The organism is Streptomyces sp. Root1310 (assembly GCF_001426425.1).
Taxonomy (GTDB): domain Bacteria; phylum Actinomycetota; class Actinomycetes; order Streptomycetales; family Streptomycetaceae; genus Streptomyces.
This window is the reverse complement of sequence record NZ_LMEQ01000001.1, coordinates 1321619-1435592: the sequence shown is the minus strand read 5'-3', so window position 1 is coordinate 1435592 and position 113974 is coordinate 1321619. Positions and strand designations below refer to the sequence as shown.

95 protein-coding genes, 4 tRNA genes and 1 pseudogene (2 of these 100 cut by a window edge) are annotated in these 113974 nt (G+C 71.2%); 40 read left to right on the top strand and 60 right to left on the bottom strand.

The window, feature by feature from the left end; all coding sequences use genetic code 11:
* The 3 genes in view from ASD48_RS06255 to ASD48_RS06245 are tightly spaced (each overlapping or abutting the next) and all read right to left on the bottom strand, a layout consistent with a single transcriptional unit that may run on beyond the window.
* Nucleotides 1-2261, bottom strand: the 5' portion of a protein-coding gene (locus ASD48_RS06255; RefSeq protein ID WP_057600369.1) for a helicase-related protein. Its footprint begins 988 nt before the window's first position; the window shows 2261 of its 3249 coding nt (coding positions 1-2261); it begins with the start codon at nucleotides 2259-2261; its stop codon lies beyond the left edge, outside the window.
* Nucleotides 2258-4159: a UvrD-helicase domain-containing protein gene (locus ASD48_RS06250; RefSeq protein WP_199875653.1), complete on the bottom strand. Its 1902-nt coding sequence runs from the start codon at nucleotides 4157-4159 to the stop codon at nucleotides 2258-2260. The genes ASD48_RS06255 and ASD48_RS06250 overlap by 4 nt, the downstream gene beginning before the upstream one ends.
* Nucleotides 4156-8922 carry a DEAD/DEAH box helicase gene (locus tag ASD48_RS06245; RefSeq protein ID WP_057600367.1) on the bottom strand — a complete coding sequence of 1589 codons (4767 nt, stop codon included), beginning with the start codon at nucleotides 8920-8922 and terminating at the stop codon, nucleotides 4156-4158. The genes ASD48_RS06250 and ASD48_RS06245 overlap by 4 nt, the downstream gene beginning before the upstream one ends.
* Nucleotides 8923-9865: 943 nt before the next feature.
* On the opposite strand from ASD48_RS06245, the gene ASD48_RS06240 reads away from it, so the two are divergent.
* The 3 genes from ASD48_RS06240 to ASD48_RS06230 are packed head-to-tail and all read left to right on the top strand — an operon-like array spanning nucleotide 9866 to nucleotide 13893.
* The gene (locus tag ASD48_RS06240) at nucleotides 9866-12019 is read left to right on the top strand and encodes a helix-turn-helix transcriptional regulator (RefSeq protein ID WP_057600366.1); all 2154 of its coding nucleotides are present in this window, start codon (nucleotides 9866-9868) and stop codon (nucleotides 12017-12019) included.
* A 3-nt stretch (nucleotides 12020-12022) separates the two neighbouring features.
* The gene (locus tag ASD48_RS06235) at nucleotides 12023-13018 is read left to right on the top strand and encodes a hypothetical protein (RefSeq protein ID WP_057600365.1); all 996 of its coding nucleotides are present in this window, start codon (nucleotides 12023-12025) and stop codon (nucleotides 13016-13018) included.
* Nucleotides 13015-13893: a DUF6339 family protein gene (locus ASD48_RS06230; RefSeq protein WP_057600364.1), complete on the top strand. Its 879-nt coding sequence runs from the start codon at nucleotides 13015-13017 to the stop codon at nucleotides 13891-13893. The genes ASD48_RS06235 and ASD48_RS06230 overlap by 4 nt, the downstream gene beginning before the upstream one ends.
* Nucleotides 13894-13914: 21 nt before the next feature.
* Here the strand turns inward: ASD48_RS06230 and ASD48_RS06225 are convergent, their stop codons facing one another.
* From ASD48_RS06225 to ASD48_RS06205, 6 genes are all read right to left on the bottom strand, one after another.
* Complete coding sequence (locus tag ASD48_RS06225) at nucleotides 13915-15291, bottom strand: DNA cytosine methyltransferase (RefSeq protein ID WP_057600363.1); 1377 nt, start codon at nucleotides 15289-15291, stop codon at nucleotides 13915-13917.
* An 11-nt stretch (nucleotides 15292-15302) separates the two neighbouring features.
* Nucleotides 15303-16298: a DNA cytosine methyltransferase gene (locus tag ASD48_RS06220; RefSeq protein ID WP_057600362.1), complete on the bottom strand. Its 996-nt coding sequence runs from the start codon at nucleotides 16296-16298 to the stop codon at nucleotides 15303-15305.
* Nucleotides 16295-16696 carry a very short patch repair endonuclease gene (locus ASD48_RS06215; protein ID WP_057601037.1) on the bottom strand — a complete coding sequence of 134 codons (402 nt, stop codon included), beginning with the start codon at nucleotides 16694-16696 and terminating at the stop codon, nucleotides 16295-16297. The genes ASD48_RS06220 and ASD48_RS06215 overlap by 4 nt, the downstream gene beginning before the upstream one ends.
* A gap of 38 nt (nucleotides 16697-16734) precedes the next feature.
* Complete coding sequence (locus ASD48_RS41565; RefSeq protein WP_079073623.1) at nucleotides 16735-16974, bottom strand: hypothetical protein; 240 nt, start codon at nucleotides 16972-16974, stop codon at nucleotides 16735-16737.
* A gap of 273 nt (nucleotides 16975-17247) precedes the next feature.
* Nucleotides 17248-18276 (bottom strand): hypothetical protein, encoded by a 1029-nt coding sequence (locus ASD48_RS06210; RefSeq protein ID WP_057600361.1) that lies wholly within the window; start codon nucleotides 18274-18276, stop codon nucleotides 17248-17250.
* 76 nt (nucleotides 18277-18352) lie between these two features.
* Nucleotides 18353-19828 (bottom strand): beta-1,6-galactanase, encoded by a 1476-nt coding sequence (locus ASD48_RS06205; RefSeq protein WP_057600360.1) that lies wholly within the window; start codon nucleotides 19826-19828, stop codon nucleotides 18353-18355.
* Between the two features lie 277 nt (nucleotides 19829-20105).
* Between ASD48_RS06205 and ASD48_RS06200 the strand changes: the two genes are divergently transcribed.
* On the top strand, nucleotides 20106-20948 hold the full coding sequence (locus tag ASD48_RS06200; RefSeq protein ID WP_242432513.1) for a class E sortase: 843 nt from the start codon (nucleotides 20106-20108) through the stop codon (nucleotides 20946-20948).
* 34 nt (nucleotides 20949-20982) lie between these two features.
* On the opposite strand, the gene ASD48_RS06195 is transcribed toward ASD48_RS06200, so the two are convergent.
* From ASD48_RS06195 to ASD48_RS06180, 4 genes are all read right to left on the bottom strand, one after another.
* On the bottom strand, nucleotides 20983-21852 hold the full coding sequence (locus ASD48_RS06195) for a DUF817 domain-containing protein (protein WP_242432512.1): 870 nt from the start codon (nucleotides 21850-21852) through the stop codon (nucleotides 20983-20985).
* Between the two features lie 85 nt (nucleotides 21853-21937).
* Nucleotides 21938-22321, bottom strand: coding sequence for a GntR family transcriptional regulator (locus ASD48_RS06190; RefSeq protein ID WP_020132258.1), 384 nt, complete (start codon nucleotides 22319-22321; stop codon nucleotides 21938-21940).
* Nucleotides 22314-23069 carry a hypothetical protein gene (locus ASD48_RS06185; protein ID WP_057600358.1) on the bottom strand — a complete coding sequence of 252 codons (756 nt, stop codon included), beginning with the start codon at nucleotides 23067-23069 and terminating at the stop codon, nucleotides 22314-22316. The genes ASD48_RS06190 and ASD48_RS06185 overlap by 8 nt, the downstream gene beginning before the upstream one ends.
* 154 nt (nucleotides 23070-23223) lie before the next feature.
* Complete coding sequence (locus tag ASD48_RS06180) at nucleotides 23224-24741, bottom strand: MFS transporter (protein WP_242432511.1); 1518 nt, start codon at nucleotides 24739-24741, stop codon at nucleotides 23224-23226.
* Between the two features lie 69 nt (nucleotides 24742-24810).
* Between ASD48_RS06180 and ASD48_RS06175 the strand changes: the two genes are divergently transcribed.
* The 4 genes from ASD48_RS06175 to ASD48_RS06160 all read left to right on the top strand — a co-directional run bounded on the left by ASD48_RS06175 (nucleotide 24811) and on the right by ASD48_RS06160 (nucleotide 27580).
* Nucleotides 24811-25338: a helix-turn-helix domain-containing protein gene (locus ASD48_RS06175; protein ID WP_057600357.1), complete on the top strand. Its 528-nt coding sequence runs from the start codon at nucleotides 24811-24813 to the stop codon at nucleotides 25336-25338.
* A gap of 108 nt (nucleotides 25339-25446) precedes the next feature.
* Nucleotides 25447-25758 carry a DUF6412 domain-containing protein gene (locus ASD48_RS06170; protein ID WP_020132262.1) on the top strand — a complete coding sequence of 104 codons (312 nt, stop codon included), beginning with the start codon at nucleotides 25447-25449 and terminating at the stop codon, nucleotides 25756-25758.
* Between the two features lie 95 nt (nucleotides 25759-25853).
* A complete protein-coding gene (gene yidC / locus ASD48_RS06165) occupies nucleotides 25854-26555 on the top strand; it encodes a membrane protein insertase YidC (RefSeq protein WP_057600356.1) in 702 nt (233 codons plus the stop codon).
* 167 nt (nucleotides 26556-26722) lie between these two features.
* Nucleotides 26723-27580 (top strand): fumarylacetoacetate hydrolase family protein, encoded by an 858-nt coding sequence (locus ASD48_RS06160; RefSeq protein WP_057600355.1) that lies wholly within the window; start codon nucleotides 26723-26725, stop codon nucleotides 27578-27580.
* A 151-nt stretch (nucleotides 27581-27731) separates the two neighbouring features.
* On the opposite strand, the gene ASD48_RS06155 is transcribed toward ASD48_RS06160, so the two are convergent.
* The gene (locus ASD48_RS06155; RefSeq protein WP_057600354.1) at nucleotides 27732-28241 is read right to left on the bottom strand and encodes a heme-degrading domain-containing protein; all 510 of its coding nucleotides are present in this window, start codon (nucleotides 28239-28241) and stop codon (nucleotides 27732-27734) included.
* Complete coding sequence (locus tag ASD48_RS06150; RefSeq protein ID WP_242432510.1) at nucleotides 28241-29389, bottom strand: Gfo/Idh/MocA family oxidoreductase; 1149 nt, start codon at nucleotides 29387-29389, stop codon at nucleotides 28241-28243. Before ASD48_RS06150 ends, ASD48_RS06155 begins: the two co-directional genes overlap by 1 nt.
* A 284-nt stretch (nucleotides 29390-29673) precedes the next feature.
* Between ASD48_RS06150 and ASD48_RS06145 the strand changes: the two genes are divergently transcribed.
* From ASD48_RS06145 to ASD48_RS06125, 5 genes are all read left to right on the top strand, one after another.
* Nucleotides 29674-30780, top strand: a complete 1107-nt coding sequence (locus ASD48_RS06145) for an ROK family transcriptional regulator (RefSeq protein WP_057601033.1) — start codon at nucleotides 29674-29676, stop codon at nucleotides 30778-30780.
* Between the two features lie 101 nt (nucleotides 30781-30881).
* The gene (locus ASD48_RS06140) at nucleotides 30882-31817 is read left to right on the top strand and encodes a hypothetical protein (protein WP_057601032.1); all 936 of its coding nucleotides are present in this window, start codon (nucleotides 30882-30884) and stop codon (nucleotides 31815-31817) included.
* A gap of 166 nt (nucleotides 31818-31983) precedes the next feature.
* Nucleotides 31984-32763: an HAD-IIA family hydrolase gene (locus ASD48_RS06135; protein WP_057600353.1), complete on the top strand. Its 780-nt coding sequence runs from the start codon at nucleotides 31984-31986 to the stop codon at nucleotides 32761-32763.
* 118 nt (nucleotides 32764-32881) lie between these two features.
* Nucleotides 32882-33511 carry a hypothetical protein gene (locus ASD48_RS06130; RefSeq protein WP_057600352.1) on the top strand — a complete coding sequence of 210 codons (630 nt, stop codon included), beginning with the start codon at nucleotides 32882-32884 and terminating at the stop codon, nucleotides 33509-33511.
* Between the two features lie 2 nt (nucleotides 33512-33513).
* Nucleotides 33514-34173 (top strand): class F sortase, encoded by a 660-nt coding sequence (locus tag ASD48_RS06125; RefSeq protein WP_057600351.1) that lies wholly within the window; start codon nucleotides 33514-33516, stop codon nucleotides 34171-34173.
* A gap of 623 nt (nucleotides 34174-34796) precedes the next feature.
* Here the strand turns inward: ASD48_RS06125 and ASD48_RS06120 are convergent.
* A tRNA-Lys gene (locus tag ASD48_RS06120) sits at nucleotides 34797-34870 on the bottom strand.
* Nucleotides 34871-35064: 194 nt separating this feature from the next.
* On the opposite strand from ASD48_RS06120, the gene ASD48_RS06115 reads away from it, so the two are divergent.
* The 5 genes and pseudogenes from ASD48_RS06115 to ASD48_RS06095 all read left to right on the top strand — a co-directional run bounded on the left by ASD48_RS06115 (nucleotide 35065) and on the right by ASD48_RS06095 (nucleotide 40921).
* Nucleotides 35065-36483: a peptidoglycan-binding protein gene (locus tag ASD48_RS06115; RefSeq protein WP_057600350.1), complete on the top strand. Its 1419-nt coding sequence runs from the start codon at nucleotides 35065-35067 to the stop codon at nucleotides 36481-36483.
* Between the two features lie 234 nt (nucleotides 36484-36717).
* The gene (locus tag ASD48_RS06110; RefSeq protein ID WP_057600349.1) at nucleotides 36718-37827 is read left to right on the top strand and encodes an SPFH domain-containing protein; all 1110 of its coding nucleotides are present in this window, start codon (nucleotides 36718-36720) and stop codon (nucleotides 37825-37827) included.
* A gap of 179 nt (nucleotides 37828-38006) precedes the next feature.
* Nucleotides 38007-38612 carry a lytic polysaccharide monooxygenase gene (locus ASD48_RS06105; protein WP_057600348.1) on the top strand — a complete coding sequence of 202 codons (606 nt, stop codon included), beginning with the start codon at nucleotides 38007-38009 and terminating at the stop codon, nucleotides 38610-38612.
* An 89-nt stretch (nucleotides 38613-38701) separates the two neighbouring features.
* Complete coding sequence (locus tag ASD48_RS06100) at nucleotides 38702-39163, top strand: DUF3592 domain-containing protein (protein ID WP_057600347.1); 462 nt, start codon at nucleotides 38702-38704, stop codon at nucleotides 39161-39163.
* Between the two features lie 40 nt (nucleotides 39164-39203).
* A pseudogene (locus ASD48_RS06095) lies at nucleotides 39204-40921 on the top strand (AMP-binding protein).
* Here the strand turns inward: ASD48_RS06095 and ASD48_RS06090 are convergent.
* The 6 genes from ASD48_RS06090 to ehuB all read right to left on the bottom strand — a co-directional run bounded on the left by ASD48_RS06090 (nucleotide 40887) and on the right by ehuB (nucleotide 45329).
* Nucleotides 40887-40960 (bottom strand) — tRNA-Lys (locus ASD48_RS06090). The pseudogene ASD48_RS06095 and the gene ASD48_RS06090 sit on opposite strands and share 35 nt — an antisense overlap.
* Before the next feature lie 149 nt (nucleotides 40961-41109).
* The gene (locus ASD48_RS06085) at nucleotides 41110-41868 is read right to left on the bottom strand and encodes an IclR family transcriptional regulator C-terminal domain-containing protein (protein ID WP_057600346.1); all 759 of its coding nucleotides are present in this window, start codon (nucleotides 41866-41868) and stop codon (nucleotides 41110-41112) included.
* 339 nt (nucleotides 41869-42207) lie between these two features.
* A complete protein-coding gene (gene ehuA / locus ASD48_RS06080; RefSeq protein ID WP_079073621.1) occupies nucleotides 42208-43032 on the bottom strand; it encodes an ectoine/hydroxyectoine ABC transporter ATP-binding protein EhuA in 825 nt (274 codons plus the stop codon).
* Nucleotides 43022-43669: an ectoine/hydroxyectoine ABC transporter permease subunit EhuD gene (gene ehuD, locus ASD48_RS06075; RefSeq protein WP_057600345.1), complete on the bottom strand. Its 648-nt coding sequence runs from the start codon at nucleotides 43667-43669 to the stop codon at nucleotides 43022-43024. Before ehuD ends, ehuA begins: the two co-directional genes overlap by 11 nt.
* Nucleotides 43666-44406, bottom strand: a complete 741-nt coding sequence (gene ehuC / locus ASD48_RS06070) for an ectoine/hydroxyectoine ABC transporter permease subunit EhuC (RefSeq protein WP_057601030.1) — start codon at nucleotides 44404-44406, stop codon at nucleotides 43666-43668. Before ehuC ends, ehuD begins: the two co-directional genes overlap by 4 nt.
* Complete coding sequence (gene ehuB / locus ASD48_RS06065; protein ID WP_057600344.1) at nucleotides 44406-45329, bottom strand: ectoine/hydroxyectoine ABC transporter substrate-binding protein EhuB; 924 nt, start codon at nucleotides 45327-45329, stop codon at nucleotides 44406-44408. The genes ehuC and ehuB overlap by 1 nt, the downstream gene beginning before the upstream one ends.
* Before the next feature lie 97 nt (nucleotides 45330-45426).
* Between ehuB and ASD48_RS06060 the strand changes: the two genes are divergently transcribed.
* Nucleotides 45427-45948 (top strand): DUF3830 family protein, encoded by a 522-nt coding sequence (locus ASD48_RS06060; RefSeq protein WP_057600343.1) that lies wholly within the window; start codon nucleotides 45427-45429, stop codon nucleotides 45946-45948.
* Between the two features lie 58 nt (nucleotides 45949-46006).
* On the opposite strand, the gene ASD48_RS06055 is transcribed toward ASD48_RS06060, so the two are convergent.
* Together ASD48_RS06055 and ASD48_RS06050 are read right to left on the bottom strand one after the other, a co-directional pair.
* The gene (locus ASD48_RS06055) at nucleotides 46007-47380 is read right to left on the bottom strand and encodes an amidase (RefSeq protein WP_057600342.1); all 1374 of its coding nucleotides are present in this window, start codon (nucleotides 47378-47380) and stop codon (nucleotides 46007-46009) included.
* A gap of 23 nt (nucleotides 47381-47403) precedes the next feature.
* Nucleotides 47404-48366: a D-2-hydroxyacid dehydrogenase gene (locus ASD48_RS06050; protein WP_057600341.1), complete on the bottom strand. Its 963-nt coding sequence runs from the start codon at nucleotides 48364-48366 to the stop codon at nucleotides 47404-47406.
* Nucleotides 48367-48503: 137 nt separating this feature from the next.
* Between ASD48_RS06050 and ASD48_RS06045 the strand changes: the two genes are divergently transcribed.
* The 3 genes from ASD48_RS06045 (at nucleotide 48504) to ASD48_RS06035 (ending at nucleotide 51319) form a co-directional block, all read left to right on the top strand.
* Nucleotides 48504-49352, top strand: coding sequence for an aspartate/glutamate racemase family protein (locus ASD48_RS06045; RefSeq protein ID WP_057600340.1), 849 nt, complete (start codon nucleotides 48504-48506; stop codon nucleotides 49350-49352).
* Nucleotides 49349-50080, top strand: coding sequence for a decarboxylase (locus tag ASD48_RS06040; protein WP_057600339.1), 732 nt, complete (start codon nucleotides 49349-49351; stop codon nucleotides 50078-50080). The genes ASD48_RS06045 and ASD48_RS06040 overlap by 4 nt, the downstream gene beginning before the upstream one ends.
* A 120-nt stretch (nucleotides 50081-50200) precedes the next feature.
* Nucleotides 50201-51319 (top strand): LLM class flavin-dependent oxidoreductase, encoded by a 1119-nt coding sequence (locus ASD48_RS06035; protein WP_057600338.1) that lies wholly within the window; start codon nucleotides 50201-50203, stop codon nucleotides 51317-51319.
* Here the strand turns inward: ASD48_RS06035 and ASD48_RS06030 are convergent.
* Nucleotides 51298-53133, bottom strand: a complete 1836-nt coding sequence (locus tag ASD48_RS06030) for an EAL domain-containing protein (protein ID WP_057600337.1) — start codon at nucleotides 53131-53133, stop codon at nucleotides 51298-51300. The genes ASD48_RS06035 and ASD48_RS06030 overlap by 22 nt on opposite strands.
* A 337-nt stretch (nucleotides 53134-53470) precedes the next feature.
* Between ASD48_RS06030 and ASD48_RS06025 the strand changes: the two genes are divergently transcribed.
* Entirely contained in the window at nucleotides 53471-54739 is a 1269-nt protein-coding gene (locus tag ASD48_RS06025; protein ID WP_057600336.1) for a M6 family metalloprotease domain-containing protein, read from the top strand.
* Between the two features lie 80 nt (nucleotides 54740-54819).
* Here the strand turns inward: ASD48_RS06025 and ASD48_RS06020 are convergent.
* The 7 genes from ASD48_RS06020 to ASD48_RS05995 all read right to left on the bottom strand — a co-directional run bounded on the left by ASD48_RS06020 (nucleotide 54820) and on the right by ASD48_RS05995 (nucleotide 61208).
* Nucleotides 54820-54893: transfer RNA gene (locus ASD48_RS06020), tRNA-Lys, on the bottom strand.
* Entirely contained in the window at nucleotides 54884-55471 is a 588-nt protein-coding gene (locus tag ASD48_RS41275; protein WP_063887403.1) for a bifunctional DNA primase/polymerase, read from the bottom strand. Before ASD48_RS41275 ends, ASD48_RS06020 begins: the two co-directional genes overlap by 10 nt.
* 215 nt (nucleotides 55472-55686) lie before the next feature.
* A complete protein-coding gene (locus tag ASD48_RS06015; protein ID WP_020132289.1) occupies nucleotides 55687-56055 on the bottom strand; it encodes a hypothetical protein in 369 nt (122 codons plus the stop codon).
* 201 nt (nucleotides 56056-56256) lie between these two features.
* On the bottom strand, nucleotides 56257-57597 hold the full coding sequence (locus ASD48_RS06010; protein WP_057600335.1) for an AAA family ATPase: 1341 nt from the start codon (nucleotides 57595-57597) through the stop codon (nucleotides 56257-56259).
* Nucleotides 57594-59192 carry a hypothetical protein gene (locus ASD48_RS06005; RefSeq protein WP_057600334.1) on the bottom strand — a complete coding sequence of 533 codons (1599 nt, stop codon included), beginning with the start codon at nucleotides 59190-59192 and terminating at the stop codon, nucleotides 57594-57596. Before ASD48_RS06005 ends, ASD48_RS06010 begins: the two co-directional genes overlap by 4 nt.
* A complete protein-coding gene (locus ASD48_RS06000; RefSeq protein WP_057600333.1) occupies nucleotides 59183-60304 on the bottom strand; it encodes a hypothetical protein in 1122 nt (373 codons plus the stop codon). The genes ASD48_RS06005 and ASD48_RS06000 overlap by 10 nt, the downstream gene beginning before the upstream one ends.
* On the bottom strand, nucleotides 60255-61208 hold the full coding sequence (locus tag ASD48_RS05995; protein ID WP_057600332.1) for a phosphatase PAP2 family protein: 954 nt from the start codon (nucleotides 61206-61208) through the stop codon (nucleotides 60255-60257). Before ASD48_RS05995 ends, ASD48_RS06000 begins: the two co-directional genes overlap by 50 nt.
* Before the next feature lie 223 nt (nucleotides 61209-61431).
* Here ASD48_RS05995 and ASD48_RS05990 point away from each other — a divergent pair, with 223 nt between their 5' ends.
* Nucleotides 61432-62025, top strand: coding sequence for a histidine phosphatase family protein (locus ASD48_RS05990; RefSeq protein ID WP_057600331.1), 594 nt, complete (start codon nucleotides 61432-61434; stop codon nucleotides 62023-62025).
* A gap of 128 nt (nucleotides 62026-62153) precedes the next feature.
* Here the strand turns inward: ASD48_RS05990 and ASD48_RS05985 are convergent, their stop codons facing one another.
* The gene (locus ASD48_RS05985; RefSeq protein WP_057600330.1) at nucleotides 62154-63614 is read right to left on the bottom strand and encodes a hypothetical protein; all 1461 of its coding nucleotides are present in this window, start codon (nucleotides 63612-63614) and stop codon (nucleotides 62154-62156) included.
* A 256-nt stretch (nucleotides 63615-63870) separates the two neighbouring features.
* Between ASD48_RS05985 and ASD48_RS05980 the strand changes: the two genes are divergently transcribed.
* Both ASD48_RS05980 and ASD48_RS05975 read left to right on the top strand, forming a co-directional pair.
* Nucleotides 63871-64260 (top strand): hypothetical protein, encoded by a 390-nt coding sequence (locus ASD48_RS05980; protein WP_057600329.1) that lies wholly within the window; start codon nucleotides 63871-63873, stop codon nucleotides 64258-64260.
* A gap of 357 nt (nucleotides 64261-64617) precedes the next feature.
* Nucleotides 64618-65484, top strand: a complete 867-nt coding sequence (locus ASD48_RS05975) for a fused MFS/spermidine synthase (RefSeq protein WP_057600328.1) — start codon at nucleotides 64618-64620, stop codon at nucleotides 65482-65484.
* A gap of 39 nt (nucleotides 65485-65523) precedes the next feature.
* Here ASD48_RS05975 and ASD48_RS05970 read toward each other — a convergent pair whose 3' ends face one another.
* Nucleotides 65524-66057 (bottom strand): hypothetical protein, encoded by a 534-nt coding sequence (locus tag ASD48_RS05970; RefSeq protein WP_057600327.1) that lies wholly within the window; start codon nucleotides 66055-66057, stop codon nucleotides 65524-65526.
* A gap of 153 nt (nucleotides 66058-66210) precedes the next feature.
* Between ASD48_RS05970 and ASD48_RS05965 the strand changes: the two genes are divergently transcribed.
* The 7 genes from ASD48_RS05965 (at nucleotide 66211) to ASD48_RS05935 (ending at nucleotide 74769) form a co-directional block, all read left to right on the top strand.
* Entirely contained in the window at nucleotides 66211-66930 is a 720-nt protein-coding gene (locus tag ASD48_RS05965; protein ID WP_057600326.1) for a response regulator transcription factor, read from the top strand.
* Entirely contained in the window at nucleotides 66927-68303 is a 1377-nt protein-coding gene (locus ASD48_RS05960) for a HAMP domain-containing sensor histidine kinase (RefSeq protein WP_107104223.1), read from the top strand. Before ASD48_RS05965 ends, ASD48_RS05960 begins: the two co-directional genes overlap by 4 nt.
* A 163-nt stretch (nucleotides 68304-68466) precedes the next feature.
* Entirely contained in the window at nucleotides 68467-69933 is a 1467-nt protein-coding gene (locus ASD48_RS05955) for a cellulose binding domain-containing protein (protein ID WP_057600325.1), read from the top strand.
* 232 nt (nucleotides 69934-70165) lie between these two features.
* A complete protein-coding gene (locus tag ASD48_RS05950; protein WP_057600324.1) occupies nucleotides 70166-71482 on the top strand; it encodes an ABC transporter substrate-binding protein in 1317 nt (438 codons plus the stop codon).
* A 33-nt stretch (nucleotides 71483-71515) separates the two neighbouring features.
* Entirely contained in the window at nucleotides 71516-72496 is a 981-nt protein-coding gene (locus ASD48_RS05945) for a sugar ABC transporter permease (protein ID WP_057600323.1), read from the top strand.
* The gene (locus ASD48_RS05940) at nucleotides 72493-73377 is read left to right on the top strand and encodes a carbohydrate ABC transporter permease (protein ID WP_057600322.1); all 885 of its coding nucleotides are present in this window, start codon (nucleotides 72493-72495) and stop codon (nucleotides 73375-73377) included. Before ASD48_RS05945 ends, ASD48_RS05940 begins: the two co-directional genes overlap by 4 nt.
* Nucleotides 73378-73452: 75 nt before the next feature.
* A complete protein-coding gene (locus ASD48_RS05935) occupies nucleotides 73453-74769 on the top strand; it encodes a glycoside hydrolase family 36 protein (protein ID WP_057600321.1) in 1317 nt (438 codons plus the stop codon).
* 70 nt (nucleotides 74770-74839) lie between these two features.
* On the opposite strand, the gene ASD48_RS05930 is transcribed toward ASD48_RS05935, so the two are convergent.
* The 6 genes from ASD48_RS05930 to ASD48_RS05905 all read right to left on the bottom strand — a co-directional run bounded on the left by ASD48_RS05930 (nucleotide 74840) and on the right by ASD48_RS05905 (nucleotide 83984).
* Nucleotides 74840-75199: a CU044_2847 family protein gene (locus ASD48_RS05930; protein WP_063887402.1), complete on the bottom strand. Its 360-nt coding sequence runs from the start codon at nucleotides 75197-75199 to the stop codon at nucleotides 74840-74842.
* 32 nt (nucleotides 75200-75231) lie between these two features.
* Nucleotides 75232-78948 (bottom strand): trypsin-like peptidase domain-containing protein, encoded by a 3717-nt coding sequence (locus ASD48_RS05925; protein ID WP_057600320.1) that lies wholly within the window; start codon nucleotides 78946-78948, stop codon nucleotides 75232-75234.
* A 177-nt stretch (nucleotides 78949-79125) separates the two neighbouring features.
* Nucleotides 79126-80556: a GH1 family beta-glucosidase gene (locus ASD48_RS05920; RefSeq protein WP_057600319.1), complete on the bottom strand. Its 1431-nt coding sequence runs from the start codon at nucleotides 80554-80556 to the stop codon at nucleotides 79126-79128.
* A gap of 154 nt (nucleotides 80557-80710) precedes the next feature.
* On the bottom strand, nucleotides 80711-81598 hold the full coding sequence (locus ASD48_RS05915) for a carbohydrate ABC transporter permease (protein ID WP_107104270.1): 888 nt from the start codon (nucleotides 81596-81598) through the stop codon (nucleotides 80711-80713).
* Between the two features lie 41 nt (nucleotides 81599-81639).
* A complete protein-coding gene (locus ASD48_RS05910; protein WP_057600317.1) occupies nucleotides 81640-82650 on the bottom strand; it encodes a sugar ABC transporter permease in 1011 nt (336 codons plus the stop codon).
* Nucleotides 82651-82655: 5 nt separating this feature from the next.
* The gene (locus tag ASD48_RS05905) at nucleotides 82656-83984 is read right to left on the bottom strand and encodes an ABC transporter substrate-binding protein (protein ID WP_057600316.1); all 1329 of its coding nucleotides are present in this window, start codon (nucleotides 83982-83984) and stop codon (nucleotides 82656-82658) included.
* Between the two features lie 450 nt (nucleotides 83985-84434).
* Here ASD48_RS05905 and ASD48_RS05900 point away from each other — a divergent pair, with 450 nt between their 5' ends.
* Nucleotides 84435-85490 carry a LacI family DNA-binding transcriptional regulator gene (locus ASD48_RS05900; protein ID WP_057600315.1) on the top strand — a complete coding sequence of 352 codons (1056 nt, stop codon included), beginning with the start codon at nucleotides 84435-84437 and terminating at the stop codon, nucleotides 85488-85490.
* A 13-nt stretch (nucleotides 85491-85503) separates the two neighbouring features.
* Here ASD48_RS05900 and ASD48_RS05895 read toward each other — a convergent pair whose 3' ends face one another.
* The 5 genes from ASD48_RS05895 to ASD48_RS05875 all read right to left on the bottom strand — a co-directional run bounded on the left by ASD48_RS05895 (nucleotide 85504) and on the right by ASD48_RS05875 (nucleotide 88951).
* Nucleotides 85504-86016, bottom strand: coding sequence for a GNAT family N-acetyltransferase (locus tag ASD48_RS05895; RefSeq protein WP_057600314.1), 513 nt, complete (start codon nucleotides 86014-86016; stop codon nucleotides 85504-85506).
* 108 nt (nucleotides 86017-86124) lie between these two features.
* Nucleotides 86125-86197: transfer RNA gene (locus ASD48_RS05890), tRNA-His, on the bottom strand.
* Between the two features lie 95 nt (nucleotides 86198-86292).
* Entirely contained in the window at nucleotides 86293-86895 is a 603-nt protein-coding gene (orn, locus tag ASD48_RS05885; protein WP_057600313.1) for an oligoribonuclease, read from the bottom strand.
* Between the two features lie 116 nt (nucleotides 86896-87011).
* Entirely contained in the window at nucleotides 87012-88244 is a 1233-nt protein-coding gene (locus ASD48_RS05880; RefSeq protein ID WP_057600312.1) for a helix-turn-helix domain-containing protein, read from the bottom strand.
* Nucleotides 88245-88621: 377 nt separating this feature from the next.
* Nucleotides 88622-88951 carry a hypothetical protein gene (locus ASD48_RS05875; RefSeq protein WP_057600311.1) on the bottom strand — a complete coding sequence of 110 codons (330 nt, stop codon included), beginning with the start codon at nucleotides 88949-88951 and terminating at the stop codon, nucleotides 88622-88624.
* Between the two features lie 424 nt (nucleotides 88952-89375).
* Here ASD48_RS05875 and ASD48_RS05870 point away from each other — a divergent pair, with 424 nt between their 5' ends.
* Both ASD48_RS05870 and ASD48_RS05865 read left to right on the top strand, forming a co-directional pair.
* Entirely contained in the window at nucleotides 89376-89903 is a 528-nt protein-coding gene (locus ASD48_RS05870; RefSeq protein ID WP_057600310.1) for a universal stress protein, read from the top strand.
* A gap of 148 nt (nucleotides 89904-90051) precedes the next feature.
* Nucleotides 90052-90618, top strand: coding sequence for a GPR1/FUN34/YaaH family transporter (locus tag ASD48_RS05865; RefSeq protein ID WP_057600309.1), 567 nt, complete (start codon nucleotides 90052-90054; stop codon nucleotides 90616-90618).
* Nucleotides 90619-90718: 100 nt separating this feature from the next.
* On the opposite strand, the gene glmS is transcribed toward ASD48_RS05865, so the two are convergent.
* Entirely contained in the window at nucleotides 90719-92536 is a 1818-nt protein-coding gene (gene glmS, locus ASD48_RS05860) for a glutamine--fructose-6-phosphate transaminase (isomerizing) (RefSeq protein ID WP_057600308.1), read from the bottom strand.
* A 24-nt stretch (nucleotides 92537-92560) separates the two neighbouring features.
* Nucleotides 92561-92818: a hypothetical protein gene (locus ASD48_RS05855; RefSeq protein WP_020131788.1), complete on the bottom strand. Its 258-nt coding sequence runs from the start codon at nucleotides 92816-92818 to the stop codon at nucleotides 92561-92563.
* Between the two features lie 186 nt (nucleotides 92819-93004).
* Between ASD48_RS05855 and ASD48_RS05850 the strand changes: the two genes are divergently transcribed.
* Nucleotides 93005-94576 (top strand): metallophosphoesterase family protein, encoded by a 1572-nt coding sequence (locus ASD48_RS05850; RefSeq protein WP_057600307.1) that lies wholly within the window; start codon nucleotides 93005-93007, stop codon nucleotides 94574-94576.
* Nucleotides 94577-94602: 26 nt separating this feature from the next.
* Here ASD48_RS05850 and ASD48_RS05845 read toward each other — a convergent pair whose 3' ends face one another.
* The 11 genes from ASD48_RS05845 to ASD48_RS05795 all read right to left on the bottom strand — a co-directional run bounded on the left by ASD48_RS05845 (nucleotide 94603) and on the right by ASD48_RS05795 (nucleotide 108957).
* Nucleotides 94603-95472 carry a DUF4429 domain-containing protein gene (locus ASD48_RS05845; RefSeq protein ID WP_057600306.1) on the bottom strand — a complete coding sequence of 290 codons (870 nt, stop codon included), beginning with the start codon at nucleotides 95470-95472 and terminating at the stop codon, nucleotides 94603-94605.
* A 70-nt stretch (nucleotides 95473-95542) separates the two neighbouring features.
* Nucleotides 95543-97312 carry an IucA/IucC family siderophore biosynthesis protein gene (locus ASD48_RS05840; RefSeq protein ID WP_057600305.1) on the bottom strand — a complete coding sequence of 590 codons (1770 nt, stop codon included), beginning with the start codon at nucleotides 97310-97312 and terminating at the stop codon, nucleotides 95543-95545.
* Nucleotides 97309-97863 carry a GNAT family N-acetyltransferase gene (locus tag ASD48_RS05835; protein ID WP_057600304.1) on the bottom strand — a complete coding sequence of 185 codons (555 nt, stop codon included), beginning with the start codon at nucleotides 97861-97863 and terminating at the stop codon, nucleotides 97309-97311. Before ASD48_RS05835 ends, ASD48_RS05840 begins: the two co-directional genes overlap by 4 nt.
* Nucleotides 97860-99134, bottom strand: coding sequence for a SidA/IucD/PvdA family monooxygenase (locus ASD48_RS05830; RefSeq protein ID WP_057600303.1), 1275 nt, complete (start codon nucleotides 99132-99134; stop codon nucleotides 97860-97862). The genes ASD48_RS05835 and ASD48_RS05830 overlap by 4 nt, the downstream gene beginning before the upstream one ends.
* Entirely contained in the window at nucleotides 99118-100560 is a 1443-nt protein-coding gene (gene desA, locus ASD48_RS05825) for a lysine decarboxylase DesA (protein ID WP_057600302.1), read from the bottom strand. The genes ASD48_RS05830 and desA overlap by 17 nt, the downstream gene beginning before the upstream one ends.
* A 177-nt stretch (nucleotides 100561-100737) precedes the next feature.
* Nucleotides 100738-101559: a siderophore-interacting protein gene (locus tag ASD48_RS05820; RefSeq protein WP_057600301.1), complete on the bottom strand. Its 822-nt coding sequence runs from the start codon at nucleotides 101557-101559 to the stop codon at nucleotides 100738-100740.
* 156 nt (nucleotides 101560-101715) lie between these two features.
* Nucleotides 101716-102765: an ABC transporter substrate-binding protein gene (locus ASD48_RS05815; RefSeq protein ID WP_057600300.1), complete on the bottom strand. Its 1050-nt coding sequence runs from the start codon at nucleotides 102763-102765 to the stop codon at nucleotides 101716-101718.
* A 425-nt stretch (nucleotides 102766-103190) separates the two neighbouring features.
* A complete protein-coding gene (locus ASD48_RS05810) occupies nucleotides 103191-104351 on the bottom strand; it encodes an acyl-CoA dehydrogenase family protein (RefSeq protein WP_057600299.1) in 1161 nt (386 codons plus the stop codon).
* A gap of 6 nt (nucleotides 104352-104357) precedes the next feature.
* Nucleotides 104358-105296, bottom strand: a complete 939-nt coding sequence (locus ASD48_RS05805; RefSeq protein WP_057600298.1) for a hydroxymethylglutaryl-CoA lyase — start codon at nucleotides 105294-105296, stop codon at nucleotides 104358-104360.
* Nucleotides 105297-105304: 8 nt separating this feature from the next.
* A complete protein-coding gene (locus ASD48_RS05800) occupies nucleotides 105305-107326 on the bottom strand; it encodes an acetyl-CoA carboxylase biotin carboxylase subunit (RefSeq protein ID WP_057601028.1) in 2022 nt (673 codons plus the stop codon).
* Between the two features lie 14 nt (nucleotides 107327-107340).
* The gene (locus tag ASD48_RS05795; protein ID WP_057600297.1) at nucleotides 107341-108957 is read right to left on the bottom strand and encodes a carboxyl transferase domain-containing protein; all 1617 of its coding nucleotides are present in this window, start codon (nucleotides 108955-108957) and stop codon (nucleotides 107341-107343) included.
* Between the two features lie 96 nt (nucleotides 108958-109053).
* On the opposite strand from ASD48_RS05795, the gene ASD48_RS05790 reads away from it, so the two are divergent.
* From ASD48_RS05790 to ASD48_RS05780, 3 genes are all read left to right on the top strand, one after another.
* Nucleotides 109054-109647: a TetR/AcrR family transcriptional regulator gene (locus tag ASD48_RS05790; RefSeq protein ID WP_057600296.1), complete on the top strand. Its 594-nt coding sequence runs from the start codon at nucleotides 109054-109056 to the stop codon at nucleotides 109645-109647.
* Nucleotides 109648-109817: 170 nt separating this feature from the next.
* Nucleotides 109818-110975, top strand: a complete 1158-nt coding sequence (locus tag ASD48_RS05785) for an acyl-CoA dehydrogenase family protein (protein WP_057601027.1) — start codon at nucleotides 109818-109820, stop codon at nucleotides 110973-110975.
* A gap of 36 nt (nucleotides 110976-111011) precedes the next feature.
* Nucleotides 111012-111884 carry an acyl-CoA thioesterase II gene (locus tag ASD48_RS05780; protein WP_057600295.1) on the top strand — a complete coding sequence of 291 codons (873 nt, stop codon included), beginning with the start codon at nucleotides 111012-111014 and terminating at the stop codon, nucleotides 111882-111884.
* A gap of 511 nt (nucleotides 111885-112395) precedes the next feature.
* Here the strand turns inward: ASD48_RS05780 and ASD48_RS05775 are convergent.
* Together ASD48_RS05775 and ASD48_RS05770 are read right to left on the bottom strand one after the other, a co-directional pair.
* Complete coding sequence (locus tag ASD48_RS05775) at nucleotides 112396-113187, bottom strand: phosphatase (protein WP_057600294.1); 792 nt, start codon at nucleotides 113185-113187, stop codon at nucleotides 112396-112398.
* A gap of 66 nt (nucleotides 113188-113253) precedes the next feature.
* On the bottom strand, nucleotides 113254-113974 hold the 3' portion of the coding sequence (locus ASD48_RS05770; protein ID WP_199875649.1) for a PucR family transcriptional regulator. It continues 752 nt past the right edge of the window; the window shows 721 of its 1473 coding nt (coding positions 753-1473); the start codon falls outside the window, past its right edge; its stop codon occupies nucleotides 113254-113256.

Here is a 113974-nt window from a genome sequence, read left to right as displayed (position 1 = left end):
TAGCGCCGGCTCGCCTTCTCCTCGCGCGGGGTCTCCACGGCGAACCACGAGTCGCGGGAGTCCAGACCTGCTGGCGGGAACTGGCGAACACCGCGAGCGAAGAGGTGGCGGCCCTGGTCGGCGGCGCGACGGATGGTCGCTGTGGAGGCGATCACCTTGGGCCGGCCCGCGAGTGCGTCCACAGCGGTCTCGTACAGGCCGGTCAGTGTCCCCAACGGGCCGGAGATCAAGTGGAGTTCGTCCTGAACGATCAGCTCCGGGGGAGGAGTGCCGGCGTCCAGGTCGTCGAGGTTGAAGAGCGCCGAGGTCGCCGGACGCCACGGCATCGACGCGAACTTGTCGACCGTGGCGATCACCAGTGTGGGACGAGCGCTGTACACCGCCTCGTCGATCAGGTGGACGGGCAGACCGTCGGTGAACTCGCAGTCCGTGCCGGGACAGCGAACGCGCATCCGCTTGGCGTGCTCGTCGACCTCGTAGTTCCGGGCGTCGAGGTGGGTGCCGCACCAGGGACAGGCATGCAGCTGAACGGGGTTCTCGGTGGCGAGCCGCTTGTCGAGGCTCCTGCGCAGCTCGTCCAGCTTCTGGCCGGCCACGGTCAGTGTGTTGGGGGTGGCAGAGCGCCCCACCCACATGCCGATGGAGAACTCCTCACGTCCCAACTCGGGTGTGCGGCGTCGCATGTGCTCCATGGCGCAGAGCAGGATCGCCGCGCGCTCGAACTGCTGGAGGGTGAGCAGCCGCAACGTGTAGCGCATGAGGACGGTGACACCACCGCCGTCCGCACCCTTGCGGATGCGACGCAGGAAGGACGTAAGGGCGATGAGCCCGAGGTAGGCCTCCGTCTTGCCACCACCCGTGGGGAACCACAGCAGATCGGAGACGTCCCGGTCGCGGTGGCCGGGGTCGTCGATGCCGGCCAGGCAGAGCAGCACGAACGCGATCTGGAAGGGGCGCCAGCGACCGGCGGCCGGGTTGGGGGCGCCGACACGTCCGCTCTTCACCCAGGCGCTACGGGCACGCTGGTCCGCCATGGCACGGTTGGCGAGCCGGAACGCCCTCATCAGGTCGGGCTCGGTCCGCAGCAGCTCGATGCCCTCACGGATCCGGTCGAGCGCCTCGCGGCAGGCCTCCACCTGATGCCGTGCGGGCTCCTCGTGGGTGCTGCCCGTCAAGGCCCCCGCCTCGGCCGCCTTGCGCTCGATCCAGCGCTCGTACCCTGTGGCGAGCTTTTCCAGAGCGGCCAGGACCTCGGTGTCGGACTTCTCCGCCAGCCCCAGCATGGACAGCGCTGGGCTGTCGCTCTCCGGATTGGAGTTGGTGAGCAGTACTTCCACGCTGGGGACGAACTCGCTCCGAACCTCGGCCACAGCGGCCGTTACGGTGTCGGTCATGCCGATCGGGGGCGGGGTCCAGTCCCATTCGGCGGCGCAACCGTGGCCGACGGCGAAGGTCGGTGCGTGTCGGTGCAGCAGCCTGCTCGTAGCGACCTCCGCGTCGTGGGCGCCGGGGGCGGGACGCTCGACGAAGGCGGTGGACCCGTCAGCCGCGCGGACGGTGAGACCGCACTGGAACATGGAGAACGCGTCCTGGAGTTCGCGCTCGCCGACCTGGTGGGTGTTGACGAGTGTGACCGTGACTGTGACCGTGCCGGTGGTCGGGTGAGGGCGTCGGACGTTGACGCGCAGCAGAGCCCCCGTACCGAGGTCGAACTTCTTGTCGGGCGCGGGTGAGGTCACGTCGACCGGGGCGTCCGGAAGGACGAGTTCCTTGCGTCGCCACCGCTCCCGCTGTTCGGAGGTGGTGCGAGCCTCGGCACGGCGGGCCGGGATGGGTTTGCCCTCCGGATCGGTGGGCTCGTAGACGGCCGCGCGCGCCGAGACCACGATCGAGTCGCTTATGGCCGGGTCGACCGCGAAGGTGAGGCCCATGGACGAGGGGCGGCGGGAGCCCGCGGCACCCACCTCCTGCGCGGTACCGGACTCCTCGACGTTGTCACGCGTGCGCAGCGGGGTGACATCCAGACCTTCGTACTCGGCCTCGTCCTCACGGATCCGCTGCTCCGCGGTCGGGTCGGCCGATCGCGGGTACAGGACGCCGGTCAGGTAGCGGTCGATCGGCGCGTCCTCGGCAAGGACTTCGTCCCGGTCCTTCGGCGCGGCGCCCGGAGCGGGACCGAGAAGCTCGCGGCGGAGCCCTACCAGCAGTTCCTCGTCCCGGACCCGATAGTGCTCGGAGTGCCGGCCTGCCACCTGTGTCATGCGCTCTGCTCCTCCTCGTCGGCCCGTCGATACCTTCCGATGCCGGTGACTCGGGGGACGATCCACGCCCCACGGTCGCCGAGACCGGCGTTGGCGCCGGCGGCGGCGCTGCCTGTCACCGTCTCCAGAGTGTCGACCCGTATGCCGTGGATCTCGTCCGGCCACCAGGGGTCCCACGTCCTGTTCACCTTCTGCACCTGGAACAGCTCCTCCCGGAACCGCTCCGACGCCTCACCGATCTCCCGGCCGTCGTGCACCAGAGCGTACGGCGGGCTCTGGTACTCGCCCATCGGCAGATCGTGGCGTTTGCGCAGCACGACGTCCTGCCCGGGGCCGATCTGAGTCAGGAGGTACGCCTGGGTCGCCACTGCGTCGCTCTCGTGGCCGGGTGGGGTGTCCCGGCAGACGTCCCCCGCCTCGGCGACGACGCCGTATCTGTCGTACGACCGCCATCCGCCGACGTAGCGGCGGCCGTTCTTTCGGCCGCCCGCTCTCTTGATGATCGGCAGCTCGGGGGACCGCGCGTGGTACAGGTCCTCGCGGGCGCGAGTCATCGCCACGTACAAGGCTCGGGCCTCGGCGGGGAGGTCCAACTCGTCCTTGTACTGCTTGCGCAGTTCGGCGACGGTCGGTGGGGTCAGGACGATCACCCGGTCGAACTCGAGCCCCTTGGCCCGATGCACGGTGGAGACGACGATGCGCGCGGTCTCCGGGTCGGCTGCTTCGTCGGGGAACCTGCCGTCGGCGACCGAGCGGAGCAGCCGTTCCAGATCGAGCACTCCGCGGCCGGCGGAGCGCGTGGCCCGCCGCAGCACCGTCCACAGGACGGTCGCGTCCGGCTCGTACGGCAGAGGGATCTCCGCGAGCAGCGAGCGGAACCGTTCCTCGGTGAGGCCTGTCGCCTCGGTGCGGCGCAACAACTCGGCCACCCAGTATGGCACCGGCCGCTCTTCGAGAGGGCGCCGCAGCCGGTGCTCGACGCCGTGCTCGTGGAGCAGGCCGGAGACCACCAGTGCCTGTCGGTTGTCGCGGGTGAGGATCGCACAGGTGTCGGGGAAGGTCCGCAATCCGTCCAAGGTGAACGGATCGGTGAGGTCGCCCAGATCGTTCGCCGGATCCAGGAGGAGTTCGCGCAGTTCCTCGTAAGCGGTCGCCGCCTCGTCCGCGTCGGCGATCTGCTGGAGCCGGGGGCCGTGTGCCAACGCGATCCGGGCCTCGGGGGTGACGGCTCGGAAGTTCCGCGTGAGGCGTAGTTCCACGAGTTCGTCGGGGTACGAGCCGCGCAGCCAGTCGAAGAACCGCCCGGTCTCGTCGGCGCGTTCGGCCAGATCCTCGATCTGGAAGCCGTAGACGGACTGGGCGGCGTCGCCGACAACCGTGAAGCCGCAGCTGTCCTGGTACCGGTCGAGCAGCGTCTCCACCAGCTCGCGACGCCCGCCCACCAGATCCTGTACCTCGTCGATCACGACATGAGCGGGTGGGACGGCGTCCCCGGCCTCCAGCACCCCCTCCTCGATCGCCCGGGCCGCGGCGCCGATCCGTTCGTCGAAGCCGACCGCACCCCACTCGCCGTCCGGATGAGCCTGGAGGAGCACCCCGTACGCCCAGGCATCGAAGGTCTGGGCACGCACCCGGCGGGCCCGCTCCCCGTGCCGGGCGATGCGCTCGCGCAACTCGCGGGCGGCGGCCCGGGAGAAGGTGAGCACCAGGATCTCGGCGGCCTCCAATGCCTCGTCGGGGTCGTCGTGACCGCACAGGGCGTCGAGCCGGCGCACCAACGTGTGTGTCTTGCCCGCCCCGGCCCCCGCGGTGACCAGGACACGCGCGTCCCAGGGCTGCTCGACCACGGCCTGCTGCTCATCGGTGAGCGGTGGGCTGTCGAGGTAGGCGTCGATCACTTTCTGCTCCACAGGTGCTCGAACTGGGTGAAGGCGAGTCGGGTGTCGAAGTTCGCGATGTTGTCGCTGACGTTGAGGATCAGGCAGGTGCCCTTGCCACCGTTGAGCGGACCGCGCAGACCACGACCGATCATCTGCTGGTAGACGTTGGTGCTGTAGACCGGCCGGGCCACGACCACGGCACGGGTGGCCGGAGCGTCGAATCCCTGGGTGAGCACGCCGTAGTTGGTGAGCACCTGGATCCGTCCGTCACGGAACTTCTCGATGCGTGTACGACGGTCCTGTGGGCTGGTCGTCGCGTCCACGGCGGCGGACCGGATCCCCCGGTCGTTGAGCATGGCCGCCAGGTACTTGGCGTGGTCGACGGAGGTGGCGAAGAGCAGCGTCGGCCAATCGTCGGGCAGGTCGGCCACCGAGTCGACGATGCGCCGGCTGCGTGCGTGGTCGTCGGCGAGCCGCTGCTCGGCGGCACGGGACAGCATCGCCATCCGTTCGGCCTGAGCCTTCTCGTCACGGGTCAGTTCGATCCGACCGCCTTCCAGGGTGCGGTGCTCCACCTGCGCGAGCATTCCCCACTCCTGGAGGTCCCGGTACGGATCACCGGACGGGAAGACACCCTCGTCGAGTCGACGGTTCCCGAAGCGCCCGACCAGACGGCGGGTCTCCTCCTCGTTGGTGTTGCGGAAGGGCGTGGCCGTCAGGCCGAGGAGGTGCCGACCGGTCTCGTACTGAGTGAGCTCCAACTGCCGCAGGATCGCGGTGTATCGCGGGGAGACGGCGGTGTGGGCCTCGTCCACGATCACCAACGCGGCCTGCCGTAGCCATGTGTACGGTTCGGTGTCCAGGCAGCGATCCAGTTTGGCGTCGGTGGCGACCACCAGGTGCGGGTGGTCGAGGATGTTTCCGACCTCGTTGCCGCTCCAGAGCCGGCTGATGGTCAGCGGACGCTCCGCACCCACCTTGCTCCAGACGAACTTCCAGCTCTGCACGGCCTGTTCGCACAGTTCCTCGGTCTGCGCGATCCACAGCAGCGGTCCGTTCAGGTCGCCGACGCGCTTGACCCAGCGGATCACTGCCTCGGCGGTGACCCGGGTCTTGCCCGCCCCGGTCGGCAGCGACAGCATCCCGCGCTGGGGAGCGAGACGGTCCAGCATGGTGGTGATGTTGCGGACCAGGTCCTCCTGGTACTCGTGGAGGCTCGGGAAGTCCCGAGGGCCTTCGACGGTCTCGAACGCCGGTGGGGGTGGGGTCCGTGAGCCCGCGAAGGACACCGGAAATTTCAGGTCCGACACGAAGGCGACGGCGGACGAAGAGCCGGTGTAGGAGACGGGGGCGTCGGGGAACCGTCCCTGGATGTCGCGGGCGTGCTGATGGAGGACACCGTCGCCGTGGGCGTTGAAAGCCATCTGAGCGATCCGCCGCCCCGAAGGCTGTACGCCATCGGCCGCTTGCAGCTCCGCCTCCATCAATCCCTCGGGGAGACCGATCCGGAGCGCCTCCGCCCCGATCAGCAGCTCGATCTTGGTGACCACGTCCGCGGTGTCGCGCACGGCCTTCCGAGCCGTCTGCATCGCACTGTCCCGGGCCATGCGGTCCTGGTGTTCGAGCACGGCCCGGCAGCCGGAGGCGCCCAGGCCCAACCCGAGTTCGCGGTCGATAAGGCGGAGCATCGGTTCGGGATCCAGTGGGACACGGACCTTGACGGTGCCGTCTTGGCGGACGGCGTCCAAGGATGTGGCCTGGGCGCCATTGGGCGTGCGGGTGACCTCCTCCAGCTCGGTGCACCGCTGCACCAGGCTGTTCCTGTTGGAGCTGTTGAGGTGCCGGCGCAGGGCGGGATACAGCTCGACCAGCGGCACCGGATCGCCTTCGAGCACCTCACGGGTCTCCCGGCTGATCATGTCGCTGTAGCGGTGCATCCCCCACTTCTCGACCATCAGCTCGGCGTCCTCGACTGTCGGCACGAGCAGCGTGGGTACCTGCTCGGCGCGGAGCACCCCGTATTCGGCGGGCCCGACGGCGAGCGTGATCTCGTCGTCGGGACGGGTCCCCCAGGCGTCGCCGATCCGGCAGCGGGTGAGGGCGTCTTCGGGAAAGTCCGCGCCGAACCGGGTCAGCATCACATAGGTGGTGCCCACGAAGGAGTCGTCCTCGCTCCGGGACACCTCGTCGAGGAGTGTGGCCCAGCGATCTGCCGGAACCTCGTCGACCGTCGACGGAAGCCGCAGCTTGCGGGCCTTCTCGGCCGACAGGTCGGCGACCGGCAGCACATCGCGATAGGCGGTGAGCTGAGGACCGACGGCGTCCTTCAGCGGTTTGATCCCCTGGGAGGTGGCGACCGTGCCGTACCTTCGCAGCATCCAGCGAATCGGTGAGATCACGGCCTGCCGGGTGCCGCTCTGCGCACCGATCTGGAGTGTCCAGTTGTCTACCACGGCATCGTCGGGAAGTGCCTTCAGGAAGGCGGCACGGGACTCGTCGGAGAGCGCGCGGAACAGGTGGAGCGGGCCCCCGATGGCGGCTCCCTCGACCTTCATCCGGTTCAGGGAAGGGCGGGGCGCGCGGCTGTCCAGGCTGCGCAGATAGGCGGAGTGGACGGCCTCCCTGTACTCCTCGAACCATGCCTCGCCCTCCGTCGGCCGCACTCCCGTGTTGGGCCGGTCTCGCAGGCCGACCTGGTTGAAGAAGGCGGTGTCGTCGGAGTGGAAGGCTAGGTCGACGGCGACGCTAGGGTCACGCCGCGCGTCGACCACCTTGCCCGGAAGCATGCAGTCCTCGATCGGCCGGAACCTTCCGTCGGTGGTGCGCACGCGCAGCGTCGAGCCGGGGGCGGGGACCCGTTCCAGGACCTTGAGAGACAGCCGAGGGATCCCGGCCCGACGGAACAACTCCCAGAACCGCTGCCACTCGGCGTCCCCGTAGCCGTCGAAGCCCTGGTCGAGGACGCTGACGAAGCGCCCCTCCACATCGGCCTCGCGGATCCCGAGAAGGTCGAGCGCGTGTGCCAAAGAGTCGTCCTGGGCGAGTGAGTCGACCACGTACACCAAGGACTCGCGCAGCCCACCCTCCTCCGCACGGCGAAACACCCGACCGTGCACGGGCGGGACCAGACCGTGCTCCTTGGTGAGCACGACGTGCGCCTTGCGGGCCTCCTCCGCGTACGGCGAGCCGACCTCGATCATGTTCGCGAGGATCCGGATCGCCGCCGCCGAGGCCTCGGCGGTGCCGCTCTCGACCAAAGCCTCCAGCCATGCACGGACATCTGCTCGCTCGTGCCTGGCAGCGTCGAGGATGTGCTCGACCTTTCCGGAACGCAGGGAGTCGGTTTCGACGCTCGGGTGCAGCCAGTTCGAGGGGCGACCGGGGCACTCGTGCCAAATCCGCAGCCACCCGGCGGCCAACCTCTTCAGGTCTTTCTTGTCGAACCGGGGGTGGATACGCAGTTCGGTGGGGGTGCGCAGCACACCGTCCTGGTCGGGCAGCGATGGACGGGTCGCGGCACGGGCCCAGATCTCCCGGGTCAGGAACTCGTCGGCCCAGCTGATCGCCTCCTTGACTCGTCCGGGAAGCAGAGGGAGGTAGGCAGCAGGGTCTTCAGCGGGAGCGAGCGCGGGAAGCGAGTCGACGACCAACGCCGCCGACACCCTGATGATTTCCTGGTTGAAGGGTGAGGAGTCGAGCAGGTTCTGCCGGTCCTCGTTGGTCTTCCACGCTCCGTTGAGGATGCCGCTCAACGACATCTCGTACTTGGTCGGGAAGAAGGACCAGAACCTGCCGCGGCCACGAATCTGGTGGTTGACGTACAGCCCGGTCTCCGGATCTTTCCGTAGGGCGGGAACCCCCCAGGAGAGGTCGAGCGAGAGGCGGTCGTGGAGTTCACCGGCGTCCGCCTGGGCCGCTGGACCGGGAGTGTGGGTGGTGGTGAACACCCGCCAGCGGATGGTGTTTGCCTTCCCGGTCCTCTCCTCCGTCACGGTGTGCAGGTCGCCAGTCTGCCGCGTGGTCAGAACCCGGCGAGCCGCAGGGAGGTGCCTACGGTCCTCAAGGACGACTTTCGCAACGTGCGGTGAGAAGAGCTGGAAGCCCACAGGAAACTCGTCGCGGGGCTCGCCGTGTTCTTTGGCGCGCCCGCCGTGCATGTCCAGACCCAGCCGACGGTCCGCCTTCGGCAGCAGGGGCAGGCGTACGACGGTGGTCGCCCAGGCCAACAGCTCGTCCAGGACGGGGTCGGTGGCGCGCTCGGCCTGCGCGTCTAGAGGACGGGCCATCCGTAGCACTGGGGCATCGAATTTCGGACCGTACCGAGCGGCCACGCCGGGCACGTTCTGGATTTGCTCGTACGACCAGGCGCGGTCGAATCCGAAACTTCCGGTGCTGCTGAAGAATTCAGGTGCGTCGGTCACGACGAGGACCGATTTCACGCCCACGCCGAACCTTCCGATCTGCCCTCCGCGCTTCTTCGACATGCTCATCCGAAGAATTGTCTCTGCGCCCTCGGCGGTGACGGGACTTCCTTCGTTCGCGCAGTACAGATGGGTTTCTGTGAGAACGACGTGAACCCTGCCGCCGGGCTCGTCGGCGATTTCGTCGGCCGCGTTCTGGACGAGTTCGAAAAGCTGGCGATCGCCATATCCGCCCTGGGTTATGCGACGCTCTCCGTTGGCGTGCTCGGCTACGAGGCCGGGGTCGACGGCATATGTTTTAAGGACACGGGAAGACTGCTCGATAACGGTTTCAATTACCGGAGAGAACGAAGACGACACTGGTCCTGCACTCCTGAGGTATCAAAGATTCGGGCGAAGATGTGGGTGATGCGCCGGCCTCGACTTCGTGCAGCCGGCCCATGGGCGTTCGAGTGGTGCCAGAAGGGTGCGCAAAATCTCTGCCTTCACACGTTTGTGCTGGTGAAGGCGACAGGAGTATGCACCGAGGGGTCTCCGCCTGCACGGGGTCATGTGGAGGAGGTCAGTCCGAAGGGGGGGTGTCATCGTTGGGCGGCTCCGCACACTCCCTCAGCTCGGGAAACCGTGCCAAGAATTCATCTTCGCGCGGGTGTCCCCTCAGCAGGTCCGCTGCTTCCTTGGGCTCGATGCTTCCCATTGCGATGGCTGAGTTGAATGCACTCAGACCACGGTCAGAATCCAAGTCGTGAGTGTAGTACTCGTCCATAGCAGGTCCCCCTGTCGCATCGGTCGCACAGGGGTGCATAAAGGCACAATTGACCCCTCGTGGGAATGGGTGCAAAGAATCTCAGATAAACGTTTCGCTCTGAAAATCAGCCTAGCAGGCCGCAAGGCCGTCTGACTAGTCGTTAGGTTTGAACGAGGAGGCGCTTGTGCGAGCTTGGTCTTACCTGTGGGCTTTGCCCCTCGGAATTGATTTTGGACACAATTCTGACAGGCCGCCCGATTCCCTCGACTTGCGTTCGAGTTCGTGAGCAGGGCGAAGATTTCGCCGTCACTAATAATATCGGATGCCGATTGGGCGAGTCAAGCCAACTGCCTCTTGCTGGTGGGGAGTTGTGTGCTCCGTATGTGGGGTTCGGTCCAAGAAGTGCAAAATCGGGCAAATCTACCCATCGAGCTAAGTGATCTCGGCGCCCACGTTCAATCAACTGTTGGTTGACAGTGCTCGTCACGTCAAATTAGCCTCCTGATCAGTCGACTGCGAGCCGCAGGCGACTCCGAGGGGAAGAGCAGGTGGCATGTGGACACAGGTGAGGAGTTCGGGCCCTGGCTGGCCCGGCAGCTCAAACTCGCGGGGAAGACGCAGGCCGAACTGGCCCAGGAGCTCAACCTGACACGGGCTGCCATCTCAGCGTGGATCACCGGGAGGTCGACCCCGCGCCCGACCGTCATGGTGGACATCGCCAAGGCACTCGGCACGGACGTTGGCACGGTGCACACCCGTACCACCGACACCCAGGCAGGCCTGCCGATCACCTGGTACCACCGCCGCGGGTACCCCGACGGCGGCCGTGACCTGGGCAACGCCGCGGCCTTTGCGTTCGACGCCGACGTGCAGGTACTTGCCCGAGAGACCTGCCAGAACAGCCTCGACGAACGTCTCACCGAGAACGGCCGCCCTGTCAGGGTTCGCTACACCCTGCACGAGCTGACCGGAGAGACGCTCGACGCCTTCCGTGCGGCGATCCTCTGGAACGACCTCTTTCCTCACTACTCCGCCGTCTCGGAGGGCGCGGGAAGTCAGAAGGTCGGCCGAGTCGTGGACGCGGGAGTGCGTGACATGTACGAGAAGGGCCGCCTGGTCCTGCTGCGGGTCGACGACTACAACGCGTCAGGGCTCATCGGAGACGACTACGCGGACGGCAAGTTTGCCGCCGTGGTCAGGCGGCAACTGGAGAGTCTCAAGTCGGGGCACGGTGCGGGCGGTTCATACGGCCTGGGCAAGGCGACCCTGTGGGCCACGAGTGCCCTGGGGCTCGTACTCATCAACTCCACTCTGTCCGTGCCCCATGAGGGACGTACGGAGCGGCGCGTCATCGGACGTCTCGAACTGCCCTGGCGGGAGGTCGACGGTGAGCCGTACGCGGGCCCCGCCTGGTTCGGGCGCCCCGACCCCGATTCTCCCGGCGCGATGGTCGCCCGTTCCTTCTGGGCGGACGAGGCGACCGTCGCTCGTCTGCATCTCGCCCGGGAGGGCGACGAACCCGGCACGTCCTTCCTCATCGTCGGCGCGCACGACGTGGCCAGCCTTGAGGAGAACGGGGCCGATGTCGACGACGAGGCCATGGACGAGGAGGGCGTCGAAGACACGCGCGACATCCGTAGGATGCACCGACGTCTGGTCGAGGCGCTGGGGCGCGACTTCTGGGCCGCGATGACCGGTGGGGGCAACAGACTTCCCCTCTTGGAGGTCTCCGTTCGTGCCCTTCGCAACGGCGAAGTGGTTGTACCGGAGAAGCAGGTGGACCCGTCCGCCGAACAGCCGGCCCGGACCCGTGCCCTGCGAGCGCACTACGAGGGCACCACCGTGGACCGGCTGCTCAAGGCCGGCCAGGTGGCGGCGCGAAGTGTTCCCCTGAAACTGCCGCTGTCCGGAGGTGCCCGGGGGACCCTGGGGACACACCAAGCGGTCTTGTTGGTCACCGACCTGGCCACCGACGCCGAGAACGGGGACGGGGCGAAGAACCAGGTGCATTCGCTGCGGGGCAACCGTATGACCGTCAAGACGGCCGGAGTCCCGAACCTGCCGCTCGGCACGAACCCGTTCCAGGCCGTTCTCCTGGTGGGCGAGGCTGCCGGGGAATCGGTTCCGTTCGCGAAGGAGGCCGAGGAATTCCTGCGCGCGGCGGAACCGCCCGAGCACGACCGCTGGGGGCAGACCGAGGAGTTGACCCTGCGCTGGTCGCCTTCCGCCTACAGGCGGATCAACACACTGACCACCGAGGTCAACAGCGCGGTGAGAGAACTCGTCGCGCGGCCCAAGCGCGGCAGCCGCGAAGGCGGTGAGGCGCTGCGCAAGGCGTTGACAGTGAAGACGAGGCCCAAGGCCAAGGCGCCGTCCGGGCCGGTGGTTCCCGTCCTGGCCGGGCTCGACGCGACGGTCGGAGACGACGGTGAGTGGCGGATCACCGCGGAAGTGAGCATTCCGCGCGGTGACGAGATCGTCCCGATGGTGCCGGTCGCCCAGCTCGACGTGCGCTCAGGCGGCCGTCCGAAGCTGGACTGGTCAGAACTGGTGGCAGTCGAGGGCTGTGAGGTGGAGGACGGGATCCTGCGTTTCGCGCCAGGCACACGTCGCGCGAAGTTCCGAGGGTCGACCGATGTCACCAGCCACCCGGTCAGGACCGCTCTCACCCGTCTCGTCCTCGAACTCCGCGCCGGCAAGGGGGAGTGACGAGTGAAGATCTACCCGTACAAGCGGCTCAACCGGCCGGTCGTTCTCAGAGTGACCTCGGTGTCCCTCAGGCTCTCCGACGGCACCCGCGACCAATTGGAGACCACCGCGTACTCCACCCAGCAGCAGACGGTCGCACTCGGCATCGCGGGCCACACCGACTGGGTGAGCGCCACGATCGACCTCTCGGCGACGCTGCCGCCCGGCGCGAACGCGCCGGACGCGGCCTGGTCCGACCTGCGCGTCCTCGCCGTTCTGACGGACGGCGAGACCAATGTCCGCACCTCTGTGGACCTCACGCGTGACGCGGAGGACGGCCGTGACTGGTCGGGCCCCCTGGAGGTGCTCCGTGACGAGCACTTGGGTCGGGCCTCCCTCGCCGTCTACGCCGTCGGGACGGTGGACGGAGTACACGGACGGTCGATCGCGGAGATCGATCGGAGCTGGATCGTCGACACGGTCTCCGACGACCCGGTCCGTGGGCTCCAACTAGACGTGCAGAAAGCCTCGTTCAGGAAGAGCTCCCGGGAGTGGTTGCAGGCTTACGCGGACGCGCCCTGGCTCGTGGACACCTCGGCCAGAGTCCCCACCGTGTTCGTGAACACGGATGTCGAGGGGGTCATCGGGCTGTTGGGCAGCAGCGGCTCCGGCGTGGACAGCAAGGTGCGTGACCTCTTGGTCGCCCAGATGGCCACCGACGTCTGGACCGCGGTGTTCCACGGTGCCATCGGTGACTTGGAGGTGGAACCCGGCAGCGGCCCCGTCTTCCCGACCGACTGGCAGGGCGAGGTGCTGCGGGAAATGCTCCCGGATGTGTTTCCCGGCGTGCAGGTCGAGGAGGCCCTACGGCAGGTCCATCGCCGCCGCACCGGGGACTCGGGCTGGGTGGAACTCCAGACCCGCATCCACTACGCGGCGGTCCGCCGTGCAGATGCCACCAGGGCGCTTGCCTACGCTATCCGCAGTCTGGAACAGATGAACCGAGAGAGTGAGACGTGATCACCGCACCGAACCACGTACCCGAGCGCCTGGCGCTGCTCGCCACCTCGGCTGTCGATCCGTTCCTCACGCAGGAATTGCTCACAGGCGAACAGGTGCACGGCGGCATCGATCTCGCCAAGGTCGTCGAACCCCTCCCGGAGGACGACGCCAGGTGGTTGGTCGAGCCGGTCCGCAGCCTGGTGGAAGACGCCATGTACGAGTTCCGGGAGGACCGCACGCGGGCCGACGCATGGCTGGCCACACGTCTCCACGCCACCCTGCGTCTGACGCGGCGAGAAGCGGCAGACAAGCGTCTGTGGAACCACATCGCCCTGGCTGTGGCCCCTGACTACGTCGCCTGGCGGCACCTGTCAGAGCCGACGGCCAACAAGCCGGAAAGACGCATTGCCGCAGAGCGCTTCCGCGGCCCCGCGGACCGGCAGTGCTTCTCCCGTCTGTGGTGGGCGGCTGAGCTCTTCCGAAACGGGCGGGACTACGAGCCGGTCGAGGCGGCCTGCGGAAACCAGGACCTCATCCACACGGTTCTCCGGATGGAGCTGATCGATCATCGCCCCACCGCTCAGGCCTTGGTCCGACTCCTGAGGAGTGGACAGGTCACCACTGGGCGAGAGATCTTCGGCCTCAGTGTTGCGATCAACGCGGCCGGAGCGACTTTGGTCTACGACGTCCTCGCACCGGACGGGCCTCGGGACCCCGCTCGCTTGCGGGATTGGATCGCGGAGGCGGGATCGGCACCACCCGTCGATCGACGCCGTCTCCCAGACGGGCCTGACGAGGATCCTGTCCGGGAGGAGTCCGTGGTTGCGCTCTCCGACTACTTCGCGGAGCTGTTCGAGACTGCGCCGGTCAGGGGCAGGAAGAGCGAGGATTGACCTGGCTCCGTTGCTCGCGAGCTACTGTGCCGACACCTTCCTGTTCTTGCGCGGGCGAGCGGAAGAGCGGGGCGGCGTCTGGTCCTCGGGCACCGGGCACCGGGCGGTGCAGTCGTCAGTGGCCCCGCAGCCGTGGCTTCGCAGCTTGGCCCGCTTTTCCTCCGTGGCCGGCTGCCACGGCTCCCTCAGTACCTCCGGGGCTGGGGCGGGAAGGCCGAGCGCGGCGCTCAGCAGGTGCGCACCGAACAGGGGCGGCACGGCATTGCCCACCTGCTGGGCGCGTGCCGTACCGGACCACGGATAGTCCGGCGGGAAGCTCTGCAGCATCCCCGCCTCGTTCATGCTGAATCGCGCGCCCTCGTAGACGATGTTCTCGTCGAGGTGCTGGAAGACCACGAAGCGGGAGATGCGGCCGGTTACGGTGGCGGCGGGCTGCTGGTCGCTCCGCACCCCACGTCGCCCTGGGTTGCCTGAACTTCCGTAGTTCGAGCGGACCAGGAAGGGAGTGACACGCCCCGGATGCGTGCCCACCGGCTCGGCGAGCACTTCACCCATGGACCTCCAGTGTTGCGGGGCTTCTTCAGCCTTCCTGCCCGCGTTCCCGTCTTCTTCGATTTCCGCTGCGATGTCGTCGTCAAGGGACGGCTGAAGGACCTGCCCCGTGGCCTGGTCACTCCTTCGATTCCATTCCTTCGCCACGTAGGGAAGGTGAGTGCCCCGGGGAAGCGATGGCTCACCGAGCCCTTCCCGCCGTGCGATCAGCACGGCGCGGGACCGCGTCTGTGGTACCCCGTACGTCTCGGTGTCGAGGACATCGACGACGACCTCGTACTTGGTTCCGTCGGGCAGTCCGATCTCCTTCAGCACCTTGGCGTAGTGGTGCCAGAGCGCCTCGACGGCGGGGACTTGTTCCAAGACGATGACGTCGTAGGGGCGCCTGTCCCGGTTGGGGCTCCTCGTCGCCTGGATGGCGTACCGCAGAGGCTCGAGGACCATCGCCGTGCGCGGATCGTCGCTGAACGTCTTCAAATCCTCGTCGATCGCCTGGTCGGAGTCGCCCTTCATCAGACGCTCGATGTACTTCTTGACCTCGTCCAGTGCGTTCCGCCCGGAGCCGTGCCCTGCCACCGAGTACGTCTGACAGGGCGGGCCACCGGCGAGCACGTTGATCTCTGGTGGCAGCGACTCGAAGGCGTCCCTGCGTACCGCGCTCACATCGGCGTGGAGGGTGTCCAGCCCTGCTGCGTATCGCGTGAGACACGCGCTCCTGTCCCACTCGATGCCGAGACTCGGGATGTCGAGCACGCGGCCTGCGACATCCAGCCCGCCGGGACCTGCGAATAGATCCAGGACAAAGGGCTTGTCGAGGATGGACTGGTGAGACGCCGTGCTGGTCATGTGGCGGAAGTCTAGCCGGCAATGAAGATCGTCGGATCTGCATCCAGTGCCTCGGCGATGGCCTGGCCCAGGGCATTTCCGACGGGCGGCGGCGTCGCGTGCCCGATCTGGCGGTACCGGGCGGTCTTCAGCCCGGTGATCTCCCATGATTCAGGAAAGCCCTGCAACAGCGCCGCCTGCGCAGCCGTGATTTTCACCATGTTGTCCCTGCCGAGTTCGGGATTCCACACGAAGTCCGGACCGGGGATCTCGTCGCTCACGGTGTGACCGTTGACGCCCATGGTCGCCCATGTCCGCTTGGCTCCCGTCGGCCCCAGGTCGGCGCCGCCCCGATTCTTCGAGCCGCCGACCAGCGTAGGAGCCGGTCGATCGGCCTGCGCGGCCCAACGGGCGGCGTCCTGCCAACCGCGTGAGGCCATGGACGGCCCCAAGGCGGAACCGACCGTCGTCGGCCGCTGTACGGTTGCTGTCGGCGGCCGGAAGGGCTTGGCACGTTGCCGCTCCACGGCTACCAGAACGCCCTGCTTACGGCTCTGCGGTACGCCGAAGTCGACGGCGTTCATGACGAACCAACTGAACTCGTATCCCAGGTGGGTCAGTTCGGCCCGGGCGAAGTCACGAAACTGCTGGTACTCGTCCGCGTGAGCGAGCCCGGGAACGTTCTCGATGAGTACCGCCCGAGGTCTGATCGCATGGACGAGATAGACCGTGGCCTCCAACAGCCGCTCCTCCACACCCGAATCTGCCCGCCGGACGGTCGCACTCGACTTCACTCGTGGCAGGCCGGCCGAGAGGAGATCCACGTCGTGGCTCACACGGTGCTCGGCAGGGTCGAAGTCGAGCAGGTCGGTGTGAAGCACGTTCCACTGCGGCCGGTTGATCCGCAGGGTCCTGACGGCGGCCTCGTCGTCGTCCAGCAGCAGGCGCGGCTCGAACCCCGCCTGCTCCAGTCCGAGGGCGAGCCCACCCGCCCCGGAGCACACATCCACGAAGGTCAGCCCACTCATTCTCTTCTCCCCCTGGTCCGTTCTGTCTGACGCCGCTCCACGGCTGCCCCCACCCGCACGGCCACTTCCTCGGGAGCCTCGTGCTCCCAGAACCGCAGCACTGTCCAGCCTTCCGTGATCAGATGCTCCGTCGTCTCCCGATCGCGGGCCATGTTCCGGTCCAGCTTCTGTCGCCACCACTCCGCGTTGGCCTTCGGGTAGGTGGCGTGCTGCGGGCAGCCGTGCCAGAAGCAGCCGTCGATGAGGACCGCGATCTTGGCTCCGGTGAAAGCAATGTCGATCCGGCGGCGGGGCATGCCCGGAACGGGGTACTCCACGCGATAACGCAGCCCCGCCGCGTGCAGCAGCTGGCGCACGGCCAGCTCGGCTCCCGTGTCCTTGCTCACCTGTCTGCTCATGCGGGCTGAGACCCCGGAAGAGGAGGGCATCACGCTGTTCACGGTCGTTGGGCCTCACGAACGTCTGTCGTCACTCGAGTGCGTTGCGTGTTCGGGCGGCCGTACGAGAAGCAATCGTGCAGGAAGATCGCGATCCTGGCTGTGCTGAAGACGATGTTGTTGGTTCGACGGGGCATGCCAGGAACAGGCACGTTGACCCGGTAGCTAAGGCCGGAGCCATGTAGCAGACGTCGGACGGTGACCTCTGGGGCCGTATCGCGGGAGCCTTGGCGGCTCATGCGGGCGGAGACAGAGTGGGAGGACGGAACGGCACCGGACACGAAACCATTCTGCCGGCGCGCTTGAGGCGTTGCTCAAGTCTTACCGAGCTTCACCTCCGTAGATCGGACTTCCGGCTTGACGGGCGCGATCAACCCCTAGCTAAGTCCTACACCAGGACCTCGACGTAGATGATGGGAAACGTGGTGCTGGTGATCTTCCCTTGAGGGTCAGAAGCCGCCCAGGCCGATTTCGGGGTCACGGAACGTGTCCGCGGCCCTGCTGTCGCCTGGCTATAGGGCGGCTCCCCTGTGGCACTCCTCATAAGCAACCCCCGACCCGCACCAACACCCCGCCCCCCGCTCCGGCGGCCACCCCACCGCGCGTCCTCGGGCGGCCAGGGTCGTCGCGTACTGGGGGAGGAGGTCCGTGTCGGACGGGGACGTGCCCTCTGAGGCTGCGAAGGCCTCGTAGGACGGGACCGTGCCGGTGACGATGCCGAGGTTGGCCGTGCCCGAGGCGGCCAGTTCGGTGAGGGAGGCCTCTATGCCCGCCAGGTGCTCGCCGTGGGAGGGGTACTCCTCCGCCAGGGACGGGTAGGCGGCGATCAGTTCCGCCAGTTCGTCGGCCGGCCAGTGCAGGACGGCGACCGGGAACGGGCGGGACAGTTCCTCCCGGAAGGCGCCCAGCTCCGCGCGCAGGCGGGAGATCTCCGCTTCCAGTTCCGCCGGGTTGTCCGAGCCCAGGGACCAGACGCGCTTGGGGTCGTGGAGCTCGTCCAGGGAGACCGGCAGCGAGTGGAGGGTGTCCGCCAGCAGGTCCCACTCGTCGTGCGCCGCGCCCAGCATCCGGCGCACCCGGTGGCGGCCGAAGAGCAACGGGTGGGCGGCGTGCGGGGGCTCCGGCGCGTCCGCCAGGAGCAGGGTCGCCCCCTCCGTGAACGTCTTCTGCGCCGCCTCCAGCTCGTCGTGGGCTTCCAGCGACTCCGCGACGATCACCCAGGGGGCCGGGTCGCGGGGGGCCGCGGCCCGGATGCCGTCGATGATGGCTCGGGCCTCGGCCTCGTGGCCGTACTCCCACAGGTTGGCGGCCTTCAGGGCGCGGACCAGGTGGGGGGCGTCGAGGGTCTCCTGACCCTCCGCGGAGGACAGGAGACGGTCGTACAAGGTCGTCGCGGCGGGGCGGTCGCCGGCCAGTTCCAGGTGGGCCGCGGCCTGCAGCAGCAGGGCTTCCGCGTCCTCGGGATACAGACCGGCGGTCCGCTCCAGGCGTGCCGCTTCGGCGGTGTGGTCGACGTTCTCGGCAGGCGTGTCGGGGCGCATGCACGACACCGTACTGCCCGCCGCTGACAAAAAGGAGATAGGTGCAGGCCAGGGGCCGACCTCCGGCTCGCGCTCCCTAGATCGTCACCCCGTCCACCTGAAGCGTCTGCACCGCGCCCGCCGCGAACGGCACGCTGATCGTCTTGCCGCTCAGGTAGGTGTCCGAGCGGGCCGTGTAGAGGTCGCCCGAGCCGCTCGTCACGGTGTTCCAGCGGGGGACCAGGCCCGAGGAGCCGCCTGTCACCGTCGTGAAGCGGGCGAGGTCGAAGGTCAGGGTCTGGGCCGAGGTGGAGGTGTTCGCGGCCACGATGACCAGCCTCTTCGCCGTCTTGTCGATCGCCGCCGCCGCGTAGCTGACGCCCGTGTCGAGGATCGTCATGCCGGGGCGGATGTGCCGGCTGAACTGCGCCATCACGTAGTACTTCGTGGTGACCGCGCCCGCCGCGAGGGTGCTCGCGTCGTACGCGATCATCGCCCAGTTCGTCGACGGGTCCATGACCTGCCAGTAGACCCAGGCCGTCGGGTGCAGCCAGCGGAAGTCGTAGAGCAGGTTGCTCGCCATGGACAGGCCGGTGCCGTCGTTGTCGCCCGTTTCCGAGTTCCACAACGCCTTGCCGGCCGTCGTCACCACGTCGGTGTAGAGCAGGTCGCGGCGGCCGCCCGAGCCCTGGTAGCCGTGCACGTTGACCCGGTTCACGTACCCCTTCGTCGTCGACGAGAAGGAGTTCCACGTGGTGCGGGCGAGGTCGTAGCTCGTCTCGTCGGACGCCGAGATCTTCGTCGCGGTCAGGCCGCGCTTGTCCAACTCGCTGCGCATGTAGGGGAGTACGGCCGACTGGACGGTCGCGTCCATGTGGCAGCCCTCCTGTGTGCCGGTCGCGGTCCACCAGGAGGACGACGGCTCGTTGAAGGGGTCGACCGTCGCGAAGTTCACGCCCCAGTTCGACTTCGCGTACAGCGCGACGGCCGCCAGGTGGGAGGCGTGCTGGCGGTAGTTCCAGGTCTGGAGGTTGTTGCCGCCGCCCGAGGCGCCGGAGGGGTTGTGGTTCGAACACATCCACCACATGGGCGAGTTGGCGAAGAGCTCGGTCGTCGCGCCGCGCGACACCGCCTTCTGGAGCATCGCGCGCTGGGCCGCGTCCGCCGTCCAGTCCCAGGCCGAGGAGGTGGGGTCCTCGTTGTTCCAGTCCTGCCAGTAGCCCTCGATCTGCTTGAACGCGGGGATGTTGGCGGAGGCCACCATGCTCGCCCCGCTGACCGTGTTCCAGCTGCAGGCGCCCAGGTTGTAGCGGGCGATGTTGAGGCCGAGACCGGGGAGGGTCTTGCCGTTGTAGGACACCGACTTGGTCGTGAAGAAGATGTCGGCGAAGTCGTCCCGGGCGCCGAAGACGTTCGCCCACCAGGCGAGGGAGGTGCCCCAGCCCTCCCAGGTTCCGTACGTCGTCGACGGGTTGACGGAAATCGTCGCGTCGGCGTGGGCGGTGCCCGTCGCGAGGGCGCTTCCGAAGAGCGCGCCGCCCGTGGCCGCCAGCAGTGTCCTGCGTCGGATCATGACTTCTCCGCTTCGATCACGTGGAGCAATCGGCTCGTTCCGATCGACTCCCGGGTGTCCCTGCCGGCGGCGATCGGGTGCGTGAGCGCACTGGAGGCTCAGTGCGTCACGAAGCATCGGGTGCGGTCCGTGGTGTTGTCGAGAGTTCTGACAGCCCTTTCTCAAACCTGTGGAGAAAGGGCCGGGAACGGGTTCGAGGGGACGAACGGACGGGGTGGGAACGGGCCGTGTATGTACGGGTCTGGAGACCTTGTCCCCCTCCCCTTATGGTGCCCGCGTGCGGATTCCCCTTGTACGGCGGAGCTTCCTCGGGCAGCGGATCCCCCTTGTGCAGCACAGCACCCGGCGGCGGCGCGCCCGCTACCGGCGGGTGCTCTGGAGTGGAGCCGAAGTCCTCGTCACCGCGGGGGTGTTGGTGCTGCTCCTCGTCGCGCATCAGCTGTGGTGGACCAACCGGGAGGCCAAGGACGGCGCCGAGCGGAGGGTGGAGGCGCTGGAGCGGGAGTGGGGGGCCGTCACGGGCACCGGTGCTCCCGCCGGTACCGGCGGCGGCGAACCCGGCACCGGCCCCGCCGCCGGGGACGCGACCGGGGGCGCGGCCTCGGCGTCCGGCGGCGGTGGCACCGGGCAGGGCGGGACGAACGGGTCGTCCGTCGAGCCGCGCTCCTCCCAGGCCTACGCCGTGCTCCGCGTCCCGCGGCTCGATCTCCGCGTCCCCGTCGCCGAGGGCACCAGCAAGCAGAACGTGCTCAACAAGGGGTACGTCGGCCACTACGCCGGCACCGGACAGCCGGGCGAGGTCGGCAACTTCGCGGTCGCCGGGCACCGCAACACCCACGGCGAGCCCTTCCGGTACCTCAACCGCCTCAGGAAGGGCGACAAGGTGGAGGTGGCGACCCGGAACGCGACCTACACCTATCTCGTCGACAGGATGCTGCCGCAGACCTCACCCCGCGACTCGGGCGTCATCCGGCCCGTGCCCCGTTCCCTCACCGAGCCCGCCTACGGTTACGACGCCCCCGGCCGCTACCTCACCCTCACCACCTGCACGCCCGAGTACACCTCCCGGTACCGCCTGGTCGTCTGGGGCACGCTCGTCGCGACCCGGCCCCGGGGCTAGGGCGTGCCAGACGTCGCGCGCCCGGCGGGAATCGTCAGACGCGCCCTGGCGCGCCGTCGTGCCGCCCGGTTCCGCAGATGACGAAGGTGACGCTGATCAGCAGGGCCCAGGAGACCCACTTGGACACGGACACGGGTTCCCAGCCGTGGAGCTGGTACGGGTATCTCCAGGCACCGAGGTACGTGGCGATGTTCTCCGCCAGCCAGAGGAAGAAGCCGATCAGCGTGAAGCCCAACGCGAGGGGCATCCGGTGCCGGTGCTCGACGACCGTGTAGTGCACCCAGGTCCCCGCGGTCGCGGCCAGCAGCAGGGCGCCGAGGGGCAGACGCAGGTCCGGCAGCCAGTGATGTGTCAGGAAGTTGAGGTACAGCAGCACGGCCAGCGCGGCGGTGGCGCGGGCCCGGTAGCCGGTGACGGCGAGGTCCAGCAGTCGCCGGGCCCGGCAGACATAGCTGCCCACGGCCGCGTACATGAAGCCTCCGTACAGCGGCACCCCGGCGATCTTCGCCAGTCCCGGCTCGGGGTAACTCCACGACCCCACCCGCACCTTGACCATCTCGAAGGCGAGCCCCAGAACATGGCAGGCGGCGACGACAGCGACCTCCCGACGGGTCTCCCAGCCGAGCAGGAACCCCACGGCGGTCAGCAGCACGCCGTAGGCGAGCAGCAGGTCGTAGCGGGTCACCGGCAGGGACGGGAGCAGGGTCGAGACCGCCATGCCGCCGAGCAGCGCGACCGCGAACGCGCAGCAGCGCGCCTGGAGCCAGGCGAAGCGCACCAGCTGCCGGGCGAACGTTTCCGCACGCTGCCTGATCCCGAGCGCGGTCGCCGCGTCCGTCGTCACGTCGTGTGCGGTCGCCGCGTCCTTCGCCACTCCGTGCGTGGTCGTCTTGTGCATGGTCATGTAGAGCGCTCCGGCAGGGGCGGCGGTTGCACGGCGCGTCGCGGGTCTCCGCCCGCGGTGGCGCGGCCTCGGCCGCCGCCTCCGCCTACGACCCTTCCTCCAGAGCTTCTCGGACGGCGGTCAGGACGGCCTCGGTGTCCGCGCCGAGGGCTCGGGCGGAGGAGGTGAAGTCGCGGGCGAGAGTGGCGAGTTGGTCCGGATCGGGGCGGGCGGGTTCGGACGGGGGCGCCGCCACCCGGGTGCCCGCGCCCCGACGGGTGCGGATCAGCTCGGCGGCCTCCAGCTCGCGGTAGGCGCGGGCCACGGTGCCCGGCGCCAGACCCAGGTCGGAGGCCAGCTGGCGCACGGTCGGCAGGCGTTCGCCCTCCGTCAGCCGGCCGGTGACGATCAGGGCGGCGAGCTGGGCGCGGATCTGCTCGAACGGCGGCACCTGGCTCGTGGTGTCGACGCGGACCGCGGGTTCACTCATCGCCGACGGCCCGGGGGATCACGATGGTGAACAGGCACCAGCCCAGGCTGAACAGGCTGATCAGGCCCAGGGGGTAGATCACCAGGGCGGTGATGTTGCCCAGCATGCCGGCACAGGTGGTGCGGGACAGCACCCTGCCGATCATGCCGAGGACGAGCAGCAGCTGGCTGGAGACCAGCAGTCCCCAGGCCGCGGTGATCGCCCACGAGCGGTCGTGGCGCTGCTGGTTCTCGCCCGGGCGGTGGGCGATGCGGCGCAGGGCCCACACGCAGGCGGCGGTCCCGAGGGCGAGGGAGGCGAGGATCGGGGTGGCGTAGTGGATGCCGGGCCAGGGGCCGAGGGGTCTGGTCACGCCCCGGCACGTCACGGTGACGGCCCGGCCCGCGCGGCCCATGCTGTCGGGAGAGGCCGCGGTGGCCCCGATCGCCAGGAGGACGACGAGGCACGCCGTCTGGAAGAGCAGCAGGGGGGCCATCCGGGGCGGTACGTGGTCGCGGACCCGGCGCGGGGCGAGGCTGGCGGTGCGGACCGCTTCGAGGGGGGCGGGGGTGAGGGAGTCGCCGAGCAGCACGCCGCCGACCGCGCACAGTCCGAACGCGGTGACCGCGCTGAGGAAGGTCATGGCGCCGTCGTCGCTGTCCCGCACCGCCAGTTGCTGGGCGACGACGGCACCGAGGGTCAGCCCGGCCCAGCGGGCGCAGAGGTCGGCGCGGGCGAGCAGTCGCTCAGGTGGAACGGTGTCCAGCATGTCGGGTCCCCCGGTGAGTACTTGTATCAAGTGGTGAGTACAAGATGCCGGGAGCCGGATCTTGTGTCAATCGGTTGATACAAGCACCTGCCGGGGGTGACCGGTCCGTCGGTGGTGCGGGCCGTCTCGGGTGTGTCCCTTGCGGCGGGTTCCGTCAGTTCCGCCCCCGGGAGCCCGCGCCCGACGTGACCGAGCCCCGCGTCGCGGCCGCCGCTCGCGCCAGGCCCAGAGCGCCCAGCACGCCCACGGCCCCGAGGACCGCCAGTCCCGCCGACACCGTCATCGCCACGTCCGTCCCCCGGGCCAGGCCGCCGCCCGTTCCGGTGGCGATCGCGATCGTCAGGGCCACGCCTGCGCACGAGCCGACGTAGCGCAGGGTCTGCTGCGCGCCCGATCCCATCGCCGCGCGGGCCGCCGGTACCGACTCGACCGCCAGCAGGGGCAGCGCCGCGTTCAGGAGGCCGCTGCCGATGCCGGCGACGACGAGACCCGGCAGCAGCCGGTGCCAGGAGCCCGCGTGCACCGCGCCGAGCATGGTCAGGACGCCCGCCGCGTGCAGGGCGAAGCCGAGGGCGAGCTGGACCCGGGTCGGGACGCTGCCGGCCAGTCGGCGGGCCTGGAGGGCGACCACGAAGGACAGACCGGACCAGAGGAGGAACAGCCAGGCGGTGGCCATCGGGGACATGCCCAGCGACTTCTGGAGCACCGTCGGCAGGAAGCTGAACAGGCCGATCACCGCGAGGCCGGTCACCAGGCCGCCGGTGGAGGAGGCCAGGAACGCCGGGTTGCGGAGCAGGGAGAGGTCGATCATCGGGGTGGCCACCCTGCGCTCGACGACCACGAAGAGCCCGAGCAGGGCCACCGACGCCAGGAGCAGCAGCCCCACCGGCGCCCGCAGCCAGCCGTCCCGGCCCAGCGTCAGGGCCGCGATCAGGGCGACGGTCGCCGCGCCGAAGGCGGCCGCGCCGGGCAGGTCCGGACGGCCGCCGCGCGGTGAGCGGGACTCCGTCAGCACGCGCGGCGCGACGACGGCGACCAGCAGGGTCGCGGCGCCGAGCAGGACGTAGACCAGGCGCCAGCCGGGCAGCGCACCGCTGAGCACCGGGCTCGCGGCGATGCCCGCGCTGACGAACGCGCCCCATACCCCGGTGGCGTGCAGCCGGCCGCGCGGGGTGGGGAAGGCGTGCACCAGCAGGCCCAGGCTGCTCGCCAGCAGCGCCGCGCTGGCCGCGCCCTGCGCGACCCGGGCCAGGGTGAACTGCCAGGTCGTCGTCGCCAGCGCACCGAGCAGGGTGGTGAGGGCGAGGGCCAGGGTGCCCGACACGAAGAGCCGGCGGCGACCGTGGTCGTCGGCCAGGCTGCCGGCCACCAGCAGCACCGCGGCCAGACCGAGCGGGGTGCCGTTGAGCAGCCAGGCTTGGGCGGAGGGCGCGGTGTGCAGCGCGGCGGCGGTGTCCACGAGCGTCACCGCCGGCGCGGTGTACGTCATCAGGGCGAGGGCGGTGGCCGCGCTGGTCACGGCGAGGGTGGCCCGGGCGCGGACCGGCGCCACCGGCTCCGCGTCGACGGCCGAGGCGACGCCCGAGGCGGGGGCGGGGGCGGGGGCGGGGGCTGAGGCGGGGGTGGGGCCCGGCTCGGCACGCTCATCAGTTCGTTCAATGAACCTACTCATGCCCACGAACGCTAGCACCATCGGTTCGGTCATTGAACCAACCCGGGGTAAATGGCTACAGTGGGCGTCATGGCACTCGGCAAGGACTACGCGACACAGGAGTGCTCGATCGCTCGGGCGCTGGAGGTCGTCGGCGAGCGCTGGACGCTCCTCGTCGTCCGCGACGCCCTCTACGGCGTCCGGCGCTACAACGACTTCCTCGTCCACCTCGGCATCCCGCGCGCCGTCCTGGCCGCCCGCCTCCAGGCGCTGACCGCCGAAGGCATCCTCGAGAAGCGCCGCTACCAGGAGTCCCCGCCGCGTGACGAGTACGTCGTCACCGACCGCGCCGTCGCCCTGTGGCCGACCCTGCGCTCGCTCGGCCGCTGGGGCCGCGAGCACTTCGGCGAGGCCAAGCTGCGGATCTTCCGGCACGCGGACTGCGGCACCGAGCTCGGCCCGTACGGCGAATGTCCCGCCTGCGGAACTGTCGTACCGGTCCCGGACGTCCTCATGGTGCCGGGTCCCGGACTCGACCCCGATCCGGCGGATCCGGTCAGCCGGGCGCTACTGAAGCCGAAAAGGCTGCTGGAGCCGATCGAGCCCGGTCAGGTATAACGACAACAGACAAACAGAGACCAGGGTCTTGAGGAGTGCGGAGACCGGGGTCTTGAGCAGAACAGGGACCAAGGTCTTCGAGGTCTTCGAGAGAGAAGGGAGGAGAGCGTGATCCGTAGTCGGTTCGTCCCGCGTCCCGCCCTCGTCCTCTTCCTCCTCTTCCTCGACGTCGTGCTCCTCGACGCCGGCAGCCTTTCCGCCGCCGTCGCCCTCGCCGCGACCGCCGCGGCCGGTTCCGCCCTGGCCGTCTGCACCCTCGTCGCCGCGCGCAGCGCTCCCGCCGTCCCGCCCACCCGGGTGCGTACGGCCATCAGGGACCGGGCCCGTCGTACGGCCTTCCTGCCGCAACGCGACCCCGACGCCTCCGGCCGCCGCCGCCCCAGGGCACCCGGCCACGCCCTCCCGACGACCGTCGCGTAGGGCCGCTCTCCGCCATCACGTGGGTGACCCGCGCGGGTCGTCATGCCGCCATCCCGTATCCCGGCACGACGAGACCCCCGAAGGGCTCCCCACCCATGTCCGTTTTCGCCAGCCTGGTCGAGCGGCTCGCCGACCTGCTCGACCCGCTGTTCGGCGCCACCGCCGCGGCCGCCGCGATCGTCCTGTTCACCGCACTCGTACGACTCCTCGTGCACCCCTTGTCCCGCGCGGCGGCCCGTGGCCAGAAGGCCCGCACGGCGTTGCAGCCGAGGATCGCCGAACTGCGCAGGAAGCACGCCAAGAACCCCGAGAGGCTCCAGCGGGCGGTGCTGGACCTGCACGCCGAGGAGAAGGTGTCGCCACTGTCCGGACTGCTGCCCAGCCTCTGCCAGATACCGGCCTTCTTCCTGCTCTACCACCTCTTCTCCAGCTCCTCGATCGGCGGCGAGGACAACGGCCTGCTCGGTCATCGGCTGTTCGCCGCGCCCCTCGGCGACCGCTGGGCGGACGCGCTGGCCGGGGGCGGGGTGTTCGGCGCGGCCGGACTGGTCTACCTCGGGCTGTTCGCCGTAGTCGCGGCCGTCGCCTCCTTCAACTTCGTCCGGGCGAAGCGGGTGCCGCTGCCCCAGGTCGGCGGCGGTGAGGAACTGCCCGGCGTCGGCGCGATCGCCAAGGTCATGCCGTTCCTTTCCTTCTTCACGCTGGTCACCGTGGCCGTCGTACCGCTGGCCGCCGCGCTGTACGTGATCACGAGCACGACGTGGAGCGCCCTCGAAAGGGCGGTGCTGTACAGGTGAGGCTCTTGACCGGGTGAGGGCCCCGGACGGGTGAGGGCGCCGGACGGGTGGCGGTCCAGTCCGTGAACGGGGGCTTGCGGACCGAATCGCGAGCTTGGAGGATCAACCAGTCCTCCGATGGCTGCACCCATCGGGCGGGTGCCCCGCGATCGAGGGAGATAGTGACCATGAAGCTGCTGCGAGTCGGTACGGCGGGAACGGAGCGGCCCGCGCTGCTCGACCCCGAGGGGGTCCTGCGGGACCTCTCCGGGGTCGTCCCGGACATCGACGGGGCGCTGCTCGCGGACGACGAGGCGCTCGGCCGGGTCCGGGAGGCCGCCGAGTCCGGGGAACTGCCGGCGCTGGACGCGACCGGGCTGCGGATCGGGCCGCCCCTGGCCCGGATCGGCAAGATCGTGTGCATCGGGCTGAACTACCACGACCACGCCCGGGAGACCGGGGTCGAGCCGCCGGCCGAGCCCGTCGTCTTCTTCAAGGCGGCGGACACGGTCGTGGGGCCCTACGACACCGTCCTCGTGCCGCGCCGGTCCCTCAAGACCGACTGGGAGGTGGAGCTGGCGGTCGTCATCGGGCGCACGGCCCGCTACCTGGAGTCGGCGCGGGACGGCCTCGCGCACGTCGCGGGATACGCCGTCGCGCACGACGTGTCGGAGCGGGAGTTCCAGATCGAGCGGGGCGGGACCTGGGACAAGGGGAAGAACTGCGAGACGTTCAATCCGCTGGGGCCGTGGCTGGTGACGGCCGACGAGGTCGCCGACCCGCAGGACCTCTCCCTGAAGCTCTGGGTCAACGGGGAGCTGAAGCAGGACGGGACCACGGGCGAGCAGATCTTCCCGGTGGGGGAGGTCGTCCGGTACGTCAGCCAGTTCATGACCCTGTACCCGGGGGACGTCATCAACACCGGGACGCCCGCCGGGGTCGCCATGGGCGAGCCGGAGCCCAAGCCGTACCTGCGGGCCGGGGACGTGGTGGAGCTGGAGATCGCCGGGCTCGGACGCCAGCGGCAGGAGTTCAAGGACGCGTAAGCGCTCCGCTGGGGGCGGGGAACCGGGGTCGGTTGTCGGTTGTCGGCTGCGGGCCGGTTCGTGGCCGGTCGCGCAGTTCCCCGCGCCCCTTTGGGGCGCGGGGTCCCTGCGTCCCTTTGGGGCGCGGGTCCCTGCGTCCCTTCAGCGGGATTCAGTCCAGGTACTTTTCCAGGTACTGCTCCAGGACCTCGACCACGAAGCGGTGGTCCTCCAGTTGGGGGAGGCCCGAGACCGTCACCGCGCCGATGATGCCGACGCCCTCCACGTTGACGGGGAACGAGCCGCCGTGTGCCGCGTACTCGTCGGGGTCGAGCCGGGAGGAGTCCTCGAACGTCGTGCCCTTGGCGCGGAAGCGGGAGCCCACCAGGTAGGAGGAGGCGCCGAAGCGTTCCACCACCCGGCGCTTGCGGGCGATCCAGGCGTCGTTGTCGGGCGTCGAACCGGGCAGGGCGGCGTGGAAGAGCTGCTGGCCGGCCCGGTGGATGTCGACGGCGACCGGTGCCTGGCGCTCGCGGGCCAGCTCCACCAGCAGTGAGCCGAGCTCCCAGGCGTCGTCGTTCGTGAACTGGCGGAAGACCAGCCGGCGTTCCTGGGCCTGGAGCTCCTCCAGGGTCGGGGTGATCTCCGGGGTGAACTTCGGGGTCATCTGGTGGGTTCCCATCACAGCGTCACCGCCACCTTGTCTCGTGCCGAACGGCGGGCCGCTTCCAGTACGTCCAGGGCGGCGGCCGCCTCGGCGGCGGTCACCGGACCGGGTCCGCCGTCGATCAGTGCCCTGGCCACCGCAGCGTAGTAGGCCGGGTAGTCGCCGGGGAGGGTCTGTTCGGGTCGACCGCCGCCGGTCAGCGGGGACTCCCCGGCGCCGACGCGGCCCCACAGCTCCGCCGGCTCGGTGCCCCAGCCGGGGGTGCCGTCCGGCCGCTCGCCCTCCCGTAGGGCGGCCTCCTGCGGATCCAGGCCGTACTTCACATAGCCCGCCTTCGAGCCCAGCACCCGGAAACGCGGGCCGAGCTGGGACGTCGTCGCGGAGGCGTAGAGGTGCGAACGGACGCCGCTCGCGTGCGTCAGCGCGATGAAGGTGTCGTCGTCGGTCTCCGCGCCGGGCCGGCGGAGGTCCGCCTCGGCGTAGACGGAGACCACCGGGCCGAACAGCACCAGCGCCTGATCGACGAGGTGACTGCCGAGGTCGTAGAGGAGACCTCCGATCTCTGCGGGGTCGCCGGACTCCCGCCAGCCGCCCTTCGGCAGTGGCCGCCACCGCTCGAAGCGGGACTCGAAGCGCCACACGTCGCCCAGTTCGCCCTCGGCGAGCAGCTTGCGGAGGGTCAGGAAGTCGTTGTCCCAGCGGCGGTTCTGGAAGACGGAGAGCAGCAGGCCGCGCTCCTCGGCGAGGGCGGCCAGCTCGCGCGCCTCGGCCGCGGTGCCGGCGAGCGGCTTGTCGACGACGACCGGCAGCCCGGCCTTCAGCGCGGCGGTCGCGAGCGGGACGTGCGTCTTGTTCGGGGACGCGATGACGACCAGGTCCAGTTCGCCGGCCCGGGCGAGGAGGTCGTCGGCGGTGGCGGCGACGCGTACGTCCGGGAACTCGGCGCGGGCCTGCTCCTGCCGCTCGGGGTTCGAGGTGACCACCGTGTCGAGAGCGAGGCCCTCGGTCGCGGCGATCAGCGGGGCGTGGAACACGGAGCCCGCGAGGCCGTAGCCGATCAGGCCCACGCGGAGCGGAGGGGTGGCCGGGCCGGTGCTGCCGGACCCGGTGCCGGTGTCGAGGCCTTTTGCGGAGCCGGTGTCGTCAGTGGTGCGTCCAGTCATGCCAACCACTTTGGCAACGCTGTTGCTAAAGTGCAAGCGCGAGGGACAATGGCAGAGTGAACAGGACGCACGACGAAGGCGACACGGACGGCACGCCGGAGCCCGCGAGGGAGTCCCGGCCGGAGCCCGCGAGGGAGCCCGGGCCGGAGCCCGAGCCGGAGTTCGGGCCGGAGCCCGGGCCGGAGTTCGGAGCGGGGCCCGCGACGGGGTCCACGTGGGGACTCCCGCCGGGCCATGAGCCGGGTCCGGAGACCGGCCGCGCGCCCGAGCGTCCGGCGGATGCCGTGACGCGCTGGGCCGCGGGCGTGAACCTGCTGGCCCTGCGCAGCCACAACACCGCGCTCGTGCTCGACCTGCTGCGCACCGCCGGGCCCGAGGGCATCAGCCGGCTTGAGCTCGCCGAACGCGCCGGCCTCACCCCGCAGGCGGTCAGCAAGATCACCGCCCGGCTGCGGGAGGAGGGGTTGGCGACGGAAGCCGGCCGCCGCGCGTCCACCGGCGGCAAGCCGCGCACGGTCCTGCGGCTGGTCCCCGAGGCCGGTCACGCGGTCGGCGTCCACCTCGACCGGGACGAACTGAGGGTGGTGCTGGCCGACCTCGACGGACGCGTGGTGGGCGAGCGGCTGGCCCCGCTGTCCCTGGGCGCGGGGGCGCAGGTGGTCCTGGACACGCTGCTCGGCGAGGTGACGGAGGTCCTGTCGGACGCACTGGGGGGCGGCGCCGTCTCGGCTCCGCTCGGTGTCGGGGTGGCCCTGCCGGGTCCGCTCGACCACGCGCGCGGGGTGCTGCACCGGGTCACGGGCTTTCCCGAGTGGGACGGTTTTCCGTTGCGGGACGAGCTGGCGGCGCGGCTCGGCGTGCCGGTGGTCGTCGACAAGGACACCAACGCGGCCGCGCTCGGCCTCGCCGTCGGCGGCGAACGCGGCTCCTTCGCCTGCCTGTACCTCGGCACGGGCCTCGGCGCCGGCCTGGTGATCGGCGACGCCGTGCACCGGGGTGCCCGCACCGGCGCGGGGGAGTTCGGACACCAGGTCATCCAGCTGGACGGGCCGCTCTGCTCCTGCGGCAACCGGGGCTGTGTCGAGGCGCTGTGCCTCGCGGCCATGGACCGGGGGGACGTGGCCGAGGCGGCGCGGGTGCTCGGCGAGGGCGCCGCGAACCTGGCCGGCCTGCTCGACATCGACGCCGTCCTGCTGGGCGGGCGCACGATCACGGCCGCACCGGAGCCCTTCGTCCGCGGGGTCGCCGCCGTGCTCGACGCCCATGCGCGCCGGGAGGGATCGCGGGAGGGCGCCGTGCCGGTACGTCTCGCCCCCGGCGGGGCCCGCGCCGTCGCGGAGGGCGCGGCGCAGCTGCTGCTGGGCCCGGTGTTCGGACGGCGGGACGGCTGAGCCGGCCGATCGCTGCCGCCTCCGCCGAACGAGGGGATTCGCACGGTCGTACGGTGTGCCGTTCCCGCCCGGCGCGGGGCGTCGTGCAGGCTCACGTGTTCATGCGACTGTGCCCGCCTGTCTCCCTCTGCCTCGCCGTGGCCGCCGCCCTCCTCCCCGCGCCCGCCCAGGCGGTGGCCGGCCCGAGTTGCGCCGGAACCGACGGCGCGGACTTCCCCCTCACCACCCGGCTGCGCGGGGGCCCGGCTTCCTACCGGGCCGGGGGTGGTTACGGCATCTGGTACCTCGACCTCACCAACACCACCCGCCTCACCTGCGACGGGATCCACCCGGTCGTCGTCCTGGTCGACACCGGACGCACCCTGAAGCCGTCCCAGGCACGCCTGGAGTTCTACGCCGACGGAGAACCGCACCCGGTCCGCTTCGAACCCACCGACCAGGACGAGCTGGTCGGAGCCTTCACCGAGGGACCGGCCGACGCGCCGACGGACGGCCCCACCGCAGAGGCCGAGGGGCAGCCCGACGGGCAGGCCGACGGTGCCGACGGCTTTCCCGGTTTCACCGTGGGCCCCGGCCGGACCCTCACCGTCAAGCTGCGCCTCGCCCTCACCTCGGACACCGCGCCCAACCACGTCACCGCCAACGCGGCCGTCGTCCAGCGGCACGGTGACGACGGTGACTGGATCGGGCAGTCGAACGACTACCGCTTCGCCGTCGAGGCCGGCTCCGGCACAGCTCCCGACGCGGACGCCGACGCCGACCACGGCACCGCCCCGGGTCTCGACCCGGCCGCCCCCACCCCCGATCCGACGCACGCCCCCACCTCCACCTCCACCACTACCGCGGCCTCCTCCGCCACTCCCGCCCCGGAGGCGTCCGGGGCGGACACCGGTCGGCTCTCCCTCGCCGACGAGGCCGAGGAACTCGCCCGCACCGGCCTCACCTCACCCGCCGTTCTCGTCGGCGCCACCTTCTGTCTCCTCGCCGCCGGGACGACCCTGCTGCTGGCCCGCCGACTGGCCCGGCGGCGCCGTTGAACCGTGGCCGCGTCCCAGCCGGTGGACGCCTCACCACCGGCCATTCCCTCAAGATCGGGCCTGTGCTTAGGCTGGGGCGCACGCAGCAACCGCGTGCTGGCGCAGCACCGCGTACAGGCGCGGCCACCGCGTACTCGCGTTCGCGTACGGCAGGGAGATCCCGCACATGGCAGACCGCAAGCCCATCGAGTCGTGGCTCACCGACATGGACGGTGTGCTCATCCACGAGGGCGTACCGATCCCCGGCGCCGACGCCTTCCTGAAGAAGCTCCGCGATTCGGGCAAGCCGTTCCTGGTCCTGACCAACAACTCGATCTACACCCCGCGCGACCTGCACGCCCGGCTGCGACGCATGGGCCTGGACGTGCCGATCGAGAACATCTGGACCTCCGCGCTGGCCACCGCCCAGTTCCTGGACGACCAGCGGCCCGAGGGCACGGCCTACGTCATCGGCGAGGCCGGACTGACCACCGCGCTGCACGACATCGGGTACATCCTCACCGACCACGAACCCGACTACGTCGTCCTCGGCGAGACCCGCACCTACTCGTTCGAGGCGATGACGAAGGCCGTCCGGCTCATCAACGACGGCGCCCGTTTCATCTGCACCAACCCGGACGAGACCGGCCCCTCCGCCGAGGGCGCGCTCCCGGCCACCGGAGCCGTCGCCGCGCTGATCACCAAGGCGACCGGCAAGCACCCGTACTTCGCGGGCAAGCCGAACCCGCTGATGATGCGCACCGGTCTGAACGCCATCGGCGCCCACTCCGAGAGCAGCGCGATGATCGGCGACCGCATGGACACCGACGTCCTCGCGGGCATGGAGGCCGGCATGCAGACGTTCCTGGTGCTCACCGGGCTGACCCGGCCCGAGCAGGTCGAGAACTTCCCGTACCGCCCGTCGAAGGTCGTGGACTCGATCGCGGATCTCGTCGACCGGATCTGAACCCGTAGCTCCGAAACCCGTTACACGGGGTGAGCCACTCGTACGGAGCAGTGATCCCCCGTCCGGGGATGCGCGCCGGGTCCCGGCGGGGGAGTCTCCATCTAGCTGGAGGTTCACGATGGGTTCAATGAAAATCACTCTCTGTGCGGGAGTCGCGGCCGTCGCCGCGGTGCTCATCCCGACGGCGTACGCCTCGGGCGAAGGCAGCGGTGACAGAGGCGGCAGCGTCTCGATCACACCGTCCACGCCCGCACCCGGCGCCGAGATCACCCTGAAGGTCAGCGGCTGCGGCGGCAGAACGGCCACCGCGGCCTCGGACGCCTTCGTCGCGGACGCGCGGCTCGCCGGCGGGGGCGGCACGCTCGTCGGCGACACCCGGGTCCGTTCCTCGATCGGGGCCGGCACCTACGACGTGCAGATCACCTGCGTCGACTTCAAGGTGAAGGGCCATGTCAAGGTCGTCGCCGCGTCGTCCGCCCATTCCTCGGATTCCCCGGATTCCCCGGAGTCGTCGGACTTCGAGTCGTCGGAGCCGTACGGGCCGTCCACGCCCGCCTCTCCCGTCGCCCCGGTGCACGCCGGCGGCGGCGGTACCGCCGCCCTCGCCCCGCTCGCGGCCGCCGACGAGGCGCAGGCGGAGGGCCATGGTCCCGGTACCGCGCAGGCGGTCGTCGGGCTGGTGCTCGCGGGTGTCGCCGCGGCCGCCGTGGTGTTCCGCGGGGTGCACCGGAGACGCAGGGCGGATTGAGCATGTCCGACCGCGAACGCTCTTCCGGCCGCTTCCTCACCGGCCTGGCCTGGGCGGTACTGCTGCTCGGGCTGTGGCTGTGGGGACGCGAGGTGACCGACGTACGGCACGGCATATCCGCCCCGGCCACCGGTGACATGGCCGCGGTGGGCCGGCCCCCGGATGCCGAACTGCCGCCCGCCGCGAAGCCGTTGGGGCAGGCGCTGCCGCAACGCATCGACATCCCCGACCTGGGCGTGCAGGCCCCGGTCGTCGCCCGCGGGCTGGACGCCGAGGGGGGCATCGACCCACCGCCCTTCGACCAGGCGGGCGTCGTCGGCTGGTACGCCGCCGGCGCGAAACCCGGCGCCCGGGGCACCGCCCTGCTGGTCGGGCACGTCGACACCGAGACCAGGCCCGCCGTCTTCTACAAGCTCAGCACGCTCAAGGCCGGCGAGACGGTACGGGTGGTCCGCGACGACGGGAAGGTCGCCGAGTTCACCGTCGACGACGTCGAGGTGGTCCAGCGCGACCGCTTCGACGCCCGTCAGGCCTACGGCCCCCGGCAGTCGGACCGCGCCGAACTGCGCCTGATCACCTGCGGCGGCACCTTCGACCGGGTGAGCCGCAGCTACACGGCGAACGTGATCGTGTCGGCGTATCTGACGGGCACGGGCGTCTGATCCGACGCCACCTGGCCCGGTCGACGGCCCGCTCCCCCGAAACCGCCGACCGGGCCGGTCCTCGACCGCGCGCGCCCGGGCTGCGGGAGTAGCCCGGCGACCGGCGCGGGAGGCTGTGAGGTTCACCTACCCAGAGAAACGCGATGATGACCGTTTTCCGGCACTCTTGTGGCCAGTGCGCGTCTTATGTCGGGAATATTTCGGGGGAGTTGGCGAATCGTGCGCATCAATTCCTGTGCCGCAAAGGGAAAGTGAGTGCACGTCAGTAGAGACGTCGCGTGTGTCCCTGTCGGGCGCGGCGCCGCGGTCCGTCGTGGTGCCGTTCGGTCGAGCGGCGTCGGCGTCGGCGTCGCCGGGTCGACGGGTGGTGGGAGGAAACCGTATGCGGGTGGTGGGCGGCCGCGACACCGGGTCTCCCATGAAGACCGGAGAGCCAGGGACACCCTGAATTGCGGCATTCCCCTCGACATCGTGTGACGGGCGTCCCTATTAGTACATGCATGCGGCATACCGTCGTGTGTGCTGTGCGCCTGTCGGATGCGCGCTCCATGTGCACGCTCTTCGGGCGTGCGGGCGCATACGAACGAAGGCCCCTCGCTTTCGCGAGGGGCCTTCGGTGTCTGTGCGCCGCCAGGGACTCGAACCCCGGACCCGCTGATTAAGAGTCAGCTGCTCTAACCAACTGAGCTAGCGGCGCCTGCTGACGGGATAACTCTACAGGACCCCCGGGGGTGCCCCGGACCACCAGGCCGCCGGTCCGCCGCGGCGCTGGGCCGGGCGGGTGTCGCGTACATCATTCGGACCGTCAGCATGCGCGTCGGGAAGACAGTTGAGAAACTGGCGAACGTGCACAGTCGCGGACATTTCCAGCTGGAGTGTGAGGGGAATCGCATGGGCTCTCCGGTATTCGAGGAATTCGAGCCCGAGAGCGACTGCGAGTGCCCCGGATGCGTATCCCGGCGGTGGGTGGGGTCGAATTCCCCGCCCGCCCGGTTCGGCGGTCACCCGGCCGCCCATCGCGTCGTGGTCGTCGCCACGGCGGCGGCCGCGACGCTCGGCGCCGCCCATGCGGCGCCCGCCGTCGCGGCCCCGCAGATCACCGACCGGCCCGGCGTACCCGCAGGTGACGAGCCCGAGACCCCGCAGGGCCGCAAGGCGCCGCTGCACGGTCCGGCCGGGCAGCCGGCCCGGCCGGGAGGACTGGCGGGGCCGGTGAAAACGCCCCCGACGACCCGGGCGGACATCATCAGACGGGCCAAGGAATGGGTTTCGGCAGAGGTGCCGTACAGCATGAGCAGCTACTGGTACGACGGTTACCGGCAGGACTGCTCCGGCTTCGTGTCCAAGGCCTGGAACCTGCCCGGGAACGAGTGGACGGGCAGTCTCCACCAGTACGGGACACGGATTACCAAGGAGGAGCTCCAACCCGGCGACATTCTGCTGTTCCACAATCCGTCCGACCCCGAGAAAGGCTCGCACGTCGTCATTTTCGGCGGCTGGACTGACTACACGCACAGCTACTACCTCGTCTACGAGCAGACCCGCCCGACCACACGCCGACAGACCACTCCCTACGCCTACTGGAGCAATTCCGACCGCTACGTGCCCTACCGCTACAAGGGCCTCACGACGGTCACGCCCGGCGCCGGGGAACAGGTAGGCACGAGCGCGGGCGGCGGGAACAGGCCCGGCGCCGGGGGTACCGCGGCGACGCCGTTCCCGGGGCGGGCGGCCTTCGGACCCGGCGCGAACAACCCGTACGTCACCCAGCTCGGCCGGCTCCTCGTCGACCGCGGCGGAGCACGCTTCTACGCCTCGGGCCCGGGCCCGAGGTGGTCGGCGTCCGACGGGTGGGCCACCGTGGCCTTCCAGCAGGCCCAGGGCTGGCGCGGCGCCGACGCCGACGGCATCCCCGGCCCGAGCACCTGGGCCCTGCTGACCTCCGGCCGGGGCAGGGACATCGCACCCGGACAGGCCCCGACGACCGGCACCGGCCAGGGCTCCGGCTCCGGCGGAGCGATCGGCGGGTATCCCGCGACCGGGGCGGCCGGCGCGCCCTCGGCGCCGCGCGTCCCCGCGTACCCCGGGCGGGGAATGTTCCGGCCCGGCGCGCAGAACGCGTACGTCACCCGGCTGGGGAGGCAGCTGGTGAAGAAGGGGTTCGGCAAGTACTACACGGCGGGGCCCGGACCGCGCTGGGGCGAGGCGGACCGGCGAGGGGTCGAGGCGTTCCAGCGCGCCCAGGGCTGGCGGGGTGGCGCGGCGGACGGCTACCCGGGCCCGGAGACCTGGCGGCGGCTCTTCTCGTAGACCCGGCGCGGGCGCCGAACGGGACCCGCACGGGACCCGCACGGGACCCGCACGGGACCGGCCCGGAACCCGATGGGATCGGCCCGGAACCCGGACGAGCCCGAGGGGGAACGCTCGGGACCTGCCGGGGCCCGCTCGCTCCCTCGCTCCCTCAATCTCTGACCCCCTGATCCCTTGCCCCTCGATCCCATCTCACTGTCATGGCGTATCTGGCGCGGAGGCTGGAGGCACGCAATGAACACGACCACTTCACAGACACCCGAGTCCGAGGGGCCGTCCAGACCCACTCGGCTCATCCAGAACGAGGTGACCACCGAGATCCCCGTCCATCTGCTGTTCCGGGACGAGCCCGAGCCGCGGTCCGTGCCGCTCGGCCCGGCCGTGGTGGGCAGCCGGGCGGGCACCGGCGAGCAGCCGCGACTGCGCAGGCCGACGCCGGCCAAACCCCGCCCGGTGGCGCAGGTCGACCCGGACCTGGTGGAACGGCCAGCCCGGGTGCTGCCCGGCGCGGCGGGCGTGTTCGCCGGGATGTGCGGGGCGGCCGGCTGCGTGGCCGCCTCGTGGTGGGCCGGGGTGCTGCCGCCACACGCGGCGCAGGTGCTGCGGCTGCCGGAGTTCGCGGGCGCCGGGCTCGGTCCGGCGCAGTGGGCGGTGTACGCGGGGGCGGGCGCCCTGGGCCTGTTCGGCTTCGGCGGGCTGGCTCGCGGGCGGACGGGACGGGCCTGGGTGCTGGGGCTGTTCGGCCGCTACCGGGGGACCGTGCGGCGCACCGGCCTGCTGTGGGTCAACCCGCTGCTGCTGCGCCGCCGGGTGGACGTACGGCTGCGGCACTGGCGCAGCGAGCCGCTGCCCGCCGCCGATGGCAGCGGGGTCGCGCTGCGGGTGGTGACGCTCGTGGTGTGGCGGGTGCGGGACACCGCGCGGGCCACGCTCGGCGTAGAGGACCACGAGACATATCTGCGCGAGTGCGTCGAGGCGGCCCTGGCCCGGATCCCGGTGGAGACGCCGGGCGCGGGACGGGGTTCGGTGGAGGCGGCGGGGGAGGCGCTGACCCGGCGGGTGGCGCAGGACGCCGGCGCGGTCGGACTGGAGGTGTTCTCGGTGCGCCCGCTGCGGATCGAGTACGCCCCCGAGGTCGCCGCCGCGATGCACCGCCGCCGGATCGCCGCGCTCGACGCACAGCACCGGGCGAGCATGCTGACCTCGGTGGTGGACTCGGTGGAGGACACGGTGACCCGGCTGACCATGCGGGGACTCGTGGAACTGGACGACTACGAACGCAAGGCGCTGGTGAAGGACCTGACCGTCGCCTTCTGCTCGGGGCGCGGGGAACAGGGGCCGTGACGGCGGTCGTGACGGCGGCCGTGACGGGTGGCCGGGTCGGGCTGCCGTCACGGGGTCGGACACGTCTTTGATATGGACACAGCCAAGAAACGGCAATAATCTCGAACTTGGTCTAGACCTGCACGCATGAGCTCACTGAACTCCTCACCGAACTCCCCACGTTCTCCAGGAGCGGCAGCATGCGCAAAAAGACCAAGTGGTACGCCGCCGCGCTCGGGCTCACCACGGCGGGAGCCTTCGTGCTCACCGCCGGGGGTGCGAGCGGCCACGGCTACACCGACCTCCCCATCAGCCGGCAGAAGCTCTGCCAGAACGGCTCCGTCACCAACTGCGGTGACATCCAGTGGGAGCCGCAGAGCGTCGAGGGCCCGAAGGGCTTCCCGGCGTCCGGCGCGGCCGACGGAAGGATCTGCTCCGCGAACAACACCCGGTTCGCCCAGCTCGACAGTCCCAAGACCCCCTCGGGCACGGCGTGGCCGGCCACCAGGGTGACCGGCGGTCAGAGCTACACCTTCCGGTGGCAGTTCACCGCCATGCACGCCACGAGCGACTTCAAGTACTACGTCACCAAGCAGGGCTGGAACCAGAACCACAACCTGGCCCGCTCCGACCTCAACCTCACCCCGTTCCTGACCGTGCCCTACGGCGGTCAGCGGCCCCCGTCCACCCTCTCGCACAGCGGCACGCTGCCGTCCGGGCTCAGCGGACGTCACGTGATCGTCGCGGTGTGGACGGTCGCCGACACGACCAACGCGTTCTACGCCTGCTCCGACGTCACGTTCTGAGCATGGCTTGAGCTCCCCCGGGTCCGCGCGCGGGTACGTTCCCCGCATGCCGGCACGACCAGGCCGGCGCCAGGACCTCGGGGGAGCTCATGGAAGCCTTCTTCTATCTCGTGCCGTCGATCATGATCGTCGGCCTGCTGTTCGGCGTGTCCGGGCTGGTCCGCCGCTCCCGGCGGGTCGCCCGGGCCTGGAACGGCGGCCTCACCGCGCAGGCGCGCTGTCTGCGGTCGTACACGACGACCAGCGGCGGCGGCGACACCATGGTCAGCACGACCCTGCACCACGTCTACGAGTTCACCACCCGCGAGGGCCGGGCCGTCCGCTTCGAGGAGGCGCACGGCCCGGGGACGACGATCGAGGGCGACCTCGTCACCGTCCACTACGCGGCCGAGCACCCCGAGGAGGCCACGGCCAAGGCGCCCGCCCACGGCAGGCTGCTCGCCGAGTCGGGCTGTCTGCTGCTCTTCCTCGGCGTGGCCATCGCCTTCTGCGTCTTCTTCATGGTCACCGCCCACTGGATGTTCGCCGAGGCGGGCGACTTCATGCCGTAGCCCTCCACATCTGACGGTACGTCAACTACCGTGCGCCGCCATGGAGTCCGTCGCCGAACTCGTAGCGGCCCGGTGGGGCGACCACCGCCCCGGGCTGTGGTGCCAGAGCCCCGGGAGCCCCGAGGGTGCCGGGAACCCCGAGGGTGCCGGGAGCACCGTCCTCACCCACCACCAGGTCGCCGCCGGTGCCGCCGCCCGTGCGGCGCTGCTGGCCGACCTGCTGCCGTCGGACGGTCCGCCGCATCTCGGGGTCCTGCTGGACAACACCCCGGAGTTCCCGCTCTGGCTGTCGGCCGCCGCCCTCGCCGGCGCGGCCGTCGCCGGGATCAACCCCACCCGGCGGGGCCCCGAGCTGGCGCGGGACATCCTGCACACCGAGTGCGGGCTGCTGATCACCGAGCACACCCACCTCCCCCTCCTCAGGGACCTCGACCTGCCCGGGGTCCGTCTGCTGATCACCGGCACCCCGGAGTACGACGACCTGCTCGCCCCGTACGCGGACGCCCGCCCCGACCCCTCCCGGGCGGCCCCCGCCGACCGGCTCCTCCTCTACTTCACCTCCGGCTCGACCGGCGCGCCCAAGGCCGCGATCTGCACCCAGGGCCGGCTGGCCGCCGCGGGGCGCTCGCTGGCCGGACAGTTCTCCGTGCGGCGGGACGACGTGCACTACGTCTGCATGCCGATGTTCCACGGCAACGCGGTGATCGCCGACTGGGCGCCCGCGCTGGTGGCCGGGGCCGGGGTGGCGCTGCGGCGGCGGTTCTCGGCGTCCGCCTTCCTGTCGGACGTACGGCGCTACCGGGCGACGTACTTCACCTACGTGGGCCGGGCGATCCAGTACGTCCTGGCCACCGAGCCGGGCCCGGACGACCGCGACCACACCCTCCGGCTCGGCTTCGGCACCGAGGCGGGGGCGGTGGACGCGGCCGCCTTCGAGCGGCGGTTCGGGGTGCGGCTGGTGGAGGGCTACGGCTCCTCGGAGGGCGGGGCGGCCGTGCAGTGGTCGCCGGGGACACCGGCGGGGGCGGTCGGGCGGGCGGCGCCCGGTCTCGTCGTCCTCGACCGGGAGACACGGGCCGAATGTCCGCCGGCCGTCCTCGACCCGGCCGGACGGCTGCTGAACGGCGAGGAGGCGATCGGCGAGCTGGTCAACCGGGGCCCCAACCCCTTCGAGGGCTACTGGCGCAACCCGGCGGCCGAGGCGGAGCGGCGCAGGGCCGGTGGGGAGTACTGGACCGGCGACCTCTTCTACCGCGACCGCGAGGGTTTCCTCTACTTCGCCGGCCGCACCGACGACCGGCTCCGCGTCGACAGCGAGAACCTGGCCGCCGCGATGATCGAGAACATCCTCGCCCGCTACGAGGGGGCGGCCGCCGTGGCCGTCTACGCGGTGCCGGATCCGGTGACCGGGGACCAGGTGATGGCGGCGCTGGCCGGGTCCTTCGAGCCGCTCGGTTTCGCCGGGTTCCTGCTCGCCCAGCCCGATCTGGGGACGAAGATGGCGCCCCGGTTCGTCCGGGTCCTGGAGCGGATGCCCGTCACCGCCACGAACAAGATCCACCGGGCGCTGCTGCGGCGGGAGGGGATCCGGTGCGCCGATCCGGTGTGGTGGCGGCCGCCGGGGGAGGCGACGTACCGACGGCTGACGGCGGCAGACGTGGACGGCATGGGGACCGGGGGAACGCCGAAGGGCCCCTCGTGTCCACGAGGGGCCCTTCACCGGTGCGCCGCCAGGGACTCGAACCCCGGACCCGCTGATTAAGAGTCAGCTGCTCTAACCAACTGAGCTAGCGGCGCATGACTCCCGTCCTCCGCCTTCGGCGGCTGACGACGGAGAAAATACTACCCGGTCCGCGGGGGTGCTCCGGACCATGCCGGAAGCACCCGCCGAGCCACCCGCCGAGCCGCCCGCCGGGCCATCTGCAGGGCCGCCTGTCGGACGGGTGTCAGATCGCCAGTGACAGCAGTACCGGGGCCGCGTTCCTGTTCAGGGTCTCGGCGGCCTGGCGGAGCCGGTGGGCGTGCTCGACGGGCAGGGAGAGGGCGAGGCAGCCCGCCATGGAGCCGGCGGTGATCGGGACGGCCGCGCAGACCGTGCCGATCGCGTACTCCTGGAGGTCGAGCATCGGCACCGTGGGCGGCTGGGCCTCCAGGCGGGAGAGCAGCAGCTTGTCGCTGGTGATCGTGCGCGAGGTGAGCCGGGCCATCTTGTGCCGGGAGAGATGGTCGCGCCGGCCGTTGTGGTCGAGCTGGCCCAGCAGGCTCTTGCCGAGCGCGGTGGCGTGTGCGGAGGAGCGGAAGTCGACCCACTCGTTGACGGACGGTGTGGCCGGGCCGTCGGCGTACTGGGTGATCGTGACCTCGCCGTCGACGTACCGGCTGATGTAGACGGCGGCGCCGACGGAGTCGCGGAGCCGGTCGAGGGTGTGCTGGAGCTGGTCGCGCAGGGCCTGCTCGCGATGGTGCGCGGAGCCCAGGCGGGCCAGGGCGTCGCCCGTGACGTACGCGCCGTCGGCGATCTGCTCGACATAGCCCTCGCGGCGCAGCATGCGCAGGAGTGCGGTCAGCCGCTCCGCGGTGAGTCCGGTCTGACGGGCGAGTTCGGCGTCGGTGACACCGGTGGAGTGCCGCGCCACCGTCTCCAGGACGCGCAACGCTTCCTGGGCCGAGTGGTACGGCACGGTCGGCTCGTGCTTCAGCGCCACGGTTTCCCCCCTGGTCGCCTCATGGCCGTGATCCCTGATCCTGGCAGCGAATCACCCTCCACGATATCCGGCAACCGCCTTGTGGGGAGGGGTGTTGAGGGGAATACCCCCTCGCACCTAGGGGGTTGCTCCCATGGCATATGCCGTCAGCATGTCTGGGTCTGGTGGGGCCCGGTGGGGCCCGGTGGGGCCCGGTGGGGTCCGGTGGGGTCCGGTGGGATCCGCACCCGGCCCCGGGGCCCGCCCGGACGCGCCCCCGATGCGGCTCACGCCTGCCGGGCGGTTCGGGCTGCCGGAGGAAGAGTCGGGCGCCACCCGGGGTGGCGCCCGCCCCCGCACTCACAGCACGGCGCTGAGGAACTCCCGCGTCCGTTCCTGCTCCGGATCGCTGAAGATCTTCTCCGGCGGGCCCGACTCGATGACACGACCCGAGTCGAACATCAGGACCTGGTCCGAGATGTCCCGGGCGAAGCTCATCTCGTGGGTCACGCAGAGCATCGTGATGTCGGTGGTGCGGGCGATGTCCCGCAGCACGTCCAGGACGCCGGCCACCAGCTCAGGGTCCAGCGCGGAGGTCACCTCGTCCAGCAGGAGGACCTGCGGGCGCATCGCCAGCGCGCGGGCGATCGCCACCCGCTGCTGCTGGCCGCCGGACAGCTGGGTCGGGTACTTGTCGATGTGCTCGGTAAGGCCCACCAGTTCGAGCAGATCGCGGGCCCGTTGCTCGGCCTCGTCCTTGGACAGGCCGGAGACGGTCACCGGAGCCTCGGTGATGTTGCGCAGCACCTTCATGTTCGGGAAGAGGTTGAACTGCTGGAAGACCATCCCGATGTTCTTGCGGACCTCACGGACGTGCTTCTCGCCGGCCCGGACCAGCTTCCCGTTCCGCTCCTCGTGGGTCAGCCAGTCGCCGCCCACCCTGATCGTGCCCTCGTCGGGCTCGGTCAGGGTCATCAGCAGCCGCAGGATCGTCGTCTTGCCGGAGCCCGACGGGCCGATCAGCGTGACGTGCTTGCCGGAGTCGACGGAGAAGTCGAGCCGGTCGAGGACGGTGTTGTCGCCGAAGCGCTTGGTGACCTTGTCGAACCGGATCAGCTCACTGCCGTCCACCGGCGGATTGGCGAGGAGTTCGGTGTTCTCTGCGGGATTGGTGTCAGCGGACAAGGCGTCGCTCCAGGGCTCGGATCAGGAGGGAGGCGGGGTAGGCGATGACGATGAAGGCCACGCCCACGACGGTGAGCGCCTCGGTGGTGAAGGTCTCGTTGCTGAAGGCCTGGGCCTCGCCGAGCATGTCGAAGGCCCCGATGGTCGCGATCATCGGAGAGTCCTTGAGCATGGCGACGACGTAGTTGCCCAGCGGCGGGACGACGCGGCGGATCGCCTGCGGGAGGATCACCGCCCGCCAGGTGCGCCCCTTGGACAGGCTCAGCGCCGTGGCCGCCTCCCACTGGCCGGCGGGGACGCCGTCGATGCCCGCGCGGTAGACCTCGGCGGTGTAGGTGGAGTAGTGCAGCCCGAGGCCGACGATGCCGGTGGTGAGCGGCGACATCGACGGGCCGAAGTTGGGGACCACGTAGAAGAGGAAGAAGAGCTGCACCAGCAGCGGTGTGTTGCGGATGAACTCCGTGACGGCGACGACCGGCCAGCGCACCCAGACCTGCGTCGACCGCTGCGCCAGCGCCCACACCAGACCCAGCGCGAAGGCGATCAGGGTGCCGATGGCCAGGGCCTGCAGGGTGACGAGCACGCCGTCCCAGAACCGCGGCATGAAGTCTTGCACGACGTTCCAGTCCCAGCTCATCCCATACCTCCCGCGGACTGCGAACCGGCCGGAAGGCTTGCGCCGCGGGCGGCGGCCTTCCCGGTCGTCCCGCCGTTCTTCGCCGGCAGCTGCCCGATGCCGGCCTTCGCCCTGCGCTCCAGCAGCCGCATACCGCGGGTGATGAGGAAGGCGAGAACGAAGTAGAGGACCAGCAGCAGGCTGTAGACGGGGGTGGTCTCGTTGGTGCCCAGCCGGAGCAGATTGCCGGCGAACGTCATGTCGGCCACCGTGATGACCGAGACCAGGGCGGTGCCCTTCAGCAGCTCGATCAGCAGGTTGTTGAACGGCGGCACCATCTCGGGCCAGGCCTGGGGCAGTTCGATCAGGCGAAGCCGCTGCAGGCGGGTGAAGTTGAGGGCGATGCCCGCCTCCTTCTGAGCCGGCGTGACCGCGGCCAGGGAGCCGCGCACGATCTCGGAGCCGTAGGCGCCGTAGGTCAGGCCGAGCGCGCTGACGCCGGCCCACATGGGCACCAACTGCCAGCCGAAGAGGGGCAGCGCGAAGAACATCCAGAACATCAGCACCAGCGCCGACATGCCGCGGAAGACCTCGAAGTAGATCCCGGCGAGGAAGCGGACGATCCAGTGCTGCGACCCGCGGGCGAGACCGATCCCGAACGAGATGGCGGCGCCGAGGGCCGCGGAGAGCACCGTCACCTGGACCGTGACCCAGATCCCCGGCAGGAACCAGGTGGTGAAGAACTCGGAGGTCATCATCAGCCGCACAGCTCCTTCGCCGTGAGGTCCGTCATGTCGGCCTTGGCGAAGCCGAAGGGGCCGACGATCCGCAGGAGTTCCCGGTAGTCGTCCTCCTTGAGCTTCAGCAGCTCCTTGTTGAACGCGTCCCGGAAGTTCTTCTCGGACTGCCGGAAGGCGAATCCGCCGGCGCCGTAGGCGGGCTTGCCGTCGACCACGGGCTGGAACGGCTCGGTGGCCGACACACGTCCGGAACCCGCCACCGCCGACTTGACCGTGATGCGGGTGCCCGCGAAGGCGTCCACCCGGCCCTGGGCCACGGCGTCGAGCCCGGCCACCTGGTCCGGCAGGACCAGCACATCGCCGATGCCCGCGGCCTTGGCGTAGTCGATCTGGGCGTAGGCCTTGCCGGAGGCCAGCTTGAGGCCCTTCTTCTTGACGTCCTCGTACGTCTTGATGCCGTGCGGATTGCCCTTCCTGACGATGAAGGAGTCCAGCATCAGGTAGTCCGGGTCGGCGAACAGCACCTGTTCGCACCGCAGGGGATTGATGTACATCCCGGCCGACACCACATCGAACTGCCGGGCCTTCAGCCCGGGTATGAGGGCACCGAAGTCGACCGGCACCGGCTTGACCTCGCCGATGCCGAGCTTCTTGAAGATCACCTTCGCGATCGCGGGCGCCTCTCCGGTGGCCTGTCCGTCGTCTCCGACATAACCGAAGGGCGGTTCGCTGGCGATGCCGATCTTCACGGATCCCTGATCCCGCAAGGTGTCCAGGAGGCTGCCTCCCAGCACCTTTCCGTCTCCCGGGACGCGGCTGCAGCCGACCACCCCGAGACTGCCCGCCGCGCTCAGCGCCGCTCCGGTGAGCAGCGAGCGGCGGCTGAGTCTTCCGCGACGGCCGTTGTCGGTTCCTGATCGATGTGCGTGTGGTCGAGCCATAGGCGCGCCGCTACCCGACTTCCCGCGAGATACACGGGCCGCTTTCGGCCCCGGTCGTCGCCGAGGCCGCCTTGACCGCGGGTGGACCATGGAACGCATGGCTGACCGATACATCGAAGTCTCGCTGGTCAAGCGCGGAATCACCGCCACGGCGCAGCTGCTCGACGATCGTGCGCCGATCACCTGCGCGGCCGTCTGGGATTCCCTTCCGCTCGCCGGAGACGTCTACCACGCCAAATATGCCCGTAACGAGATCTACGCCCTGTTCCCGCCCTTCGCGACATCCGAACCACCGCTGGAGAACCCGACCGTCACTCCCATCCCGGGAGATCTCTGCTATTTCTCCTTCGCGGGAGCGGAACTGGGCACCCGCGCCTACGGCTACGACCGCGAGGTCCGCCCCGGCACCACGGTCGTCGACCTGGCCCTCTTCTACGAACGCAACAACCTGCTCCTCAACGGCGACGTCGGATGGGTCCCCGGCATCGTCTGGGGGCGGATCGTGGATGGCCTGGAGGAGATGGCGCAAGCGTGCAACGACCTGTGGCGGACGGGCGCGGCGGGGGAGACGCTGCGCTTCCGGCGCTCCGGCCCGGCCGGGGACGCCCCCGCAGGGTGACGGTGACGGTGACGGTGAGGGCGAGGCCGAGCGGGCGGGCGGGGAGCGCGGGCGCGGCCTACGACCAGCCGCGCAGCGCGTGCCCCGCCCGCAGCACCAGGTCGTCCCGGTGGCGGGCGGCCACGACCTGCAGCCCCACCGGCAGCCCGTCGACGTCCGTGCCCACCGGGACGGTGGCCGCGGGCTGCTGGGTGAGGTTGAAGGGGTAGGTGAAGGGTGTCCACCCCGTCCAGCGCCGATGTCCCGAACCGGCCGGCACCTCGACTCCCGCCTCGAACGCCGTGATCGGCAGCGTCGGGGTGAGGAGCAGGTCGTAGGTGTCGTGGAAGCGGCCCATGCGGCGGCCCAGTTCCATCCGGACGTCCACCGCGGAGAGATAGTCGAGGGCGGTGTACCGCGCGCCCTCGGCGCAGATCTCCCGCAGGCCCGGATCGAGCGCCTCCCGTCGGTCCGCCCGCAGCCGCCGGGTCACCTGGGCCGCCCCGGCGAACCACAGGGTGTGGAAGGCGTCCACCGGGTCGGTGAAGTCCGGGTCGGCCTCCTCGACGAACGCGCCGAGCTCCGCCAGCCGCTCCACGGCCCGCCGCACCGCCGCCGCGACCCCCGGCCGTACCGCGACCTGTCCGCCCAGCGACGGCGAGTACGCCACCCGCAGTCCGCGCACGCCCCGGTCGAGTCCGGCCCGGAACGACCCGTCCGCCGGCCCCAGCGCCGACCAGTCCCGTGAGTCCGGCACGCCGATCACGTCGAGCAGCAGCGCCGCGTCCGCCGCGTCCCGGGTCATCGGACCCACGTGCGCCAGCGTGCCGAAGGCGCTCGCCGGATACAACGGCACACGGCCGTACGTCGGTTTCAGCGCGAAGATCCCGCAGAACGCGGCCGGGATACGGACGCTGCCCCCGCCGTCGGTCCCCAGTGACAGCGGCCCCGCGCCGAGCGCCACCGCGGCCGCGCTCCCGCCGCTGGAACCGCCCGCCGTGCGCGACGGGTCGTGCGGGTTGCGGGTCACACCGGTCAGCGGGGAGTCCGTCACCCCCTTCCAGCCGTACTCGGGGGTGGTCGTCTTGCCGACGAAGACCGCGCCGGACTCGCGCAGCCGGGCGACGGAGGGGGCGTCCTCCTCCCAGGAGCCGGACGGGTCGACGGACTTCGAGCCGCGCAGGGTCGGATGCCCCTTCAGCAGCAGGATGTCCTTGACCGTCACCGGCACCCCGTCGACCGGCCCCGCCGGCTCCCCGCGCCGCCACCGCTCCCGCGAGGCCTCCGCCCGCGCCAGCGCCTCGTCGGCGAGGATCCGCACGAACGCGTTCACCTCCGGCTGGATCCGCTCCGCCCGGTCCAGGGCCGCGCGGGTCGCCTCCACGGGGCTGAACTCGCCCTTGCGGTAACCGTCGAGGAGCTCGGTCGCCGTGAGTGTGGTGAGGTCGGTCATGCACCCTCCCGAGGCCGGGGACGTCAGTGTCCGGGCACGTATCCGCGCTGCTTGTCGACCACGTTCCGCAGCGGTCGGCCCGCCGCCCACCGCTCGAACAACTCCACGAACTGTGCGCCGAGTTCGTCCCGCCAGCCGACCGTGTCGCCGCTCATGTGGGGCGAGATCAGCAGCCCCGGGACCCGCCACAACGGGCTGTCGGCGGGGAGGGGTTCGGTGGTGAGGACGTCCAGGGCGGCGCCCGCGATCCACCGCCGCTCCAGGGCCCGGACCAGCGCGTCCTCGACGACCAGCGGGCCGCGGCCGACGTTCACGAAGCGGGCGGAGGGCTGCATCACGCCGAACCGCCGGGTGTCGAACATGCCGTGCGTCTGCTCGGTGAGCGGGGCGGCCGCGATCACCCAGTCGGCGCGGGCCAGGAGCCGGTCCAGGTCCTGGGGTCCGTGGATGCCGGTGCGCGGGACGCGGCCGACGACGGCCGTGGTCATGCCGAGCGCCTTCAGGGTGCGGGCGATCGCCCGCCCGATGGGCCCGGACCCGACGACGACGGCCCGGGTCCCGGAGACCCGCCCGCCCTCCCGGTGCCGCCACTCACCCCGCTGCTGAAGCTCCCAGGTCCGCGGCAGATCCTTCGCCATCGCCAGGACCAGCGCGGCGACGTACTCGGCGATCGGCTCGTCGAAGATCCCGCGGGCGTTCGTCACCACCGTGTCCGAGGCGGCCAGCTCGGGGCACAGCAGATGGTCCACGCCGGCGCTCGCCGTGTGCACCCAGCCCGGCCGCGGCCCCTCGCCGGGCCAGGCGGCGCGTACCGCGTGCGAGGTGAAGTCCCAGACCAGCAGGACGTCCGCGCCGGGCAGCCGCGCGGCGAGGGAGGCCTCGTCGGTGTGCAGCACCCGGGCCCGCCCGGTGAGCCGCCCGAGCCGGGGCGGGGGATCGGCGTCCAGCACGAGAACCGTGGGCAGAGCTGCGGGGACGACGGCCATCCGATGCCCCCTCCGTCCGTGACCAAGTGCCTGACGTGCGCGGATTGACCACGTTCGCACCCGAACCTAACGTCGTCAACACGGCCGTTCGTGCGGCTCGTTGCGCATCCTGTCTCCCGGTGAGGGCGGTGCCCGCAATGGACGTCACCTTTCTCGGCGGCCCCCGCGCGCAGCGCGGCCTCGGTGTCGTCGCCCCCTTCGACTTCGCGCTGGACCGCGAGCTGTGGCGCTGGACGCCGGACGACGTCTCGCTCCACCTGACGCGCACGCCGTACGTCCCCGTCGAGGTCAGCCTGGACCTCGCCCGCCGGGTGAGCGAGCACGAGACCCTCGGGGACGCCGTCCGCACCCTCATCGCGGTGGCCCCCGAGACCGTGGCCTACGCCTGTACCTCGGGCAGCTTCGTCGGCGGGCTCGCGGGGGAGCGGGCCATGTGCGAGGCGATGACCAGGGCCGGGGCGACACCGGCCGTGACCACCTCGGGCGCGCTGATCGAGGCGCTGACGGAGCTGGGCGCCCGCCGGGTGGCCCTGGTGACGCCGTACACGGAGTCGGTGACGCGGTCGCTGGAGGAGTACGTGGCCGAGGCCGGCGGCACGGTCACCGGACGCGCGTTCATGGGCCTGACCCGGCACATCTGGAAGGTTCCGTACCGGGAGGTGGTGGAGATGGCCCACCGGGCGGTGCGCGCGCCCGCGACCGCCGACGTGCTGTTCATCTCCTGCACCAACCTGCCGACGTACGACGTCATCCCCCAACTGGAGGCCGAACTGCGCATACCGGTGATCTCGGCCAACCAGGTGACCATGTGGGCGGCGTTGCGCCGACTGGGTACCCGGGCGGTGGGACCGTATCAAGCGCTGCTGGACGCCTCGGCACGCGTGTGGCCCCCCGGGCTGCCGGACACCCGGGTACCGCGGGAACTTCCCGTGCCGCAGGAACCCCCGGTCCTGCCGGACGAAGAGCAGCAGGAAGGCTGGACATGACCGCACTCGGTTTCCTCTATCCGGGCCACTCGGCCGAGGACGACTACCCCCGTATCGAGCAGCTCCTGGGCAGTGACATCCGGTTGGACCTGGTCCACACGGACATCGGCGAGGACGCGCACAGGGTCGACGCGCTGCGCGAGATGGGCACGCCGGAGCGGCTGGCGAAGGGCGTCGAGCAGCTGCGGCTGGCCGGCGCCGAGGCGGTCGTGTGGGCCTGCACCAGCGGCGGCTTCGTGCACGGCTGGGAGGGTGCCCAGGAGCAGGTGCGCGCCCTGGCCACGGCGGCCGGGATGCCGGCCTCCTCCACCTCCTTCGCGTTCGTGCACGCGGCCCGGGAGATCGGCGCCGGGCGGGTCGCAGTCGGGGCGACGTACCCGGACGACGTGGCGGCACTGTTCGCCGGGTTCCTGAGGGCGGGCGGCGTGGAGGTGACCGGCGTCCACAGCGCCGGGATCGTCACGGCGGCCGAGGTCGGCACCTGGGGCGAGGCGGAGGTGTTCGCCCTCGCGCGGGCGGCCGACGCGCCCGACGCCGGGGCGATCCTGCTGCCCGACACCGCCCTGCACACGGCCGCCTTCGTCCCCGCCCTGGAGAAGGAGTTCGGCAAGCCGGTCCTCACCGCCAACCAGGTCACGGCCTGGGAGGCCCTGCGTCTCACCGACCGCCGGGTGAACGCCCCGGGCCTGGGCCTCCTGTTCACCCGGGAGCCGATCGTGCAGGTGTGACCGGCAGGCCGCCCCGGTCGCCCCGGCCGGTCGCCCCGGCGGGCCGACCGGGAATAAACGGGGACACCCTCCTGTTATCCGCCCGAGGACAGTGCACGGTCGACAAACAGGAGGACCCCGGTGGCGGCGGACGAGACGGTGAGCGATGTGACGGCGGCGGACGAGATCCGAGGGGTGGCCCGGGGCAGTGCGCCGGTGCCCCTCTCGGTGCTGGACCTGGTCACCGTAGGCTCCGGTCGCACCGCCACCGACGCCCTGCGCACCAGCGTCGACCTCGCGCGGTTCACCGAGTCGCGCGGCTTCCACCGCTACTGGGTCGCCGAGCACCACTCGATGCCGGGCGTCGCCTCCTCCTCGCCCGCGGTGATCCTCGCCCACCTCGCCGCCCACACCGACCGCATCCGGCTCGGCTCGGGCGGCGTGATGCTGCCCAACCACGCGCCCCTCGTCATCGCCGAGCAGTTCGGCACCCTGGAGGCACTGGCCCCCCGCCGCATCGACCTCGGCCTCGGCCGCGCGCCGGGCACGGACGGTGCCACCGCCGCCGCCCTGCGCCGCACCGCCACCCTGCACGAGGGCGCCGACGACTTCCCCGAGCAGCTCGCCGAGCTCACCCGTTTCCTGGACGACGACTTTCCCGACGGCCACCGCTACCGCCGTATCCACGCGATCCCCGGCCCGGTCCAGGGCACGTCCCCCGGCGGGGTGCAGTCGCCGCACCGGCCGCCGATCTGGCTGCTCGGCTCCTCCGGCTTCAGCGCCCGGCTGGCGGGTGTGCTCGGCCTGCCGTTCGCCTTCGCGCACCACTTCTCGGCGCAGAACACCGTCCCGGCCCTCGATCTGTACCGGGAGTCCTTCCGGCCGTCCGAGGTGCTCGCCGAGCCGTACGCGCTGATCGGCGTCTCCGTGCTGGCCGTCGACGACGAGCGGGAGGCCCGCCGCCAGGTCCTGGCCACCGGCCTGAACATGGTCCGGCTGCGCGGTGGCCGCCCCGGCCTCTTCCCCTCCCCGGAGGAGGCGGAGGCGCACGAATTCAGTCCGCTGGAAAGGGAGTTCGTCGACTCCTGGGGCGCGAACATCATCCACGGCACGGCCGACGAGGTCCGCTCCGGCCTCGACGACCTCCACAAGCGCACGGGTGCCGACGAGTTGATGCTCACCAGCCACGCCCACCGCGGTGAGCTGCGCCTGCGCTCCTACGAACTCGTCGCGGACGCCTACGGGTTGCCGACGGCGTAGGTCTCGGTCCCCAGCAGCTCGGAGATACGATCCGGCGACACCGGACGGGAGTACAGCCACCCCTGTCCGGTGTCGCAGCCGATGCTGCGCAGCCGGGTCGCCTGTGCCGAGGTCTCCACGCACTCGGCGGTGACGGTCAGCCCCAGCCGGTGGGCGAGGTCGATCATCGCCTCGACGACGACCTGGTCGGCCGGGTTCGGCGGGGAGCCCGCGCCCTCGTACTGGAAGCCGCGCACGAAGGACCCGTCGAGTTTCAGCACCGACACCGGCAGCCGGCTCAGGTAGGCGAGGTTGGAGTAGCCGGTGCCGAAGTCGTCGATGGCGATGCCGACGCCCATGTCGCTGAGGGCCTGGAGCGCCTGGAGCGGCCGCCCCGCCGAGCCCATCACCGCCGACTCGGTGAGTTCGAGCTGGAGCAGGTGCGGCGCGAGCCCGGTCTCGGCCAGGATCTCGGCCACATCCGCCACCAGGTCGGAGTCCCACACCTGACGCACCGCCACATTGACGCTGACGAACAGCGGCGGATCATCCGGATTGTCCAGTTGCCACTGCCGTGCCTGCCGGCAGGCGGTGGCCAGAACCCACCGGCCGAGCGGCACGATCGAACCGTCCTCCTCGGCCAGCGCGACGAACCGATTCGGCGACAGCAGTCCGAACCGGGGGTGATCCCAGCGGACCAGCGCCTCCACGCCGCGCAGCCGGCCGTCCGACATGCCGACCAGCGGCTGGTAGTCGAGGCGGAACTCGCCGCGCTCGATGGCCGGACGGAGCGTGGAGGCCAGCGCCTGCCGGGTCATCAGATGGGCGTTGCGCTCGGGGTCGAACAGTGTCCAGCGGTCCTTGCCGTCCACCTTCGCCCAGTACAGGGTCGTGTCGGCGGCCTGCATCAGACCGGTCGCCGTGGTGCCCGCCGCGTGCCGCTCCACCACCCCGATCGACGCGGAGACGTTCAGCCGGTGCCCGGCCAGGTCGAAGGGGGCCTGAAGTGCCTTGAGCACGGACTCGGCGAGGTCGGCCAGCTGCTCGGTGCCGGTGGAGTCCTCGACCAGCAGGGCGAACTCGTCGCCGCCCAGCCGGGCCACCAGCGGCACGCTCGGCCGGGTCTGCCCGGCCTGCTCGGCGCTCTCCGTCAGCCGTTCGGCGACGGCGGCCAGCAGCAGGTCGCCGACCCGGTGACCGAGGGTGTCGTTGACCGCCTTGAAGCCGTCCAGGTCCAGGTAGCACAGGCCGATCCGGCCGGTCCCGCTCTGCTCGTACGCCTCCGCCTCCAGCGCGGCGGACACCCGCTCGAAGAACAGGGTCCGGTTGGGCAGCCGGGTGACCGGGTCGTGCATCTGGAGATGCCGCAGTCTGGCCTGGAGATCACGGTGGGCGCTCACGTCGGCTACCGACAGCAGTACGCCGGGCATGTCCGCGTCGAGGGGGGACACGGTGACCTGCGCCCACAGTGAGCGCCCGTCGGGCTGTTTCAGGCGCCGGGTGCAGCGCAGTCTCGCCTGCCGGCCACGCAGTACCTCGCGGTAGGCGTGCCAGGTGCGCGCGTCGGAGGTCAGGTCCAGCAGGTCGGAGGCGACCCGCCCGACGAGGCCCTCGCTCCCGCCGCCGAGCAGCGCGCCGAGCGCGTCGTTGGCGTCGACGATGCGACCCTCGCCGTCGACGACGGCCATGGCGAGGGGTGCCGCCGCGAAGACGGAACGGTAGGCCGGTGGTCGGTTGACCAGGAGCCCGCTTTCCGTACTGTCGATGTCACTCTCTGTGACGGCTGACCGGTCGAGGTCTGCCGCGGGCGTCGGCCCTTCGGACGTTCCGCTCACCGCTCGCTCCCGCAGTGCACTCGATCGCTGTCCGTGCAGGAAAGTCTGCCGATCATAGAGGCTGCCCCCGGACCCGCGCAGCCACTGCCCAGTGTCCCCGAACAACCGGCCTTTCTGACAGATCGTTTCTGCCCGCACCTGGCCCGGTTCTGTGGGGGGACGACCGCTTGTGACGTTCCGTGAGAATTCCGGGGGTGTCGAGGTGATGCCCGCTTTCCGCCTCCTCACTCGTCTGGGGCAGACAAACAGGGCGTAGTACGACAATTTCACACAGGCTGGGTGGCGGTGTCCCGTGAACCGCCTTCCGGAGGTCTCTGTGCCGCGACTGCCGCGACGTGTGCGACTGCTTCCGCGCCCCCGACTGCGCAGTGCGGCGGCCGTGTTCACCACCCTCTCGGCGCTGGTCGCGAACTCGCTCGTCGGCGGCCCGTCGGTCGCCGAGCCGTTCTCCCCCGCCCCGTGCGCCCTGACCCGCACCACGGCCCATCACTCGGAGGGCGTGGACACCTGGAACGGCGCGTACCCCCGGCCTGCCCGTTCCCTCGACGCCGTGATGGTCTTCCTGTCCTTCCCGGACCGGTTCCCGACGACCTCCCCCGACGAACTGACCGCCGACCACTTCCCGGCCACCAGCAACTTCTTCCGGCAGGCCTCCTACGGGAAGTTCGCCCTGCGCGCGCATCCGCTGAAGCGCTGGATCAGCATGCCGAAGCCGTCCACCGCGTACGCCATACAGCGCGACTGGAGCCCCGGCAACCGGGCCGCCTACCTGCATGACGCGCTGGCCGCCGCCGATCCCCACGTGGACTTCTCCCGCTACGACGTCGTCTACTTCGTGGCCGACCCGGACGCGCCGGGCGTCGACTCGGACGCCACGAAGGTCGTCAACCTGGACACCCCGCTGAGCGCCGACGGCACCGACATCCGCCGGGTCGTCACGGTGTTCGAGCAGCACCCCCCGGACCGTCTCGTCCTCGCCCACGAGACCGGCCACGTCTTCGACCTGCCCGACCTCTATCACCGCCCCGTCGACGGCAAGGGCGACTGGGACACCTACGTCGGCGACTGGGACCTGATGGGCAGCCAGTTCGGCCTCGCCCCCGACCTCTTCGCCTGGCACAAGTGGAAACTGGGCTGGCTGGACGAACGCCAGGTGGTGTGCGTACGGGGGCCGGGTCCGACCCGGCTCACCCTGGAACCGCTGAGCGCCGGGCCGGGCGTGCCGGTCGCCCGCGCCTCAGGGACGCCGTCCTTCGGGCTCGGCAACGGGCCCAAGATGGCCGTCGTGCGCACCGGCCCCGACAGCGTGCTCGCCTTCGAGGCGCGCGGCCCCGCGGGCAACGACGGGGCGGCCTGCCGCACCGGCATCCTCGTCTACCGCGTCAGCAGCGGCGCCCGGTCCGGCCGGGGTCCGGTCGAGGTGATCGACGCCCACCCGCGCACCGAGGCCTGCTGGGAGAACTCCGTCTACCCGCCCCTCGCGGACGCCCCGGTCGCCCTGGGCGAGAGCTTCACGGTGCCGGGCAACGGCGTACGGGTGGACGTGGAGGGGCGCACGATGTCGGGGGAGTGGACGGTGAAGATCACGCCGGGGACGAAGCTGTGACCCCCGGGCCACCCCGGACGTGACCCGTCACGGGGCACGCGAAAGGCCCCTCGCTCTCGCGAGGGGCCTTTCGGTGTCTGTGCGCCGCCAGGGACTCGAACCCCGGACCCGCTGATTAAGAGTCAGCTGCTCTAACCAACTGAGCTAGCGGCGCCTGCTGACGTCGTAGACCTTAGCATCCTGATCCTGGGGAGGAGAAATCGAAATCCGCACGGCCGAAAGGGCCGCGCGGACGGCCGCCCACAGCAGGATCTCCGGGCCCGGCAGCCACGGATGTCGGGTGTCCGGGGCGACCATCCAGCGCGTCGACGCGCCGTCCCGGGCGGGGGCGAGCGCGGGCACGGTCACCGCGTCGCCCGTGCCGTGACACAGCAGTGGCGGCACCGTCGCGGTACGGCCGTCCCGGCGGCCTTCGGCGCTCCACTCCTCCCACTCCAGCAGCGAGGGCAGTCGCTGGGCGGTGCCCGGCGCGGCGAACAGCAGGGTCCGCCCGCGGAACGCGGCCACCGGCCCGGAGCCCGGCCCCTCGCCCCACAGCCGGTCGAGCATCAGCCGCCCGAACACCGCCGGCGCGCTGACGATGTCGAACGCCGAGCCGCAGGGCAGCACCACCGGGGCCTGCGGCCGCTCCTCCCAGAAGGCGAGCGTGCTGCGCGGATATGTCCCGGCGGAGGCCAGCCAGGCGGCGCCGTCCGGGGTGACGCCGATGGGTTCGTCGCATGCGCTGCTCATACCTCCAGGTCTACCGGGGGTGAGCGGACGAATTCACAGGGTTGCGGGAAACCGGGACGGGAGGGGACGGGAGGGAGTATCTTGCCCGCCCGGCATATGCCAGGCGGGCAGGGCGGGCGGGGCCCGGCCGGTGTGGCCGTCACGCCGTCACGGCTTTCGGGGGCCGACTGGGTCGACGCGGCTTTCGGAGGGGGCCGACTGGGTCGACGCGGCGCTCAGACGGGGTCGGCGTGCCCCCGACCCTCGGTGTCACCCCGCAGCAGATCCCGGCCGAACTCGACCATCTTCTTCGCGTAGTCCTCGGTCCACTCGGCGCGCTCGCCGATGTCCGCCGGCGTCAGCCGGTCGAAGCGGCGCGGATCGGCGAGCTGTGCCGCCGCCATGGCCTGGAACTCCACCGCCCGGTCGGCGGCCGCCCGGAACGCGAGCGTCAGCTCCGTCGCCCGCGCGAGCAACGCGGCCGGATCGTCTATCGACTCCAGGTCGAAGAAGTGCTCCGGATCACCGGCCGCCTCGGCGGGCTCGAAGAGCAGGGGCGCGGGGCGAAGCCGCGGTTCGTTCCGACGCGGCGTGGGCTCCGCCATGTCTTCTCCTCCTCGTACGGTTCGGATGGCTCCACGGGTGGACAGCACCGGTGGAGTGGACCACCCTCCATTGTCCCCCGGTCGCGCAAGAGGCCCTCGGCCCCGCAGTCTCAAGGCTCCCGGCGGCCGCGATGTTCCCTGTCGGGCAGCCGGGCAGCCGGCAGCCGGGCAACGGGGCGGCCGGGCAGCCGGGTGGCGAGGTCAGGGTCCCCACGCCACGCGGTGCTCCGCGAGGTGCGCCAGTACCGCGTGGTTCGCCTCCCAGCCGTCCGGGAACTTCACGAGGGTTCCCAGCTGGACCGGTTCCGTCGACGGGTAGGCGTCCAGGAGGTCGCCCACGCCTGCCCGGCACACCACCACGCACGCGTGCCGGTGGCGGGAGGCCAGGACGCACAGGCGGCCCGTCTCCAGGTGGAAGGCGGTGGCGTCGGGCCGGCCGGAGAGCGGGTGGAGGATCACCGTGACGTCGAACTCCATGCCCTGGAGGCGGTTCGCCGTGTCCACGGTCACGTCCCGGACGCCCAGCTCCGCCAGTGCCGCGCGCACCGCCGCCGCCTGGTCGCGGTGGGCGGTGCCGACCGCGACCCGGTCGGCGGTCAGCGGGGTCGGGTCGGGCGAGAGCTCCGAGGTGGCCGCGCCGCCCCGGTCCAGCAGCCGCCGGACGACCGTCGCCACGGCCCGCACCGCCTCCGGGTCGGTGCGGGGCGTGTGCCGGGCGGGCAGCTCCAGCAGGCCCCAGCCCGACTCCGCCGCCTCGTCGATCACCCGGTCCGTGCCGGAGCCGTCCGGCGGCACCGCGAAGGACAGCCGCCGGTCGCCGTGCCCGGTCCCGCTGCGGAACGGGGTGTACGGGTAGAACGCGTCGGACACCAGGGGCGCCGCCGACGCCGGAAGCCGCCACGACACCGGCAGCCGGTGCTGCGGCAGTTCGGGGTTGTGGGCGAGCAGCGTGCTCACCGCCGAGGCCGACGGATCGTAGGACAGGCCCGCCCACTGCTCGCCGCCCACGATCGAGAACGGGTCCAGCTGCCCCGGGTCGCCCACGAACAGTGCCCGCTCGAACAGCCCGGCCACGGCCAGCAGCCCGTCCGAACGCATCTGGTACGCCTCGTCCACGATGGCGTGCCGCCACGGCTCGTCGACCTTCACATGCGCCCACTTGGCGGCGGTGGAGATCACCACCGGCAGGCCCGCCAGCTCCGCCGCCTTCGCCGACTTCCGTACGTTCGGCAGCTCGTCGAGCACCTTGTCGTACGGGTCGGCGTCACTGCTGTGCAGCCGGCCCACCGGCAGCTCGGGGTTCTTCGCCGCGAGCCGCGCCACCAGGTCGTCGACCTGCGCGTTGGTCTGCGCGACCACCATCAACGGCCGCCCCGCGTCGGCCAGTTCCAGCGCCGCACGGACGACGAGCGTGGACTTGCCGGCACCGGGCGGGGAGTCGACGACCACCCCGCGCGCGGTGCCGTGCAGGGTGTCGCGCAGGATCGCGTCGGTGGCGCGGGTGGCGGCGGTACCGGGGTCGAAGGCGGCCTCGGTGGTCACAGCACATCCTCCTGGGTGACGGAATCGGGGACCTCGGGCGCCTGCTCGCCCGGCGGACCGCCGTGCGTCCACGGCGTGTCCTCCGGATCGGGCAGCTTCGCGCCGCCGCGCTGCTCGTGTTCGAAGAGCGTGAAGCAGAGCCGGTCGCCCTTCTCGGGCACGGACCCCGCCTCGGGCTCCTTGCCGCGGCCCATCTTGTCGACGATCCGGAGCACCAGCAGGCCGTCCTCCTCCTCGCCGTCCCGCCCCACGAACTCGGCCGCCTGCGGCTTCCCGCCCAGCGACCGGAACACCTTCGCCCGCTCCCCGAGATGCGGCCGGTCGTCGGTCCGTACGGTGACCAGCGGGCGCGGGCTCGGCCGCTTGCTCTCGCTGTACGCCATGACCACGTCGACGACCTCGCCCGCGAACGCCTCCCCGGCCAGCCGCCGCCCCGCCATCACCAGCGGGTCGTCGAGCGCCTCCTGCGCCTCCAGCCGGGCCTGTTCGCGCTCGCGGGTGGCGAGCTTGTTGGCGGCGGTGACCGCGTCGTCGCGGCGCGGCTGCGGGGGCTCACCGGCGACGACCCGGTCGCGGTGGCCGGTGAACGACCAGCGGTCGCGCGTCCACCGCTCCTCGACGTGCGCGCCCTCCGGCAGCGCCCGCAGCAGGTCCAGCCCCTCCCACACCTTGTCCCAGGTGGGCAGCGTCCGGCTCTTCACCAGCTCGCGGATCTCCCGCTCGGCCGCGGTGAGGGCGCCCAGCCGGTCGTCGGCCTGGAGACCGTCCTCGGCGGCGGCCAGGGCGGTACGCGCGCGGTCGTAGCGCTCGATGGCCGGAGCGAGCAGCTTGTTGTCGAACGCCGGGTCGGTCGCCGGACCGGCCGGCGGGCACCGCAGCTGACCGGCGGCGTCCCGCGCGAGTTCCGCGCGCAGCGCCGCCTGCGCACCCGTCTCGCCCGGTGGCGGGGCGATCCAGGCGAGCTGCGCCCCCAGGTGCTGGTCCTCCAGGCTGGACTGCCCGGTCGCCCAGTGCCGGCCCAGGAGCTCCGTCATCGCCGTCAGCAGCGAGGAGCCGGGCACCCGGGACCGCTCCCCGAAGTGGGTCAGCCACCGGCCGAGCAGCGGCACGCGCGCGGGCGCCGGATACGGCGTCTCCGGATCCTGTTCGGCCGTCCGACGGAAGCGCATGGAGCGGCCCAGGAGGCGCACGAAGTCGACGCCCGCGCGGCTCGGCACGATCAGCTGGGGCGCGTCGGCGCACAGCTCGACCTCGACCTTGACGCGCTTGCCGGTCTCCGGGTCGGTGTCGCTGCGCTCGGCGGCCTCGACGACGTCGGCGTAGGAGTCGAGGTACGGCAGGACGATGTCGGCCAGTTCGGCGAGGAACGCGAACCTCAGCTCGCGGTCGCGCGGCTGCGGCACGACGAGCAGCCGCGGCGCGTCCCGGTCGGTGCCGACCAGCGCGCCCAGCGGGGCGCCGGCCTCACCGGCGGTGGTCAGCGGCACGAAGACCATCGGCCGTTCGGACAGGTGCCGGTGCCGGACGGTGGCGGTGGGCTGGGCGCGGCCGGTGGTGACGGCCTCGAGGCGGGCGAGGGTGGTGATCAGTGACACATCGTCCCCAGGGCCTCGGTGCGCAGCAGTGCGGCCCGGCGCAGGGCGGCCACCGCGGGATCCCGCGGATCGCCGCTCTCGCCGCGCGCGGCCGACAGGACGTCCTCGACGGTCGTCAGCCCGCCCAGTTCGGCCCGCACGGAACGGCCCAGGGAGGTGACCGCGCCGGCCGCGCGGGACCGCTCACGGCAGTGGAACGCCAGCTCGCAGGCGGCCAGGCACTCGGGCGCGTACGCAGCCGGGACCGCCTCGACGGCCGCCGTGAGCTGCTCGGCGGGCAGCTCGGGGGAGAAGCAGACGCCCTCGGGGAGGGCGTCTGCGATGTCCTCGATGCGGGTGAGGCGGGCCAGTTGGCGGCTGGTGACCGCGCGCTGCTTGCGCACGTCCACGGCGGAGGCGGTGGGCAGGTTGGAGAAGTCCTTCGGGCAGACCAGGAGCACCCGGTGGCGCACGCGCGGGGCCGGGTCGAGGCGGGCGGCGACCGCCTCGAGGGCGAGCACGTACACGGCGGCCTGCCGGGCGGCCGCACCGACCTTCGCCGGGTCCGCCGAGCCGTCCAGCATCGGGAAGGACTTGATCTCCACGACCGTCCAGCTGCCGTCCGGGTGCACCACCACCGCGTCCGGTTCCAGGAAGGCGGGGGAGCCCGCGACGTCGAGCGCGATCATCGGATGGTCCAGGAGCGTCCAGGTGCCGGTCGCCCCGGTGGCCTCGCGCAGCGCCAGCGCCGTGCGCGCGGTGCGGCCCTCGGGGCCGATCGCGGACAGGTCGGGCAGTGCCGCGCCGACGGGCGGCGCGGCGCCGGGATCCAGCCGCTCGTGCACCAGCCGCAGCAGTTCCGCGCCGCCGTCCGCCTTCACCTTCGCCTCGAACGCGTTGCCGCGGGTCAGGGCGAACTGGGACTGCCCGAAGGCCGAGGGCGAGCCCAGCGCGTCCGCCAGCGACGCCTTGTCCACCCCGGCGCCGTCGAGGATCGCGCGCCGCTCGCAGCCGGGGTTGGCGGCCAGCGCCGCGAGGGCACGGGCGTCCAGCGCCTTGGCCGCGACGTCGGGGCCGCGCAGCTCAGCGAGCCGCTGCCGGAGCGCCGTCCCCCGCGTCCGAGGGGGTGGCACCCGGCTCGGCTCCGGGGCCGAACCGTGACTCGCGCTGCCGTGGAATTCGCTCACCCGTCGAAGTCTGGCATCCGCCACTGACAATCGGGGACGATGTGCTCGCAGAGGCCGCCGCGACCAGCGGGACACGGGCCGCGAACCACACTCGGGCGCGGTCCGCGCCGCGCATCACCAACGGCGTCAGCAGCAGCCCGACGCCCATCACGGCCGCGCCCGCGACCGCGTCGAGGAAGTAGTGGTTGGCGGTGCCCATCACCACGAGCGTCGTCACCAGCGGGTAGACGACACCGGCCGTCTTCGCCGTACGCGTGCCGCCGTGCCGCCACAGCATGACGCCGCACCACAGGGCCCAGCCGACGTGCAGACTCGGCATCGCCGCGTACTGGTTGGTCATGCCGCCCATGCCGCGCGGCGCGCTCGCCTCGCCGCCCCACCAGCCGTACGAGCTGTACTGGGCCATGGTGTCCACGAAGCCGTGGCCGGCCGACAGCAGCCGGGGCGGGCAGGTGGGCATCAGCGTGAAGCCGATGAGGCCCATGAACGTGGACGTCATCAGCCAGGTGCGGGCCGCACGGTAGAGCTGGGTCCGGGACCGGAACAGCCAGACCAGGATCACCGGCGTCACCACGTAGTGCAGTGACGCGTACCAGAAGTCGGCCGGTACGCCGATCCACGCCTCGGTCCTGAACAGCCGGTTGAGCGGATGCTCGGCGTTGATGTGCAGGACCTTCTCGACGCGCAGGATCGCCAGGCCGTGGTCGACGGCGGTGGTCACATCGCCTCGCGCGAGCAGCCGGCCCGCGGAGTAGCAGGCGTACACCAGCAGGAGCAGGGGCAGCTCGGTCCACCAGCGCAGCCGTGTCCGCGGGGCCGCCTCGGTGCCTGGTGTCTCGGTCTGCGGCATCCGATTGCCTCCCCCTTCGTGTCGCTGTCTCGTCGCTGGTGTGCCAGTGGCTCGGGACGGGCCACTTTACGGTGTATGCGCGTGCCCCTTGTGGGCCCCCCGGCTCTCAAAGACGCTGAGATCGCCCACCGGGTTGCCCCTGTTCAGGGTGAGCGATGATGGAAGGGCTCCGCCCCTGGTTTCTGCCCTGATCCCTTTCAGGGTCTCCCCGGAAAGGTCCCCCATGGCACCGCGCATCCTGCTGGCCCGGCACGGACAGACGGAGTGGTCGCTGTCCGGCAAGCACACCGGCAGGACCGATGTGCCTCTCCTGGAGGAGGGCCGCCGGGGCGCCAAGCTGCTCGGCGAGCGGCTGCACCGGGCCCCGTACGACGGCCTGCCGGACGTGGAGATACGCACCAGCCCGCTGGCACGCGCGCGTGAGACGTGCGAACTCGCCGGCTTCGGTGAGCGGGCCACCGCCTGGGACACCCTGATGGAGTGGCACTACGGCGCCTACGAGGGCATGACCCCCGCCGAGATCCAGGCCGTCCGGCCCGGCTGGCTCATCTGGCGCGACGGCGTCCCCGAGGGGGAGACGCTCGCCGAGGTGACCGCCCGCGCGGACGAGGCCGTCGCCTGGGCCCGCTCGGCCGACCGGGACGTGCTGGTCTTCGCCCACGGGCACATCCTCCGCTCCATCGGGGCACGCTGGCTGGGCCTGCCGCTGGACTTCGCGGCCCGGATCCGGCTGAACCCGACGTCACTGTCGGTCCTGGGCTGGGCCTACGGCGAACCGGCGATCGAGAGCTGGAACGACCTCGGGCACCTCGGCTGACCGAAAGTGACCGCGGTGACCGTGGGTGCTCGCGGTGCCCTATAGGGGCTCGCAATGCCCTCGGTGCTGGCAATGCCCTCGGTGACCGTGGGGCCCGCGGTCACCGTTTGCGGCCTCGGGACCGGGTCTCACACCATCCGCGGTGTCGAGGCGTGGCGCTCCAGGAACGTGGACACGCCCCCCGCCCGCCGGTGCGGCAGCAGCACTCTGGCCGTCCCCGCCAGCATCGTCTGGATGCGGGATGACTGGACCTGGTCCAGCAGGTCCAGGACGCGCATCCCGGCCACCGCCGCCTCGTCGGGGAGGCCCCCGCGTGCGAGGTCGTCCGCCAGCTCGGCCGTGTACAGCGCGATGTTCCGGGAGAAGTGCGGGTCCTGGAGGTCCGCCGCCCGCTTCGCGTGCCGCGCCGCGCGCGGCCAGTCGCCGAGCGTCGACCAGCACTGCGCCTCGAGCCCCTCGAGCTCGGCCTCGCCGTAGAAGCTCATCCACTCGGGGTCGCTGTCGCAGGGGCCCCGGTCGTACAGGGCCTGCGCGCGGACGAGGGCCTGCTCGCAGCCGGTGCGGTCGGCGAGCCCCGCCCAGCCGCCCGCCTCGCGCAGCGCCAGCAGCGACATCAGCCGGGGCGAGCCCAGGGGACGGGCCGCGCGCTGGGCGGCCTGCGCGGCACGGACGGCCTCGCGGGGCCGGCCCGCGTCCCGCGCGAGGAACGCCGTGTTGCAGAAGGCGTGCGCCTCCAGCCCCTGGTCCCCGGTCACTCTGGCGGTCGCCAGCGCCTCCGCGTAGTGCGAGCGCGCGTCGTCGAACCGGCCCGAGTCGTGTGCCAGCCAGCCCACCGAGATGGCGAGTTCCCCGGCACCCGAGTGGAGCCGGTCGGCGGTCGTCTGCCGCGTCGTTCCGGCGTCCAGCAGCGCGTAGGCGGCGCGTAGCGGGGCGGCCGCGCGCCGGTAGAGGCCGTCGGCCCCGTGCCGGTCGTCCAGCAGCCGGATTCTGCGGACCGCTTCTTCGAGGGCGCCGGCCTCGTTCGCTCCCGCGCGGCGCACGGGACGAGCGGTGGACGCGTCGGGGGCGAGCCCGAGGGGGCCCAGCGTGGCGGCGGCCATCGTGGCACCTCCGCCGGTCATGAATGCGCGACGCAGCACGTCGCTCTCCTCGTGGTTGTGGTGGTGCGTGTCGTACGGGTCCTGCGTGTCATACGGCTCGGGCGCCCTGGCCGTCTCACCCGTGTTCCGCTCGTCACTTGTTGTGCGCTCCGGTCTTGTGGTGTGCGCGCAGGGCGCGTCCTCAGGGGTGCGCGCCCCTCGTCCGCGCACGGACGCGCGGGGCGAGAACCCCAGATCGGTGAGCGTGCGGCCGGGAAACATGTGCAGGAACACCCGCTCGTACGCGTAGTTGGGGCAGCGGATCTCGCCCGCCTCGACGCGCCCGATGTAGCGCGCGTCACAGCTGACGCACTCGCCGATCTCACGCGCGGCCCGCCGCACGAGTGCGGCGAACTCGGCGGGTGAGCGATGTCCGCGCAGGTGGCGGAAGGCGAGGTTGGGCCGTGCCGGCCGGTCGGGCCGAGGTGGTGTCACCATTGACGACGCCATGGCCGGGTCCTCTCGTGCGAACCGTCGAACCATGCCGGAATAGGGATGAGTTGTCCGTGTGGCACCCTTGTTCCCGGCGGGCAAGAACGTACCTGCTGTGGTCGGGCCGCCATGCGGTGTTTGCCTACAAACCGGATATCTCATCCGCGATCTGCCATGAAGTGCCATCCTTTGCGGCGGACTTCCGCCGTAGCCCTTGACGCCGTGCCGCGTTGAACCTTGTGGACTACAGGCGGGCTGCGCGGTGGAGGCCGGGATGGAGACCAGCCAGAGCAACGTTCCTTCTATGACATCGGTGGCGGCGTGCGACCTGGTGACGGTGCCGACCCGTCAGGGGTTGGAGGCGGTCGACATCCTGCGAAGAGGGGCGGCGGGAGACGGGGTGGGGCCCGTCCTGCACGACGACGGCGACGACACGCTCGGCTTCGTGGTGCCGGCCGGGACGGCGGCGGCATGGGACATGCCGGGCAGTACCTGTACGAAGACCGACGGCAGGGGGCTGCGACTCGCCCCCGAGTCGCCGGTCCAGGGCTCGGGCTGGCTGGTGCCCCCCGGCGAGGCGGACCTCGCGACGGATCCGGCGGTGCTGCGGCGGGCGTTGGGTGAGGCGGCCCGGCTGATCGAGGCGGCGGACAGCTGCCGCTGAGGACGCCTCCGAGGTGACCGGCGAGGTGACCGGCGAGGCACCGGCCGTGCGTGGACCCGAGCGCACGCGCGCGTGCCCATGACCCCCGTGACCGCTCTCCGGCCCGCGCCCACCCGCTCGTCCGGTCGGCGCCCGCCCGCTCGTCCGGTCCGGTCCGCGCCCGCCCGCCCGCTCGTCCGGCCCGCACCAGCATGTCCGGCTCGCGCCCACCCGCTCGTCCGGCCACCGTTCGGCCGCTCGTCTCCGGCTGCCGCCCGGCCGCCCGCCCCGGCCGCCCGCCCCGGAGGCCCCGGCCGCCGTTCGGCCCCTGTTCGGTCGGGTGTGCGGGGCGCGTCCGCGGCCTGCGAAAATGTCGGCATGGCAAAGTCCAGGAACACCCGGCGCGAGCGGGACGCCGACGCCGTCGTCGAGACCGTCGACGGCGGGCTCGCCCAGCTCGTACCCGACCGGGACCGGTCGCGGGCCTGGACGCTGCTCATCGACGGGGCCCCGCAGTCGCATGTCGACCTCGACGACCCCGCTCATCTCTCCTTCGAGTACCAGCGGCGCCTCGGTCATGTCATCGACCTCGTCGCACCGGCCGGCAAACCCCTGCACGTCGTGCATCTCGGCGGCGGCGCGTTCACCCTCGCCCGGTACGTCGCCGCCACCCGCCCCCGCTCCACCCAGCAGGTCGTCGAACGGGACGCGGCACTCGTCCAACTGGTGCGCCGGGAGCTGCCGCTGGACCCGGGGGCCCGCATCAGGGTGAGATCGGTCGACGCACGCGAAGGTCTCGCCAAAGTGCCCGACGGGTGGGCGGATCTCGTCGTGGCCGATGTGTTCAGCGGCGCCCGGACCCCCGCCCACCTCACCTCGACCGAGTTCCTCGACGAGGTCCGCAGGGCGCTCAGGCCCGGCGGGGCCTACGCCGCCAACCTCGCCGACGGCCCGCCGCTCGCGTACCTGCGCGGGCAGATCGCCACCGCCGCCGCCCGGTTCGCGGAACTCGCGCTGGTCGCGGACCCGACCGTGCTGCGCGGCAAACGGTTCGGCAACGCCGTGCTCGTGGCCTCCGATCTGCCGCTGCCCACCGCCGAACTGACCCGCAGGGCGGCCTCCGACCCCCATCCCGGCCGGGTCGAGCACGGCAGGGCGCTCACCGACTTCACCGGCGGCGCGGTACCGGTCGTGGACGCGTCGGCGGTGGCCTCACCGGCCCCGCCGCCCTCGGTCTTCCGTTAGCCGGCCGTCCTGGCCTCCGGCCGTCCTGGCCTCCGGCCGTCAGTACGTGCCCACCTCCACCCGGGGCGGTCCGTCGTGCCAGGTGCAGAACACCGACACCCGGTCCGCGCCGGAGGCGAACTCCACCCGGATCCACGACTCCGTCTTCCACACCTGCATCGACCAGCCCGCGCCCGGCGTCGCCGAGACCAGCGACGCGGAGACCTTGCCCAGGTCGAAGACGACGAGCCCGCCGTCGGTGTCGTAGCTCTTGACCGTGCCCTGGGACGTGCCCCGGGGAGTCCGGGAGGCGCTGGCGGAGGGGCCGGCGCTCGCCGCCGTGCGGGAGGGGGACGGGGACGCCGGCGTCCGGCTCGGGGTCGGGGACGGGCTCCGCGACGCGGACGGGCCACCCGTCGGCGACGCCGGCGGCTTCGACTCCTGCGTGATCGTGTCGCCCGCGGTGAGCGGCAGGGCGCGCGGCGGGTCGTAGGCCGTGCCCGCCATCACGGTGTGGACACCCCACCACGACAGCGTGACCGCCGCGCCCGTTGCGAGCGACCAGGCCAGTACGTGTACGAGTCCTCTGCGCATCGCGGGCCATCTTGCCCCACGCGCCTCACCCGTGTCGCACGGATGTCCTCGGCCGCGGCCCCGGCCGCGCACGGTCGCCTCACCGGTCGTCCACAGGCGCGAGTTGTCCACAGGCCCGAATGACCCTCGCCCGCATGGCGTAGGTTGCGGCGCATGGCAAGTGTGCTCGTGGTCGAGGACGACCAGTTCGTACGCTCGGCGCTCATCCGGCAGCTGACCGACGCCTCGCACCTCGTGCGCAGCGTCGGTACGGCACTGGAGGCGCTGCGCGAGGTCGCCCATTTCCGCTTCGACGTGGTCATCCTCGACCTCGGCCTGCCCGATCTGGACGGCTCCGAGGCGCTGAAGATGCTGCGCGGCATCACGGACGTGCCGGTCATCATCGCCACCGCGCGCGACGACGAGACGGAGATCGTCCGGTTGCTGAACGCGGGCGCGGACGACTACCTGACCAAGCCGTTCTCGGTGGAGCACCTGTCGGCGCGGATGGCGGCCGTGCTGCGGCGGGCCCGGTCCGGGGCCGCGGAGGCCTCGCCCTCCAGCGTCATCCGGGTCGGCGGTCTGACCGTCGACCCGCTGCGCCGCCAGGCCGAACTGGACGGCGTACGGCTCGACCTCACCCGCCGGGAGTTCGACCTGCTGGCCTTCCTCGCGGGCCGGCCGGGGGTCGTGGTCCCGCGCCGGGAACTGCTGGCCGAGGTGTGGCAGCAGTCCTACGGGGACGACCAGACCATCGACGTCCATCTGTCCTGGCTGCGCCGCAAGCTGGGCGAGACGGCGGCGCGGCCGCGCTATCTGCACACCCTGCGCGGGGTCGGCGTGAAGCTGGAGCCGCCCGTCTGCGACTCCGGGGGGACGGTACCGGTCCGATGAGATGGGCACTGGTCAAGGTCTGTCTGGCGGTGACCACGATGGTCGTGGTCGCCTTCGCCGTCCCGCTCGGTCTCGTCGTCAAGGAGATGGCCCGCGACCGCGCGTTCTCCAACGCCGAGCGGGAGGCCGCGGTCGTGGTCCCGGCGCTGTCCATCACGACCGACCGCGAGCAGTTGGAGCGGGTCGTCGCCTCGGCGGGCTCCGACGACGGCATGGCGGTGCATCTGCCCGCGAGCGACGGCCGGGCCGCCGTCGACCTCGGCAGGCAGCGCGCCGCGGACGCGGACATCGCGGCCGTGCGCAAGCTGGGCCGGGCCTCCACCACCGAGGTTGCGGGGGGTTCGGCTCTGCTCCAGCCGGTCGCGCTGAGCCTGGGGACCGTGGTCATCGAGGTGTACGTCCCCGAGTCCGAGGTGAGCAACGGCGTCGGCACGGCCTGGGCGGTGCTGGCGGCGGTCGGGGCCGCGCTGGTCGTCGGCTCGGTCGCCGTCGCCGACCGGCTGGGCGTACGGATGGTGCAGCCGGCGAGGCGGCTGGTCGAGGGGGCGCACGAACTGGGGGAGGGCAAGCTCGGGGCGAGGGTGCCCGAAGAGGGTCCCAGCGAACTGCGCCTCGCGGCGGTGGCGTTCAACTCGATGGCGGATCAGGTGGTCCAACTGCTGGCCAACGAGCGGGAACTGGCGGCGGATCTGTCCCACCGGCTGCGCACCCCGCTGACCGTGCTGCGGCTCAACGCGGCTTCCCTGGGCGAGTCCCCGGCCGCCGAGCAGACGCGGACCGCCGTCGCCCAGCTGGAGCGCGAGGTCGACACGATCATCCGGACGGCGCGGGAGGCCAAGCCGCAGACGGCGGCCGCCGGTCCGGGCGCGGGCTGCGACGCGGCGGAGGTGGTCCGGGAGCGGATGGCGTTCTGGTCGGCGCTCGCGGAGGACGAGGGCCGCAAGGTGCGCACGGCCGGCGTGGACCGCCCGGTCCGCATACCCGTCGCGCGTACCGACCTAGCCGCGGCCCTGGACGCCCTGCTCGGCAACGTGTTCCGGCACACCCCGGAGGGCACGGCCTTCGCGGTCGACGTCCACAACGGCGAGGACGCGGTGATCGTCCTCGTCTCGGACGCGGGTCCGGGCATCGCCGACCCGGAGGCGGCGATGGCGCGCGGCCGGGGTTCGGGCACCGCGGGCTCGACCGGCCTCGGCCTGGACATCGTCCGCCGGCTCGCCGAGTCGACGGGAGGTGACGTCCGTATCGGCTCCTCGGTGCTGGGCGGCACCGAGATACGGCTCTGGATCCAGCTGGACGGGCGGGAGCCGGTGCGCAGGGGCCACCGGGGGGCGGTCCGCAGACGGCGGCGGGCGCCGGCAGGCCGTTCCTGAGGGGCGAATTGGTCTCGACCTTTAACCGCCCCCGATGTGTTCCTTAAGCGCTCCCTAAGAACCTCAACGACCGTCCCTGTCAGGCGGTTTGCCCGGTTCGGGCTCGCTAGCGTGCTGCCGCACCCCCCTCGGGATCCCCGTGATCAGTGAAGGCAGGCACGTGATGAGCACGCATCGGCGCAGGATCAGTGGCAGGAACAAGATGATCGGCGGTGTGGTCGCCGCGGCCGTGGTGGGCGGCGGGGCCGTTCTGCTCGGCGGTACCGCGCAGGCGGCCGGGGTCGGGGCGGCCTACACCAGGACCAGCGACTGGTCGACGGGGTACACCGCGCAGTACGTCGTGACGAACAACAGCGGTCAGGTGAAGGCGGCCTGGAAGCTCGAGTTCGATCTGCCGGCCGGGGCGAGGCTGAGCTCCCTGTGGAACGGCGAGTCCGCCGTCAGCGGGCAGCACGTCACCGTCTCGCCGCCCAAGTGGGACACCGACGGGCTCGCCGTCGGGGAGTCCGTCACCGTCGGCTTCGTCGTCAACGGCAGCGAGGATCCCGCCGGCTGCCTGGTCGACGGCGCCAAGTGTTCGGCCGACGAAGGCGCCACGCCCGAGCCGAGCGGCAGGCCGACCCAGGGCGCGAGTCCCACCACGGCCCCGAGCCCGACCGTCACCTCCTCGCCCTCCTCTCCGGCGACCTCCTCGCCCGCCCCGAGCACCAGCGCGAGCACCGGTACCGGCACCACCGCCTCCGCCGGGTTCGCCCCCTACGTCGACACCTCCCTGTACCCCGCCTTCGACCTCCTGGCGAGCGTGAGCGCGACCGGCGTGAAGGACTACAACCTGGCGTTCGTCACCGACGGCGGCGGCTGCACGCCCAAGTGGGGTGGGGTGACCGACCTCGCGAGCGACGGCGTGGCCGCCCAGATCGGGGCGTTGCGGGCCAAGGGCGGTGACGTCCGGGTCTCCTTCGGCGGCGCCTCGGGCTCCGAGCTGGCGACGACCTGCTCCTCGGCGGACGCGCTGGCGGCGGCGTACGGAAAGGCGGTGGACGCCTACCGGCTGACCAAGGTGGACTTCGACATCGAGGGCGGCGCGCTGCCCGACACGGCGGCCAACGCCCGTCGCGCCCAGGCGATCGCGAAGCTCCAGCAGCAGCATCCGGATCTGAACGTGTCGTTCACCCTCCCCGTGATGCCCGAGGGGCTGACGCAGGACGGGGTGAACCTGCTGGCCGGCGCCAAGTCCGCCGGCGTGGGGATCGACACCGTCAACATCATGGCGATGGACTACGGGCCGGCGTACAGCGGCGACATGGGGACCTATGCCGAGCAGGCCGCCACCGCCACCCAGGCGCAGGTCAAGAGCGTCCTCGGGCTCGGTGACGGCGCGGCCTGGAAGGCGGTCGGTGTCACGCCGATGATCGGCGTGAACGACGTCACGTCCGAGATCTTCAAGGTGGACGACGCCACCCAGCTCGTCGCCTTCGCCAAGGCCAAGGGGCTCGGCCCGCTGTCGATGTGGTCGGCCACCCGGGACAAGCAGTGCGCGGGCGGGGCCAAGAACTACGCGGACGCGACCTGCAGCTCGATCGTCCAGGCCGACTCCGCTTTCTCGAAGGCGTTCGCCGCCTACAAGTGATCGGTTTCCGCAATTGATCAATTAAATGATCAAGAGGGGGAGCGGGAATTGATCATGTAAGTGATCAAGGTGTGTCGATTACGTTTCGACAAATGAAGCCAGCGGCTCTTGACGCATGACCGGACATACGGCTGTTATTGCGCCACCCCGTGTTCGGTCAAGTTGATTTCTGGTCGATTGCGACCGGCTTTCAGCCACACTCTGTGGCCGAACCTCGCGTCAGGAGCCGCTCATGCACCACCTCTCCCCCTCCGGCCGCCTCGCCCTCCCCTCCCCGAGCCGTCGTACCCTCCTGCGCGGTATGGGCGGCGCGGCCGTGCTCGGCGCCGGCATACCCCTGCTCTCCGCCTGCGGCGGCAGCGGCACCGCGGCCGACCCGAAGACCGTCACCCTCGGCTCCAACGCCTCCGACGCCGTACCGAAGAAGGCCTTCGCGGAGATCTACGCGGCCTTCAAGAAGCAGTCCGGGATCACGGTCGACGTGAACACCAAGGACCACAACACGTTCCAGGAGCAGATCAACTCCTACCTCCAGGGCACCCCGGACGACGTGTTCAACTGGTTCGCCGGTTACCGCATGCAGTTCTTCGCGGCCAAGAAGCTCGCCACCCCGATCGACGACGTGTGGGAGAAGATCGGCGGCGACTTCCCCGACGCGATGAAGGCGCTCAGCAAGGGCGAGGACGGCAAGTACTACTTCGTGCCGCTGTACACGTACCCCTGGGCGCTCTTCTACCGCAAGAGCGTCTTCCGGCAGCACGGCTACACGGTCCCGACCACCTGGGACCAGCTCGTCGCCCTGTGCAAGCAGATGAAGAAGGACGGGCTCGTCCCCATAGCCTTCGGCGACAAGGACGCCTGGCCCGCGCTCGGCACCTTCGACCAGATCAACTTCCGCACCAACGGCTACGACTTCCACGTCGAGCTGATGGCGGGCAAGGCCTCCTGGACCGACGCGAAGGTCCGCAAGACCTTCGACCACTGGGCCGAGATCCTCCCCTACCACCAGGACGGCGCCGTCGGCCGCACCTGGCAGGACGCCGCCCAGACCCTCGTCTCCAAGAAGGCCGGCATGTATCTGCTGGGGACCTTCGTGGCGCAGCAGTTCACCGACCAGGCCGACGCCGACGACCTCGACTTCTTCGCCTTCCCGGAGATCGACCCGGCCCACGGCCAGGACACCGTCGAGGCGCCCACCGACGGCTTCATGCTCTCCAAGGCCCCGAAGAGCAAGGCGTCCGCCGTCAAGCTCCTGCAGTACCTGGGCACCCCGGAGGCCGAGGCCATCTACCTCAAGGCCGACCCGAGCGTCGTCGCCGCCTCCTCCAAGGCCGACACCTCCTCCTACACCGCCCTGCAGAAGAAGGCGTACGCGATGATCAGCGGCGCCAAGCACCTCACGCAGTTCATGGACCGTGACAGCCGCCCCGACTTCACCTCCACGGTGATGCAGCCAGCGCTCCAGAAGTTCGTCCGCGACCCCAAGGGGATCGACAGCCTGCTGACCTCGATCGAGCGTCAGAAGAAGACGATCTTCGCGTCCGGCTGAGACGCGCGAGCCGAGGCGGATGAGCACCGACACATGAGCTCCGAAACGACCACGAAGATCCCGGAGGCGGCCGCCGAGCCGCCTCCGGGCACCGCGACCCCGAAGAAGCGCGCTCCGCACGGCCACCGGCGCCTGCTGACCCGCCGCGACCGGCTCACGCTCGGCCTGATGGCCGGCGTGCCGACGATCCTGCACGTGGCCCTCGTCTGGGTCACCGCCCTCGCCTCCGTCGCCCTCGCCTTCACCACCTGGGACGGCATCGGCTTCGACTCGATCAAGTGGGTGGGGCTGGACAACTTCAGGGAGCTGTTCAGCAACAACCCGCAGTTCTGGCCCGCCGTCCAGCACAACGTCGTCTGGTTCGTCGTGCTCATCCTGATCCCGACCCCGTTCGGGCTCTTCCTGGCGGTCCAGCTGGACAAGAGGATCCGGTTCAGCCGGGTCTACCAGACGGCCTTCTTCCTGCCGGTCGTGGTCTCGATGGCCGTCATCGGCTTCGTCTGGCAGCTCGTCTACAACCCGGACACGGGCCTGATCAACAGCCTGATCGGCGCCAACGAGCCGGGCCACTACATCGACTGGATCGGCGACCCGGACCTCAACCTCTGGGCCATCCTCGTCGCCGCCTCCTGGCGGCACGCCGGCTACATGATGATCCTCTACCTGGCCGGCCTCAAGAGCGTCGACCCGGCACTGCGCGAGGCGTCCGCACTGGACGGCGCGAACGAGTGGCAGACGTTCAAGAACGTGGTCTTCCCGACCCTGCGGCCCACGAACACCGTCGTCCTCGTGGTGACCATCATCGAGGCCCTGCGCGCCTTCGACCTGGTCTTCGTCTTCAACAAGGGCGCCCAGGGGACCGAACTGCTGTCGATCCTGGTCACCAACAACATCATCGGCGAGTCCAGCCGCATCGGATACGGATCGGCGATCGCCGTCGTCCTGCTGGTGATCTCCCTCGCCGTGATCGTCCCGTACCTGATCGCGACCTTCCGGAAGGAGCGGCGAGCATGAGCGCGACCCTCGCGTCCAAGCGGCGCACCCCCGTCCGCCCCGCCCGGATCCTGCTGCACACGTTCCTCGTCGTGACGTCCCTGGCCTGGCTGGCGCCCCTGCTGTGGGCGCTGTTCGCGGCCCTGCGCCCCTACGCGGAGACCAGCGAGAAGGGCTACGTCTCCTGGCCCGACAGACTGAGCATCGACAACTTCACCGACGCGTTCCGGCAGTCGGACATGCTGCACTACTTCGGGAACACGCTGCTGATCGCGGTCCCGGCCGTGCTCCTGACCCTCTTCCTGTCGTCGTGCGTGGCGTTCTACGTCAGCCGCTTCGACTTCCGGGTCAACCTGTTCCTGCTCCTGGTGTTCACGGCCGGCAACCTGCTCCCGCAACAGGTGATCATCACCCCGCTGTACCGCCTGTACCTGCTGGTCGACCTGCCGGGCATCACGGTCAGCGGCAAGCTCTACGACTCCGCGCTCGGCCTGGTCCTGATCCACGTGGCGTTCCAGTCCGGCTTCTGCGCCTTCGTGCTGAGCAACTACATGCGCTCGCTGCCGCACGAGCTCACCGAGGCCGCGCTGGTCGACGGCGCGTCCGTGTGGCGGCTGTACTGGCAGATCGTGCTGCCGCTGTGCAAGCCCGCGATGGCGGCCCTGGCGACCCTGCTCTCGATCTGGATCTACAACGACTTCTTCTGGGCGATCGTGCTGATCTCCACCGGTGAGAACATGCCGATCACCTCGGCCCTGAACAACCTCTCCGGCCAGTACTTCACCGACCCCAACCTGGTCGCCGCCGGCGCCCTGCTGACGGCGATCCCCACGCTGATCGTGTACTTCGTGCTCCAGCGCCAGTTCGTCAGCGGCCTGACCCTGGGCGCCAACAAGGGCTGACGCCCGCCGCCCCGCCCCGCGAGCCCTGTCCCGCGAGTCCCGCCCCGCGAGCCCCTCCCCGTGAAAGAGAACCCCGTGCACCACCCCTTCACCCCGGTGGCCGCCGTCCCCGTGGACCCGCGTCGTGCCCGCGTCCACGAGGAGGGCTGGCAGTCCTGGAGCCCGAGCGGCGCCTACGCCCTGCGGGACACCCCGTACCGCCCGACGAACGACAACTGGGCGACGGTCTGCTACCGCCCCGGGGTCACCGTCCCCGCAGGAGCCTTCCAGGGGGAGGGGCTGCTGGCCCTCGACCCCGGCGACGGCTCACCGGTACGGCTGTGGGCGGCGCCGGACCCGGTGCGGGAGGTGCCGTCCATCCGCCTCACCCGGGCCGGATCCGTGGCGGAGATCAGCGCCGACGGCCCGGTGAAGGAGTACACGGGCACCGGCGTCCAGGAGCTCCTGTCCGACTGGGCGGCCGGACTCGGCCTCCCCGCCCCCCGCCCCGCGCCGACCGTCTGGTGCTCCTGGTACGAGTACTTCACCAACGTCACCGAGGACGACATCCACGAGAACCTCCGCGCGATGGACACCCTCGACCTGCCCGTCGACGTCGTCCAGATCGACGACGGCTACCAGCGCGCCCTGGGTGACTGGCTCGTCCTCTCGGGCCGCTTCCGCTCGCGTTCCGGCATCGCCGACGCCATCCGCGCCCGGGGCCGCCGCGCGGGCATCTGGACGGCACCCTTCCTGGTCGACCCGAGCAGCGATCTGGCCGCCCGGCACCCCGACTGGCTGGTCCGCTCCGCCGACGGCGGCTTCGCGCACGCCGGCCACAACTGGGGTCACGATCTGCGGGTTCTCGACACCACCCGTCCCGGGGCGGCGGCGTACCTGACGGACGTCTTCCGGACGCTGCGCGCCGAAGGCTACGACTACTTCAAGGTCGACTTCCTCTACGCGGGCGCGCTGGACGGCGTACGGCACGACGACACCGTGGACGCGCTCGCGGCGTACCGCTCGGGCGTCGAGCTGATCCGCGCGGCGATCGGCCCTGACGCCTACCTCCTGGGCTGCGGCGCGCCGATCCTGCCTTCCCTCGGCCTCTTCGACGCGATGCGGGTCAGCCCCGACACGGCCCCGCACCGGCGGCCCGAGGCCGACGACTACAGCCAGCCCGGCCAGGACCCGGCCGAGTTCACCGGCGCCGGCCGCCAGTGGCAGCACGGCAGGCTCTGGACCAACGACCCGGACTGTCTGATGGCCCGTCCGGCGGTGGAGACCCGGGAACGGTGGGCCGCGCACGTGGAGGCGACCGGCGGCCTGATGGCGTCCAGCGACCGGCTGCTGTCGCTCGACATATGGGGTGTGGACACCACCCGCCGTCTGCTGTCGGGAGGCGGTCGCTGACGCGTCGTGCCCGTCCGGCCCGGGCCAGGGTCGGTGCGACCGGGGCAGTCCGGCCCGGGGCAGGGTCCGGTCAGCCGGGCGGGGCGGGGGGCGTCGGCGCCGCCTCGTGCGAACCGTCGTTCTCCCAGGTCAGCCTGACGTTCAGATGCCCTTCGGCGCTCGTCTTCGCGATGATGGCGCCGGCCTCCGCGGTCAGCTTCACGCCGAACTCGACCTCGATCGTGCCCGGCCGGACGTCCATCGCGCGGAACTGGCCGAGCACGTCCGACGCGGCCTGGCGGACATTGCCGAGCGCGGAGCTCAGCGAGGTGCCGGCCGACTCGACGAGGCCGCCCGTCCGGGAGACCGGGCTGATGGACGGGCCGTCCGGCGGCACCTCCACGATCACCTCGCCGCCGCTGTCCAGCGTCCACCGCACCAGCTCGGTCATGCAGTCTCCTCGTTCGTCGTGGGGTGGCACGTTCAGGGGCAGAGCGCGCCCTGGTAGGCGCCGGGGGGCACCAGGTCCCGGGTCGCCTTGTCGTGGTTCGGTTCGCCGAGCAGGGCGCAGAGCGCCGACAGGGTGAGTTTCCGCCCGGCGGGCCGTGGGTCGGCCTTGGCGGCGGCCAGCCGGCGCAGCGGGTCCGGCTCTCCGGGACGGTCGAGCACGATGCCGAGCGTGCTGCCGTCCACCAGGGCGAGCGGGGCGCCGGTGCCGCTGCCCAACGGCCAGATCCAGCCGCCCGAGTAGTCGAACCGTCCCGTCTCCCCGCCGTTCGACAACGACCGGACGGACACCCGCTGGGCCAGGGTGGCCCCGATGATCGGCTCCACCTGCATCCCGGTGGCGGAGGGCGTGCTCCCGGTCAGCGAGCCGTACTCCTGCGCCAGGGTCGAGACCCAGGCCGTGCTGCCCGTCGCGTCCAGCGCGAGCGTGCCGAAGTCGCCGCTCTCGACGAGCCGGGGGATGCGCGAGACGACCTTGCCGGTGTCGGTGGACCAGGCGACCAGACCGCGGGTGCCGGTGCCGGGTTCCCGTACGAGGGCGGCGACCCTGCGCCCGTCGAGGCTCATCGTCACGGTGTCGAGGGTGGTCGGGTCGGCGACCAGCTGGTGCCGGGTCACGGTGTCCCGGCCGAGGTCCACCCACGACAGCGACAGGTCGGCGCGTGCCTTGAGATCGTCGGCCAGCACCTCCGAGACCGTCGCGGTGGCGCCTCCGGGGCCCAGCCACAGCTCGGTGACCATGCTCGGCCACGGCAGCCTCGCCTGCCGGAGCAGCCGGCCGGTGCGCAGGTCGAACAGGTACAGGGTGTTGTGCAGTCCGCTCTGCAGGGTCGGCAGCAGCCTGTCCGAGACGACCATGCCCAGCACCCGGTCCGTCGGGTCGACGCTCATGGTCACGTTGCCGATCACGGGTATCTGCGCGACCTCCCGGGCGGAGGCGACCCGGTGCTCCACCGTGTCGTAGACGACCAGGCAGGACGTGATGCTGAGCAGGTCCTCGGGGACGCAGGTGGCGTATCCGTCCGGGTCGATCTTCGGCAGGCCGTTCTCGTCGACCGGGTCGTCGATGTCCAGTTCGCCGGGGGCGAGCCCGACGGACTGCCGGAACACCACATACCGTCCGCTGCGGCTGATCACGGGTGATCCGGCGTAGTCGTTCGGGCCGAACAGCGAGGACAGCGACTCCTGCGTGACCCCCCGGCCGGAAAGGTGCCAGAGCGCGATCCGGCTCGACGCGTCCGTGGTCACCACGGTGCGGCCGTCGGCGCTCGCCATCTGCGTCAGATCCTCGTTCTCCACCCGGGAACTGCTCTCCAGAGCCTCGGCGGCCGCGTCCGACGTCGTGGCCGGACCGCCGGCCGGACCGGTCGCGGCCGGGTCGCCCGGCGGGCCGGTCGGGGCCGCGGCGGAACGGCTCGGATCGGCCGAGTTCAGGTCCTGGGCGACATCGTGGTGCGGCAGCAGCTTGTCCGCCACGTCGTAGGCGCCCGGCTTCGCCGCGTCGAGCCCGGCGGAGGAGTCCGTCCGGTAGGCGCGCATGGCCAGTTGCACCGCCCCGTAGGAATCGACCTGCTTCAGTTGCCGCGCCTTCACGGAGAGGTCGCGCGCGAGGGATTCCGCCACCTGTGCGCTGCGGTGCTGGTAGACGGCCGTGGCGATGACGAGGGCCACCGCCAGCACCCCGGCGACGCCCGAGACCAGCCACCGCCGGCGCCGCCGGCTCGCCCCGATGAAGGTGTGCTCCCGCACGCTGAGATGCTCTCGGTGGGTGGCGGCCCACCGCCGGGCGTCCCGCAGATCGGCGCCGGACAGCAGACGGCCGGGCGACCTGCGGCTCGACCAGATGTCGATCCGCTGCCGCAGACCGTCCTGCCAGACCCGGAAGTCGCGGAACCTCTCGGTCAGCTCACGCAGCCGGTCCCACTGCGTCAGCAGCGAGTCGTGCGCCAACTCGACGCCGGGCACCGGCTCCTGGCCCGCGAGACCGGCGCCGACCTCGTGCAGCACCAGCAGTCTCGTGGTGGCGAGGCGCTGCGCGACGGCCCACTGCGCGTCGTCGCACTCGTCGCGCAGGGCCGTGCTGCGCACGGTCAGTTCATCGCGGTGCAGGGGCCGGGCCAGTTGCACCAGCAGCCGCTCGGCGGTGGTCCGGGTGCCGGGATCCAGTCCCGACCAGACCCGGTCCGCGTAGCCCGCCAGCGCCCGGGAGACCCCGCCCACGTCCTCGTAGGCGTCGTGGGTCAGCAGGCCCGCCGCACGTCGCTCCCACAACTCGGCGAGCGTGAACTCCAGCAACGGCAACGGGTTCGGGGTCCGCTTCAGGTCCTCCAGGATCCGCTCGACGAGCCCGTCGGCGAAGTCGACGGTGCCCAGCCGCCGCAGCGGCCCGGTCATCACCTGCCGCAGCTCCGCCCTGGTCATCTCGCCCACGGTGACCGGCAGCCAGCGCCGCGCGAGTTCGGCGGCGGGCGGGTCGCTCAGGACGGCCCCGAGGAAGGTGTCCCGGAGGTTGACCAGCACGGACAGCCGGGACCCGTCGGTGAGGCACGCACCCAGCGCCCCGGCGAACGCGGCCCGGTCGTCCACGGGCCGGCCGAAGACCTCCTCGAACTGGTCGACGCAGATCAGCAGGCGTTCGCCCCCGCGGCGCTCCAGCACGGCGGCCACCACATCGGCCATGGCGCCCCCGGCCAGCCTGGAGGCGAGCCCCTCGACGGACGTCAGCCGGGCCGAGGCCTCCCGGTCCGGTTCCAGCAGCGTGTCCAGCGCGAAGGCCAGGGCGTTCAGCGGCGTACCCGCGTCGGAGGGGCGCAGGGTCACCACCACCAGCCGATCCTGCCGGGCGCGCAGCCGGGGGACCACACCGGCGTGCCACAGGGAGGACTTGCCGGCCCCGGAGCCGCCGATGACGCAGATCACCGGCACGCCGTCGGCGATCCGGTCGACGAGCTGCGCGGCCAACTCGTCGCGCCCGTAGAACAGTTCGGCGTCCTGCTCGGTGAACGCGCGCAGCGCCCGGAACGGCGAGCGCTGCTCGATCACCCCCGCCAGCTCCGGCCAGGCGGCCAGCAGCGTGTCCACCGGCATCATGTAGCCGATCTTCGATCCGGCACCGGAGACCTTGTAGCCCACCATGCCCACGACGGCGTCGGCGTCCGGGCTCCACACGGGCGTCCCGGAGAAGCCGGGCGCGAGCACCGCCTGCCGGGTGGGATCGCTCTCGATCTCCACCCAGCCCGTCGCGACCGGGCCCCCTTCCCGGCCGTACACCCAGGTGCCGAGCTCCAGGCCGCGCGGGAAACCCACCATCACCAGCAGGCCGTTCAGACCGCCGCGCCGTCTGCGCAGCACGAGCGGACGGGCGCCGTCCGGTGCCGGGTCCAGCAGCCGCAGACCGGCGACGTCCGTGCCCCGGCCCGGGCCTGGCGAGTGCCATGCGACGACCTCCGCGGCGCGGTGCAGACCCGGCGCCAGTAACGGGAAGTCGAGGGTGACCGACGAGCCGGCCGTCGGCGCCTGTCCGGGGGGCGCCGCGGACGCCTTTGCGGGTGGCAACCCCAGCGCGTCGGTCACCACGTGCGCGGCGGTCAGGACATGCGCGGGGCCCGCCAGGAAACCGGCCCCCACCAGCAAGTCCCCGCGCCAGACCCGGACCAGCGCCGCCTCCAACGGGACACGCTCGCCCGAGCTCATGCCGCTCCTCCCCGTACGCCCCCGCCGACGCGCCGACACCTCCGGCGACAGGAGGTCGTGGGCGCAACGAGCGTGCCACAGATCCCGCCGACCCGGACGGAAAGTGGACAAGAGCGATCACCGGCGAAGGGCGCGGCAGGCCCCCCGGCCCGCCGCGCCCTCTCCCCGCTCCCCGGGTCAGTTGGTCTCGGTCGGCGCCAGGGTGCCCGTACGGGCCGCCTGGCTGTACCACAGCGCGCTCGACTTCGGCGTGCGGGTCAGCGTCGCGTAGTCCACGTACACCGCGCCGAACCGCTTCTCGTAGCCGTACGCCCACTCGAAGTTGTCCAGAAGGGACCAGAGGTAGTAGCCCCGCACGTCCGCCCCGTCCGCGATCGCCCGCCGGACCGCCGCGAGGTGGCCGTTCAGGTAGGCGATGCGCTCCGGGTCGTGGACGCGGCCGTCCGAGTCGGGCTTGTCGTCGTAGGCCGCGCCGTTCTCCGTGATGTAGAGGGGCAGGCCCGGCGCCTCCGCCGTGTAGCGCATGATCAGCTCGTGCAGGCCGGTCGGGTCGATGGACCAGCCCATCTCCGTGCGGTCGCCGGGCGTCAGGTGGAAGGCCACGTCGTCCGCGCCCGGCCACGGCGAGTGGTCGCTCGCGCCGTGACCGTCCGAGCGGGGACCCCGCACCGACGCGTCCGCCGCCGAGACCAGCGTGGGCGTGTAGTAGTTCAGGCCCAGCGCGTCCAGCGGCTGGTGGATGGCGCGCAGATCGCCCTCGAGGACGTACGACCAGTCCGTCAGCGACGAGGTCGCCGCCAGCAGCGTCTCCGGGTAGGCGCCCCGCAGGATGGGGCCGTGGAAGACGCCGTTGGCCAGGTCGTCGATCTTCTGCACCGCGGCCAGGTCCGCCGGGTCGCCCGGGGAGAGCGGCCGCACCACCGAGGAGTTGAGGCTGATCGCCACCGAGTTGCGGGCCGGCATGGCCGCGCGCAGCGCCGACGTGCCCAGCCCGTGCGCCAGGTTCAGGTGGTGCGCCGCCTTCAGCGACGCCACCGGCTCGGTACGGCCCGGCGCGTGCACCCCGGACGCGTAGCCCAGGAAGGCGCTGCACCACGGCTCGTTCAGCGTGATCCAGTTCTCCACGCGGTCGCCGAGCGCCTCGCCGACGATCTGCGCGTACTCCGCGAACCGGAACGCAGTGTCCCGCTCCGGCCAGCCGCCCGCGTCCTCCAGCTCCTGGGGGAGGTCCCAGTGGTAGAGGGTGACGGCCGGCTTGATGCCCGCCGCCAGCAGCTCGTCCACCAGACGGCGGTAGAAGTCCAGGCCCACCTGCACCGCGGGGCCCCGGCCGGTCGGCTGGACCCGGGACCAGGAGATGGAGAAGCGGTACGTGGACAGGCCCAGCTCCGCCATCAGCGCCACGTCGTCGCGGTAGCGGTGGTAGTGGTCGACAGCGATGTCACCGGTTTCGCCACCGGCCGTCTTGCCCGGCGTATGGCTGAAGGTGTCCCAGATCGAGGGGGTACGGCCGCCCTCGCGCACCGCCCCCTCGATCTGGTACGCGGAGGTCGCGGCACCCCAGAGGAAGGCGGGCGGAAAGGTCACCGGAGTAATGGGCTCAGGCATGGAAGCGCTCCCATGGGAGGTCGTCGAGACCGACGAGGTCGGGGGGGAAGTGGTGCGGAGGGGGCCGGGGCGGCGGTGACCCGGCCCCCGAGAAGTCAGGGACGGACGGGCGGGAGGGCGTCGTCGAGGCGTCGTACGCAGTCGCGACGTGTCCTCAGCCCTTGACGGCGCCCTGCATGATGCCGCCCACGATCTGCTTGCCGAAGATCGCGAAGACCAGCAGCAGCGGCAGCGTGCCCAGCAGCGCGCCCGCCATGATCAGGGACTGGTCCGGGGTGTACCCGCGGCCGAGGCCGGCGACCGCGACCTGCACGGTCGGGTTGCCGGTCTGGCTCAGCACCAGGAACGGCCACAGGAAGTCGTTCCACGTCTGCACGAACATCAGCATGCCGAGCACCGCCATCGCCGGGCGCGCCGCGGGAAACACCACGTGCCACACCACGCGCCAGCTGCTCGCGCCGTCCACCCGGGCCGCCTCGATGATCTCGTCGGGCAGCGCCTGGATGAGGTACTGCCGCATGAAGAACACGCCGAACGCGCTCACCAGCGACGGCAGGATCACCGCCTGGAGCTGGTCCGTCCACTCCAGCTTGGCGACCATCATGTACAGCGGGATGATGCTCAGCTGCGGCGGCACCATCATCGTGCCGATCACGATCAGCATCAGCGCGCCCCGGCCCCGGAACCGGAGCTTGGCGAAGGCGAACCCGGCGATCGTCGACAGGAAGACGATCGTCGCCGCCGAAGTCCCGGCCACGATCGTCGTGTTGACGAACGCCTTGCCCAGGTTCGCGTCGTTCCAGGCCACGTCCAGGTTGTGGAAGAGGTTCGAGCCGAACACGAACGGCGGCGGGTTCTGCGCCAGCCGGTTGTTGTCGCGGGACGCCGCGATCGCCGTCCACAGCAGCGGGAACAGCGAAACGATGGTGAACACGCCCAGGATGATGTAGGCGATCGGGCCGCCGTGCATCTGCCCGCCGGCCCGCGCGGACTTGGGCCGGCGCACCTTCCTGGCCGTCGGTACGGCGTCCTCGGGGTCCACGGACTTCGCGGTCGTTGTCGTCGTCGTCACGGCCGGTACTCCTAACTACTGGCGCGCAGCCGGCGCGAGATGACGTAGTTGACGATGCCGATCACGATCAGGATCAGGAACATCGTCCAGGCGATCGCCGAGGCCCGGCCCAGGTGCTGGTTCACCCAGCCCTGCTCGTACAGGTACAGGCCCAGCGTCTGGAACTGGTGCTCCGCGCCGCCCGACGCGCCCTTGTTGGCGTCGAACAGCAGCGGTTCGCCGAAGACCTGGCTCGCGCCGATCGTCGAGACGACGACCGTGAACAGGATCGTCGGCCGCAGCGACGGCAGCGTCACGTGCAGGAACTGCTTCCAGCGGCTGGCACCGTCCAGCGCCGCCGACTCGTACAGGTCCTGCGGGATCGCCTGCATCGCGGCCAGGTAGATCAGCGCGTTGTAGCCGGTCCACCGCCAGATGACGATCGACGAGACGGCGATCTGCGACGGCCACTTGTCGTTCTGCCAGTCGATGGCGTCGATCCCGACGAAGTGCAGCGCCCAGTTGATCATGCCGTAGTCGCGCCCGAAGAGCAGCACGAAGACCAGCGAGGCGGCCGCGATCGAGGTCGCGTACGGCGCGAGCATCGCGACCCGGTAGAAGGTCGAGGCACGCAGCTTGTAGTTGAGGATGTGGGCGAGGCCCATCGCCATCAGCAGCTGCGGAACGGTCGAGATGATCCCGATCGTCAGGGTGTTCTTCGCCGCGTTCCAGAAGAAGTCGTCGTCGAAGATGCGCGTGTAGTTGCGCATCCCCACCCACGTCATGTCGGTGGGCGCGGTCAGCTCCACCTGGTGCAGCGACGCCCAGCCGGTGTAGACCAGCGGGAACAGGCCGAACGCGAGGAAGAGCAGGAAGAACGGCGAGACGAAGGCGTACGGGCTCCAGCGCTTGTCCCGCTGCCAGCGGCGGGAAAGCCGGGCACGATGCCGCTGCTCCGCCTCCGTGGGAACGGCGGCCGGGCGGCCCGGGGCCGCGCCCCCCTCCTTGGCGGGGGGCGCGGCGGTGTCGTGGCGGGTGGCCATTCGGGTCACTTGTCCAGGTTGTTGTCGATGGTCTTGGTGGCCGTCTTCCAGGCCTCCGCCGCCGACTTGCCCTTCGTCACGAGGATGACGCCGTTGTCGGTCAGGCCCTGCTGGATGATCTGGTCCTTCGGGCCGATCACCTGCACCGGAGCCGTCTTGGCGGCCTCGGAGAAGACCGTACCGATCGGCGAGTCACCGGTCATGTCGTTCTTCGCGCCGGTCACCTCGGGCATCGTGTACGCGCTCGGGGTGCTCGGGAAGGAGCCCTGCACCTTGAACAGCTTCGCCTGCTGCTCGGGCGCGGTCAGCCAGGTGATGAACGCCTCGGCCTCCTTCACGTGCTTGCCGCTCTTCGGCACACCGAGGAAGGAGCCGCCCCAGTTGCCGGACTTCGGCGCGACGGCGACGTCCCACTTGCCGGCGTCCTCGGCCTTCGCCTTGCCCTTGATGGTGCCGAGCATCCACGGCGGGCAGGCGATGGTGGCGAACTTGCTGTTGGCGATCGTGGTGTCCCAGGCCGGCTGGAACTGCGTCTGGGCCTGGACCAGGCCCTCCTCGGCGGCCTTCGCGGTCAGGTCGAAGGCGGCCTTCACGGCCGGGTTCGTCTTGTAGATGATCTCGCCGGAGGAGTCGTAGAACTTCTCCTTCTCACTGCTGAGGATGGCGTTGATCAGGCCGCCGGGGGAGTCCATGAAGAAGGTGCCTGCCTTGGCCTTCTTCTTGTACTGCTCGCCGGTGGCGATGAACTTGTTCCAGTCACCCGCCCACAGCTTGCCGACCGCCTCGCGGTCGGTGGGCAGACCGGCCGCCTGGAAGAGGTCCTTGCGGTAGCAGAGGGCCATCGGGCCGACGTCGGTGCCGAGGGCGATCGTCTGGCCGTCCTTGGTGGTGCCCTGCGACCACTTCCAGTCCAGCCACTTGCTCTTGTCGACGCCCGAGACCTTGGACATGTCCTCGAACTTGGCCGCCTGGGTGGCGACGACCTCGGCGATGTTGCCGACCTCGATGGCCTGGACGTCCATCAGGCCGCTGTTGGTCGTGAGGTGGTTGAGGAGCGCCGGGTAGTAGTTCTCGTTGCGCTCCGTGACATTCTCGGCGATCTTGATGTCGGGGTGGAGCTTCTCGTACTCGGCGTAGAGACCGGCCTCCTTGAAGCCCATCGTGCCGAACAGACCCAGCGTGATCGTCGTCTTGCCCTTGCCGCTGCCCGACGACGAGCCGTCGGAAGCGTCGTCGTTGCCGTCGTCGGCACAGCCGGCCAGCAGCCCGGCGCCCAGCGACGCCACGGCCGCCAGGACCACCACCCGGCGGGTGGTTCGGGTACGTGCTCGCATTGCGTCCTCCTGTTGCCCTGACGTGCCGACCCCCCGGCCAACTGCATTGTTGGGCCCGTTAGTTACTCGCTGCGGCTCGGGCGGGGAACGTGCGGGATGTGTATGTGTCAGGTACCGTGGGAGCGCTCCCACAGGTGATGTGTTGAAGAGTCGTCGGTTCGGGCGGGGGTGTCAAGGGTGGGAGCGCGGAGAGATGCGTTCAGTTATCTGCCTGTTAGCTAACTCGGGGGGACAGCGCTTTCCGGCCGTGCGTGGCGACGAACGAGCCGTCCGGCAAGGGGAGTCGGGTGTGCCCGGTCCCGGGGCGAGACCCGTCCGGCGTACCGGTGCGGGGTTCCCGCGGGGGCCGAAGCGGGTCCCCGGGGACGGTGGCCGTCGGCGAGGATGGGCTGAACGGACGGGGCTGTTAGATTCCAGGCCAGCGTGAACGACGGCGGGAAGGCGGGGCCCATGGCAAGCCACGGAGCGCGGAGCCGGAGCGGGGGGCGGCCGACTCTCGAAGAGGTGGCCGCACGCGCCGGTGTCGGCCGCGGCACGGTCTCCCGGGTGATCAACGGCTCGCCGAGAGTCAGTGACGCGACCCGCGCGGCCGTCGAGGCGGCCGTCGCCGAGCTCGGCTACGTCCCCAACACCGCGGCCCGTGCCCTGGCCGCCAACCGCACGGACGCGATCGCGCTGGTGGTCCCCGAGCCGGAGACCCGCTTCTTCGCCGAGCCGTACTTCTCGGACATGCTGCGCGGCGTGGGCGCGGAGCTCTCCGACACCGAGATGCAGCTGCTGCTGATCTTCGCGGGTAGCGATCGCGAACGACGCCGGCTCGCCCAGTACCTGGCGGCGCACCGCGTCGACGGGGTGCTCCTGGTCTCGGTCCACGCCGACGACCCGCTGCCCGATCTGCTGGCCCAGCTGGAGATCCCGGCGGTGATCAGCGGCCCGCGCTCCGCCGCGGAGACCCTCCCGTCCGTGGACTCCGACAACTACGGCGGCGCGCGCTCGGCGGTGGAGCACCTGCTCGCCCGGGGCCGCACCCATATCGCCCACATCACGGGCCGCCTGGACGTCTACGGTGCCCAGCGGCGCGTGGACGGCTACCGGGACGCCCTGCGCGACGCGGGATACCCGCCGGACGAGGGCCTGATCGCCCCGGGCGACTTCACCGAGGAGGGCGGACACCGCGCGATGGGGGAGCTCCTCGCCCGCAACCCCTCCCTCGACGCGGTCTTCGCGGGCTCCGACGTCATGGCGGCCGGCGCCCGCCGGGCCCTGCGCGAGGCGGGCCGCCGGCTCCCGGAGGACGTGGCGATGGTCGGCTACGACGACTCGGCGATCGCCCGGCACATGGACCCGCCGCTGACGAGCGTCCGCCAGCCCATCGAGGAGATGGGCCGCAGGATGCTGGACCTGCTCCTCACGGAGATCGCGGACCGTCGTCCCGCGGTGTCGCGGGGCCTGGAGCGACGTCAGGTCGTCCTGGCGACGGAGCTGGTGGAGCGCTCCTCCTGCTGAGCGTGGCCCGGGTTCACGGCGCGATGACCAGCCGCCACCGCACCTCGCCGTCCTGCCGCTCCGCGGTGGCCGAGAGCCCGGCGGCACGGGCCACGGCCGCGGACGCGTGGTGGTCGGGGTGGATGTGGGCGACGACCGTGCGCACGCCCTGCTCCCGCAGCAGGCCGACGAGCCCCGCGGCGGCCTCGGAGGCGAGGCCGCGGCCCTGCCAGGCGGTGCCGACGACCCAGGCGATCTCGGCGTGGTCCCGCCCGGCGACGGTGGCCTGCAGGGTCCCGGCCGGCCGGCCGGCGTCCCGCACCCGCAGCACCCAGTTGCACCAGGAGACGGACGGGTCCGGCGAACCGGCGACGAGCCGTTCGTAGCGGGCGCGCAGGGCCTCGGGTGTGCAGGGGGCGCCGCCGATGAAGGTGTGCAGCGCGGGATCACCCAGGACGACCGCCATCTCCGCCGCGTGGTCGACGCGCAGCGGGACGAGGTCGAGCCGGGCGGTCGCGAACGGCTCGGCGCGGACACTCGAGCGCATGAACCCTCCCGGGAACACGGGAACACGGGAACACGGGAGACAGAGGAGCCACGGGAAACACATCAGCCGGTGACCTCCCTTGCGGGAAGTCACCGGCTGATGACTCAGGGTGAGTGACGGGACTCGAACCCGCGGCATCCTGGACCACAACCAGGTGCTCTACCAGCTGAGCTACACCCACCACGCCCGGCAGTTGGACTTTGTGGTCTCCCTACCGGCCGAGAAAAAGTGTACAGGGTCCGAAGGGGTGCTCGCGCACGCCTTTCCGGGGCCCCGTCAGCTGCTGGGCAGCACGTGCTTCGCGGCGATGGTCCTGGCGGTGTCGGAGTCCGGTCCGGGCTGCGGCACGAAGACCGCCTCGCGGTAGTAGCGCAGTTCCGCGATGGACTCGCGGATGTCGGCGAGGGCGCGGTGGTTGCCGTTCTTCGGGGGGCTGTTGAAGTAGGCCCGCGGGTACCAGCGCCGGGCGAGCTCCTTGATCGAGGACACGTCGACGATCCGGTAGTGGAGGTAGCCCTCGAGGGAGGTCATGTCCCGCGCCAGGAAGCCGCGGTCCGTGCCGACGGAGTTGCCGCACAGCGGTGCCTTGCCCGGCTCCTTCACGTGCTCCCGTACATAGGCCAGCACCTGGGCCTCGGCCTCGGCGAGGGTCGTCCCGCCCGCCAGCTCGTCGAGCAGCCCGGACGTGGTGTGCATCTCGCGCACCACCTCCGGCATCGTCTCCAGTGCCCGGGCCGGCGGGCGGATGACGATGTCGACACCGTCGCCGAGCACGTTCAGCTCGGAGTCGGTGACGAGGGCGGCAACCTCGATGAGAGCGTCGTCCGACAGCGAGAGGCCGGTCATCTCGCAGTCGATCCAGACCATGCGATCGTTCATGCGACCACCCTAAAGCTGACGTCGGCTTTTGAGGCGCCCCGCGGGGACGCATCCGTGCCCGGGCGCCGGCCGGGCCGGTGGGGCCCGGCCGGCGCTGGGGAGGTTCCGTCAGCCGCTCAGGTACTGCTGCGCTGCCCCGGCAGACTCGCCCGCGAGGTCGCGTACGCGTCCCGCGCGTGCTCGGACGGCAGGGACGCCGACGAGCCCATCGCACCGGCCGCCGCCGAGGCCGTACGCCGCAGCTGCGGCGGTACCGGTCCCGGAGCGTCCGGGTGCAGCGCCTGCGGCGGTGGCGGCGGCGACGGTTCGTTGTCCGCGTGCCGTTCGCCCTGCGGCCTGCGGGCCCGGTAGGCCGCCCGGTACGCCGCAGGGGACGAGCCGAGCTGCCGGCGGAAGTGGCCGCGCAGGGCCACCGGCGAACGGAAGCCGCAGCGCCCCGCGACCTCGTCCACCGAGTAGTCCGACGTCTCCAGCAGGCGCTGCGCCTGGAGCACCCGCTGGGTGATCAGCCACTGGAGCGGTGCGCTGCCGGTCAGGGACCGGAAGCGGCGGTCGAACGTGCGGCGGCTCATGTAGGCGCGTGCCGCCAGCGTCTCCACGTCGAACTGCTCGTGGAGGTGCTCCAGCGCCCAGGCGACGACCTCGGCGAGCGGGTCGGCGCCGATCTCCTCCGGTAAAGACCGGTCGAGGTAGCGCTCCTGACCGCCCGACCGTCGTGGTGGGACGACCAGCCGCCGGGCCAGCGCGCCCGCGGCCTCGTTACCGTGATCCGTCCGCACGATGTGCAGACAGAGATCGATTCCGGCCGCCGTCCCCGCCGACGTCAGCACATCGCCGTCGTCGACGAACAGTTCGCGCGGATCCACGTGTACCGACGGATAGCGCTTGGCCAGCGTCGGCGCGTACATCCAGTGGGTGGTGGCCGGGCGGCCGTCCAGCAGACCCGCGGCGGCCAGCACGAACGCGCCGGTGCACAGGCCCACGATGCGGGCACCCTCCTCGTGCGCCCGGCGCAGCGCGTCGAGCGCCTCCTCCGGCGGCGGCGAGGTGATCGAACGCCAGGCCGGCACGACGACCGTGCCCGCCCGTGCGATCGCCTCGAGGCCGTGTGGCGCGGTGAGTTCCAGGCCCCCTGTGGTCCGCAGCGGGCCTTCTTCGCCACCGCACACCAGCAAGCGGTAGCGCGGTACGCCGGCGTCCTGGCGGTCAATCCCGAACACCGACAGTGGAATGGAACTCTCGAAAATGGGGCCGCCGCTGAACAGCAGCACCGCGACGATCTCCTTGCGGCGTCGCCCGGAGAGTTTCCGGGCCGCGGCTTCCGGCGCGGCAGTGGAGTCGTGGCTCATCCTGCTAAGCCCCCCTCGGTGGTCGCGGCTCCTCGGTTGTGTCGCTCCTGCACGTTTCCCCTCGGTCCTGCACGAGTCCCCCGCCGTAGACAGTCAAGATCGAATCTAACGTGTCGCACAATGCCGGCGTGGCCACTTCGCCACCCGGCAGATTGTCGACATGGCAACTTGGCGTGAAGCATTCGATCACGAAGCGTTGCACTCGTGGGCCGTGCAGGGAAGTGCGCCTCGGTGCGGTGGCCAATCCCCGTAGGGTGCGCAGGTCCCCTGAGGCCCTTTCCGTGCAGGTGGAACGGGGGGTGGGGGGTGGTTGGGGCAAGGGATGCGCCATCACCGGAAGTTGGCTGAAAAGAAGCGGGTCCGTGCGTGAAAACCGGTCAACCGGCCGGTGAGTTTCCCCCGGAGTGACGACCGCCACGGTGTGATCCCGTCCCGGTGCGCTGATGGCGCCCCCGGGGGTGCGCCCGGGGCGCCGGCTCCTCGTCGAGCAACCGGGCCGCGCACCGCTCGGACCGGCGCAGCAGCACCCGGCAGACGGCCGTGACGGCGGCGAGGCCCAGGGCGGTGCCGGCGGTGCCGGCCAGCGAGGTGCCGTACCAGAGGAGGACCACCGGGACCAGGAAGCAGCTGAAGGCCGCCCAGCGGATCAGGTCGGTCGACCGGTCGTCGCCGGGGCGGGGCTCGGGGGTGGTGCGGGGCGAGGGCACGGAGCGGGCTCCTTCCCGGGGCGGCGGTGCGGGGGTGGTGGTGCGGGGCGGCGGTGCGCGGGGCGGGGTGCGGTGGCGGTCGGGCGGTGGCGGTGGGGGACGGCGGTGGCGGGACGGCGGTGGAGCGGCGGTGGACCGTGGTGCACGGGGTTCAACGCCTGCTCGGGCGGTCGGTCACTGTCCGCGGCGGTCCCGCGTAAGTGAATCCTGTGCAAACCGCCTGTACGGGGCAGCAACCATTGCGTTACGGGCGTCCGCTCGTGCATGCTCCCTGGAACCCCCACCGGGGGCGTGCGGGAACTGGGCCTCGGAGGCGTGCCGCCGTACCCTTGGGGGTATGGGGTTGGGAAGATGATTCCCGGACAGCTCCGTTGCTCACACCGCCGCGTCCCACCCGTATAAGGATCAATACGCCGAGACAGCCATGGCCGGTCACGAATTCTTCGAACCCGCGGACCGCAAGCGGCCCGTCGCCGACCCTACGGCGGCCGAGCCCCAGGCGGCGGAAGACGCACGCCACTCCTGCGATCCAGCTTTCAAGCACGGCGTGGTCGTCGGCTTCGACGGCTCCACGTCCAGTGAGCGCGCGCTCGCGTACGCCATCGGCATGGCCCACCGCTCCGGCTCCGGCCTGATCATCGTCCATGTCGCCAACCGGCTGCCCACCACGGTGTGGGCCGGGTGCGAGCCACCGGTCTTCGTCGACGTGCCGGACCACCGCACCGAGGTGCTCGGTCTGGAGCTCGCCTGCGCGGAGTACCTCGCCGAGGTGCCCTGGATCCTGGTCGAGCGCGGCGGCGACATCTGTCACGAACTCGAAGAGGTGGGGCGGGAGTACGAGGCCGACGCGATCGTCGTCGGCTCGACCCACGGCATCGTCGGCCGGATCTTCGGTTCGGTCGCGGGGCGGCTCGCCAAGCGGGCCAAGCGGCCCGTCGTTGTCATTCCGTAACTCGCCGTCCTCCCAGGTGAGATGAGAAGTGGGTAGGCCCGGTCCCCTTGGTCGCGCAGCATAAATCTACTGACGCGTAGGGGTGTTTGTGCCTTTGTGAAGGGCATATACCGCTCACACAACTGCACATGCATGAAGGGAGCCCGCCGTGGACAACGACGTCTCTGCGGGAAGCGGCACCACCACGATCGCCGGCCGACTCGCCCTGGGTGTGACCCTGTTGGCCTTCGGGCTCGGGTACACGGACCTCATCGACGGCGTGACGGCTGCGGACGCCGTAGCCATCGCCCACTACGTCGGCGGCGTCGCGCTGTTCGTCGCCGGCCTGTTCGCCCTCCGGGACCGTGACGCGGCCACCGGCACCGCCTATACCGTTCTCGGCGCCTTCTGGTTCACCTGGGCGGTCTCCGCCGGCGCCCAGGTCTCCGACAACGCCGCGGGGCTCTTCCTGCTTCTGTTCGCCCTCGTGGCGCTCTCCCTGACCCTCGCCGGTGGCGACCAACTCGGCCAGGGCAGCTACGGGTTGTTCTGTGTCGGGCTGGTGCTGATGGCCGTCGCCCGGTTCGCCGACAGCGACGGTCTCACCAAGGTCGGCGGCTGGTTCGCCGTCGCGGCGGGCGCGGTGGCCTGGTACGCGGCGACCGCGGCGCTGGCCCACTGGCCCACGGCGGTTCCGCGACGCGCTGCCCGCCCCGGCGTGACGGCCACGGGCTGATCGGCAGCCGACGCCGGGGAGTTGGGCGTCCCCGGCAGGAGAACGGCCCCCCACGCGCGGGTGGCACGCGTGGGGGGCCGTTCTGTGCGAGCGGAGAGGACTACTCCACCGTCACCGACTTCGCCAGGTTGCGCGGCTTGTCGATGTCGCGGCCGAGCGCCTTCGCCGTGTAGTAGGCGAGGAGCTGCAGCGGGATGCCCATCAGGATCGGGTCGAGCTCGTCCTCGTTCTTGGGGACGACGACCGTCTGGTCGGCCTTCTCCTGCTCCCGGTGGGCGACCGCGATGATCTTTCCGCTGCGGGCCTTGATCTCCTCCAGCGCGGCGCGGTTCTTCTCCAGCAGGTCGTCGTCGGGGACGATCGCGACCGTCGGGAGCGCGGGCTCGATGAGGGCCAGCGGACCGTGCTTGAGCTCGGAGGCCGGGTAGGCCTCGGCGTGGATGTACGAGACCTCCTTGAGCTTCAGCGAGGCCTCACGGGCGACCGGGTAGCCCCGGACGCGGCCGATGAAGAGCATCGAGCGGGCCTCGGCGAGCGTCTCGGCCAGCTTCTCGATCTCCGCCTCCTGCTCCATGATCTCGGCGATCTGCGAGGGCAGCTTGCGCAGGCCCTCGATGATCCGCTTGCCGTCGCGCACGGAGAGGTCGCGGGTGCGGCCCAGGTGCAGGGCGAGCAGCGCGAAGGCGACCGTGGTGTTGGTGAAGCACTTCGTCGAGACGACGCAGACCTCGGGGCCCGCGTGCACGTACACGCCGCCGTCCGCCTCGCGGGCGATCGCCGAGCCGACCACGTTGACCACGCCCAGCACGCGGGCGCCCTTGCGCTTCAGCTCCTGGACGGCCGCCAGCACGTCGTACGTCTCACCGGACTGCGAGACGGCGATGTACAGGGTGTCGGGGTCCACGACCGCGTTGCGGTAGCGGAACTCGGAGGCGGGCTCGGCGTCCGCGGGGATGCGGGCGAGCTCCTCGATCATCTGGGCGCCGATCATGCCCGCGTGGTACGAGGTGCCGCAGCCGAGGATCTTCACCCGGCGGATCTGGCGCGCCTCGCGGGCGTCCAGGTTGAGGCCGCCGAGGTGCACGGTGGAGAAGCGGTCGTCGATGCGGCCGCGCAGCACGCGGTCCACGGCGTCGGCCTGCTCGTGGATCTCCTTGTGCATGTAGGTGTCGTGGCCGCCCATGTCGTAGGAGGCGGCCTCCCACTCGACGGTGGTGGGCTCGGCCGTGGTGCGGGTGCCCTCGGTCGTGTAGGTGCGGAAGTCGTCGGCCTTCAGGGTGGCCATCTCGCCGTCGTCGAGGGTGACGATCTGGCGGGTGTGGGCGACCAGCGCGGCGATGTCCGAGGCGACGAACATCTCCTTCTCGCCGATGCCGAGGACGACCGGGGAGCCGTTGCGGGCGACGACGATCCGGTCGCTGAAGTCGGCGTGCATCACGGCGATGCCGTAGGTGCCCTCGACCACGCGCAGCGCCTCGCGGACCTTGTCCTCGAGCTTCTCGGCCTGGGCGCGGGCGACGAGGTGGACGAGGACCTCGGTGTCCGTCTCGGAGAGGAACTCGACGCCGTCGGCCTCGAGCTTCTTCCGCAGGTCGGAGGCGTTGTCGATGATGCCGTTGTGGACGACGGCGACCTTGAGGTCGGCCGACATGTGCGGGTGGGCGTTCACGTCGGAGGGGGCGCCGTGGGTGGCCCAGCGGGTGTGGGCGATGCCGGTGGTGCCCTTGAAGCGCGCCGGGACCTTGGCCTCCAGGTCACGGACGCGGCCCTTGGCCTTGACCATCTTCAGGCCGGCCGTCTTCGGCGAGGTGACGACGATGCCCGCCGAGTCGTAGCCGCGGTACTCGAGCCGCTGAAGGCCTTCGAGCAGCAGCGGGGCCACGTCACGCCTGCCGATGTATCCGACGATTCCGCACATATATAGGTATCCCCAAGCTTTCGATCACCCGTAGACGATGCGCCGCAGTTGCCTGAGCGTGAGCTCGGGCGGGGCCACCGCACGGTATTTCAGGTCCGCCTCGACCCGTTCGAAGATCTCCGCGTTGACCAGGCCCTGGGCCTGGAGCTCGCGGTGGCGGCGACGGACGTAGTTCTCGGTCGTCTCGTCGAAGTAGGCGAGCACGTCTTGGATCACCCGTAGCGCCTCGCCCCGCTGAAGGGGCGTGGAGCGCGTCAGGTGATCAACGAGTTCGTCGTGCACCCGGTAGATCCTGGGGTACGCGAGCCGGTTTCGCAAGAATCGTGCCCGATTTCGGGCAGGCACCTGTTAAGGAGCCTTGGGGGAACCTTGAATGTGTTATGAGCCGCTGTTCCCCGGCCGTCCATGCGGCGGCTTGCGGCCCGTCGCCCGAGGCGACGAGTTTCGGACGTCATGGACACTCCTCGCATGGGCGTACCCGAGCGGCTCGCCGACCGCATGAACATGGCCGAGCAGCACGAGTACCTGCGCGCCACGTTCTCCCGGCGCACGATGATCAGAGGCGGCGCCGTCACCCTGGGCGCCGTCACGGGTGGCGCGTTCGTGACCGGCGCCACGGCGCAGGCGGCCGTGCCGACGCGGACCCCGAAGACCGCCCCGGCCGCCGAGCACGTCGAGGGCGCCCTCGTCGCCCCCTTCGGGCGCCACCTCGCCTACGGCAAGGACCCGCGCACCGAGATCACGGTCTCCTGGCAGGTCCCGGTCGCGGTGCGCAAGCCCTTCATCCGGATCGGCGCCCACCCCTGGGACCTCTCCCGCAGGATCGAGGCCGAGGTGCGCACGCTGTACACCCCGGCCGGTGTCGGCGCCGGCGGTGACCACACCCAGTACTACCTGCACGCCGAGCTCACCCACCTCAAGCCCGGCAGGACGTACTACTACGGCGTCGGCCACGCGGGCTTCGACCCGGCCGCCGCCCACCTCCTGGGCACCCTCGGCACCTTCACCACCGCCCCCGACCACAAGGCGCCGTTCACCTTCACCGCCTTCGGCGACGAGGGCGTCGGCTACCACGGCCTCGCCAACAACAGTCTCCTCCTCGGCCAGAACCCGGCCTTCCACCTGCACGCCGGCGACATCGCCTACGCCGACCCGGCCGGCCAGGGCAAGACCGCCGACACCGGCTTCGACTCCCGCGTCTGGGACCAGTTCCTCGCCCAGACCGAGTCCGTCGCCAAGTCCGTCCCGTGGATGCCGGCCTACGGCAACCACGACATGGAGGCCTGGTACTCGCCCAACGGCTACGGCGGCGAGGACGCCCGCTGGAACCTCCCGGACAACGGCCCCGACGCGAAGAACCTCCCGGGCGTCTACACCTTCGTCTACGGCAACACGGCGGTGATCTCGCTCGACGCCAACGACATCTCCTTCGAGATCCCGGCCAACCTCGGCATCTCGGGCGGCACCCAGACCAAGTGGCTGGAGACGCAGCTCAAGAAGTACCGGGCGTCGAAGGACGTCGACTTCGTCGTGGTCTTCTTCCACCACTGCGCCTACTGCACCTCCACCGCGCACGCCTCGGAGGGGGGAGTGCGCCAGGAGTGGGTGCCGCTGTTCGAGAAGTACACGGTGGACCTGGTCATCAACGGGCACAACCACCAGTACGAGCGCACCGACGTCCTCAAGAAGGGCGCCGTCACCAGGAAGCTCCCGATCGGCGGCACGGCGTACCCCGAGACCGACGGCGTGGTGTACGTCACGGCGGGCGCGGCCGGCCGCAGCCTGTACGCCTTCAGCGCCCCGCTGTCCTACGAGGGCCACGAGAACGAGGTCGACTCCGTCGCCTCCTTCGTCAACACCAAGGACGGCAAGGCCGACGAGACCGTCACCTGGTCGCGGGTGCGCTACCTCGACTACTCGTTCCTGCGGGTGGACGTGACCCCGGCCGCGAAGGGCCGTACGGCCACGCTGACCGTGCGCGGCATCGCCGAGACCGGTGCGCAGGTCGACCACTTCACGGTGGCCCGCAAGGCGAAGTGAGCCCGCCGCAGGCGGTCCTCGTCGCGCTACAGGCGCCTGAGGACCGCCTGTTTGGCCATCGCGAACTCCTCCTCCGTCAGGACGCCGTCACGGCGCAGCTCACCGAGTTCGCGCAGGCGGCGCAGCAGCGCGTCGTGGTCGTCCCCGCCGGCGGAGTCCGCCGCGCGCTGCGCGGGCAGCGCGTCCCGGGGGCCGGCCGCCGGGTGGGGCAGCCTGGCCTGCACGGCGGCCGCGACGAGCGCCATCAGCGGGTCCTTCCTGAACCCCCACAGCTCCACGGCGTTGGGGTCGTACTTGGCCGGTGCCTTCGTCGGCGCGTGACGCAGCCGGAAGCGCAGACAGCCGTTCTCGAGGCCGACCGCGGGCTGCCACTCCACCGCCTCGATCTCGGCGACGCCGATGCTGCGGGCACCGGCGGAGGCCTTGGACTCCTCGGTCTTCCAGTTCCACTCCAGGCGCACCCGCTCACCGTCGAAGCTCGCCGTGCCGTCCCCGGCGGAGGCGGACAGCGGCACCGACGGGCCGGGCAGCAGATACGCGTCCACCGGGTCGGCCGGCACCTCGTCGAGGAGCAGCGCCTGGCGCACCTCGTCCACCAGGTACTCGGCGACCCCGTACCGGTCGGATTCGACGAGCAGCTGGTACGGGTCGTGCGGCTCGGTCAGCCGTCCGCCGGTCGCCTGGAGCAGGGGATCGGCGCCGTCCCGCAGCCGCAGCCGCAGCCGCCCCGTCTTCTTTCCCTGCTCGAACGACAGCCCGGCCAACGCGCCCAGGGGGACGATCAGTTCACCCAGTTCCCTGCGGAGCGGGCTGACGTTCTTGTCCCGGCCCGGGGTCAGCCGCAGGGCATCGCCGTCGAAGACCCAGGTGCCGTCCTTCTGGATGATTTCCGCCATGGGAGGATTCTTCCAAACGTGGCGACGGGCGCCCCCGAGGACCGTACTCGGGGGCGCCCGTCCGCCCGGATCAGAACCCCGTGACGGGATTTCTCAGGGTTCCGATCAGCTGGAGGGCGCCCGACGGGTCCGCCAGGTCCACCATCTGCTTGTTGTTGCGCAGCTGGAGACGGTTGAGGCAGGACAGGGCGAACTCGGGGGCGAACAGGTCGTACTGGCGGAACCTGTCGGCCAGTTCGGGGTTCGCCTCCTGGTAGGCGCGGGTGACCTCGGCGACCGTGCGCCAGAAGTCGTCCTCCTCCAGGATCCCCTCGGTGGCGAGGCCGGCCGCGAGGAAACGGAAGAAGCAGTCGAAGACGTCCGTGAAGATGGACAGGAGCTTCTTGTCCTCGGGCACCTCGACGCGGATGCGCCGGACCTCGGGCGGCAGCACCGCGTCCGGGTCCATGACCGCGATCTCCTCGGCGATGTCCTTGTAGATCGCCCGCTGCACCGCCCCGTCCTTCAGGACCAGGATCGTGTTCTCGCCGTGCGGCATGAACACCAGGTCATAGGCGTAGAAGCTGTGCAGGAGCGGGGTGTAGTACGCCTCCAGGTAGCCGCGCAGCCACTCGGTCGGCGGCAGGCCGGACTGCTCGATCAGCGCACCGGCCACCGAGCTGCCCTCGTGGTCCACATGGACCAGGGAGGCCATGGTCGCGAGCGACTCGCCGTCCCGGAGCGTCGGCACCGGGCTCTCCCGCCACAGCGCGGCCAGCATCTTGCGGTACGGCGAGTAGCGGTCCGTGGCGGCCTCGTACTCCAGGTGCCGGTAGCCGACGGCCGCCCGCTCCCGGATGATCGACAGTCCCGTCGAGCGCAGCACCGGGTCGTTGTCGATGAGCTGGGCCAGCCAGTCGTTGATGGCCGGGGTCGCCTCCATGTAGGCGGCCGAGAGCCCGCGCATGAAGCCCATGTTGAGGACGGACAGGGCCGTCTTGACGTAGTGCTTCTCGGGGTGCGAGGAGTTGAAGAACGTCCGGATGGACTGCTGCGCCAGGTACTCGTCGTCGCCCTCGCCCAGGCAGACCAGGTTCCCGCGGGCGATCTCGGCGGCGAAGGTGACGGTGAGCTTGTTCCACCACTGCCAGGGGTGGACGGGGATGAGGAGGTAGTCGTCCGGGTCCCGGCCCTGCTCGCGCAGGACGGCGTCGAACCGCTCGACCGTCTTCTCGCCCAGCTCCTCCCGCACGAACGACTCGTACGTGATGCCGACGCCCGCCGTGAACGCGGCCCGCGAGCGGTGGGCGGCCAGCCACACCAGCCGGACCGGGCTCGCCGTCTCCGGGGCGTACGACAGGTATTCGTGGATGCCGAAGCCGAGCCGCCCGTTGTTGGCGACGAAGCAGGGGTGGCCCTCGGTCATCCCGGTCTCGATGGCCTGGAAGCCGCTCCTGACCAGCTCCGCCGACGTGATCTGCGGCTTGGTCAGCTTGTAGCAGGTGCCGGAGAGGGTGGAGGAGATCTCCTCCAGGTAGACCGGCAGGATCTCCTCGCTCAGGCCCAGCGTCTTCTTCAGCTCGATGAAGAAGTCCAGTGCGGCGAGCGGGAGTCCGGCGCCGTCGCGGGTGCGGGTGATCGAGCCGGCGTCCACCTGCCAGTGGTCGAGGGCGTGGCGGACGGCGGTGAAGCGGTAGGAGGTCAGCCCGTCGTCGCTGCGGACGACGAAGCGGCCGTCCTTCTCCTCGGGGGTGATCAGGCGCTCGTGCGCGAACTCCGCGAGGGCCTTGCGGACGAGCAGACGGTTGGCCTTCTCCCAGCGTTCGGGGGAGAGGTGGGCGACGGCGTCGGCGAGGCTCATGCCCGCACCCCCGTCGCCGCGACGAACTGCTCGCGGGTGCAGAAGCTCAGCAGCGCCTGCTTCTCCGGCTTCTGTATCTCCCGCTCGGGCACGAACCCGACGGCCTCGTTGAGGGCGTGCACCGCCGTGTTGGAGACGTCCGGCTCGACGACGACCCGGGAGGTGGCCGGGTCGTCGAAGAGGCGGGCCATCACGGTGGTGATCACGGCCCGGGTGAACCCGTGCACGGGCCGGTCGGTGGGGGCGACCAGGAAGTGCATGCCGACGTCGCCGGGCCGCGGCTCGTACAGGCCGACCAGCTCACGGTGGGCCGGGTCGTAGTACTCCATCAGGAAGGCGGGCTCGCCGTCGTGCAGGCCGATGAGGGCGTGGCTGTGCTCGTCGGCGGCGATGTCCATGTAGGCGCGCTCGACGTCCACCAGTTTCGCGTTCTGCATCATCCAGAACGCGGCCTTGGGGTGCGTGACCCAGCCGTGCAGCAGCTCGGCGTCCTCGACGGGGTCGAGCGGGCGGAGGGTGAGACGGCCGACGGTGGCCGTGGTCGTGCTCATACGGCGAACTCCTGGAACGCGATGGTCTTCTCGACCGGGTAGTACTCGCTGCCGAGCAGGTCACGGATGATCGAGCTGTTGCGGTACGCCCCCATGCCGAGGTCGGGGGAGGTGATGCTGTGGGTGTGCGCGCCCGCGTTCTGCAGGAACACGCCCCGGCCCGTGGTGTCGATGGAGTAGTTGCGGGCGACGTCGAAGTTGCCGTGGGAGTCGTAGCGCAGTCTGTCCCGGACGGGCGCGAGGAACTCCGGCTCGGCGTACCGGTAGCCGGTGGCCAGGACCAGGCCCTGGGAGCTCAGCTCGAAGTCCTTCTCCTGCTCGTCCTGGCGGAACGCGAGGGTGTAGGTGCCGTCGGCGTAACGCGCGCTCTTCAGCGTGGAGTTGGTGAGCAGCCGGGTGGGCACCGGGCCGCCGAGGTTCTTCTGGTAGAGCAGGTCGAAGATCTCGTTGATGAGGTCGCCGTCGATGCCCTTGAAGAGGTTCTTCTGCTCGGCCGTCAGGCGGTAGCGGGTCCGCTCCGGCAGCTCGCGGAAGTAGTCGATGTACTCCGGGGAGGTCATCTCCAGCGTGAGCTTGGTGTACTCCAGCGGGAAGAAGCGCGGGGAACGGGTGACCCAGTTCAGCCGGTAGCCGTGGACGTCGATCTCGCTGAGCAGGTCGTAGTAGATCTCGGCGGCCGACTGCCCGGAGCCGACCAGCGTGATCGACTCCTTCTTCTGGAGTTCCGCCTTGTGCCGCAGATAGCGGGAGTTGTGCAGGAAGTCGCCGCCCAGGTCCGCGCAGGCCTCCGGGACGTACGGGGGCGTGCCGGTGCCGAGGACCAGGTGACGGCCGCGGTACCGCTCGCCGGCGGTGGTCCGCACCACGTACACGTCGTCCTCGTACGTCACTTCCGCGACCGTCGTCGAGAAGCGCACGCTGCTCAGCTTGCTCGCGGCCCAGCGGCAGTAGTCGTCGTACTCGACCCGCAGCGGGTAGAAGTTCTCGCGGATGTAGAACGAGTACAGCCGGCCTTTCTCCTTCAGGTAGTTGAGGAAGGAGTAGGGCGAGGTCGGGTCGGCCAGGGTGACCAGGTCCGACATGAACGGCGTCTGGAGGTGGGCGCCGTCGAGGAACATGCCGGAGTGCCACTCGAAGTCCGGCTTGGACTCCAGGAAGACGCCGTCGAGCGTGTCGATCGGCTCGGTGAGGCAGGCGAGGCCGAGATTGAAGGGGCCGAGCCCGATCCCCACGAAGTCATGGATGTGGCTGGCTTCAGGAAGCGCGGTCAAGGGACTCTCCCAGGTACTGCTCGGCGTGGCCGGCGATCAGGTCGAGGACGGCGGCGATGTCGTCGGTCGTCGTCTCGGGGTTCAGCAGGGTGAACTTCAGGTAGTGGCGGGCGCCGACCTTCGTGCCCGCGACCACCGCGTCACCCGACGCGAACAGGGCCTTGCGGGCGTAGAGGTTGGCGCGGTCGATCTCGGCCGGGTCGGTGACGGCGGCGGGGATGTAGCGGAAGACGAGGGTCGAGAGCGACGGCTGGACGACGACGTCGAAGCGCGGGTCGGCGGCCAGCAGGCGCCAGCCCTCGGCGGTCAGGTCGCAGACCTCGTCGAAGAGCTGCCCGATGCCGTCGGCGCCCATGGTCCGCAGGGTCATCCACAGTTTGAGCGCGTCGAAGCGGCGCGTGGTCTGCAGGGACTTGTCCACCTGGTTGGGGATGCGCTCCTGCACCGCGCGGCGCGGGTTGAGGTACTCGGCGTGATACGTGGCGTGGCGGAGCGTGGCCGCGTCGCGGACCAGTACGGCCGACGAACTCACCGGCTGGAAGAAGGACTTGTGGTAGTCGACGGTGACGGAGTCGGCGCGCTCGATGCCGTCGATCCGGTCCCGGTACTTCACGGAGGCGAGCAGACCGCAGCCGTAGGCCGCGTCGACGTGCATCCAGGTCTCGTACCGGTCGCACAGCTCGGCTATCCCGGGCAGGGGGTCGATGGAGCCGAAGTCGGTGGTGCCGGCGGTGGCGACCACGGCCATGGGCGTCAGACCGGCGTCCTTGCAGCGCTCCAGCTCGCGGGCGAGCGCGAGGGTCTGCATCCGCTTGTCGTTGTCGACCGGGATGGACACCACCGCGTCGGGTCCGAGGCCCAGCAGCTTCGCGGACTTCTTCACGCTGAAGTGGCTGACCTCGGAGGCGAAGATGCGCAGGTCGGCGAGGGATTCGGCTTTGGCCTCCTCGCGGGCGAGCAGCAGCGCCTGGAGGTTGGACTGGGTGCCGCCGGAGGTGAACACGCCGTCGGCGGCCGGGCCGAGGCCGATCCGGGCCGTCGTCCAGTCGATCAGTTTGCGCTCGATGAGGGTGCCGCCGGCCGACTGGTCCCAGGTGTCGAGGGAGGAGTTGACGGCCGACAGGACCGCCTCGCCCAGCACGGCGGGGATGACGACCGGGCAGTTGAGGTGGGCGAGGTAGCGGGGGTGGTGGAAGTAGACCGCGTCGCGGAGGTAGACCTCCTCCAGTTCGTCCAGGACGGCCGTGGTGTCGTGCAGCGGCTTGTCGAGGTCGATCCCGTCGATGCGGGGCGCGAGGGCGTCGACCGAGACGCCGGTGAACGGACGGTCGGTGGCGGCGATTTTGGCGGCCACCCGCTCTACTCCTTCGGTCACGGAGCGGCGGTACTGCTCCGCGGTCGTGTCATTGAGCAGGTGCGAGCGCATGGTGGGGGTCCTCCGGGGGGTGGGGACGAGGTCTGCTGCGGGACGGGCCAGGGGACGGAGCCTCTGATTCAACTTAGGTTAGCCTAACCTAAGTTCCATGAGAGGGGGTGCGCCTCTGCCGTGACCGTGATCACGTCGGCGCCCCCGCGCAACTGCCCGCAGGAGCCGTGGTGTTGGCTACTCCGCCGCGCGGAGCTGTTCCTCGTTCATGCCCTGGCGCCAGTACCCGACGAAGGTGATGCGGCGCCGGTCGATCCCGCGTTCCCGGACGAAGTGGCGGCGCAGCGCCTTCACGCACCCCGACTCGCCCGCGATCCACACGTACGGGTGCCCGGCGGCCGGGAGCCGGGCGTCCCGGAGGGCGTCCACGGAGCTCTCCCCGACCACCCAGGTAATCTCGGCGTCCGCCGCGGTCGCCAACTCCCGCACGTTCCCGGCGTCGTGTGCCTCCAGCCAGACCCGGACACGCTGTCCGGCCGGCAGGGACTCCAGGATCGACGCGACGGCCGGCAGGGCGCTCTCGTCGCCCCACAGCACGATCAGGTCGGTGTCCCCGGGCGGCCGGAACCGGATCGCCCGGTTGTCGGCCAGGGCCGGGCCCAGCAGGACGACCCGGTCCCCGGCGCCGGCACCCGAGGCCCACGCCGAGGCGGGCCCGGCCGGGGTGTGCAGCACGAAGTCGATGTCGATCTCCGTGGTGCGCCCGAGTACGTCCCGGCGAAGGGCCAGGAGCGTGTACGAACGCATCACCGCCCTTACGTCGTCCGGCAGTTCACGCCACGCCTGCCACCAGCCGTCGCCGAGTTCGAAGGGCACCTGAGGCTCGCTCTGACCCGGCTGCGGCAGGAACAGCGACAGCGACTGGTCGTACCCGTCGGAGAAGAAGTGCTCGAGATCCGGCCCGGCGAAGGTGATCCGGACGAGCGACGCCCCGACCCGCCGGGCACGCACGACGTGGAGGGAGAAGAACCGGAAGGGGGCGACGACGGCGGTGGTCACGTGGGGTGCTCCTGTGGACGTGGGGAGGGAGTACCGGCGTGCTTCTTTCGGGGGGCGCGGGGCCGCTTCGACATGCGGCCCCGCCGCGCGGGCGCGACCGGCCGCAGCCGGACCCGCGGTTCACCCGCAGGCAACCCGCGACATCAAGTCCCCTTGTCAGGAAACCTTCTTCGCCTTCTCGAGGGCGTCCGCGAGGTTCTCGAGAAGCGGCACACACTTCGCGTAGGAGAGGATCGGCTCGGGCGACCGGGCGATGACCTGACCGGCCTTCACCGCGGGCAGCTTCTTCCAGGTCGCCTCGGTGATGTCGGCGGGCTGGATCGTCGAGGAGCGGTCGTCCATCATGATGATGTCGGCCGCGTACTTGTCGACGTTCTCCCAGCTCAGCGACTCGTACCAGCCGCCACCCTCCGCCTTCGCGCTCTCCGGCGGCTCGACGAAGTTCACGCCGAGGGCCTTGAAGTACTCCAGGTCGATGGAGAGGTTGGTGCCGGAGACGTAGAAGAGCGCCTCGCTCGCGGAACCGGCCAGCACCTTGATCTCGGGCTTGGCCTTGGCGGCGGCGCGCAGCCGGGCGGCCGCCTCCTCGAACTTCTTCTTGGCGTCGGTGACCGCGGCCGCCGCCATGTCGGCGCCGAGCGACTCCGCCAGCTCCCACATGCGCTGCAGCGGAGCGGTCAGCTGACGGTCGTAGACGGAGATGCCGACGCTCGGGGCGAGCTTGGCGATCTTGTCCTTGGAGGCCTCGGGGACGTACCAGAGGGTGCCGGCGCTGTCGAACATCGTGGAGATGAGCACCTGGGGCGCGAGGGCCGCGTACTTCTCGACGTTGAACTCGTCCCAGACGTTGCCGAGGACCGTCACCTTGCTGACGTCCATGTCGCCGGCCTGGACGTCGGCCTTGCCCGCGGCGGTCTTGGTCGGGCCGAACACGCCCTTGACCTGGATGCCGTAGTCGTACAGGGCGGCGCCGACGCCGGTGAAGGCGACGATGTCCGCGGGGATCTTGTCGAGCTTCACCGTGGTGCCGCGGTCGTCCTTGAAGGTCCAGGGACCGGACTTGGCCGAGGAGCTCGCCGACGACCCGGAGCCACTGCTGCTCGCGTCGTCGTCCCCGCAGGCGGCGAGGGCGGCACCGAGGCCCAGTGCGCCACCGACGGCGAGGATGCCACGGCGGGTGGGACGAGCGGCTCTGGCGTTGGGCATGTCTCTGGCTACTTTCGGACGGGGCGGATCACCCGAGGACGGTTCGAACGTAGGTTAGCCTAACCTCAGCTGATGTCCAGAGGGTGGTTCCGGGTCGCGGGATGCCCGCCCCGACGCCTGCCCGCTTTCTGTGCCCCTCCTGTGGTTCAAAGGTGTACGGGATGTCAGAAGTCCGAATCGGACCTGGAGTTGCCGCCCGCTCCGAGGATGCGAAGAGCGGCCGGACGGCCCCGGAGCATGCCGAAGAGGCCGCCGTGCCCGCCCGGGTCGAGCGGTACGGCGACCTCGTGAGCGCAGCGCACCCGCGGTGTCAGGCCGACTTCAGGCCATCGCGCGAACGCGCCGCAGAGGGCCGCACAGGGTGCACAGGATGCAGAGGGCCGCCGCGCCCCACCGCGGCGCCCGTCCCCTCGGTCCCCCGGGTCTCAGCCGGGCAGCCCCAACTCGCGGGCGATCAGCATCCGTTGCACCTCGCTCGTGCCCTCCCCGATCTCCAGGATCTTGGAGTCGCGCCACATCCGGGCCACCGGGTACTCGTTCATGAAGCCGTAGCCGCCGTGCACCTGGGTGGCGTCACGGGCGTTGTCGACGGCGATCGTCGACGAGTAGAGCTTGGCGACGGCGGCCTCCTTCTTGAAGGGTTCGCCGGCCACCAGTCGCGAGGCCGCGTCCCGCCAGGCGAGGCGGGCCGTGTGGGCCTTCGTCTCCATGTCGGCGATCTTGAACTGGATGGCCTGGTTGGCGCCGATCGGGCGGCCGAACGCGTGCCGTTCCTTCGCGTACTTCACCGACTCGTCCACACATCCCTGCGCGAGGCCGGTGGCCAGCGCCGCGATGGCGATACGCCCCTCGTCCAGGATCCGCAGGAACTGCGCGTACCCGCGGCCCTCCTCGCCCAGCAGGTTCGCCGCCGGGACACGCACGTCCGAGAAGGACAGCTCACGGGTGTCGGAGGCGTTCCAGCCGACCTTCGAGTACGGGCTCGCGACGGTGAAGCCCGGCGTGCCGGACGGGACGATGATCGCCGAGATCAGCGGCCGGCCGTCCGGCTTGCGGCCGGTCACCGCCGTGACCGTGACCAGGCCCGTGATGTCCGTGCCCGAGTTGGTGATGAAGCACTTGGTGCCGTTGATCACCCACTCGTCCGTCTCGGGGTCGAGCCGGGCCGTCGTACGGGTCGCGCCCGCGTCCGAGCCGCCGTCCGGCTCGGTCAGCCCGAAGGCGCCGAGGATCTCGCCGGAGCACAGCCGCGGCAGCCACTGGCGCTTCTGCTCCGGCGTCCCGAAGAGGTGGATCGGCATGGCGCCCAGCGAGACGCCCGCCTCCAGGGTGATCGCCACGGACGAGTCGACGCGCGCGAGTTCCTCCAGCACGATGCCGAGCGCGAGGTAGTCCCCGCCCATGCCGCCGTGCTCCTCGGGGAACGGCAGTCCGAACAGGCCCATGCGGCCCATCTCACGGACGATCTCGTACGGGAATTCGTGCCGCTCGTAGAAGTCACCGATCTTGGGCGCGACCACGTCGTGCGCGAACTCCTCGACGGTGCGGCGGAGTTCTTCCAGTTCGGGGGAGAGACGGTGGTCCATTTCGGGTCACTGCTCCTTGTGGGGCTGTGTCGTTGTGCCGCCGAGTGCTCGGACGGTGCGGGAAGGGCTGGGTCGGCCCAGTCGGCCGGCCATCCACGCGCTCGTGGCGACGAGACGGCCGAGGTCCACCCCCGTGTCGATGCCGAGGCCCCGCAGCATCCACACCAGGTCTTCGGTGGCGAGATTGCCGGTGGCGGACTTGGCGTACGGGCAGCCGCCGAGTCCGCCCGCCGAGGCGTCGACGGTGGTGACGCCGTGCTGGAGCGCGGCGAGGGTGTTGGCGAGCGCCTGGCCGTACGTGTCGTGGAAGTGCACGCCCAGCGCGCCCGTGGGCACACCCTGGTCGTTCAGCGCGGCCAGCAGGGCCCGGACGTGACCCGGGGTGGCCACGCCGATCGTGTCGCCCAGGCTCAGCTCGTCGCAGCCCAGGTCGAGCAGGGCCCGGCAGACCCGGACGACATGGTCCACCGGGACCGCGCCCTCCCACGGGTCGCCGAAGCACATGGAGAGGTAGCCGCGCACATGCACGTCCTGCGCCTTGGCCCGCGCCACCACCGGCTCGGACATCGCCAGCACCTCGTCCACCGAGCGGTTGAGGTTGGCCTTGGCGAAGGACTCCGTGGCGCTGGCGAAGACGGCGACCCGGCGGGCGCCCAGGGCGAGGGCCCGGTCCAGGCCGCGCTCGTTCGGCACCAGTACCGGGAGGGCCACGTCGAGGCCGCTCACGCGCGGGAACAACTGCTCGGCGTCCGCGAGTTGGGGCACCCAGTCGGGGTGGACGAAGCTGGTCGCCTCGATGGTGGTGAGGCCCGCGTCCGCGAGACGGTGGATGAACTCCGCCTTGACGGCCGTCGGCACGGCCGTCTTCTCGTTCTGGAGGCCGTCGCGCGGGCCCACCTCATGGATGCGCACCCGGGCGGGAAGGCCCTCGGCCGGTACGGCCATGGGAAGTGTCACTGGTCCTCCTGTGCCTCTGCCGGTGCGATGACGGCCAGCACCTGGTCCATGGCGACCGTCGTGCCGGGCGTCACGTCCAGTTCGGCGACCGTGCCGGCGTGCGGGGCGGAGATGACGTGCTCCATCTTCATCGCCTCGACGACCAGCAGGCTCTGGCCCGCGGTCACCTCGTCGCCGACGGCGACCTTCACCACCGTGACCGTGCCGGGCATGGGGGCGGTGAGCGAGTCGGCGCCCGCGTGCGCCCCCCGGGAGAGGGAGTCGGCGACCGGATCGTGATCGCGCACGTTCCAGGCGTCGCCGTCCCGGCCGAGCCAGGTGCCGTCCGCCAGCGCGGCGAAGGACTGTGCGACGCCGTCGAGCCGGCAGGTGAACCGGGGATCCGTTCCCGGCGCCGGGGCCGGGCCCGCGGCGCCCCGCAGCGGGGTGTCCGCCCCGTCCGGCAGTACCTCGGCCGTGCCGTCCGCCGTGCCGCGCACGCGGACGGTCACCGGGTCGTGCCCCGGCACGTGCAGGTGGTGCGCCGTCCAGGCGGGCTCGCCGCCCAGCCGCCAGCCGTCCGCGACGGCGAAGGGGTCCACCCAGCCCGTGCCGGGCGCGGGGGAGAGCGCGGCCTGGCGCAGCAGCGCCGCCGCCGCGTACACATCCCGCGGTACGTCGGCCACGACGAGCGCCGCGGCCTCCCGCTCCACCAGGCCCGTGTCCAGCTCGCCGGCCACCACCGCCGGATGGGCCAGCAGCCGCCGCAGGAACCCGGCGTTGGTCTGCACGCCCAGCGTGACCGTCTCCGCGAGGGCCGCCCGCAGCTTGCGCAGCGCGGTCTCCCGGTCCGGCCCGTAGGCGATCACCTTGGACAGCATCGGGTCGTAGAGGCTGCCGACCTCGGTGCCCTCGCTCAGCCCGGAGTCGGTGCGTACGCCGTCGCCCTGGGGTTCGCGCAGCCGGAGCACCGTCCCGCCGGAGGGCAGGAAGCCGCGCGCGGGGTCCTCGGCGCAGATCCGGGCCTCGATCGCGTGCCCGGTCAGCCGGACGTCGTCCTGGCCGAAGGACAGCGGCTCACCGGCGGCCACCCGCAGCTGCCACTCCACCAGGTCCAGGCCGGTGACCAGTTCGGTGACCGGGTGCTCCACCTGGAGCCGGGTGTTCATCTCCATGAAGTAGTACGAGGCCGGGTCGTTGCCCGGCACGATGAACTCCACCGTGCCGGCGCCCCGGTAGCCGCACGAACGCGCCGCCTGGACCGCCGCCTCGCCCATGGCCGCGCGGGTCTTCTCGTCCAGCAGGACCGAGGGCGCCTCCTCGATGATCTTCTGATGCCGGCGCTGGAGGGAGCATTCGCGCTCGCCCAGGTGCACCACGTTCCCGTGGCCGTCGGCCAGCACCTGGATCTCGATGTGGCGCGGCCGGTCCACCCACCGTTCGACGAGGAGCGTGTCGTCCCCGAAGGAGGCGCGGGCCTCGCGGCGGGCGGCGGCGATCTCCTCGTCCAGCACGGCCAGGTCCCGTACCAGGCGCATGCCCTTGCCGCCGCCGCCGGCCGACGGCTTGAGCAGCACGGGGGTGCCGATCTCGCGGGCCGCGTCGGAGAGTTCGGCGTCGGTGAGTCCGCTGCCGCTGGACCCGGGCACCACCGGAACCCCGGCCGCCTGCACGGTCTCCTTGGCCCGGATCTTGTCGCCCATCAGGGAGATGGCGTCCGCGGACGGTCCGATGAAGACCAGCCCGGCGTCGGCGCAGGCGCGCGCGAAGCCGGCGTTCTCCGCGAGGAAGCCGTAGCCGGGGTGCACCGCCTGCGCGCCGGTGCGGGCGGCCGCCGCGAGCAGCCGCTCCACCGACAGATAGCTCTCGGCCGCCGGCGCCGGTCCGATGCGGACGGCGGTGTCGGCCTCCCGGACGTGCCGGGCGTCCGCGTCGGCGTCGGAGAAGACGGCCACCGAGCGCACGCCCAGCGCGCGCAGGGTGCGGATGACGCGGACGGCGATCTCGCCCCGGTTGGCCACAAGCACGGTGTCGAACATCATTGCTCCCCTCCTCACATCCGGAAGACGCCGAACTGGGGGTCACCCAGCGGCGCATGGGCACAGGCGGTCAGGGCGAGGCCCAGCACCTGCCGGGTCTCCAACGGGTCGATGACGCCGTCGTCCCAGAGGCGGGCGGTGGCGTAGTAGGCGTTGCCCTGCCGCTCGTACTGCTGCCGGACCGGTGCCTTGAAGGCCTCTTCCTCGTCCGCGGGCCACTCCTGGCCCCGCGCCTCGAGCTGGTCCCGCTTCACGGTCGCGAGGACGGAGGCGGCCTGCTCACCGCCCATGACGGAGATCTTGGCGCCCGGCCACATCCACAGGAAGCGGGGCGAGTAGGCCCGGCCGCACATGGAGTAGTTCCCGGCGCCGTACGACCCGCCGACGACGACCGTCAGCTTCGGCACGCGCGTGCACGCCACGGCCGTCACCATCTTGGCGCCGTGCTTGGCGATGCCGCCGGCCTCGTAGTCCCGGCCGACCATGAACCCGGAGATGTTCTGGAGGAACACCAGCGGGATCCCGCGCTGGTCGCACAGCTCGATGAAGTGGGCGCCCTTCTGGGCGGACTCGGAGAACAGGATGCCGTTGTTGGCGACGATGCCGACCGGGTGGCCGTGGATCCGGGCGAAGCCGGTGACCAGGGTCTGCCCGAACTCGGCCTTGAACTCCGCGAAGCGGGAGCCGTCGACCACGCGCGCGATGACCTCGCGCGCGTCGTAGGGGGTGCGGGAGTCGACGGGCACCGCGCCGTACAGGCCGTAGGGGTCGACCTTGGGTTCGACGGACGGCCGCACCTCCCAGGGCAGCGGCCCGCGCGCGGGGAGGGTGCCGACGATGTTCCGGACGATCCGCAGCGCGTGCGCGTCGTCCTCCGCGAGATGGTCGGTCACGCCGGACACCCGCGCGTGCACCTCGCCGCCGCCCAGCTCCTCCGCGGTGACGACCTCGCCGGTGGCGGCCTTCACCAGCGGGGGCCCGCCCAGGAAGATCGTGCCCTGGCCGCGGACGATGACGGCCTCGTCGCTCATGGCCGGGACGTAGGCCCCGCCGGCCGTGCACGAGCCCAGCACCGCGGCGATCTGCGGGATCCCGGCCCCGGACATCCGGGCCTGGTTGTAGAAGATCCGCCCGAAGTGCTCCCGGTCCGGGAACACCTCGTCCTGCATGGGCAGGAAGGCCCCGCCGGAGTCCACGAGGTACAGGCAGGGCAGCCGGTTCTCGAGGGCGACCTCCTGGGCGCGCAGATGCTTCTTCACCGTCATCGGGTAGTACGTGCCGCCCTTGACGGTGGCGTCGTTGGCGACGATCACGCACGCGCGCCCGCCGACCCGGCCGATCCCGGCGATTACCCCGGCCGCCGGGGCCTGCCCCTCGTACATGCCGTCGGCGGCGAGGGGGGCGAGCTCCAGGAAGGGCGAACCCGGGTCCAGGAGGGTGTCGACCCGGTCCCGGGGCAGCAGTTTCCCGCGCGCGGTATGGCGTGCCCTCGCCTTCTCCCCACCTCCCAGCCGGGCCGCGGCCAGCTTGCCGCGCAGCTCGTCGACGAGTGCGCGGTGCGCCGCCTCGTTGGCCCGCCAGGCCTCCGACGCGGGGTCTGCCGCGCTCGTCAGCTCCGGTGCCTGCTCCATCCTTGCGGTCCCCTCACCCAGTGATCGACTGTTAATGAGCGTTAACCATTTCCTTCAGGTTAACGACCGCTAACCTCCCTGTCTAGAATTGCCTTCATGGCCACCAGAACCGACGCCCCCACCCGTCGCGAGCAGATCCTCAGGGAGGCCGCGCGGCTGTTCGCCGAGCGCGGGTTCCACGGTGTGGGGGTGGACGAGATAGGCGCCGCCGTCGGCATCAGCGGGCCGGGGCTGTACCGGCACTTCCCGGGCAAGGACGCGATGCTCGCCGAGTTGCTGGTCGGTATCAGCGGCCGGCTGCTGACCGGTGCGAAGGTCCGCCTGGCGGAGGCCGACGGCGTATCACCCGAGGCGTTCCTCGACTCGCTCGTCGAGGGCCACATCGACTTCGCCCTCGACGACCGTCCTCTGATCACCCTGCACGACCGTGAGCTGGACCGCCTCCGTGACAGTGACCGCAAGCTGGTCCGCCAGCTCCAGCGGCAGTACGTCGAACTGTGGGTGGAGGCCCTGCGCGCCGTGTATCCGGGTCTCGCCGAGCCGACCGCCCGCTCCGCGGTGCACTCCGTCTTCGGTCTGCTGAACTCCACCCCGCACCTCGGCCGACCGGGTTCCCTGCCCGGCCGCGCGGCCACCGCGGCGCTGCTGCACCGGATGGCCAGGGGGGCCTTCGCGGCGGCCGTGGAGTGACGAGCGTTACCCCCGCCCCACCCTGGACGCTCTTCGTACTCGCCGGTACGGTTGTTCTCTGAGCAAGCGCTTAGCCAGTGAGGGCTGCAACCATCAACCGAGCACCCCGACGGCGAGCAACCAGGTACGCGAGAGCGGCGCCGGTTTAGGCGCAAGGAAGGGTGGCGGCGGTGCGCCGTACGGTGTTCAACGAGGATCACGAGGCGTTCCGGGAGACCCTCCGGGCCTTCATCGAGGCCGAGGTCGTCCCCGTCTACGACGAGTGGTTCGCGGCCGGCCAGGCGCCGCGCGACTTCTACTACAAGCTCGCCGAGCTCGGCGTCTTCGGCATCCGCGTCGACGAGGAGTACGGCGGCGCCGGCATCGACTCGTACAAGTTCGAGGCCGTGCTGTACGAGGAGACCGCCCGCGCGGGTGTCTCCTTCGGCGGCTCCGGCGTGCACGTGCTGCTCGGTCTGCCGTACCTCAAGCTGCTCGCCACCGACGAGCAGAAGAAGCGCTTCCTGCCGAAGTTCGTCTCCGGCGAGGAGATGTGGGCGATCGCGATGACCGAGCCGGGCACCGGCTCCGACCTCGCGGGCATGAAGAGCACCGCCAAGCTCTCCGAGGACGGCACGCACTACGTCCTCAACGGCTCCAAGACCTTCATCACCGGTGGCGTGCACGCCGACCGCATGATCGTCTGCGCCCGTACCTCCGCGCCCACCGCCGAGGACCGCCGCCACGGCATCTCCCTCTTCGTGGTGGACACCAAGGCCGAGGGCTACTCGGTCGGCCGCAAGCTGGACAAGCTCGGCCTGAAGACCTCCGACACCGCCGAGCTGGCGTTCGTCGACGTCAAGGTGCCCGTCGAGGACCTGCTCGGCGAGGAGAACAAGGGCTTCTACTACCTCGGCCACAACCTCGCCTCCGAGCGCTGGGGCATCGCCTACGGCGCCTACGCGCAGGCCAAGGCCGCCGTCCGGTTCGCCAAGCAGTACGTGCAGGAGCGCGTCGTCTTCGGCAAGCCGGTCGCGCACTTCCAGAACACCAAGTTCGAGCTGGCCGCCTGCCAGGCCGAGGTGGACGCGGCCGAGGCCGTCGCCGACCGCGCCACGGACGCCCTGGACGCGGGCGAGCTGACCCCGGCCGAGGCCGCCAGCGCCAAGCTGTTCTGCACCGAGGTCGCCCACCGGGTGATCGACCGCTGCCTCCAGCTGCACGGCGGCTACGGCTTCATGAACGAGTACCCGATCGCCCGCCTGTACGCGGACAACCGGGTCAACCGCATCTACGGCGGCACCAGCGAGATCATGAAGTCGATCATTGCGAAGGACATGGGTCTGTAAGCAGCCCGCAATCACGGGCCGCTACAACCAGATGCCATGAGCCAGGCACTACAGGATCTCCTCGATCTGCTCGACATCGAGCAGATCGAGGAGAACATCTTCCGCGGCCGGTCCCGCTCCGCCGTCGTCCCGCGCGTCTTCGGCGGGCAGGTGGCGGCGCAGGCACTGGTCGCCGCCGGACGGACGGTCCCCGAGGACCGGCTCGCCCACTCCCTGCACGCGTACTTCCTGCGCATGGGCGACCCGGGCGCGCCCATCGTCTACACGGTCGACCGGATGAACGACGGCCGGTCCTTCACCGCCCGCCGCGTCGTCGCCGTCCAGCACGGACAGCCGATCTTCGCGCTCTCCGCCTCCTTCCAGCGGTACGAGGAGGGCTTCGACCACCAGACCCCCATGCCGCCCGCCCCGGACCCGGCCACGCTGCCGACTTCCGAGGAACGGCTGCGCGGCTACGCCCACCTCGATCCCGAGGTCGTCGAGAGGTTTCTGGAGGCCCGCGAGGCGGTCGACCTGCGCTATGTCGACGAGCCGCCGTACGGCCGCTACGGCGCGCCGCGCGAGCCGCACTCCCAGGTCTGGTTCCGCGCCAACGGCAAGCTCGCCGACGACCCGCTCCTGCACGTCGTCCTCGCCACCTACGTGTCCGACATGACGCTCCTCGACTCCGTCCTCCTCGCGCACGGGCGCGGCGGCTGGGCGGTCGGTGACGTGGTGGGGGCGTCCCTGGACCACGCGATGTGGTTCCACCGCCCGTTCCGCGCCGACGAGTGGCTCCTCTACGACCAGCAGTCGCCGTCCGCGCACGGCGGCCGGGGCCTCGGCCAGGCCCGTATCTACACCCAGGACGGGCGGCTGGCCGTCTCGGTGATCCAGGAGGGTGTGGTCCGCGCCCCCCGGGGCGGCTGAGCACCCGGCGCCGCACCCACGCGTGCGGCGCCCCCGGGGGATCGCTCCCCGGCCCCTCCGGGGACCCCGCCGCGGCCCCTCCGGCGGATCCCGCCCCGGCCTCTCCGGCGGATCCCGCCCCGGTCTCTCCGGGGGATCCCGCCCCGGTCTCTCCGGGGGATCCCGCCCCGGCCTCTCCGGGGGATCCGGCCCCGGCCTCTCTGGGGGATCTTGCCCCGGCCTCTCCGGGGATCTCGCCGGGCCTCTCCCGGGGATCTCGCCGGGCCTCTCCGGGGGATCTTGCCCCGGTCTCTCCGGGGGATCTTGCCCCGGTCTCTCCGGCGGATCCGGCCAGGGCCTTTCTGGGGGATCTTGCCCCGGCCTCTCCGGGGATCTCGCCGGGCCTCTCCCGGGGATCTTGCCCCGGCCCCTCCGGGGGATCCGGCCCCGGCCTCTCCGGCGGATCCCGCCCCCGGCCCCTCCGGGGGCCCGTCCCGGGCCTCTCCGGCGGATCCCGGGCCGGTCCGGCGCCCTAGTCGGTCAGTCCCGCCGCCGCCAGCAGGTACGCCGTCATCACGTCGTAGTGACGCGGGCTGACGACGTGGTCGTCGAGGGGGACCGCCACCTGGACGGTGCCCTCCGACTCGGCGATGAACAGCGCCGGGTCGTTGCAGTCCGCGTAACCGACGGAGTCGACGCCGTGCTGTCCCGCGTAGCCCGCCCAGCCGTGGTCGGCGACGACCAGGTCGGGCAGCGGCCGGCCCTCGCGCTCGAGGGCGGTGAGGATGGCCTTCATCGGCTCGCCCGAGTGGGTGTGCCAGAGCGTGGCGCCGTGTTCCAGGACCGCCACGTCCGCCAGCTGCCAGACGTACCCCTCGTCCGTCTGGAGCCCCTCCGGGATGACGACGATCTCGCAGCCGGCCCCGCGCAGGGCGGCGGCGGTGGCGCGGTGCACGTCGAGCAGGCCACCGGGGTGGCCGGTGGCGAAGAGGACCCGCTGCCGTCCTTCGGCCGCCTTGCGCAGCCGGGCCGCGAGCCGGTCCAGGCCGTCGACCGTCAGCTCGGGGTCGATGGTGTCCTGGCCGTAGCGGTACTCGGGATCGTCGTTCACGCCGACCCGCTCCGCCATCACCGCGAGCACGTCCTGCTCGTCGGTCCAGCGGTCGCCGAGTTCCAGACCGAGCCAGAAGTTGCGGACACCGTTCGCGAGCTGGCGGTAGTGGGAGAGGTTGTTCTCGCGGGGCGTGGCGACGTCCCCGGCGATACGGGTTCTGACGAGGTGGTCGACGAGTTCGGCGCGGCTGGGCGTCCCGGGTATCGGCATGGTTTCCATTGTGGGGCAGCGGGCTGTGCGCGTCTGTGCTGTTCCGGACGCTGGGACACGCGTCACTCACTGGTGTTTCAGGGAGAACCACAGCTCCATGCGGACGTCCGGATCGTCCAGGTCGGTCCCCAACAGGGCCGCGCAGCGCGCGATCCGCTGCCGCACGGTGTTGCGGTGCACGGACAGCGCCACCGCCGTGCGGTCCCAACTGCCGTGCAGGGAGAGCCAGGTGCGCAGCGTCTCGAGAAGCGCGGCGCTCGCGCCGCTCGCCCGGATCGGGGCGAGCAGCGCCCGGGCGTGGGCCCGGGCCTCGTCGTCGGGCACCAGGTCCCGCAGTCCGGCCCCGGAGCCGTGCCGGACGAGCGTGGCGCGGGTGGCGCGCGCCCGGGCCAGCGCGCGGGCCGCCTGCGCGTCGGCGGCCGGCCAGTCGGCGGGGGCCGCGTCCGCGCTGACGCCGAGGGTCCAGCCCGGCTGCGGCTGCGGCGGGTCGCCGTCGGCCGGGACGAGGACCCGTACGACGTCGTGCGCGAGGTCGACCAGCGGTGATCCGAGGCCGGCGCCGAGCGCGGAGGCCGCCACCGGGTCGGGGGCCTGCGTGTCCGGCCGGGCGTGCACGACGCGCCACCGCTCGCCTCCCAGCAGCGGGGCCACCTCGGCGGGCGCGGCCCCCAGCAGCAGCCGTACGAGCGCCGACGAGCGGGCCGCCCCCGAGCCGCTCTGGTGCTCGCCGGTGAGGAGCGAGAGCAGGACGGCGGCGACGGAGGCGATGGTGTGGTCACCGGGGTCA

Bases quoted from the DNA above. Each gene is read 5' to 3' on its own strand.
- ASD48_RS06060 (WP_057600343.1), top strand. From the start codon at position 45,427: ATGGCTGACCGATACATCGAAGTCTCGCTGGTCAAGCGCGGAATCACC.
- ehuC (WP_057601030.1), bottom strand. From the start codon at position 44,406: ATGATGACCTCCGAGTTCTTCACCACCTGGTTCCTGCCGGGGATCTGG.
- ASD48_RS05985 (WP_057600330.1), bottom strand. From the start codon at position 63,614: ATGGCGTCGTCAATGGTGACACCACCTCGGCCCGACCGGCCGGCACGG.
- ASD48_RS05945 (WP_057600323.1), top strand. From the start codon at position 71,516: ATGAGCTCCGAAACGACCACGAAGATCCCGGAGGCGGCCGCCGAGCCG.
- orn (WP_057600313.1), bottom strand. From the start codon at position 86,895: ATGAACGATCGCATGGTCTGGATCGACTGCGAGATGACCGGCCTCTCG.
- ASD48_RS06210 (WP_057600361.1), bottom strand. From the start codon at position 18,276: ATGCGCCCCGACACGCCTGCCGAGAACGTCGACCACACCGCCGAAGCG.
- ASD48_RS06130 (WP_057600352.1), top strand. From the start codon at position 32,882: ATGGGTTCAATGAAAATCACTCTCTGTGCGGGAGTCGCGGCCGTCGCC.
- ASD48_RS06190 (WP_020132258.1), bottom strand. From the start codon at position 22,321: ATGAGTGAACCCGCGGTCCGCGTCGACACCACGAGCCAGGTGCCGCCG.
- ASD48_RS06055 (WP_057600342.1), bottom strand. From the start codon at position 47,380: ATGACCGACCTCACCACACTCACGGCGACCGAGCTCCTCGACGGTTAC.
- ASD48_RS05800 (WP_057601028.1), bottom strand. From the start codon at position 107,326: ATGTTCGACACCGTGCTTGTGGCCAACCGGGGCGAGATCGCCGTCCGC.
- ASD48_RS05920 (WP_057600319.1), bottom strand. From the start codon at position 80,556: ATGCCTGAGCCCATTACTCCGGTGACCTTTCCGCCCGCCTTCCTCTGG.
- ASD48_RS06215 (WP_057601037.1), bottom strand. From the start codon at position 16,696: ATGAGCAGACAGGTGAGCAAGGACACGGGAGCCGAGCTGGCCGTGCGC.
- ASD48_RS06105 (WP_057600348.1), top strand. From the start codon at position 38,007: ATGCGCAAAAAGACCAAGTGGTACGCCGCCGCGCTCGGGCTCACCACG.
- ASD48_RS05965 (WP_057600326.1), top strand. From the start codon at position 66,211: ATGGCAAGTGTGCTCGTGGTCGAGGACGACCAGTTCGTACGCTCGGCG.
- ASD48_RS06160 (WP_057600355.1), top strand. From the start codon at position 26,723: ATGAAGCTGCTGCGAGTCGGTACGGCGGGAACGGAGCGGCCCGCGCTG.
- ASD48_RS06175 (WP_057600357.1), top strand. From the start codon at position 24,811: ATGGCACTCGGCAAGGACTACGCGACACAGGAGTGCTCGATCGCTCGG.
- ASD48_RS06050 (WP_057600341.1), bottom strand. From the start codon at position 48,366: ATGGCCGTCGTCCCCGCAGCTCTGCCCACGGTTCTCGTGCTGGACGCC.
- ASD48_RS05950 (WP_057600324.1), top strand. From the start codon at position 70,166: ATGCACCACCTCTCCCCCTCCGGCCGCCTCGCCCTCCCCTCCCCGAGC.
- ASD48_RS05900 (WP_057600315.1), top strand. From the start codon at position 84,435: ATGGCAAGCCACGGAGCGCGGAGCCGGAGCGGGGGGCGGCCGACTCTC.
- ASD48_RS05995 (WP_057600332.1), bottom strand. From the start codon at position 61,208: ATGCCGCAGACCGAGACACCAGGCACCGAGGCGGCCCCGCGGACACGG.
- ASD48_RS05940 (WP_057600322.1), top strand. From the start codon at position 72,493: ATGAGCGCGACCCTCGCGTCCAAGCGGCGCACCCCCGTCCGCCCCGCC.
- ASD48_RS05960 (WP_107104223.1), top strand. From the start codon at position 66,927: ATGAGATGGGCACTGGTCAAGGTCTGTCTGGCGGTGACCACGATGGTC.
- ASD48_RS06225 (WP_057600363.1), bottom strand. From the start codon at position 15,291: ATGACCAGCACGGCGTCTCACCAGTCCATCCTCGACAAGCCCTTTGTC.
- ASD48_RS05835 (WP_057600304.1), bottom strand. From the start codon at position 97,863: ATGAGCACGACCACGGCCACCGTCGGCCGTCTCACCCTCCGCCCGCTC.
- ASD48_RS05955 (WP_057600325.1), top strand. From the start codon at position 68,467: ATGAGCACGCATCGGCGCAGGATCAGTGGCAGGAACAAGATGATCGGC.
- ASD48_RS05805 (WP_057600298.1), bottom strand. From the start codon at position 105,296: ATGGCCGTACCGGCCGAGGGCCTTCCCGCCCGGGTGCGCATCCATGAG.
- ASD48_RS06115 (WP_057600350.1), top strand. From the start codon at position 35,065: ATGGGCTCTCCGGTATTCGAGGAATTCGAGCCCGAGAGCGACTGCGAG.
- ASD48_RS05925 (WP_057600320.1), bottom strand. From the start codon at position 78,948: ATGAGCTCGGGCGAGCGTGTCCCGTTGGAGGCGGCGCTGGTCCGGGTC.
- ASD48_RS05810 (WP_057600299.1), bottom strand. From the start codon at position 104,351: ATGGACCACCGTCTCTCCCCCGAACTGGAAGAACTCCGCCGCACCGTC.
- ASD48_RS06195 (WP_242432512.1), bottom strand. From the start codon at position 21,852: ATGACCATGCACAAGACGACCACGCACGGAGTGGCGAAGGACGCGGCG.
- ASD48_RS06040 (WP_057600339.1), top strand. From the start codon at position 49,349: ATGACCGCACTCGGTTTCCTCTATCCGGGCCACTCGGCCGAGGACGAC.
- ASD48_RS05850 (WP_057600307.1), top strand. From the start codon at position 93,005: ATGGGCGTACCCGAGCGGCTCGCCGACCGCATGAACATGGCCGAGCAG.
- ASD48_RS06045 (WP_057600340.1), top strand. From the start codon at position 48,504: ATGGACGTCACCTTTCTCGGCGGCCCCCGCGCGCAGCGCGGCCTCGGT.
- ASD48_RS05840 (WP_057600305.1), bottom strand. From the start codon at position 97,312: ATGAGCCTCGCCGACGCCGTCGCCCACCTCTCCCCCGAACGCTGGGAG.
- ASD48_RS05870 (WP_057600310.1), top strand. From the start codon at position 89,376: ATGGCCGGTCACGAATTCTTCGAACCCGCGGACCGCAAGCGGCCCGTC.
- ASD48_RS06150 (WP_242432510.1), bottom strand. From the start codon at position 29,389: ATGACTGGACGCACCACTGACGACACCGGCTCCGCAAAAGGCCTCGAC.
- glmS (WP_057600308.1), bottom strand. From the start codon at position 92,536: ATGTGCGGAATCGTCGGATACATCGGCAGGCGTGACGTGGCCCCGCTG.
- ASD48_RS06220 (WP_057600362.1), bottom strand. From the start codon at position 16,298: ATGAGTGGGCTGACCTTCGTGGATGTGTGCTCCGGGGCGGGTGGGCTC.
- ehuB (WP_057600344.1), bottom strand. From the start codon at position 45,329: ATGGCTCGACCACACGCACATCGATCAGGAACCGACAACGGCCGTCGC.
- ASD48_RS06100 (WP_057600347.1), top strand. From the start codon at position 38,702: ATGGAAGCCTTCTTCTATCTCGTGCCGTCGATCATGATCGTCGGCCTG.
- ASD48_RS05895 (WP_057600314.1), bottom strand. From the start codon at position 86,016: ATGCGCTCGAGTGTCCGCGCCGAGCCGTTCGCGACCGCCCGGCTCGAC.
- ASD48_RS05845 (WP_057600306.1), bottom strand. From the start codon at position 95,472: ATGGCGGAAATCATCCAGAAGGACGGCACCTGGGTCTTCGACGGCGAT.
- ASD48_RS05880 (WP_057600312.1), bottom strand. From the start codon at position 88,244: ATGAGCCACGACTCCACTGCCGCGCCGGAAGCCGCGGCCCGGAAACTC.
- ASD48_RS05795 (WP_057600297.1), bottom strand. From the start codon at position 108,957: ATGGAGCAGGCACCGGAGCTGACGAGCGCGGCAGACCCCGCGTCGGAG.
- ASD48_RS06205 (WP_057600360.1), bottom strand. From the start codon at position 19,828: ATGATCCGACGCAGGACACTGCTGGCGGCCACGGGCGGCGCGCTCTTC.
- ASD48_RS05910 (WP_057600317.1), bottom strand. From the start codon at position 82,650: ATGGCCACCCGCCACGACACCGCCGCGCCCCCCGCCAAGGAGGGGGGC.
- ASD48_RS05815 (WP_057600300.1), bottom strand. From the start codon at position 102,765: ATGCCCAACGCCAGAGCCGCTCGTCCCACCCGCCGTGGCATCCTCGCC.
- ehuD (WP_057600345.1), bottom strand. From the start codon at position 43,669: ATGAGCTGGGACTGGAACGTCGTGCAAGACTTCATGCCGCGGTTCTGG.
- ASD48_RS05975 (WP_057600328.1), top strand. From the start codon at position 64,618: ATGGCAAAGTCCAGGAACACCCGGCGCGAGCGGGACGCCGACGCCGTC.
- ASD48_RS05930 (WP_063887402.1), bottom strand. From the start codon at position 75,199: ATGACCGAGCTGGTGCGGTGGACGCTGGACAGCGGCGGCGAGGTGATC.
- ASD48_RS06185 (WP_057600358.1), bottom strand. From the start codon at position 23,069: ATGCTGGACACCGTTCCACCTGAGCGACTGCTCGCCCGCGCCGACCTC.
- ASD48_RS05790 (WP_057600296.1), top strand. From the start codon at position 109,054: ATGGCCACCAGAACCGACGCCCCCACCCGTCGCGAGCAGATCCTCAGG.
- ASD48_RS06155 (WP_057600354.1), bottom strand. From the start codon at position 28,241: ATGGGAACCCACCAGATGACCCCGAAGTTCACCCCGGAGATCACCCCG.
- yidC (WP_057600356.1), top strand. From the start codon at position 25,854: ATGTCCGTTTTCGCCAGCCTGGTCGAGCGGCTCGCCGACCTGCTCGAC.
- ASD48_RS05970 (WP_057600327.1), bottom strand. From the start codon at position 66,057: ATGCGCAGAGGACTCGTACACGTACTGGCCTGGTCGCTCGCAACGGGC.
- ASD48_RS05980 (WP_057600329.1), top strand. From the start codon at position 63,871: ATGGAGACCAGCCAGAGCAACGTTCCTTCTATGACATCGGTGGCGGCG.
- ASD48_RS41275 (WP_063887403.1), bottom strand. From the start codon at position 55,471: ATGAGCAGCGCATGCGACGAACCCATCGGCGTCACCCCGGACGGCGCC.
- ASD48_RS06015 (WP_020132289.1), bottom strand. From the start codon at position 56,055: ATGGCGGAGCCCACGCCGCGTCGGAACGAACCGCGGCTTCGCCCCGCG.
- ASD48_RS06180 (WP_242432511.1), bottom strand. From the start codon at position 24,741: ATGAGTAGGTTCATTGAACGAACTGATGAGCGTGCCGAGCCGGGCCCC.
- ASD48_RS05905 (WP_057600316.1), bottom strand. From the start codon at position 83,984: ATGCGAGCACGTACCCGAACCACCCGCCGGGTGGTGGTCCTGGCGGCC.
- ASD48_RS06135 (WP_057600353.1), top strand. From the start codon at position 31,984: ATGGCAGACCGCAAGCCCATCGAGTCGTGGCTCACCGACATGGACGGT.
- ASD48_RS05990 (WP_057600331.1), top strand. From the start codon at position 61,432: ATGGCACCGCGCATCCTGCTGGCCCGGCACGGACAGACGGAGTGGTCG.
- desA (WP_057600302.1), bottom strand. From the start codon at position 100,560: ATGCGCTCGCACCTGCTCAATGACACGACCGCGGAGCAGTACCGCCGC.
- ASD48_RS06110 (WP_057600349.1), top strand. From the start codon at position 36,718: ATGAACACGACCACTTCACAGACACCCGAGTCCGAGGGGCCGTCCAGA.
- ASD48_RS06140 (WP_057601032.1), top strand. From the start codon at position 30,882: ATGCGACTGTGCCCGCCTGTCTCCCTCTGCCTCGCCGTGGCCGCCGCC.
- ASD48_RS41565 (WP_079073623.1), bottom strand. From the start codon at position 16,974: ATGAGCCGCCAAGGCTCCCGCGATACGGCCCCAGAGGTCACCGTCCGA.
- ASD48_RS05780 (WP_057600295.1), top strand. From the start codon at position 111,012: ATGAGCCAGGCACTACAGGATCTCCTCGATCTGCTCGACATCGAGCAG.
- ASD48_RS05775 (WP_057600294.1), bottom strand. From the start codon at position 113,187: ATGCCGATACCCGGGACGCCCAGCCGCGCCGAACTCGTCGACCACCTC.
- ASD48_RS06125 (WP_057600351.1), top strand. From the start codon at position 33,514: ATGTCCGACCGCGAACGCTCTTCCGGCCGCTTCCTCACCGGCCTGGCC.